94 protein-coding genes, 2 tRNA genes, 3 rRNA genes and 4 pseudogenes (2 of these 103 only partly in view) are annotated in these 115,343 nt (G+C 71.7%); 58 read left to right on the top strand and 45 right to left on the bottom strand.

The features are described 5' to 3' along the window. Positions 1-1,202, bottom strand: the 5' portion of a protein-coding gene (locus O7626_RS26140; RefSeq protein ID WP_278063733.1) for an NCS1 family nucleobase:cation symporter-1. It extends 310 nt beyond the left edge of the window; the window shows 1,202 of its 1,512 coding nt (coding positions 1-1,202); the start codon lies at positions 1,200-1,202; the stop codon falls past the left edge of the window. A 173-nt stretch (positions 1,203-1,375) separates the two neighbouring features. Between O7626_RS26140 and O7626_RS26135 the strand changes: the two genes are divergently transcribed. Beyond that, a complete protein-coding gene (locus tag O7626_RS26135; RefSeq protein ID WP_278063732.1) occupies positions 1,376-1,588 on the top strand; it encodes a hypothetical protein in 213 nt (70 codons plus the stop codon). Positions 1,589-1,599: 11 nt separating this feature from the next. On the opposite strand, the gene O7626_RS26130 is transcribed toward O7626_RS26135, so the two are convergent. The 3 genes from O7626_RS26130 to O7626_RS26120 are packed head-to-tail and all read right to left on the bottom strand — an operon-like array spanning position 1,600 to position 4,513. After that, a complete protein-coding gene (locus O7626_RS26130; protein WP_278063731.1) occupies positions 1,600-2,268 on the bottom strand; it encodes a DUF998 domain-containing protein in 669 nt (222 codons plus the stop codon). Next, positions 2,250-3,869: a PH domain-containing protein gene (locus O7626_RS26125; RefSeq protein WP_278063730.1), complete on the bottom strand. Its 1,620-nt coding sequence runs from the start codon at positions 3,867-3,869 to the stop codon at positions 2,250-2,252. The genes O7626_RS26130 and O7626_RS26125 overlap by 19 nt, the downstream gene beginning before the upstream one ends. Then, complete coding sequence (locus tag O7626_RS26120) at positions 3,866-4,513, bottom strand: PH domain-containing protein (RefSeq protein WP_278063729.1); 648 nt, start codon at positions 4,511-4,513, stop codon at positions 3,866-3,868. The genes O7626_RS26125 and O7626_RS26120 overlap by 4 nt, the downstream gene beginning before the upstream one ends. Positions 4,514-4,641: 128 nt before the next feature. On the opposite strand from O7626_RS26120, the gene O7626_RS26115 reads away from it, so the two are divergent. The 3 genes from O7626_RS26115 (at position 4,642) to O7626_RS26105 (ending at position 7,996) form a co-directional block, all read left to right on the top strand. Beyond that, complete coding sequence (locus O7626_RS26115; protein WP_278063728.1) at positions 4,642-6,120, top strand: histidine kinase; 1,479 nt, start codon at positions 4,642-4,644, stop codon at positions 6,118-6,120. A 47-nt stretch (positions 6,121-6,167) separates the two neighbouring features. Beyond that, complete coding sequence (locus tag O7626_RS26110) at positions 6,168-6,902, top strand: response regulator transcription factor (RefSeq protein WP_278063727.1); 735 nt, start codon at positions 6,168-6,170, stop codon at positions 6,900-6,902. Positions 6,903-7,045: 143 nt separating this feature from the next. Next, entirely contained in the window at positions 7,046-7,996 is a 951-nt protein-coding gene (locus O7626_RS26105) for a superoxide dismutase (protein WP_278063726.1), read from the top strand. Positions 7,997-8,122: 126 nt separating this feature from the next. On the opposite strand, the gene O7626_RS26100 is transcribed toward O7626_RS26105, so the two are convergent. Beyond that, positions 8,123-9,016 carry an NlpC/P60 family protein gene (locus O7626_RS26100; protein WP_278063725.1) on the bottom strand — a complete coding sequence of 298 codons (894 nt, stop codon included), beginning with the start codon at positions 9,014-9,016 and terminating at the stop codon, positions 8,123-8,125. A 692-nt stretch (positions 9,017-9,708) separates the two neighbouring features. On the opposite strand from O7626_RS26100, the gene fusA reads away from it, so the two are divergent. Beyond that, complete coding sequence (gene fusA / locus O7626_RS26095) at positions 9,709-11,808, top strand: elongation factor G (protein ID WP_278063724.1); 2,100 nt, start codon at positions 9,709-9,711, stop codon at positions 11,806-11,808. Positions 11,809-12,352: 544 nt separating this feature from the next. Here the strand turns inward: fusA and O7626_RS26090 are convergent. The 6 genes and pseudogenes from O7626_RS26090 to O7626_RS26065 all read right to left on the bottom strand — a co-directional run. After that, positions 12,353-12,769 (bottom strand): annotated as a pseudogene (locus O7626_RS26090) (ATP-binding protein); the annotation flags it as partial. A gap of 139 nt (positions 12,770-12,908) precedes the next feature. Further along, entirely contained in the window at positions 12,909-14,267 is a 1,359-nt protein-coding gene (locus O7626_RS26085; protein ID WP_278063723.1) for a hypothetical protein, read from the bottom strand. A 26-nt stretch (positions 14,268-14,293) separates the two neighbouring features. Then, positions 14,294-15,931, bottom strand: coding sequence for a S8 family peptidase (locus tag O7626_RS26080; RefSeq protein WP_278063722.1), 1,638 nt, complete (start codon positions 15,929-15,931; stop codon positions 14,294-14,296). 261 nt (positions 15,932-16,192) lie between these two features. Beyond that, the gene (locus O7626_RS26075) at positions 16,193-16,498 is read right to left on the bottom strand and encodes a hypothetical protein (protein WP_278063721.1); all 306 of its coding nucleotides are present in this window, start codon (positions 16,496-16,498) and stop codon (positions 16,193-16,195) included. 20 nt (positions 16,499-16,518) lie between these two features. Beyond that, on the bottom strand, positions 16,519-16,956 hold the full coding sequence (locus O7626_RS26070; RefSeq protein WP_278063720.1) for a hypothetical protein: 438 nt from the start codon (positions 16,954-16,956) through the stop codon (positions 16,519-16,521). Then, positions 16,949-17,926, bottom strand: a complete 978-nt coding sequence (locus O7626_RS26065; protein ID WP_278063719.1) for an acetylxylan esterase — start codon at positions 17,924-17,926, stop codon at positions 16,949-16,951. The genes O7626_RS26070 and O7626_RS26065 overlap by 8 nt, the downstream gene beginning before the upstream one ends. A gap of 225 nt (positions 17,927-18,151) precedes the next feature. On the opposite strand from O7626_RS26065, the gene O7626_RS26060 reads away from it, so the two are divergent. From O7626_RS26060 to O7626_RS26040, 5 genes are read left to right on the top strand one after another with little or no spacing between them, the layout of a single operon-like run. Next, positions 18,152-18,568, top strand: coding sequence for a YbaB/EbfC family nucleoid-associated protein (locus O7626_RS26060; protein WP_278063718.1), 417 nt, complete (start codon positions 18,152-18,154; stop codon positions 18,566-18,568). Beyond that, positions 18,565-18,900, top strand: a complete 336-nt coding sequence (locus tag O7626_RS26055; RefSeq protein ID WP_278063717.1) for a type VII secretion target — start codon at positions 18,565-18,567, stop codon at positions 18,898-18,900. Before O7626_RS26060 ends, O7626_RS26055 begins: the two co-directional genes overlap by 4 nt. A gap of 10 nt (positions 18,901-18,910) precedes the next feature. Further along, on the top strand, positions 18,911-19,393 hold the full coding sequence (locus O7626_RS26050; RefSeq protein WP_278063716.1) for a hypothetical protein: 483 nt from the start codon (positions 18,911-18,913) through the stop codon (positions 19,391-19,393). Beyond that, positions 19,386-19,832, top strand: a complete 447-nt coding sequence (locus O7626_RS26045; RefSeq protein WP_278063715.1) for an HNH/ENDO VII family nuclease — start codon at positions 19,386-19,388, stop codon at positions 19,830-19,832. Before O7626_RS26050 ends, O7626_RS26045 begins: the two co-directional genes overlap by 8 nt. 13 nt (positions 19,833-19,845) lie before the next feature. After that, entirely contained in the window at positions 19,846-20,418 is a 573-nt protein-coding gene (locus O7626_RS26040) for a suppressor of fused domain protein (RefSeq protein ID WP_278063714.1), read from the top strand. Positions 20,419-20,452: 34 nt separating this feature from the next. Here O7626_RS26040 and ribA read toward each other — a convergent pair whose 3' ends face one another. After that, positions 20,453-21,094 carry a GTP cyclohydrolase II gene (gene ribA / locus O7626_RS26035; protein ID WP_278066318.1) on the bottom strand — a complete coding sequence of 214 codons (642 nt, stop codon included), beginning with the start codon at positions 21,092-21,094 and terminating at the stop codon, positions 20,453-20,455. A gap of 321 nt (positions 21,095-21,415) precedes the next feature. Between ribA and O7626_RS26030 the strand changes: the two genes are divergently transcribed. After that, entirely contained in the window at positions 21,416-22,108 is a 693-nt protein-coding gene (locus O7626_RS26030; RefSeq protein WP_278063713.1) for a dihydrofolate reductase family protein, read from the top strand. A 140-nt stretch (positions 22,109-22,248) separates the two neighbouring features. On the opposite strand, the gene O7626_RS26025 is transcribed toward O7626_RS26030, so the two are convergent. The 5 genes from O7626_RS26025 to O7626_RS26005 all read right to left on the bottom strand — a co-directional run bounded on the left by O7626_RS26025 (position 22,249) and on the right by O7626_RS26005 (position 27,109). Then, complete coding sequence (locus tag O7626_RS26025; protein ID WP_278063712.1) at positions 22,249-23,298, bottom strand: lysylphosphatidylglycerol synthase transmembrane domain-containing protein; 1,050 nt, start codon at positions 23,296-23,298, stop codon at positions 22,249-22,251. Positions 23,299-23,440: 142 nt separating this feature from the next. Continuing rightward, positions 23,441-24,361, bottom strand: a complete 921-nt coding sequence (locus O7626_RS26020; protein ID WP_278063711.1) for a class I SAM-dependent methyltransferase — start codon at positions 24,359-24,361, stop codon at positions 23,441-23,443. Beyond that, positions 24,307-25,677, bottom strand: coding sequence for a glycosyltransferase family 4 protein (locus O7626_RS26015; protein WP_278063710.1), 1,371 nt, complete (start codon positions 25,675-25,677; stop codon positions 24,307-24,309). The genes O7626_RS26020 and O7626_RS26015 overlap by 55 nt, the downstream gene beginning before the upstream one ends. After that, positions 25,674-26,072, bottom strand: a complete 399-nt coding sequence (locus O7626_RS26010; protein WP_278063709.1) for a 6-carboxytetrahydropterin synthase — start codon at positions 26,070-26,072, stop codon at positions 25,674-25,676. Before O7626_RS26010 ends, O7626_RS26015 begins: the two co-directional genes overlap by 4 nt. Positions 26,073-26,116: 44 nt before the next feature. Further along, complete coding sequence (locus O7626_RS26005) at positions 26,117-27,109, bottom strand: zinc-binding alcohol dehydrogenase (protein ID WP_278063708.1); 993 nt, start codon at positions 27,107-27,109, stop codon at positions 26,117-26,119. Positions 27,110-27,222: 113 nt separating this feature from the next. On the opposite strand from O7626_RS26005, the gene O7626_RS26000 reads away from it, so the two are divergent. Then, positions 27,223-28,053, top strand: a complete 831-nt coding sequence (locus O7626_RS26000) for a CDP-alcohol phosphatidyltransferase family protein (protein WP_347404812.1) — start codon at positions 27,223-27,225, stop codon at positions 28,051-28,053. 848 nt (positions 28,054-28,901) lie between these two features. Here the strand turns inward: O7626_RS26000 and O7626_RS25995 are convergent. Further along, positions 28,902-29,390 (bottom strand): annotated as a pseudogene (locus tag O7626_RS25995) (cellulose-binding domain-containing protein); the annotation flags it as partial. Positions 29,391-29,796: 406 nt separating this feature from the next. Here O7626_RS25995 and O7626_RS25990 point away from each other — a divergent pair. Then, positions 29,797-30,681, top strand: coding sequence for a PaaX family transcriptional regulator C-terminal domain-containing protein (locus O7626_RS25990; RefSeq protein ID WP_278063707.1), 885 nt, complete (start codon positions 29,797-29,799; stop codon positions 30,679-30,681). A 24-nt stretch (positions 30,682-30,705) separates the two neighbouring features. Here the strand turns inward: O7626_RS25990 and O7626_RS25985 are convergent, their stop codons facing one another. From O7626_RS25985 to O7626_RS25945, 9 genes are all read right to left on the bottom strand, one after another. Next, entirely contained in the window at positions 30,706-32,280 is a 1,575-nt protein-coding gene (locus O7626_RS25985) for a fused response regulator/phosphatase (RefSeq protein ID WP_278063706.1), read from the bottom strand. Beyond that, positions 32,277-33,680 (bottom strand): sensor histidine kinase, encoded by a 1,404-nt coding sequence (locus O7626_RS25980; protein WP_278063705.1) that lies wholly within the window; start codon positions 33,678-33,680, stop codon positions 32,277-32,279. The genes O7626_RS25985 and O7626_RS25980 overlap by 4 nt, the downstream gene beginning before the upstream one ends. Continuing rightward, on the bottom strand, positions 33,677-34,705 hold the full coding sequence (locus tag O7626_RS25975; RefSeq protein ID WP_278063704.1) for a SpoIIE family protein phosphatase: 1,029 nt from the start codon (positions 34,703-34,705) through the stop codon (positions 33,677-33,679). Before O7626_RS25975 ends, O7626_RS25980 begins: the two co-directional genes overlap by 4 nt. Further along, positions 34,687-35,112, bottom strand: coding sequence for an anti-sigma regulatory factor (locus tag O7626_RS25970; RefSeq protein ID WP_278063703.1), 426 nt, complete (start codon positions 35,110-35,112; stop codon positions 34,687-34,689). The genes O7626_RS25975 and O7626_RS25970 overlap by 19 nt, the downstream gene beginning before the upstream one ends. After that, entirely contained in the window at positions 35,109-35,564 is a 456-nt protein-coding gene (locus O7626_RS25965) for an STAS domain-containing protein (RefSeq protein ID WP_278063702.1), read from the bottom strand. The genes O7626_RS25970 and O7626_RS25965 overlap by 4 nt, the downstream gene beginning before the upstream one ends. Continuing rightward, the gene (locus tag O7626_RS25960; protein WP_278063701.1) at positions 35,564-36,442 is read right to left on the bottom strand and encodes an STAS domain-containing protein; all 879 of its coding nucleotides are present in this window, start codon (positions 36,440-36,442) and stop codon (positions 35,564-35,566) included. Before O7626_RS25960 ends, O7626_RS25965 begins: the two co-directional genes overlap by 1 nt. Before the next feature lie 59 nt (positions 36,443-36,501). Beyond that, the gene (locus O7626_RS25955; protein WP_278063700.1) at positions 36,502-36,936 is read right to left on the bottom strand and encodes a hypothetical protein; all 435 of its coding nucleotides are present in this window, start codon (positions 36,934-36,936) and stop codon (positions 36,502-36,504) included. Positions 36,937-37,012: 76 nt separating this feature from the next. Continuing rightward, complete coding sequence (locus tag O7626_RS25950; RefSeq protein ID WP_278063699.1) at positions 37,013-39,289, bottom strand: endo-1,4-beta-xylanase; 2,277 nt, start codon at positions 39,287-39,289, stop codon at positions 37,013-37,015. Positions 39,290-39,428: 139 nt separating this feature from the next. Further along, a complete protein-coding gene (locus tag O7626_RS25945; RefSeq protein ID WP_278063698.1) occupies positions 39,429-40,028 on the bottom strand; it encodes a hypothetical protein in 600 nt (199 codons plus the stop codon). A gap of 317 nt (positions 40,029-40,345) precedes the next feature. On the opposite strand from O7626_RS25945, the gene O7626_RS25940 reads away from it, so the two are divergent. Next, positions 40,346-41,251 (top strand): hypothetical protein, encoded by a 906-nt coding sequence (locus O7626_RS25940; RefSeq protein ID WP_278063697.1) that lies wholly within the window; start codon positions 40,346-40,348, stop codon positions 41,249-41,251. 80 nt (positions 41,252-41,331) lie between these two features. On the opposite strand, the gene O7626_RS25935 is transcribed toward O7626_RS25940, so the two are convergent. Continuing rightward, positions 41,332-42,213 (bottom strand): helix-turn-helix domain-containing protein, encoded by an 882-nt coding sequence (locus O7626_RS25935; RefSeq protein WP_278063696.1) that lies wholly within the window; start codon positions 42,211-42,213, stop codon positions 41,332-41,334. A gap of 205 nt (positions 42,214-42,418) precedes the next feature. Between O7626_RS25935 and O7626_RS25930 the strand changes: the two genes are divergently transcribed. Both O7626_RS25930 and O7626_RS25925 read left to right on the top strand, forming a co-directional pair. Then, complete coding sequence (locus tag O7626_RS25930) at positions 42,419-43,195, top strand: class I SAM-dependent methyltransferase (protein ID WP_278063695.1); 777 nt, start codon at positions 42,419-42,421, stop codon at positions 43,193-43,195. Positions 43,196-43,296: 101 nt separating this feature from the next. Continuing rightward, positions 43,297-43,905 (top strand): dihydrofolate reductase family protein, encoded by a 609-nt coding sequence (locus O7626_RS25925; RefSeq protein WP_278063694.1) that lies wholly within the window; start codon positions 43,297-43,299, stop codon positions 43,903-43,905. Here O7626_RS25925 and O7626_RS25920 read toward each other — a convergent pair. From O7626_RS25920 to O7626_RS25910, 3 genes and pseudogenes are all read right to left on the bottom strand, one after another. After that, complete coding sequence (locus O7626_RS25920; RefSeq protein ID WP_278066316.1) at positions 43,863-46,736, bottom strand: BTAD domain-containing putative transcriptional regulator; 2,874 nt, start codon at positions 46,734-46,736, stop codon at positions 43,863-43,865. The genes O7626_RS25925 and O7626_RS25920 overlap by 43 nt on opposite strands. 93 nt (positions 46,737-46,829) lie before the next feature. Next, a pseudogene (locus tag O7626_RS25915) lies at positions 46,830-47,658 on the bottom strand (HAMP domain-containing sensor histidine kinase); the annotation flags it as partial. Continuing rightward, positions 47,658-47,880 (bottom strand): annotated as a pseudogene (locus tag O7626_RS25910) (response regulator); the annotation flags it as partial. The pseudogenes O7626_RS25910 and O7626_RS25915, both read right to left, overlap by 1 nt. Positions 47,881-48,007: 127 nt before the next feature. On the opposite strand from O7626_RS25910, the gene O7626_RS25905 reads away from it, so the two are divergent. Then, positions 48,008-49,597 carry a CotH kinase family protein gene (locus O7626_RS25905; RefSeq protein ID WP_278063693.1) on the top strand — a complete coding sequence of 530 codons (1,590 nt, stop codon included), beginning with the start codon at positions 48,008-48,010 and terminating at the stop codon, positions 49,595-49,597. Between the two features lie 142 nt (positions 49,598-49,739). Here the strand turns inward: O7626_RS25905 and O7626_RS25900 are convergent, their stop codons facing one another. Next, the gene (locus O7626_RS25900) at positions 49,740-50,213 is read right to left on the bottom strand and encodes an Lrp/AsnC family transcriptional regulator (RefSeq protein WP_278063692.1); all 474 of its coding nucleotides are present in this window, start codon (positions 50,211-50,213) and stop codon (positions 49,740-49,742) included. 112 nt (positions 50,214-50,325) lie between these two features. Here O7626_RS25900 and O7626_RS25895 point away from each other — a divergent pair, with 112 nt between their 5' ends. Together O7626_RS25895 and O7626_RS25890 are read left to right on the top strand one after the other, a co-directional pair. After that, positions 50,326-51,717, top strand: a complete 1,392-nt coding sequence (locus O7626_RS25895; protein ID WP_278063691.1) for an APC family permease — start codon at positions 50,326-50,328, stop codon at positions 51,715-51,717. Further along, positions 51,710-52,261 carry a GNAT family protein gene (locus tag O7626_RS25890; protein WP_278063690.1) on the top strand — a complete coding sequence of 184 codons (552 nt, stop codon included), beginning with the start codon at positions 51,710-51,712 and terminating at the stop codon, positions 52,259-52,261. The genes O7626_RS25895 and O7626_RS25890 overlap by 8 nt, the downstream gene beginning before the upstream one ends. Positions 52,262-52,269: 8 nt before the next feature. Here O7626_RS25890 and O7626_RS25885 read toward each other — a convergent pair whose 3' ends face one another. Further along, the gene (locus tag O7626_RS25885; protein ID WP_278063689.1) at positions 52,270-53,847 is read right to left on the bottom strand and encodes a hypothetical protein; all 1,578 of its coding nucleotides are present in this window, start codon (positions 53,845-53,847) and stop codon (positions 52,270-52,272) included. Positions 53,848-53,933: 86 nt separating this feature from the next. Here O7626_RS25885 and O7626_RS25880 point away from each other — a divergent pair, with 86 nt between their 5' ends. From O7626_RS25880 to O7626_RS25855, 6 genes are all read left to right on the top strand, one after another. Further along, entirely contained in the window at positions 53,934-55,091 is a 1,158-nt protein-coding gene (locus O7626_RS25880) for a HAMP domain-containing sensor histidine kinase (RefSeq protein ID WP_278063688.1), read from the top strand. Next, on the top strand, positions 55,088-55,747 hold the full coding sequence (locus O7626_RS25875; RefSeq protein ID WP_278063687.1) for a response regulator transcription factor: 660 nt from the start codon (positions 55,088-55,090) through the stop codon (positions 55,745-55,747). Before O7626_RS25880 ends, O7626_RS25875 begins: the two co-directional genes overlap by 4 nt. Positions 55,748-55,974: 227 nt before the next feature. Continuing rightward, positions 55,975-56,787: a hypothetical protein gene (locus tag O7626_RS25870; RefSeq protein WP_278063686.1), complete on the top strand. Its 813-nt coding sequence runs from the start codon at positions 55,975-55,977 to the stop codon at positions 56,785-56,787. Between the two features lie 171 nt (positions 56,788-56,958). Then, positions 56,959-57,738 (top strand): hypothetical protein, encoded by a 780-nt coding sequence (locus O7626_RS25865; protein ID WP_278063685.1) that lies wholly within the window; start codon positions 56,959-56,961, stop codon positions 57,736-57,738. 7 nt (positions 57,739-57,745) lie between these two features. Beyond that, entirely contained in the window at positions 57,746-58,534 is a 789-nt protein-coding gene (locus O7626_RS25860) for a hypothetical protein (RefSeq protein WP_278063684.1), read from the top strand. 335 nt (positions 58,535-58,869) lie between these two features. Next, complete coding sequence (locus O7626_RS25855; RefSeq protein ID WP_278063683.1) at positions 58,870-59,592, top strand: serine hydrolase; 723 nt, start codon at positions 58,870-58,872, stop codon at positions 59,590-59,592. Between the two features lie 255 nt (positions 59,593-59,847). On the opposite strand, the gene O7626_RS25850 is transcribed toward O7626_RS25855, so the two are convergent. Continuing rightward, positions 59,848-60,318 (bottom strand): NUDIX hydrolase, encoded by a 471-nt coding sequence (locus tag O7626_RS25850; protein WP_278063682.1) that lies wholly within the window; start codon positions 60,316-60,318, stop codon positions 59,848-59,850. Between the two features lie 24 nt (positions 60,319-60,342). Next, positions 60,343-61,569 carry a helix-turn-helix transcriptional regulator gene (locus tag O7626_RS25845; RefSeq protein WP_278063681.1) on the bottom strand — a complete coding sequence of 409 codons (1,227 nt, stop codon included), beginning with the start codon at positions 61,567-61,569 and terminating at the stop codon, positions 60,343-60,345. A 391-nt stretch (positions 61,570-61,960) separates the two neighbouring features. On the opposite strand from O7626_RS25845, the gene O7626_RS25840 reads away from it, so the two are divergent. Together O7626_RS25840 and O7626_RS25835 are read left to right on the top strand one after the other, a co-directional pair. After that, complete coding sequence (locus O7626_RS25840) at positions 61,961-62,230, top strand: hypothetical protein (RefSeq protein WP_278063680.1); 270 nt, start codon at positions 61,961-61,963, stop codon at positions 62,228-62,230. Positions 62,231-62,237: 7 nt separating this feature from the next. Then, entirely contained in the window at positions 62,238-62,477 is a 240-nt protein-coding gene (locus O7626_RS25835) for a hypothetical protein (RefSeq protein ID WP_278063679.1), read from the top strand. A 168-nt stretch (positions 62,478-62,645) separates the two neighbouring features. Here O7626_RS25835 and O7626_RS25830 read toward each other — a convergent pair. After that, positions 62,646-62,719, bottom strand: a tRNA-Gly gene (locus tag O7626_RS25830). Positions 62,720-62,960: 241 nt separating this feature from the next. On the opposite strand from O7626_RS25830, the gene O7626_RS25825 reads away from it, so the two are divergent. The 6 genes from O7626_RS25825 (at position 62,961) to O7626_RS25800 (ending at position 68,659) form a co-directional block, all read left to right on the top strand. Further along, a tRNA-Pro gene (locus tag O7626_RS25825) sits at positions 62,961-63,034 on the top strand. Positions 63,035-63,246: 212 nt separating this feature from the next. Continuing rightward, positions 63,247-64,605, top strand: coding sequence for a trigger factor (tig, locus tag O7626_RS25820; RefSeq protein ID WP_278063678.1), 1,359 nt, complete (start codon positions 63,247-63,249; stop codon positions 64,603-64,605). Between the two features lie 270 nt (positions 64,606-64,875). Beyond that, positions 64,876-65,496, top strand: a complete 621-nt coding sequence (locus tag O7626_RS25815) for an ATP-dependent Clp protease proteolytic subunit (protein ID WP_278063677.1) — start codon at positions 64,876-64,878, stop codon at positions 65,494-65,496. Positions 65,497-65,508: 12 nt separating this feature from the next. Then, a complete protein-coding gene (locus O7626_RS25810) occupies positions 65,509-66,177 on the top strand; it encodes an ATP-dependent Clp protease proteolytic subunit (RefSeq protein ID WP_101367584.1) in 669 nt (222 codons plus the stop codon). Between the two features lie 218 nt (positions 66,178-66,395). After that, the gene (gene clpX / locus O7626_RS25805; RefSeq protein ID WP_278063676.1) at positions 66,396-67,688 is read left to right on the top strand and encodes an ATP-dependent Clp protease ATP-binding subunit ClpX; all 1,293 of its coding nucleotides are present in this window, start codon (positions 66,396-66,398) and stop codon (positions 67,686-67,688) included. Positions 67,689-67,861: 173 nt separating this feature from the next. Then, positions 67,862-68,659 (top strand): carbon-nitrogen hydrolase family protein, encoded by a 798-nt coding sequence (locus tag O7626_RS25800; protein ID WP_278063675.1) that lies wholly within the window; start codon positions 67,862-67,864, stop codon positions 68,657-68,659. Between the two features lie 158 nt (positions 68,660-68,817). Here the strand turns inward: O7626_RS25800 and O7626_RS25795 are convergent, their stop codons facing one another. After that, positions 68,818-69,042: a hypothetical protein gene (locus O7626_RS25795; RefSeq protein WP_278063674.1), complete on the bottom strand. Its 225-nt coding sequence runs from the start codon at positions 69,040-69,042 to the stop codon at positions 68,818-68,820. Between the two features lie 606 nt (positions 69,043-69,648). On the opposite strand from O7626_RS25795, the gene O7626_RS25790 reads away from it, so the two are divergent. The 3 genes from O7626_RS25790 to rrf all read left to right on the top strand — a co-directional run bounded on the left by O7626_RS25790 (position 69,649) and on the right by rrf (position 74,828). Continuing rightward, positions 69,649-71,165: ribosomal RNA gene (locus O7626_RS25790) — 16S ribosomal RNA — on the top strand. Positions 71,166-71,509: 344 nt separating this feature from the next. Further along, a 23S ribosomal RNA gene (locus tag O7626_RS25785) occupies positions 71,510-74,621 on the top strand. Positions 74,622-74,711: 90 nt separating this feature from the next. Continuing rightward, positions 74,712-74,828 (top strand): 5S ribosomal RNA (gene rrf, locus O7626_RS25780). Together the 16S, 23S and 5S rRNA genes form the textbook arrangement of a ribosomal RNA operon. A gap of 138 nt (positions 74,829-74,966) precedes the next feature. Here the strand turns inward: rrf and O7626_RS25775 are convergent. Further along, positions 74,967-75,752 (bottom strand): hypothetical protein, encoded by a 786-nt coding sequence (locus O7626_RS25775; RefSeq protein ID WP_278063673.1) that lies wholly within the window; start codon positions 75,750-75,752, stop codon positions 74,967-74,969. 69 nt (positions 75,753-75,821) lie between these two features. On the opposite strand from O7626_RS25775, the gene O7626_RS25770 reads away from it, so the two are divergent. The 3 genes from O7626_RS25770 (at position 75,822) to O7626_RS25760 (ending at position 80,356) form a co-directional block, all read left to right on the top strand. After that, a complete protein-coding gene (locus tag O7626_RS25770; RefSeq protein ID WP_278063672.1) occupies positions 75,822-78,464 on the top strand; it encodes a valine--tRNA ligase in 2,643 nt (880 codons plus the stop codon). Positions 78,465-78,701: 237 nt separating this feature from the next. Then, a complete protein-coding gene (locus tag O7626_RS25765) occupies positions 78,702-79,973 on the top strand; it encodes a folylpolyglutamate synthase/dihydrofolate synthase family protein (protein ID WP_278066315.1) in 1,272 nt (423 codons plus the stop codon). Next, the gene (locus O7626_RS25760) at positions 79,970-80,356 is read left to right on the top strand and encodes a DUF4233 domain-containing protein (RefSeq protein ID WP_278063671.1); all 387 of its coding nucleotides are present in this window, start codon (positions 79,970-79,972) and stop codon (positions 80,354-80,356) included. Before O7626_RS25765 ends, O7626_RS25760 begins: the two co-directional genes overlap by 4 nt. Before the next feature lie 23 nt (positions 80,357-80,379). On the opposite strand, the gene O7626_RS25755 is transcribed toward O7626_RS25760, so the two are convergent. Next, positions 80,380-82,095: a VOC family protein gene (locus O7626_RS25755; protein ID WP_278063670.1), complete on the bottom strand. Its 1,716-nt coding sequence runs from the start codon at positions 82,093-82,095 to the stop codon at positions 80,380-80,382. A 222-nt stretch (positions 82,096-82,317) separates the two neighbouring features. Continuing rightward, complete coding sequence (locus O7626_RS25750) at positions 82,318-83,106, bottom strand: hypothetical protein (protein ID WP_278063669.1); 789 nt, start codon at positions 83,104-83,106, stop codon at positions 82,318-82,320. A 384-nt stretch (positions 83,107-83,490) separates the two neighbouring features. Here O7626_RS25750 and ileS point away from each other — a divergent pair, with 384 nt between their 5' ends. Further along, entirely contained in the window at positions 83,491-86,667 is a 3,177-nt protein-coding gene (gene ileS, locus O7626_RS25745; protein WP_278063668.1) for an isoleucine--tRNA ligase, read from the top strand. Positions 86,668-86,856: 189 nt separating this feature from the next. After that, positions 86,857-87,543, top strand: a complete 687-nt coding sequence (locus O7626_RS25740) for a lysophospholipid acyltransferase family protein (RefSeq protein WP_278063667.1) — start codon at positions 86,857-86,859, stop codon at positions 87,541-87,543. 34 nt (positions 87,544-87,577) lie between these two features. Here O7626_RS25740 and O7626_RS25735 read toward each other — a convergent pair whose 3' ends face one another. Next, positions 87,578-89,599: a hypothetical protein gene (locus O7626_RS25735; protein ID WP_278063666.1), complete on the bottom strand. Its 2,022-nt coding sequence runs from the start codon at positions 89,597-89,599 to the stop codon at positions 87,578-87,580. A gap of 239 nt (positions 89,600-89,838) precedes the next feature. Here O7626_RS25735 and O7626_RS25730 point away from each other — a divergent pair, with 239 nt between their 5' ends. From O7626_RS25730 to O7626_RS25695, 8 genes are all read left to right on the top strand, one after another. Further along, the gene (locus O7626_RS25730) at positions 89,839-91,827 is read left to right on the top strand and encodes a TIGR03960 family B12-binding radical SAM protein (RefSeq protein ID WP_278063665.1); all 1,989 of its coding nucleotides are present in this window, start codon (positions 89,839-89,841) and stop codon (positions 91,825-91,827) included. Between the two features lie 135 nt (positions 91,828-91,962). Next, positions 91,963-92,709 (top strand): TIGR03936 family radical SAM-associated protein, encoded by a 747-nt coding sequence (locus tag O7626_RS25725; RefSeq protein ID WP_278066314.1) that lies wholly within the window; start codon positions 91,963-91,965, stop codon positions 92,707-92,709. 109 nt (positions 92,710-92,818) lie between these two features. After that, positions 92,819-96,127 (top strand): Rne/Rng family ribonuclease, encoded by a 3,309-nt coding sequence (locus O7626_RS25720; RefSeq protein WP_278063664.1) that lies wholly within the window; start codon positions 92,819-92,821, stop codon positions 96,125-96,127. A gap of 353 nt (positions 96,128-96,480) precedes the next feature. Next, complete coding sequence (locus tag O7626_RS25715; protein WP_278063663.1) at positions 96,481-97,014, top strand: hypothetical protein; 534 nt, start codon at positions 96,481-96,483, stop codon at positions 97,012-97,014. Between the two features lie 313 nt (positions 97,015-97,327). Next, the gene (gene rplU / locus O7626_RS25710; protein WP_278063662.1) at positions 97,328-97,642 is read left to right on the top strand and encodes a 50S ribosomal protein L21; all 315 of its coding nucleotides are present in this window, start codon (positions 97,328-97,330) and stop codon (positions 97,640-97,642) included. A gap of 29 nt (positions 97,643-97,671) precedes the next feature. Beyond that, on the top strand, positions 97,672-97,929 hold the full coding sequence (rpmA, locus tag O7626_RS25705) for a 50S ribosomal protein L27 (RefSeq protein ID WP_278063661.1): 258 nt from the start codon (positions 97,672-97,674) through the stop codon (positions 97,927-97,929). A gap of 184 nt (positions 97,930-98,113) precedes the next feature. After that, the gene (gene obgE / locus O7626_RS25700; protein ID WP_278063660.1) at positions 98,114-99,592 is read left to right on the top strand and encodes a GTPase ObgE; all 1,479 of its coding nucleotides are present in this window, start codon (positions 98,114-98,116) and stop codon (positions 99,590-99,592) included. A gap of 241 nt (positions 99,593-99,833) precedes the next feature. Then, on the top strand, positions 99,834-100,283 hold the full coding sequence (locus O7626_RS25695; protein ID WP_278063659.1) for a GNAT family N-acetyltransferase: 450 nt from the start codon (positions 99,834-99,836) through the stop codon (positions 100,281-100,283). A gap of 121 nt (positions 100,284-100,404) precedes the next feature. Here the strand turns inward: O7626_RS25695 and trpS are convergent, their stop codons facing one another. The 4 genes from trpS to O7626_RS25675 form a co-directional block, all read right to left on the bottom strand. Beyond that, positions 100,405-101,442 carry a tryptophan--tRNA ligase gene (gene trpS, locus O7626_RS25690; RefSeq protein ID WP_278063658.1) on the bottom strand — a complete coding sequence of 346 codons (1,038 nt, stop codon included), beginning with the start codon at positions 101,440-101,442 and terminating at the stop codon, positions 100,405-100,407. Positions 101,443-101,736: 294 nt separating this feature from the next. After that, positions 101,737-104,454 (bottom strand): PQQ-dependent sugar dehydrogenase, encoded by a 2,718-nt coding sequence (locus O7626_RS25685; protein WP_278063657.1) that lies wholly within the window; start codon positions 104,452-104,454, stop codon positions 101,737-101,739. A 283-nt stretch (positions 104,455-104,737) separates the two neighbouring features. Beyond that, the gene (locus O7626_RS25680) at positions 104,738-106,273 is read right to left on the bottom strand and encodes an RtcB family protein (protein ID WP_278063656.1); all 1,536 of its coding nucleotides are present in this window, start codon (positions 106,271-106,273) and stop codon (positions 104,738-104,740) included. A gap of 325 nt (positions 106,274-106,598) precedes the next feature. Continuing rightward, the gene (locus O7626_RS25675; RefSeq protein WP_101371446.1) at positions 106,599-106,817 is read right to left on the bottom strand and encodes a DUF397 domain-containing protein; all 219 of its coding nucleotides are present in this window, start codon (positions 106,815-106,817) and stop codon (positions 106,599-106,601) included. A gap of 71 nt (positions 106,818-106,888) precedes the next feature. Here O7626_RS25675 and pepN point away from each other — a divergent pair, with 71 nt between their 5' ends. The 9 genes from pepN to O7626_RS25630 all read left to right on the top strand — a co-directional run. Next, positions 106,889-109,447 carry an aminopeptidase N gene (gene pepN, locus O7626_RS25670; protein WP_278063655.1) on the top strand — a complete coding sequence of 853 codons (2,559 nt, stop codon included), beginning with the start codon at positions 106,889-106,891 and terminating at the stop codon, positions 109,445-109,447. 78 nt (positions 109,448-109,525) lie between these two features. Then, positions 109,526-110,122 carry a nicotinate-nucleotide adenylyltransferase gene (gene nadD / locus O7626_RS25665; RefSeq protein WP_278063654.1) on the top strand — a complete coding sequence of 199 codons (597 nt, stop codon included), beginning with the start codon at positions 109,526-109,528 and terminating at the stop codon, positions 110,120-110,122. Positions 110,123-110,221: 99 nt separating this feature from the next. Next, positions 110,222-110,620 (top strand): ribosome silencing factor, encoded by a 399-nt coding sequence (gene rsfS / locus O7626_RS25660; protein WP_278063653.1) that lies wholly within the window; start codon positions 110,222-110,224, stop codon positions 110,618-110,620. Further along, entirely contained in the window at positions 110,617-111,246 is a 630-nt protein-coding gene (locus tag O7626_RS25655; protein WP_278063652.1) for a histidine phosphatase family protein, read from the top strand. The genes rsfS and O7626_RS25655 overlap by 4 nt, the downstream gene beginning before the upstream one ends. Before the next feature lie 194 nt (positions 111,247-111,440). Next, positions 111,441-112,301 (top strand): DegV family protein, encoded by an 861-nt coding sequence (locus tag O7626_RS25650; RefSeq protein ID WP_278063651.1) that lies wholly within the window; start codon positions 111,441-111,443, stop codon positions 112,299-112,301. Positions 112,302-112,437: 136 nt separating this feature from the next. Beyond that, positions 112,438-113,583 (top strand): PucR family transcriptional regulator, encoded by a 1,146-nt coding sequence (locus O7626_RS25645; protein ID WP_278063650.1) that lies wholly within the window; start codon positions 112,438-112,440, stop codon positions 113,581-113,583. Between the two features lie 70 nt (positions 113,584-113,653). Continuing rightward, a complete protein-coding gene (locus O7626_RS25640; RefSeq protein WP_278063649.1) occupies positions 113,654-114,439 on the top strand; it encodes a hypothetical protein in 786 nt (261 codons plus the stop codon). Positions 114,440-114,447: 8 nt separating this feature from the next. Next, a complete protein-coding gene (locus O7626_RS25635; protein WP_278063648.1) occupies positions 114,448-114,612 on the top strand; it encodes a hypothetical protein in 165 nt (54 codons plus the stop codon). Between the two features lie 170 nt (positions 114,613-114,782). Beyond that, positions 114,783-115,343, top strand: partial view of a helix-hairpin-helix domain-containing protein gene (locus tag O7626_RS25630; protein ID WP_278063647.1) — the 5' portion only. It continues 303 nt past the right edge of the window; only the first 561 of its 864 coding nucleotides appear in the window; it begins with the start codon at positions 114,783-114,785; its stop codon lies beyond the right edge, outside the window.

Genomic DNA, 115,343 nt, shown 5'->3' with positions numbered 1-115,343 from the left:
GCGAGTACGGCACCGAGCGTGTCGACGAACTTCGGCAGGCCGATCTGGTCGATCACCGCGACCCAGAGAGCGCCGATCACGAACCCGAACGCCGCCGTCAGATATCCTCCGCGCCGGAAGCTGATCCGCTGCGGCGACAGGTTCGACAGGTCGTACGCGGGCGGGATGAAGTTTGCCACCAGGTTGATGCCGATCGTCGCGACCAGGAATGTCAGGGCGGCGACCACGGTGAGTACCGTGTTGTCGACCTGGCCGACGATGGCGGCCGGATTGGTCTGCGGCTCGCCCTCCCCACCCTGGTAGACGACGTACGCGCCGGCCGTGATGAACAGCGACAGGAAGGTGAAGAAGGCGAGGCTGACCGGAAGGCCGGTGAAGTTGCCGATCTTCATGCCGCCCTGGGTACGGGAGAACCGGGAGAAGTCGCCGAAGTTGATGACGACGGCGGAGAAGTACGCCACCGTCGTGCCGACGACGCCGAGGAACGCCGTGACGGCACGCCAACCCTGCACCTCGTCGTTGCTGAAGATGTTGCCGACGGCGGGCAGCAGGTCGTCACCGGCCTGCACCCAGATCGCCACCAGCAGCAGCACCATGACGACGTAGACGGCGGGTCCGGCGATGTTGAGGAACTTCTCGATCCACGAGATACCCCGGACGAAGAGCACGATCTGGATCGCCGCCACGATCAGGTACGAGATCCAGTCGATGCCGGTCATGCCGAGCACCTCCGGGCCGCCCGAGGTGCCGAGGACCGCGTTCAACGCCAGGGCCACCGCCGTGGAGGCGAAGTAGGTCTGCGCGCCGTACCAGAAGATCGCGACGATGCCCCGGACCAGCGCGGGGAACATGGCGCCCCGTACGCCCATGCCGCTGCGGGCCATCACCGCGTACGGGATGCCGTACCTGACGCTCGGTTCTCCGGTCAGGTTGACCAGGTAATTCACGAAGAGGCCGGCAAGGACGATCGCCGCGAAGACCCACCAGCCGTTGATCCCGGCGGTGATGAACAGGCTGGCCGCCAGGGTGTAGCCGGCGAGGCTCTGCACGTCGTTGGTCCAGACGTTGAAGATCTCGAACCAGCCCCAGCGGCGCCGGGACTGCGGCAGCGGAGCCAGGTCGTCGTTGTGCAGGTCCGGATGCGGGTCCGGGCCGACGGCCAACGGATCGTGCGGTGCGGTGGCGCGGGCTTCGGTGGACACGGCTCCTCCTGACGCGACGGCCTGTCGGACGGCACTGACCCCTGCGGAGCAGGTGGAACGTAACGCCCGACAGCTCGGGTAGGAGTTTTACGAATGTAAATGATTGGTTTCCGAGTCGGTCCGGTCCGACCGGGGTTCTCCAGCTGTTCGGCGGCGACCGATGAGGTTTCGCGGTGGCCGCCGTCTACACGAGTACGAGAGGCGACCACCGCGAGGAGAACGGCATGAACGACTTCACACCACAGACCGCCGACGGCAAGGTCCTGTGGCACTTCACCATGTCCCTGGACGGATTCGTGGCCGGGGCAACGGACGAGGACGAGGACGAGGACGAGGACACTGCTGTGCCGCAGTCGCTCTGCGGCCACCAGCACGAACAGGCGTAACAGCTCGCGGGTTACCGCAGCGCGCCGGTGCGACGACCGGTCTCGGCGAGCAGCCTGAGGGCGAGGACGGTGGTCCAGGTCCAGTCGACGGCGATCAACGCTCGTTGGATCAGGCCGGCCGACGGGTTGTCGGTCTCCCACGCCGTACCGAAGACGACGAACAGGGCCAGGCCGGCGAGCCCGGTCAGCAGGTCGTACCCGAGCCAGGCGCGACCGGTCGGACGGCCGGCGGAGCGGCGGGCCAGCACGAAGCAGGCGACCGGCAGCGACCCGAACACCACGATGCCGAGATTGTCGTGCAGTACGCCCGGCAGACCGGTGGCGCTGCCGTCCAGCGGGGCACCGGGCGGATAGCCGTGGGCCGGGTCCATCACGAAGACGCCGGAGAGCAGCAGCCCGAGCCCGAACACGCCAACCGCCAGCGGCGCCCAGACGTCGGCCCGGCCCGGACGCAGGGCGCGGCGCAGCCCGACGGCGAAGCCGAGCACCAGCAGGCCGGCCAGTACGAAATTGGTGATCTGGATCCAGCCGCGCGGGCCGAGGCTCAGGGCACTCACCGGGTGGTACGTCGGGTCGTAGCCGGTCCGGGTGGCGCCGTCGACCAGGAACACCAGGACGAACAGCGGCGGTCCGACGACTCCACACCAGAGCAGTAGTCGGGTCAGCCGACGCGGTGACATGTCTCCTCCAGAGTTGACGCGTCCGGGCCGGGCAGCTGGTCGACGGGTGCGTTGCCGACCAGCGGGGCGAGCAGGCCGGGTACCACCTGCTCGGCGAAGCCGACCACGCTCCGGGCGGGCACGTCCACCGCCGCGTACCGGCCGTGCCCGGCCGCGGTCGTCGCGACCAGGGTGGCCAGGCCGAGGCGCCGTTGCGGCAGCGACTGACGCAGTCGCCAGCCGATCACCGCCGGCCGGGACAGCGCCACCGTGCTCCGGCTGACCAACCCGGACCGGACCACCAGGTGGTCGCCGACGATCCCGTGCCCGAGCGCCCGCCACGCCACCACCGCCGCACCCAGCGCCACCGGCAGCAGCCCCACGCCGACCAGCCACAGCCAGCCGGGCACCCTTAGCACATCCCCGCCCAGCCAGGCCGGCACCGCCCGCACGTCCCCGCCCAGCCAGGCCAGTAGGCCGGTGACGGCGAGCGTGAACAGCACCGCCCAGCCGAGCCGGCGGCGCAGCGCGGCCGGCGGATGCCGACGCAACGGTACGGCGAACGGGCTCGCCCCGGCGTCGAGGTCCAGCACCCGGGCGGCCACCCTCCGAGCCACGCCTACCGGGCCGCGCGGCAGGATCGTGGTGGCCGGCGTCATGCTCCAGATCGTCAGCCCGGTGGAGATGACGTTGGTGTCCGCCATCCCCATCCAGCGCCAGAGCAGCGGCTCGGAGATCTCCACCCCGCGCAGCCGACCGACGTCCCGGTTCACCTCCCGGGTCCGGAACAGGCCCTGCGACGTACGCAGCACGGCGCCGGTCGGGGTGTCGACGCGAACCAGCCGGAAGGCCCAGTTCTCGGCGACGAACGCGACCGCCATGCCCAGCACCCCGAGCGTGCCGACGCCGACGAACGCGATCACGCCGGTACGCCACGGACCGAGGGCCCGCCAGTCGAGCAGTCCGGCGACGAACCCGGCCGCGTCGAAGCCGAACGACCGCGCCAGCCAGTAGCCGCCCCAGAGCAGACCGGCCGCCGTGACCAGTGCCCAGACGCTGAAGACGTTGTAGCAGAGCCACGACCAGCGGATCCGGGCGAAGACCTGCGCTCCGGGCGACTCGTCGCCGACACCGACCTCAGCACCGACGGGCGCCGCCTGCGGCGAGCCGGCCAGCAGCTCCCGGCGAAGCTCCTCGGCCACTGTTCGGGTGACCGCGTCGAGCTGCAACGCCTCGTAGCCGGCCGCACCCGGTTGGCCGACCCCGACGGTGAGCACCCGCAACCCGGCGAGTCGGTGCCGCAGCCGCGCGGTCGTACTGACGGTGCGGATGCGCTCCCGCCGCAGCGTCCGGTACTGCCGGACCAGCAGGCCGGTCCGAAGCTCCACCAGCTCCCCGCTGAGCCGGTAGCGGGTCTTGACCCAGCGCAGCGCGTCCCGGGCCGCGCCGAGAACCCCACCCACGGCCACCGCGAGCACCGGGAGCAGGGTGCCGGCCCGCGGCTCGTCGGCGACGAGCAGGGCCAGACCGGCGGGTATGAGCGACAGCAGCGCGTAGAGCACGTCGACCCAGATGATCCGGGCGTCCAGCCGCCGCCATGGAATCTCGGGTGCCGGGGTCACGTCGCGTCCCCTGAGGCCTGTCGGACGATCTCGGTCAGCCGGCCGGCGGTCCGGGCGGCGAGGTCCGCGTCGAGTCCCACGAGTACGACCGGGCCGCTCGCCGAGGCCGTCGTCACGGTCACCGTGGCCAGTCCGAAGAGTTGTTCCAGTGGCCCCCGGACCGTGTCGACGGTCTGGATCCGGGAGATCGGGGCGGCCCGCCACTCCCGGACGAACCACCCCGACACCGCGTACACGGCCTCCGGGGTGACCTCCCAACCGTGTACGGCGTACCGCCAGGACGGCACCACGACCAGGTACGCCAGCCAGGCCGGTACCGCCACCAGCAGGATCGGGCCGAGCCAGCTCCGGGCGGCGGGCAGCACGGCGTACCCGACGCACAGGGCCGCGACCAGCGGCGCGACGCCGATGATCACCCGGGTGCTCCACCAGCCGACCGCCCGGCGGTCGACCCGGTGCCGGAGCGGGCGCAAGCCCAGCGACCCGGCCAGCACCGCGGGCCCCGGCCCGGCGGCCTCCACCGGCCGCGACGCCGCGACGGCCCGACCGCCGGCCGGGCCGGTCGGGGTCGTCGGGCTGTCGGAGGCCGTGTCCGGATCCGGGGCGGTCGGCGGTGGGGCGGTGTGCGGCTGCTGCTGTCCCATCCCTGGACGTTGCGGCACGGGCCCGGCCGGGCGCCGCTGCCGATCGGCCATCGGTTCTGGTCGGCTGGCCAGCGCTGTTGGCCGGTCGACCAGACCGGTGGCGGGCCGGCCGTTTGTACTCTCGGCGCATGGAACTGGCCAGACGCCTTCGGTGGCCCGGCCGAGGTCGTGCCGCCGCGTCAGCGGGGACCGCCGACGTCGACGGCGGCAGGGCGACGGCCCGACGCACCGTGCGGGACTGGGTCGTGGACTCCCTGCTCTTCGGCCTGGCGCTGTTCTTCTGGGCGTGGACCTGGCGCAGCGCGCCGATGTACTACTTCGACTCGATCCCCGGCTGGATGGTCACGATCGACCCCTGGGTCGGTGCCGTCGGCTGCCTGGCCCTGTGGTGGCGGCGGCGCTTTCCGATCCTCCTCGGCGTCGCGATGGTGCTGGTGCTGATGCTGGCGGCGACCGGGCTCGGCGCGGCCCTGGTCGCGGTGCTCAGCGTCGCGGTGCACCGCAACTGGCTGCCGGCGACCCTGGTCACCGTGCTGCACGTGGGGCCCTCGCTGTCGTTCGGCTACGAGAATCCGCCGCCCGGCGTGACCCGGTGGGCGTATCTCACGCTGATCCTGCTGATGTACCTGGTGCCGCTCGGCTGGGGGATCGCGGTCCGGGCCCGGCGGCAGCTCATCGCCAACCTGCGTCGCGAGGTCGACCGGGCACGGAACGAGCACCGGCAACGGCTGGCCGGAGCGCGGCGGGCGGAACGGGAGCGGATCGCCCGGGAGATGCACGACGTACTGGCGCACCGGATCTCGCTGATCTCGGTGCACGCGGGCGCGTTGGCGTACCGGACGGCGCAGGCCGACGCCGGTGCCGGGGCGCCGTTGGGTGCGGCGGAGGTCGGCGGGGCGATCGAGGTGATCCGGGACAACGCCCGGCAGGCCCTGGTCGAGCTGGGCGACGTGCTCGCCGTACTCCGGCCGGAGCAGGGGGACCGGGACGGCGTCGAGCAGTCGGAGCAGGGGGATCGGGACGGCGTCGAGCAGGCGGACCCGGAAGTTGGTACGGCCGGTCAGGAAACCGGTACGGCCGACGAGTGGGTGTCGCACCGGTCGGCGCCGCAGCCGAGGCTGGCCGACATCTTCCGGCTGGTGCAGGAGGCGCAGGTGTCCGGTCAGCGGGTGTCGTTCGAGATGGTCTGCGCACCCGGTGCGGCCGAGTCGCTGCGGCCGGCGATGCAGCGCACGGTCTACCGCACCGTCCAGGAGGGGCTGACAAACGCCCGGAAGCACGCCGGCCAGACCGAGGTTACGGTACGGGTGGAAATCGAGCCCGGCACCGGCATCGTCGCGACGATCACCAACCCGCTGCCGTCACCGCTGCCGCTGCCGTCATCTCCGCTGCCGTCGTCCCCGCTGTCGGCACCGTCGCCGCTGTCGTCGCCGGATGCTCGCGGACGGCCGGCGGAGTACGCCGCGCAGGCGGCCGTCGACCTGCCCGGGGCCGGTGCAGGGCTGACCGGGCTCGCAGAGCGGCTGGCCCTGGACGGCGGCACCATCGAGCACGGCGTGGTCGGCGGGACCTTCCGGCTCCGCACCCGGCTACCCTGGCCGGCATGACTCCGGGTGACGCATGACTTCGGGTGACGCATGACTTCGGGCGACGCATGACTTCGGGAGCCACGCCCGGTCCGCAGCCGGCCGCCACGGGTGCCGGGCCGGCCATCCGGGTACTCCTGGTCGACGACGACGCGCTGGTCCGGACCGGCCTGCGGCTGATGCTCGGCGGGGCGCCCGACATCGAGGTCGTCGGTGAGACGGCGGACGGTGCCGACGTCGCCGACGCGGTGACCCGGCTGCGCCCGGACGTGGTGCTGATGGACGTCCGGATGCCGCTGCTGGACGGGATCGCCGCGACCCGGGCGATCACCGCCCGCTCCGGGCAGCGTCCGGAGGTGATCGTGCTGACCACCTTCGACGCCGACGCGACGATCCTCGACGCGCTCCGCAACGGCGCGGCCGGGTTCCTGGTCAAGCACACCCCGCCGGAGCAGATCGTCGACGCCGTCCGCCGGGCCGCCGCAGGTGAGCCGGTGCTCTCCCCGACGGTCGCCCGTACCCTGATCGACCACGTCGCTGGCGTCGCACCGCACCGCCGCCCCGACCAGCGTCACCCGGACCAGCGCCGGCATCGGGCCCGGGAGCGGTTCGGGCTGCTCTCCGAGCGGGAACGTGCCGTCGCCGTCGCGGTGGCGGAGGGGCTGTCGAACGGCGAGATCGCCGACCGGCTGTTCCTCTCGGTCGGCACCGTCAAGGCGTACGTCTCCAGCGCGCTGGCAAAGCTCGACCTGGACAACCGGATCCAGCTCGCGCTGCTCGCCCACGACGCACGCGACGAATAACCCCGGCCCCGCGTCGTCCCGGCAGGCGGTCGATCCCGGTGACAGTTGAACCTGTCGATCCGCCCGTGCGTGTCTTCCAGCGGAGCAGTGCCGCCCGGCACTGGCACTGTCCTGCGCACAGGAGTACGGATGGAGATCACCTCATGATCCGACGACGTAGTGTCCTGACCGGCGTCGCCGCGCTGGGGGTCGCCGCCGCGGTCGGCACCGCGGAGAGGGCGAGCGCGCACGCCCCCGGCGTACGTCCCCGGAAGCGGTTCCCCGACACCTTCGACCTGCCCGACGGCTGGATGCCGGAGGGGATCGCGATCGGTGCGCTGCCGTTCGCGTACTTCGGTTCCCGCTACGACGGGGCGATCTACCGGGTCGACCTGGCCACCGGCGAGGGCCGGGTGCTCGGCGAGGGACCGGGTCCGGACCTCCCGTCGATCGGGCTGAAGCTGGACGGCCGGGGCCGGCTCTTCGTGGCCGGCGGCGGGTCCGGCCTCGGCCGGATCGTGGACGCCCGGAGCGGCCAGGTGCTCGCGAACCTGTATTTCACCGTCGACTCGACCTTCGTCAACGACGTGGTGCTGACCCGGCACGCGGCGTACTTCACCGACTCGTCGAACCCGGTGCTGTACGTGGTGCCGACCGGGCGCGGTGCCGGCGCCGACGACGTACGCGGGCTGCCGCTGACCGGGGACATCGTCTACGCCGCCGGCATCAACGCCAACGGCATCTGCCGGACCCCGGACGGTCGGGCCCTGCTGGTGGTGCAGTCCAACACCGGCCTGCTGTTCCGGGTGGACCCCCGCTCCGGCGTGACCCGGCAGGTGGACCTCGGCGGGGAACTGCTCACCAACGGCGACGGGCTGCTGCTGGATGGCCGGACGCTCTACGCGGTGCTCAACCGGCTCAACACGGTGGCCGTACTGCGACTCTCCCCGGACGGCCGCTCGGGCCGGATCGTCGAACGGCTGACCGATCCCCGGTTCGACGTCCCGACCGCGGTCGCCTCGTACGGTAACCGGCTCTACCTGCCGAACGCGCGGTTCACCACCCCGCCGACGCCGGAGACCCCGTACACCGCCGTGGCGATCAGCAAGCCGTAGCGGCCGGCCGTTCCGGAATGTCGGTGGGGACTCCGGTCGTGGCGACGATCCTCGACGCTCTCGCCCACGACCGGAGGGCCAGCGGGTCCGTACCCATGGAGCCAGGACGGACCCGCTGTAGCACGCCTAGCCGGTGACACCGACCACCCGGTAGTAGCCAAGCGGGGTCGTGTAGTCGACGCTGGTGTAGCCGATTCCCGCACTCGGGCTCATGGCCGAGTACAACTGCCCGCCGCCCGCGTAGAAGCCGACGTGACCGCTGTAGAAGACCAGGTCACCGATCTTGAGCTTGCTGCGGCTGACCTGGATGGCATCGCGACTCTTGAGGTTGCTGAGGTCGGCGTTGTTGTTGTTGGCCTCCGAGCGTGCCCACTCGTACTGCTGCGCCGACGACCTGACGCTGCCCCATCCGGGGAAGTTGGTCACGCGTTCGTAGCCGAACTTGACGAGACCCGAGCAGTCGTACGCGTCCGGGCCCTCGGCGCCCAGGACGTAGCGCTTGTCGCTCTGGTTGAGCGCGTACTGGTAGGCGAGCCGGGTGTAGTTGTAGGTCGTCTTCGTCACCGAGCAGATGGTTCCCTGGCCACTCGAGCCGTTGCTGACCTTCACCTCGAGGTTGTTGAACTGGGCGATCCCGCCCGGATCCCAGGAGTGGCCGCCGCCGCTGGCGGATGCGCCGTAGCCGCCGTCGACCGCGAACACCACCTCGTCGTTCCGGAAGACCCAGCTCTTGCCGGAGCCGGACCCGTCGTTGGCGACGATCTTGATCAGCGGCGACTTGCCGTCCGAGCTGGTGTCGGTCAACTCCCAGTGCACCTTGGCGGAGCGGGTGCCCTCCCACTCGACCTGGATGACCGCGCGAGCCCCCGGGCAGCCGACCGGGATTTCGGTGCTCGGGTTGTCGATCGGCGCGGCCACGGCCGGCGAAGCCATGGCGAAGCTGGTGGCGAGGAACACCGGCACCGCAATCAGGATCGCTGAGAGTGTCCGGTGTTGCCGCGCGGTCTTCTTCGTGAGCATTCGACTCTCTCCCTTGGTTCGTCCGTACTTATTTCGGACGTCAGGGAGACTAGAGATCCACATTGCGCCGTCGATTCCCGTACCTTTCCCGTACCTCAGGCGCACCGGCCGCCGACCGAGGGCCGGCGGCCGAACGCAGCCGGGCGAGCGGGGCAGGCCGGCAGCGCCACCCCGGGTGCCCGGAAAATCGGACTGTGCGACGGGTGTCCGGCCGGTACACTCGGGACCAGCCCAGCGCGATCTTGGCCCTTTCGTGGGCCGGCGCGTGACCGGAACGAGTGAGGGGAGACGGCCGTGCGCTACCGCACCGCTGTGGTCATTCCCCAGTCGCTGCACCGGGTGATCCTGACGTCTTCCTGATCTCCGGTGCCGGCTCGCGCGGCAGCACCGGAGATCCGTGACGAATCCCTGAGCCACCTCTCCCGACCCCGGCCGACGCTGCCAGTCCTGCGTCCGGCCGCACCGATTCCGTCGGCCACACCGATGTTGTTGCCACACCGATCCTGTTGCCGTGCCGGCCGCGTCGGTCCTGTCGGCCGCGTCGGTCGTGCTGGCCGCGTCGGTCCTGTCGGCCACGTCGGTCGGTCCGGGGCGTCGGGCTGCGGGAGTGCTCGCCCGCGCTTCCCGCGTGGGCTCGTCCGGAAATCGCGCCCGTCCTTTACCGACAGGTCACCACAGAGAGGCCATGGGCCGTGCGTGCTGTTTCCAACCCCCTGACCCGGCTGCGCAACCTGGGCATCCTCGCCCACGTCGACGCCGGCAAGACCACCACCACCGAACGGATCCTCTACGCCACCGGCGCCACCTACAAGCGCGGCGAGGTGCACGACGGGACCACCGTCACCGACTTCGACGCCCAGGAGCGCCGCCGCGGCATCACCATCTTCGCCGCCGCGGTGAGCTGCGAGTGGGCCGGTCACCGGATCAACCTGATCGACACACCCGGCCACGTCGACTTCGCCGACGAGGTCGAGCGGTCGCTGCGGGTACTCGACGGGGCGGTCGCGGTCTTCGACGGCGTCGCCGGGGTCGAGCCGCAGAGCGAGTCGGTGTGGCGACAGGCCGACCGGCACGGCGTACCCCGGATCGCCTTCGTCAACAAACTCGACCGGTCCGGCGCCGACCTGGACACGGCGGTCCGGTCGATCCGGGACAGGCTCCGGGTCACCCCGCTGGTGGTGCAGTTGCCGATCGGCCGCGAGGAGGGCTTCACCGGAGTGGTCGACCTGGTCGAGATGCGCTCGCTGACCTGGCCCGACGGTGCGCAGGCTCCGACCCTCGGCCCGGTGCCGGAGGAGTTGCGGCCGGAGGCCGAGCGGCGCCGCCGGATACTGGTCGAGGCGGTCGCCGAACGGCATCCGGCCGCCCTGGAGGAGTACTGCGAGCGGTCGACGCTGGCCGCCGGGACGCTCCGGGACGCGCTGCGGGAGCTGACCCGTACCGGGGACGGTGTGGTGGTGCTCTGCGGCTCGGCCTACCGGAACCGGGGGATCGAGCCGCTCCTCGACGCGGTCGTCGACTACCTGCCGTCGCCGCTGGACGTGCCGGCGGTGTGCGGCGACACTCCCGGCGGCGAGCGGCGGGAGCGGCCCGCCGACCCGGCGGCGCCGTTCACCGGCCTGGTTTTCAAGGTCAACTCGACCGGCACCGGTCGGCTGAGCTACCTGCGGGTCTACGCGGGGACCATCGGGAAGGGAGGCGTGGTGCTGGACGCCGGAGCGGGACGTACCGAACGGATCAGCCGGATCCTCCGGGTGCAGGCCGACCGGCACACCGAGGTGGACCGGGCGGCCGCCGGCGACATCGTCGCGGTGGTCGGGCTTAAGTCGGCGCGGGTGGGTGCCACCCTCTGCGCCCCGGAGGCACCGCTGCTGCTCGAACCGCCGAGCGCCGCCGACCCGGTGGTCTCGGTCGCAGTCGAGGCACGCCGGAGCACCGACACCGGGCGACTGGCCTCGGCCCTCGCCCGGCTGCTCGAGGAGGACCCCTCGCTGGCGCTGCGGACCGATCCGGAGACCGGGCAGACCGTGCTCTCCGGCCTGGGGGAGCTGCATCTGGAGGTGGCGGTGGAGAAGATCCGCCAGGACGGCGGGCTGGAGGTGACCGTGGGCCGGCCCCGGGTGGCGTACCGGGAAACCTTGCTGCGTGGCGTCTCCGGCCTGGTGTACCGGCACGTCAAGCAGGACGGCGGCGCGGGTCAGTGGGCACACGTCGTCCTGGACGTGGCGCCGCTGGAGGTTCCTTCGACCGCCGACGTCCAGGTGCCGGCCGGTGGCGTACCCGATTTCGAGTTCGCCTCCACGGTCGTCGGCGGCCGGGTGCCGAAGGAGTACGTCCGGGCGGTCGAGGCCGGCTGCCGGGACGCGCTCGCCGACGGCCCGCTCGGCGGCCATCCGGTGATCGGGCTGCGGGTCACCCTGACCGACGGTGCCACGCACGTGAAGGACTCGTCCGAGCTGGCCTTCCGGACGGCGGGTCGGCTCGCGCTGCGGGCCGCGCTGGCCGCCAGCGAGCTGGTCCTGCTGGAACCCGTGGTCGAGGTGACGGTCACCGTGCCGGACGACACCGTCGGGGCGGTGCTCGGCGACCTGGCGGCCCGGCGTGGCCGGGTCGTCGGCTCGACCACCCGGGCCGGCACCGTGGTGGTCACCGCGACCGTGCCGCTGGCCGAACTCTTCGGCTACGCGACCCGGCTGCGCAGCCGGAGCCAGGGCCGGGGGACGTTCAGCACCCGGGCCACCGGCTACCAGCCGGTGCCGGCGACGGTCGCCGAAGCGGTGCCGCGACGCTGACCGAACCGGTTGTCGGCCGAGCGGGGCGGGTGGGGAGAGCCGGGCGGCAGCTCCCCACCCGTCGCCGGCCGGTCCGGATTCCCGGGCGCGGTCAGCCGCCCGTCGCCGGCGGCAGCTCGGGCGGGCCGCCGAGCGGGGGCACGTCGGCCAGCCCGGCTGCCGGTGGTACCTCGGTCGGGCCGGTGAGGGGTGGCACCTGGTCGACTCCGGCGGCCAGTGGCATTTCGGTCGGGCCGGCCAGTGGTGGGACCTGGTCGAGTCCGACGGCCAGTGGCATTTCGGTCGGGCCGGCCAGTGGTGGGACCTGGTCGAGTCCGACGGCCAGTGGCATTTCGGTCGGGCCGGTGAGGGATGGCACGTTGGCCAGTCCGGCGGCCAGTGGTACGTCGGTCGGGCCGGAGAGCGGCGACTGGCGGTCGAGTCCGGCGGCCGGCGGTACGTCGGTCGGGCCGGAGAGCGGCGACTGGCGGTCGAGCCCGGCGGTCGGCGGTACGGCGGCAAGGGACACTGCCGGCGGTACGGCGGTCTGGTCGGTGACGGCCATGGTCAGCCGTACCAGGACTCCGTCGGCGCCGCTGCGCACCTCGATCGCGTCGGCGAGTTCCTGGGCCAGCCACAGTCCCATCCCACCGCTCGCGGACGGGCGGGGGCGGCTGCGCGGAATGTCGGGCAGCGGGTCGGCGAAGCCGTTCCCGTGATCCCGGATCTCACAGACCAGGTGCTGCCGCCGCCAGAACCGCAGCTCGCCCCTTCCGCCGCCGTGCCGGACGGCGTTGGTCATCGCCTCGTTGACCGCGGTCACGAAGTCGTCCAGCCGTTCCCCGACCAGCCCGGCCGACAGGAGGCACCCGGCCAACGCCCGGCGTACCTCGGCGACCTGCTCCGCGTCGAAATCGGCCTGGAGCAGCAGAGGACCATGCTGTGTCTCCGTCCGTTGATCGTGCAACGGACCGTCAGTCATGGCGCCTCCAAGGTCACCGGACCCGTCAGGTTACAGCGCGGACCGTACCCACCGGTGGCCAGGTCAATCAAAGTCGGGGGCGTCAGGACTCGTCAACGGCGTTCGGCCGTCGCCCGGGGCCGGTCCAGTTCCCCGATGGTCACTGAACGCATATCGCAGAGTACAGAGCGTAGGCGACCTGTCGGCCGCTGACGTCCCCGTGCGAGCTGACGAACCGGTCCGCCCGCAGGTTGTGAACCCGCCCCGGCTGGAGCTGGTAGCCGCCGCCCACCTCCAGCAGCTCGGCGCCGGGCTGGACGACCTCGGGAGTCTTCAGCGCCCCGTTGCGGCCGATCCCGCCGTACGGGTCGTTCGCGTCGCCGAGGCCGGCGCCGGCCTGCCGGGCCAGCCGGGACGCCGCAGCGTACGCCAGGCCGACCGCCCGGTCGTTGACGGTGTGCGTCACCAGCATCGGCCCGGCCAGTTGCCGACCGGTCAGCAGCGAGCGGAAGTGCCCGTTCTCGCCCCGGCCGTTGAAGTTCTCGGCGAACGCGTGGTGGCTGAACGCACCCTGTAGCAGCGTGTACGAGTGCAGCCGGGGGTGCCGTACCGCCGCCGCGGCCAGGACCCGGGCGCCGAACGAGTGTCCGGCCAGGTGCAGTCGTACGCCCGACGGTGCTGCCCCGGCCAGTTGCGGCAGCAGCGTGGCGACGCCGCCGGAGCCGACCGTCCCGGCCCGGTTCTTCATCGTGTAGTAGGTGGTGATGTTCAACACCCCGCGCGCCTTGGCCAGCACGCTGTCCAGGTCGAAGCCGAAGCCGGCCGCCCCGCCGGTCGCCACGTCCGGTGGCCCGAGCACGCCGTCGGCCGCGCCGCCGGCCCGCTCCGGCAGCCCGAAGTCGACCTCGGGGCCACCGACGGCCTGGAACACCGTCTCCGCGTCGCCGTGCAGCAGCGCCGACGGCGGCGCGTCCTCGTCCACCTCCCCAGCCTCGCCGGCCGGGATGCCGGCATCGGCTGGCTCGCCGGCACCGGCTGGCGTGCCGGCGCTCGCCGGGGCGCCGGGGAGCTGCTGGCGCAGGAGATCGAGGAAGCGCTGCCTCGCCTCGGCCGAGCCGGTCAGCTCCGGCACCAGCGCGCTGAGCAGCGCGGCCCGGCCCGGCTCCTCGACCTGGGCCGCGATCGCCCCGATCAGTGCCGTGGCCTCGTCGGCGACCGTGACCCCGCCGCCGGCCACCTCGTCCTCGTCCGACCAGCGGATCGACGGCCAGAGCAGGCCGACCACGGCCAGCGTCCGGGACGCCGCCCCGGGCACCGCCGGGCGGACCGCCGCCATGTTGTCGGTGAGTCGCTGGTAGAGGCGGCGGGCCTGCGGGATGTCGTTGTTCCAGCCGTGGCAGAGCACGAGTACGTCGGTGGCGCCCGAGGAGGCGACCAACTCCACCGCCGCCCGGCGCTGTGCGTCGTCATGGATCTCGCCGGTGGAGCGGATCTCCACCTCCGCGTACGGGAACTGCATCTGGCACCTTCTCCCGAGTCGACGGGTCAGACCGACTGGAGGGCCCGCATCGCGTCCACGAGCCCGCGCCCCTGGAACGACGGGTCCCGACCGAGGTCGGTGGCGGAGTCGAGCAGCGCCCGCTTGACCCGGTGCGGGCGGCCGATGAACTCCTGGTGGACCGACATGAACGCCGCCGCCACCCCGGAGACGTGCGGTGCCGCCATCGAGGTGCCGGAGTTCTCCACGTAGGTCGCGCCGGGCACGCCGGTCAGCGCCTGGTCCAGTAGCCGGCCGGTACCGGCGCTGATCACCCGCTCGCCGGGTGCCACGAGGTCCGGCTTGGCCCGGCCGTCCCCGGTCGGGCCCTTGGAGGAGAAGTAGGAGACGCCGGAGGCGTGCGGCCGGCAGGAGGTGGCGCCGACCGTGATGGCGAGTTCGGCGTTGCCCGGATCGTTGATGGTCAGGTCGAACGCGGTCCGCATCCGCCGGCCACCGGCGTCGATGACGTAGCCGTAGCCGGTGTTGCCGGCCGCCGCGACCACCACCACGCCGGACTGCACCAGCCGGTTGACCTCCCGGCAGACCGGGCTGAGCCCGGTGGCGAACCAGGTCGGGTCGAACGGGTACCCGACCGACAGGTTCACCCCGTGCACCAGCAGCTCGCGGCCGTAGTCGTTGAGTTCCTGGATGTACTCCAGCGCGGCGAGTACCGCCGCCATGTCGCCGGATCCGTCGTCCCGGAGGATCTTGCAGGAGAGCAGCCGGCAGCGCGGCGCCATCCCGCTGATCGCCCGCAGCCGCAGCCGCTCGGTACGCAGGTCGCCCGCGTCCGGCTGGTAGAACGTGGCGGCGGTCAGCGGGCTCTCGTCCTCGCCGACGAGCTGCTCGCCGGCCAGGATGCCGGCGACGTGCGTACCGTGTCCGGCCCGGTCCTTCGTCGCGTCCGCGTCGCTGTCGCCGACGAAGCTGCGGTGCGCCAGTGGCGGGGCCAGGGCCAGGTTGCCGTGCCGCTGGAAGTGCGCGTGCTCCTCGTCGATCCCGGAGTCGAGCACCGCCCAGACGATGTCCTGGCCGTACGCGTTGAAGGCCCGGTGCGCCGCCTGGCACTTGGTGGTCACCACCGAGCGGTGGGTGAGCGGCTGGACCTCGAAGTTGGGCCAGATCCGGTGAATCGCCGAGCGTGGGGCCGGCCCGGCCGTGACGGTCGACGGAGACTCCTCGGCGGTCGGGCCGGAGCGCGGCGCCTGCTCGGCCAGTCCGGCCTCCAGTTCCGCCTGCTCGTGGGCGACCTCCTCGGCCTCCTCGGCGTCGGCGGCCACCAGGGCGCGGATCTGGGCGGCGGTGAGGGCGCTGCTGACGTACGAGCCGATCGGCCAGACCGGGGTGCCGGCGTCGGCGACCTGCCGGATCAGGTCGGTCACCCGGGACTGTGCCCGGCGCACCCCGCCCAGGTACCGGGTACGCAGCTCGATCACCACGCCGATCGGCTCGTCCCCGGAGGAGCGCATGCGCTCCTGCAACGGCCGGGCGATGACCGAGTCGGTGACCAGGCTCGGCGAGGTCGGCACCGGCGACAACCGGCTGGTCCGGCCGTCGCCATGGTCGGTGGCCCGCTCGGCCGAGCCGAACTCGGCCGGCAGCGGCTCCGCCGGGCGTCCAGGGTCGGCGCTGTCGGAGTCCATCGATTCCTCCCGTGACTTCCGGACCATCGTTTCGCTCCGGGCGGCCGGAGCAAAAGGGACGGACGTGGATCTGACAGTCGTCGTCGACCGTGCTGCGGACGGGTCGGCTGCGACCGGTCGGGAAGCCGGGTAATCATACGGCCACGGTCGGCTCCGGCGCGGCCCCGAGGCCGGCAGAGGATGCCGGGCCCGGTGACTCCGGCGGCGACGGGGCCGGCCTGCCCGGTCCGTGCCGGACCGACTCCCGCCGCCGGTTCCCGGCTATCGGGTGCTGGTCGCGAAGGGGGCGCGGGCCAGCGGTACCCGGACCGGCTGGCGTCCGTCGAACCGGAAGCGCAGCAGTTCGGCCGCCGCGACGACGGTGTCGCCCAGGTCGGCGTCGCGGCGGGCGGCGACCCAGTCGACCAGGGCGGCCGGGTCGGGCACCGGCCCGGTGAAGTGGACCAGGGTGGCGTACCAGATGTCCCGGGTGAAGTCGGCCTCGAACCAGGCGTCGTCGCCGAGTTCGGCGGCCAGCCGCGCCGCGAAGTCGTCGGCCGCCGTGTCGAGCGGGTACCCGCAGGCCATCGCGCCGGACGGGGTGAGCGTCAGGCCGCGCAGCGCCAGGCGTACCGGTGGGCCGGCGGCGGTCGCCCGGCGCAGTGCCGCCGCGCCCGGACCGCCAGCGGGTCGCCCTCCGGCACGTTGCTCCGGTGCGCCTCGAGCGCCCGTACCGTGAGGTGCACCGCCGCCGGCGAGCCGGTCGGCCAGTGTCCGGGGCCGGCCACCGCGAGCGCCTCGGCGGTCACCGCGGCCAGCCGGACGGTGCTTTCCGGATCCGGCGGCAGCACGATTGACAGCCCCCACCGGCCGCCGTCGACCGGGGGCGAGTCCCGGTAGTGGGTACCGGCCAGCACCGCCGCGCTGCCCCGGGCGAAGAGCCGGTCGAAGGCGGCGCCGTAGCCGGTGGCCGCCCCGGCGGCGCCGCTCCGCGGGTCAGCCGTCGCCGGACAGCGGTCAGCCGTCTCCGGAGAGCGGTCAGCCATCCCCGAACAGCCGGCGGAGCAGTTCGGCCTGCCGGGGGAACTGGAAACCGGCCCCGCCCTCGTGCCCGTTGTACGGCCACACGGTGATGTCCTTGTCCGGCCCCGCATAGTGGTTGAAGGCGGCATAGACCGTCGACGGCGGGCAGACCGCGTCCATCAGGGCGACGGAGAAGAGCGCCGGCGCGCTCGCCCGGCTGGCGAAGTTGACTCCGTCGAAGTAGTCGAGCGTGCGGAACGCCTGCTCGACACCGTTGCGGTGCGTCCGCAGGTACGTCACCAGTTCCTGGTACGGCGTGGCGTCGGTGATCTCGGTGGCCCGCCGGTAGTGGCAGAGGAACGGCACGTTCGGCAGTACCGCCGCGAGCCCGTCGACCAGCCCGGCGACGGCGATGCTGATCCCGCCGCCCTGGCTGGTGCCGGCCGCCACCACCCGGTCCGGGTCGACCCGGGGGTGTTCCCGGGCGGTCTCCACCGCCCGGACGGCGTCGGCGAAGACCCGGCGGTAGTAGTAGGTGGCCGGCTCGGTGATGCCCCGGGTCATGAAGCCGGGGGTCTGCGGCAGGCCGGACGGGTCCGGGTCCGGTGTGTCGCCGACCAGGTAGCCGTTGCTGCCCTGGCCCCGGGTGTCCATCACCAGGTGGGCATAGCCGACGGCGCTCCAGGTCAGCCACTCGTGCGGCAGCCCGCGCCCGCCGCCGTACCCGATGTACTCCACGACGCAGGGGAGCCGGCCGGTGCTGTGCCGGGGGAGCAGGAACCAGCCGCGGACGGGCTGTCCGGCGAAGCCGGAGAAGGTGACGTCGAAGACTTCCACGGTGGACAACCCGGCGTCGTAGGGCTCGAACTTGGCCGGGCCGGCCGCGTCCCGTGCCTGGCCGAGGGTGTCTGCCCAGAAGTTGTCGAAGTCGCCTGGTTCGTCCCGTTCGGGTAGGTAGTCGCGCAGCCGGTCCAGTGGCCAGTCGACAAGCATGGCCCGTCTCCCTTCGTCGTCTCGGGCCGTCGGTGCAGCCCGGCGGGGCCCGGCCGCGAGCCGGGGCGTCCCGAAGCCGGAGGGTAGCGTCCGGGCCGGCGCCGGCTCCCTGCGGAGTGCCGGGATCGATGATTGCCCCGGTATCGATGGGCCGTTAGGTTGAGGTTCGGGTGGAGGCAGCGCGCGCCGTGGCTCCACCGTCTGCGCGACGGCGGGAGGCGTGGCTTGTCAGATCTGTGGCACGTGCTGGGTGACATCGACCGGCTGATGGAGGCCGTCCAGCGTGAGGCGGACGCGGCCCGCGACCGGCAGCAGCCGAACCGGGAAGCCTCCGGCAGCGCCCTCGACGGCCGGGTCCGGGTGCGGCTGGCCGCCGACGGGCAGGTGGCGGAGATCCGGCTGGACGACGAGGTGACCGGCATCCGCCCGGCCGAGCTGGCCGAGGGGCTCACCAGGGCGTTCAACCAGGCCTGGCAGACCGCCCGCGACCACGACGACGCGCTGCTCGCGGCCGGCGCGGTCGATCCGGCGGTACTGGCCGAACAACTGCGCGAGGTACGCGAGCAGAGCATGCGGAGCATGCGGGCGATCACCGACTCGCTCACCGACGCGATGGCCCGGATCGAACGGCGGGCCGGGTGAGCACCACCGAGGTCTCCCCGGACGGGTTGCGGAACTCCGCCGGGCGGCTCATCGGAGTGGTCGAGCGGACCGACGCCCTGCTGGGCGCCTTCCAGGGGCGGCTGGACTCCGTCGGCGCGCCGTGGGGGAACGACGAGCTGGGTGCGGCGATCGCCGACGTCTACCAGGGCGCGCACGCCATGGTGATGAACTGCTACAGCTCCAACCTCGACACGATCGACGACTACGCCGAGCGGCTGGACGCCGCGGCGTTCCTCTTCGAGGAGGCCGACGCGGAGAGCAGGGCACAGGCGAGCGCACTGCTGGACAGCCAGGGGTGGACACGACCGTAGGGGGCCCGTGGTGGGGATCGAGTTGCCGTCCAGCCTGGTGGACCTGCTGTCCACCATCGGCTTCCGGTGGCCGGAGAGCGACGAGACCAAGTTGCTGGAGCTGGGCCGGGCCTGGAGCGGCCTGTCGGGCCAGCTCGACGCGCAGGTGGCCGCCGCCAACGGTGCGGCGGCCGAGGTCTGGACGGCGGGCCGGGGTGAGTTGGCCGACGTGTTCCGGACCAGTTGGACCCGGGACGCCGCCCCGGCGCAGCGGCTGGCCGGCGGGGCGTCCGGCGCGGACATCGTCGGCGCCGGCCTGATGACCTGCGCCGCCATCGTGCTGGCACTGAAGATCAACATCATCGCCCAGGCCACCCTGACCGTGCTGGCGATAGCGGCGGCGATCGCCACCGGCGGGCTGGCCGCCGCCGGTGCGGCGGCGCTGCGCGAGGCGTGCCGCCGTGCCCTGGACTGGCTGCTCAACGAGGCGATCATGAAGATCGTCAATGGCTAGACGTCCGGGGCGGCGCCGGCTGACCGGTGCCGCCGCCAAGGGCGTCATGCGGTCGCTGCGGGCGGTCGTCAAGGACGGCGAACCGCTGCCACCGGTCGCCAGGAGCGTGCGGGCCAAGCTGCGCCGGGATCCCTACCGCCGGCCGAAGACCTTCCGCCGGGGCCTGCGCGACAAGGTGTGGAAGGCGAACAAGGGCCCGGACGGCAAGGTCCGGGACCCGCTCACCGGCAGGGTCATCCGCCGGTTCGGGCGGTGGGACATGGGACACAAGCCGGGGTACGAGTTCCGCAAGCACCAGGCCAGCGCGCGTCGGCGGCGGATCAGCCGCAAGGAGTTCCTCGACGAGCACAACAACCCGGACCACTACCGGCCGGAGCTACCATCGTCGAACCGGGGCCGCGCGGGCGAGGACCGTACGGACGACTACCTGGGGCCGTGAGCACATGCCGAACGTGAGCAACGAGAACAAGGTGATCGCGAAGACCGTCGCGGCGGTCTTCGGCGGCAGCCCCCGGGTCGTCGAATACCTCGACGCCGACGGGACCGGCAAGGTGGCGATCCTGCACTCCACCGACCACCCCTGGCCGGACGTCACGGCGTACTGCACCATCGGGCTGTCGGAGCTGGTCGTCCCCCGGGAGGTCGACCCGCCGCTCGGCGTCGAACTGCTCGCCGTCGCCGACTCGGCGCTGCACCCCCGGTTCGCCGAGGCGCTGAGCACCGCCGCGTTCTTCTGGATCAACGACGGCTGGGAACCGGAGCCCGGCGCCTGCTTCCGGGAGGTGCTGCGGATGCACCTGCCGGACACCCGGTTCCCGCACCTCTTCCTCACCGACCCCTACCTGTGGGAGCGGGAGTTCGGCTCGACGGTGGTCGGCGGCCGGACGGTGGCCTGGCTGCTCGCCGTACCGGTGAGCGAGTCCGAGGCCGACTACGCCGAGGAGAACGGCCCGGACGCCCTCGAAGAGCTGTTCGAGCGGCACGAGATCGACATCACCGACCTCGACCGGGCCCCGGTCGTCTGAACCGCCGGTCCCGCACCCACGGGAGGCCGCCGGCTCAGTCGGCGAGGGGCAGGTCGATGGTGTGCGCCGTGTGGTTGGCCTTCGTCTTCAGGTATCTGGCGTTGGCGGCGGAGAGGTGCACCCCGGTGGGGATCCGTTCGGCGACCCGTACGCCGAGCCGGTCGAGCTGCTCCGCCTTGTCGGGGTTGTTGCTCAGCAGCGCGACCCGCTCGGCGCCGAGGGTACGCAGCATCTGCGCCGCCACGGTGTAGTCCCGCTCGTCCTCGCCGTGCCCGAGCGCCACGTTGGCCTCGTAGGTGTCCAGTCCCACGTCCTGCAACGCGTACGCGTCGAGCTTCGCGTACAGCCCGATGCCCCGGCCCTCCTGGCGCAGGTAGAGCAGGAATCCGCCGTGCTCGCTGATCCGCTCGACCGCCTCCCGCAGCTGCGGGCCGCAGTCGCACCGCTGGCTGCCGAAGACGTCACCGGTCATGCACTCACTGTGCGGGCGCACCAGCGGCATCGGGGTGCCCTCGACGGTCTGGTCGATTCTGTCCCGCCAGTCTCCCAGGCCGAGAGCGAGGTGCTCGCGGCCGTCCACCAGGCCGTCGAAGGTGAACACGCTCGCGGTCGCGGTGTAGCCGTCGCCGAAGCGTAGCGGTACGGTCACCTGCCGGCGGACGGTGGCCGGGGGCACCGGCCCGAGCGCGGTGAGCGTTTCGGCAGCCTCGGCGGTGGTTACCTGGGGCGGTGTGTGCGGCATCAGTTCTCCCTCTTGGGGTCGGGGTGCGTGCGCCCTGACGATCTAGGGTGCCTCAGAGCCCTGACGATCTGGCGTGCCTCGGCCGGGGGTCCGCCCGCCGACGCATTGGAAGACCGTGCAGGCTGGTACCCGGTGCGCGGTCATCCGATGCGGGCCACCTGGCGGCTACCGGGGCGAGGTCGGCGGGGACGGGCGCCGACGGTGCGGAAGACTGGGCCACCGCGCGGGCTGTTCATCGACGGAGAGGTGCAACCAGTGGGCGACCGGCCGTACGTACTGCTCAGCTGCGGCATGTCAATCGACGGTTACCTGGACAACGCCACGGGAAACCGGCTGCTGCTGTCCAACGATGCCGATTTCGACCGGGTGGATGCCGTACGGGCGGAATGCGACGCGATCCTGGTCGGCGCGGGTACGGTCCGGCAGGACAATCCGCGACTGCTGGTCCGGTCGCCGGAGCGCCGGGCGGAGCGGGTCGCCCGAGGACTGCGGCCGACACCGGTGAAGGTGACCGTGACCGGCCGGGCCGACCTGGACCCGACCGCGCACTTCTTCGGCACCGGCGACATCGACAAACTCGTCTACTGCGCCAGCACCGGTCTGGACGAGGCGCAGACGCGGCTCGGCGAGGTGGCGACGGTGGTCGACGGCGGCGACCCGGTCGACCTCGAACTGGTGCTGACCGACCTGCACGCTCGCGGGGTGGCCCGGTTGATGGTCGAGGGGGGCGGGACGATACATACCCAGTTCCTCACCGCCGGGCTGGCCGACGAGTTGCAGTTGGTGGTCGCCCCGTTCTTCGTCGGCGACTCCCGGGCGCCCCGGTTCGTCGGCGACGGCCGCTTCCCGTGGGGGCCCGACCGCCGGGCCGAGCTGGCCGAGGTCTGCCAGATCGGCGACGTGGTGCTGCTGCGCTACGCGCTCTCCGAACGGTTCGCCGGGACCTGAGCACGCCGCACCGGCCCGACCGACCCGGTCGGGCCGACCGGCCGGACGGGTGGCGGGCGAGCGGCGGGCTCCGCCGTAGCACGGCGTACCGCCGCTACCGGCCGGACCGGTGGCGGGCGGGCGGCAGGCTCCGCCGCCGGTCACGCGACCGCCCGGGACAGCCGGAGCCGGAGCAGCGCACGGTTGCCGACCGTGCCGAACCGGGCGGCCCAGCGGGCGAGCAGCACGGCGGCACCGGGCAGGCTGGCGACGAAGGCGAGCACCCCGTACACCACGGCGACGGTGAGGCCGAGCGACGCGCCGAGCCCGGCGGCGCCGAAGGCCCAGGCGGTGACGCCTTCCCGGGGGCCCCAGCCGCCGACGTTCAGCGGCAGCGCCATCGCGATCAGGGCCAGCAGCATCAGCGGGACCAGCTCAGTCAGCGGCGCCGACGAGCCGGCGGCCCGCGCCGCGACGACGAACGTGCCCAGATGCCCGGCCAGCACGACGACGGACGAGAGCACGATCCCCGGCCAGCAGTTCCGGGCGAGCAGCCCGAGCCGTACGTCGGAGACACTCCTGCGCCAGGCCCGGCCGAGGCGCGAGCCGGATGCCGGGCCGAGGGGTGAGGCCGATGCCGGGAGCGCCTCCGGGCGGGGCGGCCGGCCGGGGCGGCGGGAGCGCAGCCGGAGCCAGCCGGCCAGGCCGAGCAGCCCGGCCACCCCCACGGCCACGGCGACCAGCCACCCGGTCGGACCGAGGCCGGACCCGGCCGCCAGCGGCACCGGATAGGCGACCGCCAGCACCAGCACGCCGACCGCGAACAGCACGAGCTGCCCGGCGAAACGTTCCAGGACCACCGCCCGGACGCCCCGGCCCACGTCGTCGGTGTCCCGGCCGTGCCGGACCGCCCGGTCCACGTCCCCGAGTACGCCGCCGGGCAGGGCCGCGTTGAGGAAGAGCCCCCGGTAGTAGTCGGCGACCGCCCGGCGCAGCGGCAATCGGATGCCGAGCCCCCGGGCGACCAGGCACCAGCGCCAGGCGCTGAACACGGTGGTCAGCAGCCCGATCCCGAGCGCGGCGAGCAGGGTGCCGGCGTCGATGACCCGCAGCCCGTCCAGGAACGCCCCGGTGCCGAGCCGCCACAGCAGGAAGCCGAGGATCGCGGCGCCGCCGAGCACCCTGGCCCAGGCCCAGAACGTACGCCTCACGACGCCACCCGGTCCGCCGGAACGTCCCGCAGTGCCGTCCTCGACCCGTACATCCGCGCCCCTCCTTCGATCGGTTCTCGCAGTGATACGAGGCAACCGGGGCTGCGGTTCATCCGGACGTGGTGCGCGGTCCGGATCGGGTTCATCCGTACGTGGCCAGCAGGTCGGCGTGCCCGACGACCGCCCGCAGTTCGCCGGCGGTCGCGGCGGCGAGCCGGCGCTCCAGGTAGCCGGCCGCCGGGGCGGCCAGTTCCGGCCGCTGCTCGACGGCGGCGGCGATCCAGCCGCGCAGCCAGCGGGCGGTCAGCTCCGCCTCGGCCGGACCGAGCCGCCACGGGCTGGGCCGGACCCGCACCTGGGCGCCGAGCCGCCGGAACGCCTCGGCGGTCGCCTCCAGCGCGTCCGGGCCGAGTAGCAGCTGACCGCCGCTACTGCGCCGCTGGTGCGCGTCGAAGGCGGCCGAGATCTCGGCGTCGAGCGGGTCGGCCGGGGAGAGTTCCACCTCACCCAGCACGGAGAGGGTCAACAGGGCCGGGCAGCCGGCGTCCACGCAGGCGGTGACGAGCCGCTCCACCTCGGCCAGGCTGAGCAGGTCGAGCAGGGCCGACGCGGTGACCAGGGACGCCCCGGCGAGGTCGTCCGCGGTCAGCCGGGTCAGGTCGCACTCCCGGGCCGTGACGCTCACCGGCGAGCCGTCGGCGGCGGTGCGCGGCAGGTGCTCCCGGGCGTGGTCGAGCAGCCCGGCTTCACGGTCGTAGAGCACCCAGTGCTGCGGGCCGGGCAGCCGGCCGGCGAGCCAGCGGCCCATCGAGCCGCTGCCGCAGCCCAGGTCCCGGATCACCGTCGGGCCGCCCTCGGGCAGCAGCGCGGGCAGCGCCTCGACCAGCTCGGCCGACCGGGCCCGCGCGTCGGCCGGCTCCCGCAGCCCGAGCCAGGCCAGGCTGTACGGCGAATCGTCCTCCCCGCCAGCACCCTCGGTCCGTCCGCTCCGCTCGTCGTGCTGCCCGGTCATGCCGTCCCCTCGCCGTAGCGCCTCGTGCCGTTCCTCGGCCCTGCTGCCCACCTCTGCACCTCTCCCACCGCATCGTCGCCACCCGACGGTGGCTGCCGGTGCTGTTCCGGGTCGCCGGCTGGTCGCGACCGCCTGTCGTCCGGCGGCGGTGGCTGCCGGTCCGGGTCGGCACCCGGCGGTGGCTGCCGGTCCGGGGCGCCGGGTGGTCCTGTCCGCCGGGCCAGGCCCGCCAGCACCTCGGCCAGACGGGCGGCGGTGACGTCCCAGCCGGGCAGGTCGGCCCGGCGGTCCCGGGCCGCCGCCCGGAGCCGGTGCCGCAGCTCCGGCTCGTCGAACCACCGCCGCAGCGCCCCGGCCAGCGCAGCCGGGTCACCGGGCGGCACCAGCAGCCCGGGTACGACGCCGTCGGGTGTGTGGCCGACCGCCTCCGGTAACCCGTCGACCGCGCTGCCGAGCACCGGAACGCCCCGGGCCAGTGCCTCGGTGACGACCATCCCGTACGGCTCGGCCCGGGAGGGCAGCACCAGCAGGTCGGCGGCGGCGTACTCGGCGGCCAGCTCGGTTCCGCCGCGCGAGCCGGTGAACCGTATCCGGTCGGTCAGCCCGGCCGCTCCGACCGCCCGGTGCAGCCTGTCGAGGTACTCCGGATCGCGGTCCACCGGCCCGACGAAGCGGCAACGCCACGGCAGTTCGGGGATCGTCGCCAGCGCCTCGACGAGTACGTCCTGCCCCTTGCGGGGGATGACCGAGGCGACACAGAGCAGCCCGGAGATCCCGTCGGTGCCCGGTGCCAGCGGCGCCGCCGCCACCCCGGGCGGTACGACGTGCACCCGCGACGGCGGCAGGCCGTGCCGCCGCACCAGAAGGCGTCCGGTCCCGGCGCTGGTCGCCACGACGGCCGGGGTGGCCAGCAGGGTCTGCCGTTCCCGATCGTCGAGTCGGGCCGCCACCTCGGGCGGCCGCCCGGTCTCGTCGCCGAGCGGCAGGTGCACCAGTACCGCCAGCCGGAGCCGTTCGGCGGCCGGTCCGACGACCTCGGGTACGCCGCAGGCCACCAGCCCGTCCAGCAGCACCACCCCGCCGTCCGGTACGCCGTCCAGCGCCGCGGCCAGCGCCGCCCGTTCGGCTCCGGACGGTTCGGGCCAGCTCCCCGGCACGGCGACTTCACGCACCCGCCAGCCCAGCCGGCCCAGCCCGGTGACGACCTGGCGGTCGTAGTGGTTGCCGCCGCTCGGCGCAGCCGGGTCGTCGATGTCCCCGGGCAGCACCACGTACGCCGTCCCGGCTCCGCCCTCGCCGGTCCGGTCGGTCCGGGCGTCGGGCGATGGGACCGGCAGAGCCGGCGGGACCGGGGGCGGTACCGTCAAAGTGCCCGCTCGTAGCTGGCCCAGGCGATGTGCGACTCGTGCAGGGTGACGCTGATCCTGGTCAGCCCGCGCGCCCCCGCGCCGAGCGAGCCGGCGTGCACCCGCTCGGCCAGCCGGTCCGCGATGATCTGGGCCAACGCCTCGGTCGAGGTGTTGATCCCGGCCAGCGACGGCTCGTCGTCCAGGTTGCGGTAGTTGAGGTCGCCGAGCACCTCGGCCAACTGCGCGGAGGCCAGTCCGATGTCCACCACCAGGTTGTCGGCGTCCAGCTCCGGACGGCGGAACGAGGCGTCCACCACGAATGTCGCCCCGTGCAGCTTCTGTGCCGGGCCGAAGACCTCGCCCCGGAAACTGTGCGCGATCATGATGTGGTCACGGACGGTGACACTGAACAAGGGTTCTCCTCCTGGGTGTTTCCCGCTCGGCCGGTCGGCCGCAGCTACAGGTCGGCGGTCGGGTTACCGTAGTCGACCACGTGGCACAGGGCGGGCAGTTCCCCGCTGACCAGCCGGGGGAAGATCTCCGGCAGCTCCTCGAAGTCGCACGGGCCGGTCAGCAGGGCGTCGAACGCAGAATCGGCGAGCAGCTCCAGGGCGAGCGCCAGCCGGTCGGCGAAGGTGCGGCGTCCGCGTACGTTCGGTGACACCGTGCCGACCTGGCTGCTGCGCAGGACCAGTCGACGGGAGTGGAAGTTCTCGCCGAGCGGCACGCTGACCGGCCGGTCGCCGTACCAGCTCAGTTCGACGACCGTTCCCTCCGGGGCGAGCAGTTCCAGCGCCCGGGTCAGCCCGGCCGAGCTGGCGCTGGCGTGCACCACCAGGTCCCGCTCGCCGGTCGCGTCGGCGGGGAGCGCGAAGTCGACACCGAGCGCGGCGGCGATGCCCGCCCGGTTGGGATCGGCGTCGACCAGTTGCACCCGGGCGCCGGGGAACCGGGCGAGCACCCCGGCAACCGCGCTGCCGACCATCCCGGCGCCGACCACCGTGATCCGGTCGCCGACCAGCGGCGCGGCGTCCCAGAGCGCGTTCACCGCGGTCTCCACGGTGCCGGCGAGCACCGCGCGGGCCGCCGGCACGCCATCGGGTACGACGGTGACCGCGGACGCCGGCACGACGTACCGGGTCTGGTGCGGGTAGAGGCAGAAGACCGTACTGCCGACCAGTTCCGCCGGCCCCTCCTCGACCAGGCCGACGTTGAGGTAGCCGTACTTGACCGGGGCGGGAAAGTCGCCGTCCTGGTGTGGGGCGCGCATCGTCGGGTACTGATTCGGTGGCACCTTGCCGGCGAAGACGAGCGTCTCGGTGCCCCGGCTCACCCCGGAGTGGAGGGTGCGGACCAGCACCTCGCCGGCACCGGGCGGCGCCAGCGGGACCGGGCGGATCTCGCCCCGGCCGGGTGCGGCAAGCCAGAAGGCCCTGGCACGCACTGCCATCAACTCCTTTGCCGCTGCGGTGAACCGAACGCTCGTGTTTTCCGTTTCCACGGGGGTGGGCAGCGGCAACGATACGCGGCGCGTGGATCGTGCCAAACCGTGACGGAGGAACGTTGACTGTCAGTGATCACCCGATCGCAAACACTCTGGTCCGACTGCGTCCCGTGCGGCACCGGGCCGGATCCGCGCCGCTGCACGACGGTCGAGCCGTACCCGTGCCGCTGGCCACGGCGGCGGTGCTGGACGGGCTGGCGGTAGGGCTGGCGGCCCAGTTCGTCCTGCTGGCGGCCCTCTCCGCGACGGTCGGGCTGGGGTCGGCCGGTTGGCTGGCCGGCTCGGCGTACGCGGTCGTCACCTGGCTGCTGCTCGGCTACGGCATGCGCCGCTCCGGGGTACTGGCGCTCGGCGCGGCCAACCAGGTCACCCTGGCCCGGGCGATCCTGGTCGGCGGGGTGACCGCACTGGTCGCCGCCTCGTTCCGGTCGCCGGTCCCGGTCGGGCTGCTGGTCGCCGTGGCGGCCGTGGCGCTGGCGCTGGACTGGGTCGACGGTCAGGTCGCCCGGCGCACCGGCACCACCTCCGCGCTGGGCGCCCGGTTCGACATGGAGGTGGACGCCTTCCTCATCCTGGTGCTGAGCGGCTATCTGGCCCAGTCTCTCGGCGCCTGGGTCTTGGCCATCGGCGCCCTCCGGTACGCCTTCGTCGCCGCTGCCTGGGCGCTGCCGTGGCTGCGGGCGGCCCTGCCGCACCGGTTCTCCCGGAAGACAGTCGCCGCGATGCAGGGGATCGTGCTGGCGGTGGCGAGTTCCGGAGTGCTCCCGGGCACCCTGGCGTACGCCTCGGTCGGGTTGGCGCTGGCGCTGCTCTGCTGGTCCTTCGGCCGGGACGTCGGCTGGCTGTGGCGGGCCCGCCACCGGTACCCGACACCGGCCAGCTCCCGCTGACCCGGGTCCGGCCTCCCGAGCTCGATGTCGAAACAGCGCCACCTGCCGTTTCAGCGTATGACACATCAATTCCGGCAGTTTATGAAGTTGTCAAACGTCGTTCCGGTGACTTCGTCAGACAGGTTCGGGTGGCCGCAGGAGTCGCCAGCCTGCGTCGACCACGTCCGCCGGGGCGAACGGCTGCCCCCGGGGATGACGCCCGCCGCACGATGGGTGGGCACGTGCGGCGGACGTCGGCGGGTGGGCCCGAACGCATCCGGCCGCCCCGGCGGCTGCCGGTTGGGCGACAACGGAACGGGCTGCTAGCCCCAGTACCCCAGGGCCTGTCGACCGAGCGACTGCTGACCGGCGGTATTGGCGTGGCAGCCGTCCGAGACCTCGTTGCTGCGCAGCCGGAACGTGCCGGGGTAGCTGACGTTCTGCGAGGAGTCGGCCGCGGCCTGCCGGGCCAGGCTGTCGGTCAGCTGTGGACCGTTGGCGCCGGCCAGGAAGCAGGTCTGCCCGGCGTCGTAGAGCGGCTGACCGCTGATGATGATCGTCGCGCCCGGCGCGGCGTGCTGGCGGGCGTTGGCGATCAGTCGCTTGACCTCGTCATAGGTCGCCCCGTTCTGGGAGAAGATGCAGATCTGCACCCAGACGGCGGTCGGCCGGCCGTACCTGGCGGCCTGCTGGTCGAACAGCCGCCAGGCACTGGAGTTGGTGTCCGTCCAGGACTGTACGACCATGCCTCCCGTGCCGTACGGGCCCCACATGCGCTGCCCACCGATCGCGACGTAGCCCTGAGCGACGTTCTCCGCCATCGAGCAGCCGATGAAGCCCATCGAGCGGGCCGGTTGCGGACCGCCGGTCGGACCGGTGGTGGGGCCGGTGGTGGGCGGGGTGGTCGGGCCGCTGGTCGGCGGTCCGCTCGGCGACGGTTGGGTACTGCCGTCGCAGGCCACCCCGTTCAACGCGAAGCTGGACGGTGGGGGATTTCCGCTGTTGTTCCACGAGCCGTTGAAGCCGAAGCTCGTGCTGCCGTTGGTGGCGAGGCTGCCGTTCCAGCCGACGTTGCGGGCGGTCACCTGTGCGCCGCTCTGGCTGACGGTCGCGTTCCAGGCCTGGGTCACCTGCTGGCCGGCGCTGAACGACCAGGTCAGTGTCCAGCCGGAGAGCGGATCGCCCAGATTGGTGACCCGTACGTTGCCGGTGAACCCGCCGGCCCACTGGGAGCCGACCGAGTAGTTGACCTGGCAACCGGCGGCGGCCGCCCCGGTCACCGGCAGCAGGCTGACGCCGGCGGCCGTGGCGAGCGGCACCAGGGCCGCGACGAGCAATCGGAACCGAGGTAGGCGCATGGCCCCTCCCTGACTTGTAGGTCGGTGGTGGACGGATGGCGATGGTGCGCCGACGCCCGCGCGAGTCGTCGCCGTGCTGCCGCAGCACTCGCTCCAACCTCCCCTCGGTGTCATATCTCGTTGGACATCTAGATGACGACGAGCGATGTCTATGTCCAACGAGCGGCGTCGCGGCGGCGGTGGTCGATTCGGTTTCGGAGATCGCCATCAATTGACAGTGGCAAATGAGTATTGCCAGAATCGAGCCATGGCCGCAAGGGGTACGAGCGTTCGCGTCGCGAACGACCGTCGACGGACCGGTGTCCGGCACCGGGGGAGGAGGTGGTGCTGGGTAGTAACCCCTAGAATGCACTGATGCGCCCTCGCCCGGTGGTTCGCGGATCGATCTCCGCCGAGCAGGACGGGCATGCCTGAACCGCTGGAGAGCAGAGCCTCTCCCGCCCGGTTCGGTAACGCCTCCGAGGAGCGGTTCGTCATCTCGCGCCGGTACGCCGCCGGCACCGGCGGGGTACGCGGACTGCTCATCACTGTCCTCGGCGACTACGTACGGCCGGCCCGGCAGCCGGCGCCCACCTCGGCCTTCATCGACGTCCTGGGTCGCCTCGGTGTCGAGGAGGACGCCTGCCGGCAGGCCCTGAGCCGGGCGTCCCGGGACGGCTGGCTCGTCCCGCGCCGCGACGGTCGCTACACCTGGTGGCAACTCAGCCCGGCATTCGCCCAGTTCCTCGCCCTCGGCGCCTCGCGCATCTTCGGGTTCACCGCCACCCAGCCGCACTGGGACCGCCGCTGGCTGGTCGTGGTCGCCCGGGTGCCGGAGTCCGACCGTGCGGTCCGGCATCTGCTGCACACGCGGCTGCGCTGGGCCGGCTTCGGGCGACCGTCGCCGGGAGTGTGGGTGAGCACCCACACCGGCCGGGTCAAGGAGGCCGAGGACATCCTGCGCGACGCCGGGGCACACGAACAGTCCCGGATCTTCCTCTCCGAGTACGTGGCCGGTGGCGAGTTGCCGGCCATGGTCCGCGAGGCGTGGGACCTCGACGAGATGGACCGGCAGTACGAGGGGTTCATCGCCGAGTTCAGCCGGCAGCCATCGGCCGACCCGATCGTCCGGGTCACCCGACTCGTCCACGCCTGGCGCCTGCTCGCCCTGGTCGACCCCGCCCTACCCGAGGAACTGCTGCCGAAGGGCTGGAGCGGCATCCGCGCCGTGCGGCTCTTCCACCGACAGCATGCCAGGTGGGAGCCGGCCGCCCTCCGGGAGTGGGGGCGGATCAGCCGGGAAGCGAGGTAGCCGGCGAGAGGCCAGGCCGCCGGCTCAGTGCAGGCGCAGTGCCACCACGGCGATGTCGTCGCTGACCTCGGCCGGGCTGAGTTCGGCCAGCAGCCGCCAGCAGAACTCGTCGAGGTCGGAGTCGACCGCCGCGGCCACCCCGGCCAGGTCGTCGAGCCGCCGGTCGAGGTCGACGTCCCGGCGCTCGACCAGCCCGTCGGTGTAGAGCACCAGGGTGGCGCCGCGCGGCAGCACGAACTCCAGGTCGTCGGGGCGGTCGGCGCGGACCCCGAGCAGCGGCGCCCGGTGCTCGACGTACTCGGTGGAGTCCGCCGTGACGACGAGTGGCGGCAGGTGCCCGGCACTGGCGAGCCGGATCCGGCCGGTCTCGGGTTCCAGGGTGAGCAGGCAGATCGTGGCGAACTCGCCAGGCAGCAGGGTCCGCAGGAGTTCGTCGACCCGTTCCAGGATGGCGCCGGGCGGGTGCCGCTCCACCGCGTACGCCCGGATGGCGTGCCGGACCTCGGCCATCACCGTCGCCGCGTGCAGCGAGTGCCCCGCCACGTCACCGATCGCGGCGACCAGCCGGCCGTCGATCATCGCCAGTTCGTAGAAGTCGCCGCCGACCTCGGTCTGCGCGCTCGCCGGCTCGTAGCAGACGGCGAGGTCGAGACCGGGCACCGTGGGCAGCCGGCGGGGCAGCAGGCTGTGCTGGAGCGTCACCGCGATCCGGTGCTCCTCGTCGTACGAGCGCTGCGCCTCGACCGCCGTCGCCACCGCCTGCACCAGCTGGCCGAGTACGGCCGACTCGGTGGCCAGTGCCGATTCGGGCACCCCCACCTGCACCGCCGGGCGGTCGGGCCGGAGCCGCGCGGTGGCCACCCGGACCGGGACCGCCGGATCGAACGGCACCGGCCAACCGGCCGGCACCGGCCAACTGGTCGGCGGCTCGGTGCGCGTCGCGACGCCGACCGGCACCGCCCGCAGGTCGGGGGTCCACTCCTCGACCGTCACCCGGCCGCCTGGTTCGTCGACCGCCGCCGCCCAGCCCCGGCCGTCGGCGTCCTGCCCGGCGACCAGCGCCCCGGTGCCGAAGATCCGGGCCGCCCCGCCGGCCGCCGCGGTCAACAGGGCCGCGAGCGAGGGTGCGGCGTTCACCGCCAGGGTGGTCTCGGCGAGCCTGGCCAGTCGAGTGGCCAGCAGTTCGGCCCGGCTCCGCGCCCGGTAGTAGCGCAGTGCGGCCAGGGTGGTGGCGATCAGCTCGTCCGGTTCGATCGGCTCGACCAGGTACGCGTCCGCGCCCCGGGTCAGTCCCTGTGCCCGGTCGGCGACGCTCACCGCGTGTGCCGAGACGTGGATCACCGGCCGGGAGGCGTACCGCGGATCGGACTTGATCCGCTCGCTCACCTCGAAGCCGCTCATGTCGCCGAGCCGGACGTCCAGGACGACCAGGTCGATGTCGTCGCGCTCCATCCGGTCCAGCGCGGCGCCGCCGCTGTCGGCCTGCACGACGGTGAAACCGGCCCGACTGAGCCAGCTGACCAGCAGGTAGCGCTTGGCGGCGCTGTCGTCGACCACCAGGATGGTCGCGTCGGTGCCGACCGGTTCCGGGCCGTTCACGGTGCCGGACTCACCGGGAGGTGGACGGTGAAGACACTCCCGCCGCCGGGCTCGCTGGTCACCCGGAGGTCACCGCCGAGCAGTCGGGACAGCCGCCGGGCGTACGGCAGCCCCAGGCCGGTGCCCCGGGCGCCGCTCGGCGAGCCACGGCCCGGCACCTGGTAGAACTCCTCGAAAACCCGCTCCTGGAGCTCGGCGGGAATGCCGATCCCGGTGTCCCGGACCCGGATGGTCCACTCCGCACCGTCGACCTCGGCGGTCATCCGGACCTCGCCGTGCTCGGTGAACTTGAGCCCGTTGTGCAGCAGGTTGCGCAGCACCTGGGTCAGCAGCACCTCGTCGGTGCGGATCAGTGCCGGCGGTTCGGGGTCGACCACCACCAGGGCGACCTCGGGGCGGGTGGCCATCGCGCGTACCGTGCCGCGGAGCTGGCCGAAGACGGCCCGCAGCTCGACGTCGGACCAGTTCGGCTCGATCGCGCCCGCCTCCGCCTTGCCCAGGTCGAGCAGATCGTTGACCAGCGACAGCAGGTCGGCGGCGGAGCTGCGGATCAGCTCGGCCTGCTCCCGCTGCTCGGCGGTGAGCGGGTCGGAGGCCGGGTCCAGCAGCAGCCGGGTCAGCCCGATCACCGCGGTCACCGGCGCCCGCAGCTCGTGGCTGACGTTGGCCAGGAACCGGCTCTTCGCCTCGCTGGCCGCCCGCAGCTGCACGGATCGGTCCTCCAACTCGGCGTGCAGCGCCACCACACCCCGGTTGGTCTCGTCGAGTTCCTCGGAGAGCTGCGTGTAGAGCGCCAGCACCCCCCGGTTGGTCTCGGCGAGTTCGTCGTTGAGCCGGGCGAGTTCGTCGCGCTGCGCCCTGGTCTCCTCCAGGGCCGCGAGGAGCTGCTCGTTCTGCTCGGCCATCTCCTCCAGCGGAGTACTGGCGGCCGACGCGTTCAGGTTGTCGCGTATCACGGCAAGGCGGTCCGGGGTGAGCGGGTTGGCGGTGGAGGGAATCCGTCGGGTCATCCGGATCAGCGTCGTCTCGCCGTCCGGGGTGATGCTGAAGGTGTCGACCAGCCGTCCGACGACGAGGGCCCCGGCCAGGGTCCGCTCCGAGGTGCCGGCCGGCAGTACCGCGCTGACCTCGGTGACCAGGGTCGGCGGTGTGCTGTCGACGGCCGCCGAGAAGGCCACCTCGGCGCGGGCCGGGGTGGGCAGGGTGACCACCAGATACCGGCCGATCTCGCTGAGCGCGGTGGCGAGGCGTACCTGGTCCTGGTGTTCCAGGCCGACGGCGGCGGCGACCTCCCGGCCGCGCTGCCGGACGAGGAACACGTCCGACTCGGCACGCAGCGTCAGCCGGAGCAGCGCCGGAGCGGCCGGAGTCTGCTCGGTCGTCTCCCGCTCCGGCGTCACGGCGTGGCCCGGGCGACCAGGACGCAGGCGTCGTCGCGGCGCACGGCGGCGTCCCGCAGGATGGTGCCGGCGATCACCTGTGGCGAGCGGACGCGCAGTCCGGGGTAGTCGGCGAGCCGCCAGCGGTCGGTCACCCCGTCGCTGTGCATGACCAGGAACGCGTCGGCGGGGAAGGGGTAGTCGAACTCGCGTACGGTCCGCCGCTGGTGACCGACGATGCCGGGCATCGAGACCAGGCCGCGCCGGTCGTCGTCGTACAGCACGGTGCCGGCGATGTTGCCGAGCCCGGCGTACCGGAGCAGCCCGGCGGCCGGGTCGAGCTCCGCGACGGCGGCGGCGGCGCCCCGGGTGTGGCTGATCGCCCGGTGCAGGTGCTCCAGCACCGCTGCCGGCGGCGCCGCCGGGGCCAGGTGGAACGCGTGTACGGCGGCTCGGGCCGCCACCGCCGCCAGCGGCCCGTGCCCGAGCCCGTCACAGACCAGCACCTGCCGCCGGCCCTCGGCCGTCCGGGTGGCGAACCCGTCACCGCAGGACTGCTCGCCGCTCATCGGCCGGGTGAGTCCGGCGACGTCGGCGGGTTCCGGTGCCTCGGCCGGCCAGATCTGGGCGGCGGTCACCGTGCCCCGGCCGGGCAGCGAGTAGACGTCGAGCCAGCTCGACTGCCGGCCGATCGCGCCGAGCCCGATGCCCAGGGAACCGGCGGTCGAGTGGCCGTCCCGGGTCGACGAGACGACGTCGTCCATCCCCGGGCCGGAGTCGACGGCGATCAGCTCCACCCCGGCCACCCGGCCAGCCCGGGCCGGCCGGATCAGCAGCAGTCCGTTGTCGGCGTGCTTGACGAGGTTGCTGGCGAGTTCGGCCGCCACGATGGCCAGGGCACCGCCGCGGACGTCGTCGAGCCCCATCCGGCGGGCGAGCGACTCGGCGGCCCGGCGGACGGTGCCGACCGTACCGGGGTCGTCGACCTGGAACCAGACGCCCTCGTCGACGAGCCGGTCGTCGTCGTTCACATCGACCGCGCCCATTTCGTGACGGTCACCCGGGTGCCTCGGCCGGCACCGGTGTCGACCTCGAACTCGTCGACCAGCCGGCGGGCACCGCCGAGCCCCAGTCCCAGCCCGCCACCGGAGGTGTAGCCGTCGGTGAGCGCCAGCTCCAGGTTGGCGATCCCGGGGCCGTCGTCGGAGAAGACGATCCGGATGCCCTTGCGTCGGCCGCTGTCCACGACGCTCACCTCGGCGCCACCGCCACCGCCGTATACCAGGGTGTTCCGGGCCAGCTCGCTGGCGGCGGTCACCAGCTTGGTCTGGTCGACCAGGGACAACTTCACCGCGACGGCGGCGGTCCGGACGAGTTGCCGGACCCGGACCACGTCCGCGTCCGCGTTGATCGTCACGAGCTGCGGTGTGCCCAGCTCCGGGCCGGCGGTCAAGGCGTGGTCGCTGTCGAGTGGTCGGAGTCGGGGCCGAGGGCGAGGGCGAGCATCCAGGCGCTGTCGGAGTCCTCGCCCGTACCCTTGCCCGGCCGGTCCTGCCGGGACCTGGCCAACAGTTCCATGCCGCGTTCGACGTTGAGGGCGGTCCGGATGCCGTTCAGCGACAGGCCCAGCTCGACGAGGGTGATCGCGACGGCCGGGCGCATCCCGACCACCACGGTCTCGGCGTCGAGCACCCGGGCTATCGCGGCGATCGTGGAGAGCATCCGGCCGACGAAGGAGTCGACGATGTCCATCGCGGTGATGTCGATGATCACCCCGTGGCAGCCGCTCTCCACGATCCGGTCGGAGAGGTCCTGTTGCAGGGTCAGCGCGGTCTGGTCCTCCATGTCGACCTGGATCGAGACCAGCAGCAGGTCACCGATCTTGAGGACCGGCACCCGGTCCATCAGGCACCCCGGGCGGTGCCGGCCACGCCGGTGCCGTTGCTCCGCCGGGACTTCTCGATCATGCGCAGGGCGTGCCGGAGCGCGTCGGCCAGGGTCGCCTTGGTGGCGATGTCCCCGAACTCGATGCCGAGCGCCACGATGGTCTGGGCGATCTGCGGTCGGATGCCGGAGACGATGCACTCGGCACCCATCAGCCGGGCGGCCACCACCGTCTTCAGGATGTGCTGCGCCACCTGGGTGTCCACCGCCGGCACACCGGTGATGTCGATGATCGCGTACGGCGAGCCGGTCTCGACCAGGGTCTGCAACAGCCGCTCCATCACGACCTGGGCCCGCGCCGAGTCCAGCGTGCCGACCAGCGGGATGGCGACCACACCCTCCCAGAGCTTCACCACCGGGGTGGAGAGTTCCAGCAGCTGCTCGGCCTGGTCGGCGATCAGCTCCTCCCGGGACCGGGCATACCGCTCGAAGGTGAACAGCCCCAGCTCGTCGACGACCCGGGACGCGGCTACGTAGTCCGCCAGCGCCTCCTTGTTGCCGGAGGCGATGTCCAGTACGTCGACCAGGGCATCCTTGAGCGAGAAGACGCTGACCGCGGTCTCGGTGGCGGTGAAGCCCTGCTGTGCCCGTCGGCGGGACATCTCCGCGAGGGTGGCCCGCAGTCCCCCCGCCGCCTCGGCCGCCAGGTCGAACTGTCCGTCTCCGAGCGCGGCGCCCAGCGCCCGGTGGAGTTCCCGCACCTGCTGGCGCAACTCCGCCTCGGTGATCCGCCCCCGTAGCGAGGCTGCCACGACCTCGGTCCAGCGCTCGACCAACCGCTCCGCCCGGCTGTCGAGCAGTGCCGCGAACCGGCTGCTCTCCTCGGCCGTGATGCCCATCGTTTCCCTCCCCGGTGCCGGTCGCGGCCACGCCTGGCCGGGCCGGCCGGTGGACTGTATCACCGGCCCCCGTGGGAGCGATCCAGAGCCCCTGTAACCAGCCGATATTCGCGTTGCCGGATGTGCTGGGCGACCCCCACCCGGCGTCGTGGTCGAGGACCAGGTGCACGAAACGGGCGAGTTCCCGGGCCGGCTCGACCGTTCCTCCGGGACCTCGGCTCCTCCTCCGGGACCTTGGCCTCGCCCGAGAGTGCGGCACTCCCGGGGACCTCGGCTTTCCCGGGGACCTCGGCGAGCACGGTGACGGCCTGCGGTGCCGGGTCGGCCAACCGGGCCGACCAGACGGCCAGCCGGTCGGCGAACACGTCCCCGTCGAGGAAGGCGTCCGTGTAGGCGCCCCGGTAGTGCCGGCGCCAACTGTCGGCGTGCAGCGCCGCGACCCCTTCGGCATCCCCGGCCACCGCCGCCCGGAACGTCACCACAGCCGTGCTCATCGACACCCCCGCCGCGCCGGTCGGCCCTCCCGCCGACGGGTCGTCGGCGTCGGGCCGACGTGCGCCGCGCCAGCCGTCACACGGTCAGTACGGCATGGTACGCGGGCTTCTTCTCACCGGCCGCGTCGAAGAGCACCGGGGTGTCACCGGGACGCCAGGAGTCGATGTCGCGTACGCCCCAGATTGTGACGCCGCTGCAGGCGGGCACGCCGAGGCAGGCGGCGACCACCCGGCGGTAGTCGTGCGCCTGTGCCGCGCCGGAGCCGGCGATGTCCAGCTCGGCGATCCGCACCCGCACACCGAGCGCGGCGAACCGGGCGAGGGTGTGAGCGTAGTCGCTCGGGACCGGGTTGTTCGGGGTGAAGTGGCTGTTCAGCGCGACGCAGTCGATCGGTACGCCCCGGGCCCTGAAGTCGCGGACCATCGCGTACACCGCCTGGGTCTTGGCTTGACTGAAGCTGTCGACGTTGTGGTCGCTGTAGCAGAGTTCGGCGGTGGGGTCGGCGGCCCGGGCGGTCCGGAACGCCTCCTCGACGTAACCCGCACCGAGGTACGCCAGGAAGCGGGACTGCCGCAGCGCCCCGTTGTCCGCGTACGCCTCGGTGACGACTCCCCAGGACCGCACCTGCCCGCGGAAGTGCGTCATGACGGCGGTGATGTGCCGGTTCATCGCCGGCCGCAGCGTCGCCGCGCTGGTCAGGTTGCCGACCCAGGCCGAGTGGATGCCGTTCGGTGCCAGCAGGCTGCGGCCGTGCACCCGCATGTCGTTGGCCTGGGCGTGCGCGACGAGCTGGTCGGCGCGGGTGAAGACGAACTGTCCCGGGGCCGGCTCCACCGAGTCCCACTCCAGCTCGTTCTCCGGGGTGAGAGAGTTGAACTCCCGGTCGAGGATTCCGCTGTAGACCGGGTCGGCGAGCTTGCGCGCGTCGACGGCGACGCCGATCTGCCGGCCCCGGCCGTCGAACTTCGCCCGGAGGGTCTGCCCCGAGTCGGCGGCCACCACCCGGGCGGCAGGGACGGTTAGCACTCCGCCGGTCGCGTCGGGCACTCCGCCGGTCGCGCGGGGCACGCCGTCGGTCACGCCGGGCACTCCGTCCCTCGGGGCCGGCGTGCGGAGCGCGTCGTCGACGACGGTCCGTCCGTCGGCGGTCGCCGTGACCGGGTCGGCGGTCGCCGCCGACAGTTTCCCGGTCGCCCACTGCACCCGGTCGGCGGTCTCGAACCGCACCGCGTAACTGCCCGGCCAGACGATCTTGAACCAGCTGCCGTCGTCGTCGGTGGTGGCCAGGAACTGTCGTCCCCGGCTCGGGTCGTAGATGACGACGGCGGCGCGGACCACCGGCGCACCGGTCGCTTCGGTGAGCCGGCCGCTGACCAGTCCGGTCGGCAACTGTTGCTCATGCAGGACGACCTCGGAGTCGGCGCCGACCAGGAGCGGCTGGGTCGCGCCCTCCGACTCGGCGCCGCCGAGCCACTGGTCGAGCCCGGTCCCGGCCGGCACCACGAACAGCAGCTTGTAGGAACCCGGGTACGGCCGCAGCCGGAAGGTGCCGTCGGCGGCGGTCCAGTTGGAGACCGATTCCGCGGTGCTGCGCTGTGCGGTGGCGTAGACGACGACGTTCGGTACCGGGACGCCGTTCCGGGTGAACCGGCCGGTGACGACGCCGGACGGGAGAAGTCGTTCGTCGACAGTTCTGTGCTGCCCGGGAGTGACGGTCACCGGGTCCGCCTCGGTGTAGCTGCGGCGGCGGTGCGCCCACTGGTTGGTGGCCCCGCGTTCGGCGGCGGCGACGGCGACCCGTACCTGGCCGGTCGGCGGGTACCTGACCAGATAGCTGCCGTCGGCGTCGGTAAGTACGGTGTGCAGCGGTGCGCCGCCGGTGAGCCGGTGCAGCTCGACCCGGGCGCCCGGCGCCGGCGCACCGGTGTCGGTGGTGATCCGACCGCCGAGCGTGCCGTGCGGGACGACCGCCTCCTGGATCGTCGTCTCCACTCCGGCCCGCACGTCGAGCTGGGCCGCCGAGGCGAGGTCGGGGGTGGCCGGATGGAACTGGAGGAGCCCGCCGGGCAGCCGGAACCGCAGCGCGTACCCGGCCGGCCGCACCTCGGTGAGCCGGAACGCCCCGGAGGCGTCGGTACGGCCCTGCTTGACCACCACCCCGTACGGCGACACCAGCAGTTCGACGGTCGCGTCCGGGACCGGGGCGGCTGCGTCGACGAGCGTGCCGGCCACACTGCCGGTGCCGGGGGCCGGATCGGCCTGCGCGGCGGTGACCGGAGCGAGGCTGAGGACGAGACTGAGGGCGACTGCGGCGGTGCGGACGTTGGCGAGGCGGCGCGTCTGGTTCCACATCTGGGCCTCCGGCAGGGCGACGACCCTATAAGCATAGATTACGGCCGATGTAATCGGCCGGGGTGCGACGGGTCAGGTCCCCGACTCGGCGCCGACGCCAGCACGCTTGGCGGCTGGTTCGATCGGGAAGTCCAGGGGTTCAAACGAGGAAGGCCAGGACGACAGCGCCGAGCCCGAGCGGGACGTCCAGCAGCATGCAGCACTCCGCCAGTGACCGGGACACCACCCGGTCGCGCCGGTAGTGCACGAGGTCCCAGATTCCGTGGCTGGCCAGCAGCAGTCCGACGAGTACCAGTCCGGTGCGGGACGGCAGCCATCCGGTGGCCACGGCCAGTCCACCGTACCCGACCAGGGCCGCGACCTGGGCGGTGAACGCCGGTCCCGGTACCCGGCGGAGCAGGCCGACCGCGACCAGCGCGACCGCCGCGACGCCGAAGACGCCCCACCAGGCCAGTCCCGCGATCTTGCTCACCGTCACCAGCACGCTGGCGCCCCCGATGGCGGCCCAGGCGACCCAGGGTCGGCCGAGGGCGGCGGCGGAAAGATAGCACAGGGCGGCCACACAGACCACGATCGCCACCGCTTCGTGTCCCGCGCCGAACACCAGTTTCGGGACGGCGACCGCCAGGCCGAGCAGGCTCGCGGCGGTCGCCAGGCCGAGCAGGCTCGGCCAGCGGCGCAGGGCCGCATGCCGGTGCGCCGACTCGGTCCGCCCGCTGCCGGCCGATGAGTGATCCACGCCGTTGCCTCCTCGCCGCCACCGGCATCCACCGCAGTGCTCACGCCAGGTCCGCCGAGTCTGGCGGGCGGCGCCTTCAGACCGGCTTCACGGCCGCCGGCATCGGCATCGCCCGCCGGACCCGGACGATCGCTCCTGGTCCGCCGGACCAAGCCCGCCGAACCAGGCCCGCCGAACCAGGCCCGCCGGGCCAGGCCCGCGATACCTCTGATCTGGGATTTCATCGTAGCCGAAGAGTTGCCGAAACCTCACCGGCCACCGTTGTCGGCAGTTGTCCGGGCCGACCGTCGACCCGGGACGAGAAGGGAACAAGGCAGATGACTCGCACGAACCGTTGGATCACCCTGGCCGGTACCGCCACCATGATGGTCGTCGCCCAGGTCGGGATCCAGCTCGCCGGTGCCGGCCCGGCCGCGGCGGTGACCGGCATCGAGAAGGTGACGTCGCCGCTGTCGGCGGTCGACTCGCAGCAGACCCACACCGCGCGGGCGCAGTGCCCGGCCGGCAAGTGGGTGATCGGAGGCGGTGGATGGGCCTTCGCCGTGGCCGCCGCCGACAGCGCCAAGGTGACCCTGGTGCAACTCTTCCCGGAACACCGCACCGACGGGACCCCGGACAGTTACGTGGTGACCGGTTCGGAGACCACGGCCGCGATGACCGGCGACTGGTGGGTGCAGGCGTACGCCATCTGCGCCAGCCCGTCCGGGCTCTCCGGCTACCAGGTCGTCGGCACCCGGAACTCGGCGACCTCGTCCCCGGTCGAGCTGGAGGCGCAGGCTTCCTGCGGGACCAGGCGGGCCATCGGTGGCGGCGCCCGGATCGTCAACCCGGGACGGGACGTGGCACTCCAGATCTCCCGGGCGTCGGGCAGCGGTGACATCTTCCGGGCCGGTGCCCACGAGGACGCGGACGGCTACGCCGGCAACTGGACCGTGGACGCGTACGCGGTCTGCGTGAACCAGCCGGCCGGGTACCAGGTCGTCACCACCGCCTCGGCGCAGAGCGACTCGGAGGCGGAGAAGATCGCGTTCGCCCACTGCCCGAGCGGTACCCGGGTGCACGGCGTCGGTGCGGCGATCTCCAACACCGCGCCGGGCGGGGTCTCCCTCCAGGTGGTCTACCCGGCGAACGCCCTGGACAGCGTGCAGGCGTTCGCGGTGGAGAACACTCCGGTCAGCCAGGACTGGGACTTCATCGTCAGCCAGGCGATCTGCGCCTCCTGACCCGAGTCCCGGCCGACGACGGCCGGTCGGCAGCCAGCGGCGCCGACCGGCCGCCGTCCGTCTCCGGGGGCAGGACCCGGTCAGGCGCCTCCGGGGCGTGGTTCGGCCTCGGCACCCAGCACGGGCGCGAACGACGCCGAGTGGTCGTGCCCGCAGGCGCAGGCCCGTCGTGTCTCGGCGATGAACACCCGCGGCGGAACGCCGGTGAGCCGGACGCACTCGCGCGTCAGGTGGGACTGGTCCGCGTAGCCGGCGCGGAGGGCGAGCAGCCCGAGCCCGTCGACCGTGGCGCCGTGGCCTTGGGCGATCGCCTGCTGGACGAGCGCGAGGAAACCCTGAAAGCGCAGCATCCGGTGCAGCACCTTCGGGGCGAGCCCGACGGCCGTCCGGCAGCGGCGCCGCAGCTGTGTCTCGGAGATGTGCAGAGACGCTCGCAGCGATGTCACGTCAACCGTGCGCCACGGCATGAGACCGCGAACGACCTCGGAGACGAGCGGGTCGGGAGGCTCGCCGGCACGGGCCAGCGCGTGCACGTGGAGCTGCACGGCGGCAAGCGCCTCCCGGGGCGAGGCTGCCGTGCCGACCGCCTCGCCGAGGGCGCCGGCCGAGCGGCCCCACAGCTGCCCGGCGTCGAGCGCGAGTCCGACCACCTCCGACGCGGGCTGCCCCGCGCTCACCGGAAAGGCGCCCGGCACGAAGCGCACGCCGACAATCGTGGTTCCCGGCTGGAGTACCTCGACCAGCGGCTCGGTGAGCGGGCCGATCACCTGCGGCGTCGCGCCGACCCGGCAGACGAGCTCGAAGGAACCGTTGGGGATGCGCCGGTGGACGTACGGCGCGGCGTCGCGGCCGACCTGCTGGACCCAGGCCGACGAGACGAGCTCGCGCAACGCCGGGGCAGGCGGGCGCTCCTGGTAGCTCTGCCCACTGGCGACGGGCGTGGAGGACGGTTCGCCGGTCACCTGGCCCAGTATGTCGACCCGGTCGAGCCGCCGCGAGAAGGACGCCCGGTTTGTTCAAGAGCGCACGGCCGGTCCCGCCGTACGGTTCGGCCATGTTCGAATCGACGAGCCGCTGCGCGACGGGGCGTCCGGCCCCCGACCGCCGGTCGCACCTCGCTCGATCACCGCAAGGTCGACGCCGGGGCCCGGCCCGCAGGGGTTCCCGGTGAGCGCCGCCGTCCAGGGCGAACTGTGGAGTAGCGATCCGCGAGGCTGGGCGGAGGTTGCGGAGGGTCGCATCCGGCCGCTGTACGAGCGGGTACTCGAGCGCCTCGACCTTCGCCCCGGCACGCGACTCCTCGACGCCGGCTGCGGATCGGGCCTGTTCACCGAGTTGGCCGCTCGGGGCGGCGCGGAGGTCGTCGGGCTGGACGTGGCCCCGGGGCTCGTCGAGTACGCGCGCCGTCGGCGCTCGGCGGCCGACTACGTGGTCGACGACATCGAGAACATGCCGTTCAGCGACGGCGCCTTCGACGTCGTCACCGCGTTCAACTCCGTGCTCTATGCCGCCGACCCGCGCCGCGCACTCGCCGAGATCGCCCGGGTGACCGCTCCCGAGGGCAGTGCGGTCGTGACGGTGGGCGCCGGTGCCGAGCAGGCCGAGAGCGCAGCGCTGATCAATCCGCTGGCTCGCCACGACGAGGTGCCCGACCGCAGCACCCTCGACCTCGCCGATGCGGACGCGGCTCGCGCCGCTCTGCTCGATGCCGGGTTCGCATCCGTGGCGGTTGGCGACATCGCGTTCGACGTCGACTTCGCGAGCGAGGACGACGCGGTCGCCGCCCAGTTACCGGCCGGCCCTGTCGCTGCGGCGGTCCGGCACTCCGGCCGCGCGGCCGTCGACGCGGCGCTGCGGTCCTTCTTCGCAACACGATCACGGATCGACGGGACCGTACGCATGGGACTCGTCTTCCGCTGCTACTTCGCGCAGCGGACGCGGTGACCGACGAATTCGGCGCGGGCGTCCGGTCTTACGAATGACGACCCCTACCAGATGACGAACCCTACGAGCCACGAGTGAACAACGAGAAGGGAACCACGATCATGAGATTGACGACCACCACGCAGGTTTCCGTCGACGGAGTGACGCAGGCGAACGGCGGGCGGCATCCGATCCTCGACCCTGGGATGGAGCGCGGCGGATGGGCCCGACCGCTGTTCGACAACGAGGCCATGACGTTCGTCGACCAGGTCTACCAGCGCGCCGACGCGTTCCTGCTCGGACGGCGGACCTACGAGCTGTTCGCCGGCTACTGGGGTGTGCGGGAAGATCTGGAGAACCCGATAGTCGGGGCCCTGAACACCAAGCCCAAGTACGTCGCGTCGACCACGCTCGCCGAACCACGCTGGGCGGACACCACCGTCCTCTCCGGTGACCTCGCGGCGGCCATCCGTGAGCTGAAAGCCGAGCCGGCGGGTGAGCTGCAGGTGCACGGCAGCGCCATCCTGACCCGGTGGCTGCTCGAGAACGACCTCGTCGACGAGATGAACCTGCTCGTCGTCCCGGTGGTCGTCGGCCAGGGCATGCGGCTGTTCCCCGAGACCGGCCCGGACATCGCGCTGGACCTGGTCGACTCGCGAGCCTTCCCGAAGGGCATCACGCTCCAGGTCTACCGCCCCACCGGGCGCCCTCCGGAGTACGCCACCACCTGAAGCACGCTGCCGGCCCGACCGGCCGCCCGCAGCTCGCCAAGCTGCCGGCGGATCCGGTCGGCGTCCGGGTGCCCCATCTCGTCGTACAGCTCGAGGGCGCGCTGCCAGGCGTCGGCGGCGGCGCGGATCTCGCCACCGCCCCGGTGCGCCTCGCCGAGGCAGCCCAACGTCTCGGCCGTGCCGGACCGGTCGCCGACCTCGGCGAAGAGGTCGAGCGCCCGCCGGCAGCCGGCCACCGCCGCCGGGTACGCCCCGGCGGCACACTCGAGCCAGCCGAGGCTCTGCCAGTTCGTCGCCGCTCCGTGCCGGTTGCCGATCTCCTCGTTGAGCCGCAACGCCTGCCGGCACAGCTCGCGGGCCTCCTCGTAGTCGCCGAGCCGGGTCAACATGCAGGCGATGTTGTTCAACGCCCGGGCCTGCCCGGTCAGGTGCCCCAACTCGCGGTAGAGGCCGAGCGAGCGCCGGTCGTGGTGCAGCGCCGCCAGGTCCCGGCCCTGCTGCTCCAGGATCCGCGCGATGTTCACCTGCGTCTGCGCCTGGTTGGCCCGGTCGCCGACGGCGACGAAGAGCCGGGCCGCCTCGACGAGGTGGGTCCGGGCCTGGTCGAGCCGGCCGAGCTGGGTCTGCGCCCGCCCCAGATTCCGGTGTACGTGCGCCTGCGCCGCCTCGTCCCCGGCCCGGCCCGCCGCCGCCAGCGCGGTACGTTGCACGGCCACCTGGTCGTGCCAGTACCCGCTGAGGTTGAAGAAGCTGGTCAGGCTCCAGGCCAGCTCCCAGCAGTGCCGGTCGAACCCGGTACGCCCGGCCCAGTCCACCAGGGTGTGCAGGGTCCGGTGCTCGGCGTACAGCCAGGCTCTCGCCGCCGCCTGGTCGGGAAAGGACTCGGGCCGGGCACCCGGCAGCGGCTCGGCCAGCACGATCGGGTCCCGGTGCGGATAGAGCAGCCGGTCGGCCGCGTACGCGCTGTGCAGGTGGTGGTCGAGGAGCCGGTGCGCCGCCGTACGCCGCTGGTCGGTGGACTCCTCGGCCTCGACCCGCTCGGCCGCGTACGCCCGCAGCAGGTCGTGCCGGGCGTACCGCCCCGGCGACCGCTCGTCGAGCAGGTGTGCCTGGGCCAGCTCGGCGAGCGTGCGGCGGGCCGCCGGCACCGGCAGGTCGGCGAGGCTGGCCACGGCCGGCACCGTCAGCTCGGCTCCGGGGTGCAGGCCGACCAGCCGGAACAGCCGGGCGGCGGCCGGACCGAGCGTCTGGTACGACCAGGAGAGGACCGCCCGTACGTCGGCGGCCGGCTCGCCGCCGTCGAACGGGTCGAGACTGTCGCCGGCCGCCCGCAGCTCGGCGACCAGGTCGGCGAGCCGGAAACGCCGGTACGCGGCGGCGCGGGCGGCCACCACCGCCAGCGCCAGCGGCAGCCGCGCGCACCGGGCCGCGATCTCGGCCACCTCGGCCGGTTCGTCGGCGACCCGGTCGGCGCCGAGGCGCCGGGCCAGGAAGTGGCCGGCTTCGGCCGGGCTGAACAGGTCGAGCACGACCGGCCGGGCGCCGTCGATCGCGACCAGGCCGGCCAGCCGGTTCCGGCTGGTCACCACGGTGACGCAGCCGGCCGCGCCGGGCAGCAGCGGTCGGACCTGCGCGGCGTCCCGGGCGTTGTCCAGGACGACGAGCATCCGCCGGCCGGCGACGATGCTGCGGTAGAGCGCGGTCTGCCCGGCCAGCCCGACCGGGATCCGCCGGGCGGCCACCCCGAACGCGTCGAGGAACTCGCGTACCGCCTCCGCCGGTTCGACGCGCACGCCGCCCGGGTCGAAGCCGCGCAGGTTGACGTAGAGCTGGCCGTCGGGGAAGTTCTCCGCGTTGCGGTGCGCCCAGTGCAGCGCAAGCGCGCTCTTGCCCACCCCGGCGGAGCCGGAGACCACGGCGGTGGCACCGGCACCCGGAACCGGCTCGACGAGGGCGTCCAGCTCGGACAGCTCGTACGCCCGACCGGTGAACGCGGCCGGCGGCGCCGGCAGCTGCCGGGGCACCGTCATCCCGGTCACGGCGGGGGCCGGTTCAGCGGCCGGACACTCGTCCGCGGGCGGCGGGGCGTCCAGGGCCGGGTCGTTGCCGAGGATCTGCCGGTGCAGCCGTTGCAGCGCGGGCGCCGGGTCCATGCCCAGCTCCTCGGCCAGCCGGGAGCGGAGGTCCCGATAGTGCCGGAGCGCGTCGGCCTGCCTGCCGCAGCGGTACAGCGCGGTCATCAGCTGGCCGGCGACCCGCTCGTCGAGCGGGTACGTCGCGGCGCGGGCGGCCAGCTCGGCGAGGAGTTCGGCGTGCCGTCCGGCGGCCAGGAACAGGTCGGCCAGGTCGAGTTCGGCGGCCAATCGCTCCGCCGCGAGGGCGGTACGGATTCCGGCCAGCCAGGGCGTGTCGAGGCCGCCGAAGGGCTCGTCCCGGCACAACGACAGCGCTGCTTCGAGCAGTTCCGCGGCCCGGTCCGCTGTCCGATCGGCGGCCCGGGCCCGGGCGAGCAGCCGGCGGAACCGGTGCAGGTCGACCGCGTCCGGGTCGACGGTCAACAGGTATCCGTCGGAGCGGTGGCTGATCGTGAGCCCGCCGCTGCCGCCGAGCAGGGTACGCAGTCGGGACAGGTAACCGGAGAGGGCGTTGCGGGCGTGCCGGGGCGGCTGTTCGGCCCAGACCCGGTCGAGCAGCCGCCCGGCCGGGACGATCCGGTTGGCGTCGACAAGCAGCGCCGCTAGTACGCACCGCTGCCGTGCGTGCCCGAGGTCGACCGGCTCCCCGTCGACGACGGCCCGTACGTCGCCGAAGAGCAGCAGCTCCACCGCCATCGCCGGCCGCACCTCCTGACCGGGCCGCGTTCTGCGACACCGTGAGGAGCAGGATGGCGCACCGGGACGGGGCCGGCAGCCAATTTCACGACTGCCGGCACCCCGGCAGCAGGATCCGGAACACACTGCCCCGGTCGGGCGCGCTCTCCAGGCCGACCTGCCCGCCGTGCCGGTGCACTATCGCGGCGACGATGGAGAGCCCCAGGCCCGAGCCACCACCGCCGGCACCCCGGCTGCGGCTGGCGTCCACCCGGTAGAGCCGTTCGAAAACCCGTCCCGCGTGTTCGGCGGGAATTCCCGGCCCACCGTCGGCGACCTCCAGCACGCCGGCCCACTGCCCCGCCGGCCAGCCGGAACTCAGCCGCGCGGCAGCCGCCGGGTCGAGCCAGCCGACCCGGACCGTGATCGACACCTGCGCCGGGGTGTGCTGGAGGGCGTTCGCGACCAGGTTGGTGGCGACCTGGCGCAGCCGGTACTCGTCGCCGAGCACCGTCACCGGTTCCAGGGTCTCGTGCAGCGGGGCCAGCTCGACCGGGCGGTCCGGAGTACGGGCGTGCGCGTCCCGGATCGTGTCGGCGGCGATCGCCAGCAGGTCCACCGGACGCCGGTCCAGCGGGCGTCGCAGGTCCAGCCGGGCGAGCAGCAGCAGGTCCTCGACGAGCAGCCCCATCCGGGCCGCCTCGTTCTCGATCCGGCCCATCGTCTCGTCGAGCAGCGGGCCGGGTGGCGCCCCGCCGCGCCGGTACAGTTCGGCGAAGCCGCGGATCGAGGTCAGCGGGGTACGCAGCTCGTGCGAGGCGTCGGCGAGGAACTGGCGCAGCCGCTGTTCGGACCGGGTCCGGGCGGCGACCTCGGACTCGATCCGGTCCAGCATCGTGTTCAGCGCGAGGCCGAGCCGTCCCGGTTCGGTGTGCGGGTCGGCAGGCTGAACGGCTTGGCGACGTAGTCGTCGGCGCCGACGGTGAGTCCGGAGATCCGGTCCTCGACCGCGTCCCGGGCGGTGAGGAAGAGCACCGGCACCGGCCTGCCGCCCCGGCGCAGCCGCTGGGCCACCTGAAAACCGTCCAGGTCGGGCAGCATCACGTCGAGGAACCACCAGGTCGGGCTCGAACCGTTCGGCGGCGATCAGGGCCTCCCGGCCGGCGTCGCCGATCCCCGAGCCCGACCCGGGCAGCCCGCCGCACGAACCCGACCTGGCACGCCGACCCGACCTGGCACGCCGACCCGACCTGGCACGCCGACCCGGCCGACTGCGGCGGCTCCGCCGTCGGGTGCCGCCGCGGGTCCGCCAGCACTGGAAACTGCTCGCCGCCTGTGCCGCCTTCCTCGGCGTACTCACCCTGGCCTTCGGGACCGAGCGGATCCGCCCGTACGTGACGAGCGCCAGCGACCGGGCCGGTGACGGGATCACCGTGGACATCGCCGGGCAGCGGGAGCTGTTCGACGCCTCCGTGGCGCACCAGATCTCGCTGACCTTCCGGGACGCCGACTACCAGCGGCTGTTGGACGCCTACTTCGAGCGGGGCGAGAAGGAGTACCTGGAGGCCGACCTGACGATCGACGGCGTCGCCGTGCCGAGCGTCGGCATCCGGTTGAAGGGCAACTCCACGCTGGGGGGCCTGACCCGGAACGGCAAACCCCGGCAGGGCACCACCCGCCCCGGGCCCGGCCAGCAGGCCGGTGGGCCGCGGGCCGTGAACGAGCCGCCGAACGGTGCCCCGCCGGGCGCGGACGGTCGGCAGCAGGGTGCGCCCGGCGGGCGGATGGTCGGCGGGATGGGCCGTACCGCGCTGGCCGCCGAGAAGCCGGAGGAGCTTCCCTGGCTGATCAGCTTCGACGAGTTCGTCGAGGGCCGCCGGTACCAGGGCCACCAGGAGATCGCCGTCCGGGTGGGCGGGCAGGGCAGCGGTCTGGCCGTCAACGAGGCGCTGGCGCTGTCGCTGCTGAAGGTCTCCGGCGAGCCGACCCAGCGCTTCGGCTACGCCTCGTTCACGGTCAACGACCGGCCCACCACCGCGCGCCTGGTGGTGGAGCACCCGGACGAGAACTACGCCGACCTGCTCGGCGGCGACGGGGTGCTCTACAAGTCGAGCAGCACCAGCAGCTTCACCGACCAGGGTGACGACCCGGTCGACTACCAGGACGACTTCAAGCAGGTCAACCTGGTCGGCAGCCAGGACCTGCAACCGGTGATCGACCTGATCCGGTGGGTCTCGGCGGCCAGTGACACCGAGTTCGACGCCGAGCTGGCCGAGCACGTCGACGTCGCGTCGTTCGCCCGTTACGTCGCCATGCAGAACCTGCTGCTGAACTTCGACGACATGTCCGGCCCGGGGCGGAACTACTACCTCTGGTACGACCTCGCCACCCGCCGGTTCACCGTGATCAGCTGGGACAACAACCTCACCTTCTCCGGCGAGGCCACCCAGGGGCCGCACGAGCAGGGCCGGCTCGGCGGGATGCGGCGCGGCCCCGGCGCCCCGACGGAGGCGACCGGTGGGGCGTGGGGCCGGAGTGGGCGCCCGGCGTCGATCTCCGCCCGCCGCCCGGCAACGGCGGGCCGCCGGTTGGGGCACCCGGTGACCCCGGCGACGGCCGCCCGGGCGGCGGTGGCCGCGCCGGGCACGTGCTCAAGGAGCGCTTCCTGGCCAGCCAGGCGTTCAAGCCGGTGTACGAGGACGCCTACCGCCAGCTCTACCAGCGGTTCTACGCCAGCGGGCTGGCGCTGGAGACGCTCGACGGGATCAGCACCGTCCTGGACGCCGTCGACGGGTACGACGCGAGGGCGGGCACGGCCGAGGCCGACGGGTTGCGTGCCCTGGTGCGGGAGCGTACCGAGGCCCTCGCCGCCGACGAGGTGATCAAGTCCGGCTGACCCCACCGCTGCCCGGACGGCCGGGTCTGTGCCCGGCGCACCCACCCGGCCGGCCGGGCAGCCGAGGCAATGCCGGCGGCGCACCCGGCCGGCCGGGCAGCGGTTCGTGGGGTCAGCGGTTCGTGAGGTCAGCGCAACTGGGACACCGGCAGCGGGCCACGGGTCTGCACGGTGCGGATGGCGAAGGTGCTGCGGGCGTCCACGATGGCCGGGATGGCCAGGATCCGGTCGATGAGCAGCCGCTCGTACGCCGCCAGGTTCGCCACCGCCACCTCCACCAGGAAGTCGGCCGAACCGGATATCACATGCGCGGCGACGACCTCGGGGATCTCGGACAGCACCGACTCGATCCGGGCGGCGGTCTCCCGGGAGTGCTGGCCGACCTTCAGCTCGATGAAGACCGTCAGGTCCAGCCCGAGCCGGGCACGGTCGAGTTCGGCCCGGTACCCGGCGATCAACCCGTCCTGTTCGAGGGCGCGTACCCGGCGCAGGCAGGCCGACGGCGACAGCGCCACCGCCTCGGCGAGGTCGACGTTGGCGATCCGCCCGTCGACCTGGAGGCGGTCGAGGATCGCCCGGTCGGTGGCATCGTAGGCAGCCATCAACACATGCTGCCGCAAAGGCTTTCTGTGGCGCAACGATATTGCGCACAGGGCAGCGCTGGCGCGCACATTTGCCATCGCGTGCCGCGGCTGCGCTGCCAGACTCGATCGCATGACCAGCGTGACCGGCCAGCGTGCTCCCGTCGTACCCGATCTCGGTGTCCCGCGTGGCGCCGCGCTCTATGTCGGGGCGCTGCTCGGGCCGGGGCTGCTGCTCCTGCCCGGCCTGGCGGTGACCCGGGCCGGGCCGGCGTCGATCCTGGCCTGGGCCGGCCTGCTCGTCGCGTCCGGCCTCTTCGCGGTCGTCTTCGCCGCCCTCGGCGTCCGGCACCCGTCGGCCGGCGGGGTCCGGGCCTACGCCGAGGCGGGTCTCGGGCCCCGGGCCGGCCGCGCGGTCGCCTGGTGCTTCCTGGCCGGAGTGGTGACCGGCGCACCCATCGTCTCCGTCACCTGCGGCAACTACGTCGCCGAACTGCTCGGCGGCGGCGTCCGGCTCGCCTGTGCCGTCGCGGCCCTGTTGCTGCTCGGCACCCTCGCGGTGGTCCTGCGCGGCGTCCGCACCTCGGCGACCGTGCAGTTCGGCCTGGTCGTGCTGCTCGTCGCGATCGTCGTCGGTGCGGTCGCCGGAGCCGCGCCGGCCAGCAGCACCGCCAACTGGACGCCGTTCGCGCCGCACGGCTGGGCGGCGATCGGCCCGGCGGCCTCGACGCTGATGCTGGCCTTCGTCGGTTGGGAGGCGATCGCCCCGCTGACCACCCGGTTCGCCCGGCCGCACCGGCAACTCCCGGTCGTGATCGGCATCGCCTTCGGCACCACCACCGTGATCTACCTGGCGCTCGGCGCCGTCACCGTGGCCGCGCTCGGCCCGGCGGCCAGCACCTCGGTCCCGCTGGCCGCGCTGCTCACCCTCGCGGTCGGCCCGGCCGGGCAGGGCATCGCCGCCGTCGGCGCGGTGGTGCTCACCGTCGGCGCCATGCTCGCCTACATCTCCGGCGCCGGCAGCCTGGCCCGCTCCCTGACACCCGCGCCCGCCTCCGGTCCTGCTCCCGGTCCCGGTCCTGCTTCCGTTCCCGGTCCGGTTCCCGCTTCCGCCTCCGGTCCCGGTCCCGGAGCCGGGGGTGTCGCGCGGCGCCCGGCGGCGGCCCGGGACGCCATGCCGGGGTGGCTGTTCGCCGCACTGCTCGGCTCGGCGGCGCTGCTGATCGGGCTGCTCGGTGCCGGTGTCGTCGACCTGGCCACCCTGGTCAACGTGCCGACCACGTTCTTCCTGGTGGTCTACCTCGGCTGCACGGCGGCGGCCTGTCGGGTGCTGACCGGGCCACTGCGTGCGGTCGCCGCCGTCGCGTTCGTCGCGGTCGTCGTGGTGCTGGCCTTCAGCGGGTACGCCCTGATCCCGGCCGCCTGCGTCACCATCCTCGCCCTGCTCGCCGGGCCCCGCCGCCCGGCGGCCCGCCCGCACCCGGTGGGCCGGAGATCGGAAAGCCGATACTGGGAGCATGTCTGATCTTGTGTTGCCGGTCCGTACCGAGCGGCTGCTGCTGCGGCAGTACCGCGCCGACGACGTGGACGCGCTGCACTCGTACTACCGCGATCCGGTGGTCGCCCGGTACATCCCGTGGGAGCCGTGGACGCGGGAGTTCGCGGCCGAGATGGTCGGCAGGCGGATCCACTACACAAGCATCACCGGGACCGACTCCCGGCTGGCGGTGGTGGTGGAGCACCGGGGCGAGGTGGTCGGCGACCTGATCCTGTGGCCGGCCGACGAGACGCTGTCCCGGGGCGAGATGGGCTGGGCCTTCCACCCGTCGGTGGCCGGTCGAGGCTTCGCCACCGAGGCGGTACGCGCCTTCCTCCGGGTCGCCTTCGAGCACTGCGGGATGCACCGGGTGATCGCCCAGCTCAACGCGCGCAACGAGGCGTCGGCGCGGCTCTGCGAACGGGTGGGCATGGTCCGGGAGGCGCACCTGCGCCGGGACTACTGGACGAAGGGCGCCTGGGCGGACAACGTGATCTACGGGCTGCTCGCCGAGGAGTGGCCGGGCCGGTAGCCGGGCCCTCATCGCCACTCCGGGGCCGTGCAGGACCTACGGCGGCCCGCCATCCACAGCACCAGCAGGGTGTACCCGCAGAGCACGGCGAGCCCGGCCCACCAGGGCAGCGGGAAGTACCCGGCCGACGGTGCGTAGTGCGCGGTGACCTGTGGAAACTCCTCAGCTGTCTGCTTGACGGCGAAGCCGGCGGCCGGGGTGAGCCGCAGCAGCCACTCGGCTACCGGGTCGGGCAGCAGCGGGAGCGCCGTGCCGGCGTGCGGGAGGGCGATCAGCGAGAGCCCGAGGAGGATCGCCGCCCAGCCGCGACGCAGCCACACGCCGAGCCCGTACGTGAGGACGGCACAGAGCGCGAGTACCGCCGCGACGCCGACGATCACCCGGGCACCGGTCAGTACCGGCACCGGCTGCACCGGGATGCCGTTGCCCCGCAGCATCGCCATCCCGACCGGGAGGACGACGCCGACGGCGACGAGCCCGGTCCCGAAGGTGGCGGCCGCGAGGACGGCGGCGCGGGCGGCGATCACCGACCGGGGGAGCGGGCCGACAGCTGGCCGGGCGCCGTAACAGGCCGCGACGACGAGCAGGACGACCAGCCCGATCACGAGGCCGGGCAGGGTCTTCTCGACGGTACGCGCGCCCTCCTCGCTGCGCGGCCCGATGTCGCCGGTACCGCTGACCGTGACGACGCCGTCCCGCGCGACGGCTCCGGCCGCGTTGTGGTACTTCTCCCAGTCGGTGTGGTTCATTTCGCCGACCGGCTCGCTGCGCCAGGCGCCGGTTATGCCGTCCGCGCCGCTTGTGCCGTCCGCGCCGGTTATGCCGTCCGCGTCGGTGGCACCGCCCTCGACGCTGGTGCCGTCCGCGTCGGTGGCACCGCCCTCTACGGCGACGTTGTCGAAGACGCCGACGGCCTGGGTGAACCGGACCTCCTCGATCGTGCCGCCGAGGCCGACCCGCCGCAGCGTCAGGTCGCCGGGGGAGGTGGCGAAGAGGCCGACCCGCACGACGTCCGGCAGCCCGTCGAGCCTGGCCGCACCGACAGTGTGCCACCGCCGGCCGTCGGCGGATTCGGAGCCGGTGACGGTGTCGCCCGAGCGGGTCAGGCGCAGCCAGCGTGGGGACTGTGCCGAGACGTCGCCGCCGCTGCCGGCGACGTCGTGCCGGTAGTCGTGCTGGAAACGTACGCCGTGGCTGCCGGTCATCATGAGCGCCGCGTACCGGGACCCCTGCCGTACGCCGTCCTTGACGATGATCCCGGCCTTCGCCCAGGGCACCAGCCCGGGCACGATCTCGTCGTGGTCCGGCGGGGGATAGGTGATCGTCCCGGTCATCGCGGTCGTCCGCACCGTGATGCTGCCCTCGCGACCGAGATCACGGTGCAGGAACCAGAACGTGTCGCTGACCGTGGTGCCGTCATCGGCCACCGGCGCGGCCGGGCACTGTCCCGGGCAGGAGGAGCGGTTGTTGGCGGCGTACAGCAGTCCCAGCGCGATGACGACGAGGGCGGCGGCGGCCAAAGCGGCCAGCCGCCCCGGACGCCGGAACGCGGCCCATTCCCGCCGGAGGAGTTCGGTGCTCGACATGCCGTCGGTTCTACGGGCTGGCGGCTAACGCGGCTCGAACCGGCCCTGTCACGCCGCTGTTAGGTCGCTCCGGTCATGCTGGGGGAATGATCAGGCTGCCCAGCGGGACGGTACGGGTAAGGTTCACGTTCCTCTACGCCGTGGTGTTCCTCGGGTCCGGCATCGGGTTGCTGGTCCTGACCTTCCTGCTCTCCGGCGGCAGCATCAGCAGTGTCACCCCGGCCGGAAATCCCCCTGGCCAGGGCGGGCCTGCCGGGACGCAGCAGCGGATCCGGCAGTTGGAGGAACAGTTGGCGGCCGTGCACACCCAGCAGGCCCGGCAACTGCTGGCCGGCGCGCTGGCGGCGCTGGTCGTGATGGCGGTCGTCTCGCTCCTGCTCGGTCGGCTGCTGGCCAGGCGGGTACTGCGACCGCTGCGGACGATCACCAGCGCGACGCGGCGCATCTCCGCCGACAGCCTGGATCGACGGCTGTCGGTGCACGGTCCGGCCGACGAGGTGAAGGATCTCGCGGACACCATCGACGAGCTGCTCGAACGGCTCGAGGCGTCGTTCGTCGCGCAGCGCCGTTTCGTCGCCAACGCCTCCCACGAACTGCGTACGCCGCTGGCGACGATGCGGGCGTCGCTGGACGTCGCGGCGGCCAAGCCCCAGCCGGCTCCCTCGACGGTGACGCTCGCGGACCGGGTGCGTACCCAGCTCGACCGGGTCGACCACCTGCTCGACGGCCTTCTCCTGCTGGCGCGGGCGCAGCACGGCGCACCGGCCGACACCGCCCCGGTCGCCCAGGTCGACCTGGTCGACCTGGTCGACGGTGCCCTGTCCGACAGGTCCGCCGAGGTGCGGGCGAAGGGGCTCGAGGTGACGGTCGACCTGCCGCCGGCAGCGGTGGTCGAGGGCAGTCCGGCACTGCTGGCGCGGCTGGTGGCAAACGTCGTCGACAACGCGGTCACGCACAACCAGGACGGCGGATGGATCCGGGTCACCGGGGACACGGGCGGGCCGGAGACCGTACTCGTCGTCGAGACCGGCGGGCGCCTCCTCGACCAGCGGGAGGTCGACCGGCTGGCGCGGCCCTTCGAGCGGCTCGGCGCCGAGCGGACCGGGTCCTCGGGGCTCGGCCTGTCCATCGTGGCCGCCGTCGCCGCCGCGCACCGTGGCCGGCTCGCCCTGCTGGCCCGCCCGGCGGGTGGCCTGCGGGTGTCGGTCACGCTGCCGACCGTGCGGACGGCAGGGGTGACGTGAGGATCCTCGTCGTCGAGGACGACCACGCCCTGGCCGAGGTCGTCGCGGAAGGGCTGCGCGACCAGGGGATGGCCGTCGACCTCGCCCACGACGGGCTGGCCGCCGCCGCCAAGCTCGACCTCGCCGCGCACGACGTGGTGGTCCTGGACCGGGACCTGCCCGGCCTGCACGGCGACACGCTGTGCCAGGTCATCACCGAACGGGCGGACCGGCCGATGGTGCTGATGCTGACGGCGGCCAGCGCGCCCGGCGACCGGGTCAGCGGGTTGACCCTGGGCGCGGACGACTATCTCGGCAAGCCCTTCCACTTTCCGGAACTGGTCCTGCGGATCCGGGCGCTGGCCCGGCGCAGGCCGGACGCGCGCCCCCGGACGCTGCGGGCGGCCGGGATCGAGCTGGACCCGGTACGCCGCACCGCCGTTCGCGACGGGCACCAGCTCAACCTCTCGGTGAAGGAGTTCGCCGTGCTGGAGGCGCTGCTGCGGGCGAGCCCCGGCTTCCTGAGCGCCGAGACCCTGCTCGAACGGGTCTGGGACGAGAACGCCGACCCGTTCACCAACACCGTCACCGTGACGGTGGGTCGGCTCCGCCGCAAACTCGGCGACCCGCCGGTCATCACGACGACGCCCGGGGTCGGCTACCGGATCGACGGCTAGGTCGGCTGCTGGATCGACGGCTGGGTCGAGTCGGCTACCAGATCGATGGCTAGGCCGGTAACCGGGAGCCCGCGCGTCGCCGTGATTGTCAGATGTGACAGTCGCGGCGGGATCGGGACGGGCAGGACTTGTCACGGATGACGAAGACACCTCCGCCGGTGCCTGACAACCTTCTTGCGCGGCGGGCGACCTCCGCCCACCGCGCAGCGGAGAGGAGGAGTCGCCACATGCGTGGAAAGTTGGTGCGGGCAGTCGTGGCGGGCGCCGTGGCGGTCGCCGTCGGCGTCGGCGGGGCGGCCCGGCCGGCGGTCGCGGAGGCCCCGCGGACGGCCGGCGGCGACGTGGGCATCATGGCCTTCGACTGGGTCGGCGCGGTCATCGCGGTGGCCGGGGCGGCGTTGAACAGCGGGGGCGGTTCCGGCGACCTGGACGCGGCGGTCCGGCAGATCATCGCCGCGGTCGAGGCGAGCGAGCAGGAGATCCTCAACCACATCGACGGGCTCGCCAGCGCCGAGGTCAAGGCGTGCGCCCGGCAACACACCATCGAGTTCAGCGACATCGACAACATGAGCACCACCGTGCGGCAGCTGTGGGCGCAGAACGCCACCGGCTGTGCCGCCCTGGCCACCGCCTACCTGGAGGCGGTGCAGAGCCGCCCGGCCACCGACGCGATCGGCCTGGCGATCGGCGAGATCTACGCGATCACCATCGGCGCCCGTGCCCGGGCCAACCTGATCAACGGCATCGACCTACTGGTACGCGACCAGATCCGCAGCTACGAGACGCTTGTCGTCAAGCTCCTGCCGTCGTGTTCGCACCGCTGGGAGTTCGACGACAACCCCCGGCACATCTACCCGGTCTACATCACCTGCGAGGCGTACCCGGGCAAGGTCGGCACCGACATGCGACTGATCGGCTATCTGCCCGGCCGGCCCGAGCCGCGCGTCCCCTACGAGCGGGCGATCGCCAACACCGACGCCCGGACCAGCCGAGGCGTGGCCCTCGGTGCCCTGCCAAGGCTGCGTACCCTGCCGGTCTGACCGACGCCGCGGCACGCTCGTGCCGGATGCGCTCCTCGGGGCGCGTCTGGCACGAGCGGCACCGCCGGGCCACGCTGGCGGTGGACCACTACGCGGACTGACAAAAGTCACCACGTGATTGCGTACGGCTCACGAAGACGCGCACCCGCCGGCGCCGAGAGACTGCCGGCCATGCGCAGAACACTGAGACGGGGCATCGTGGCGGTTGCCGTCACGCTCGCGATGCTGCTATCCGGGACGGCACTACCGGCTCGCGCCAACGCCGACGGCGCGAGCAAGAACGTCACCGACCTGGCGCTGCTCGCCTACCAGGTCTACCGGGCCCGCGGCTTCACGGCCGAACAGATCGCGCAGTTCGTCCAGCTGGTGCTGGGCGCGGTCAGCGCGACCGACAACGCGATCAGGGACCACATCGACGGCATCGAGGCGTCCGACGTACTGGGGCATCTTCGCAGGGTCTCGTACGAGATGTCGGAATACCAGGTGATGCGGGAGAACGAGATCTGGCGGGAGACGTACCCGTGGACGGTCGCCGGCTATGCGACCAATGCCTTCGAGAAGTACCACGCGGTCCAGTCGCGGGTGGCCAAGGACCAGATCGGCCTGGCCGGGCAGAGCCTCTACTCGACCCTGCTGTCGGTGGCCACGGACGCCGGGTTGAACAACCTGGTGGCCAGGGCCGACGCCGACTACGTGACGCTCATGCGGAACGTCGTCAGGGATCTGGAACCGACGTGCACCCACGTGCCCTCGCCGGACAACACCCCCCGGGACAGGACGGTCGTCCACACCTGCACGGCGGCGAACGGCAACGCGGTCGTGAAGTACGAGATCGTCCGCGGCGGCATCGTGGTCAGCGGACCGCCCGACGAGACAGCTCACAAGAACGAGGCCGCCAAGGACTCCGCCTGGCTGGCAGCCAAGGAGACCCTTGCCAGGAAGGGACAGTAGGAGACCAATGAGAAGAAAACTACGCAACTGCATGATCGCCGCCGGTGTGGCGGTGGCCGTCGCGGTGGCACCGGTCGCCGCACCGGCGCAGGCCGCACCTCGTACCGGTGACATGCAGGTGATGTTCTTCGACTGGACCAGCCTCGTGGTGGCGGTCGCCGGGCACCTGCTCTCCGGCGGCAGCTCCGAGGCACCGTCGCTACAGGCGGCCGTCGACCAGATCATCGCCGCCGTGGAGCAGACGGAGCGCGACATCATCGCGCACACCGACCTGATCGCCGCGGCCGACGTGCAGGCCTGCGCCCGTCAGCACACCATCGAGTTCAGCGACATCGACAACATGAGCAACACCGTGCGGCAGCTCTGGGCCCAGAACGCCACCGGGTGCGCCGCCCTGGCGACCTCGTACGTCAGCACGGTCACCACCCCGGCGGCGGTGGACAACATCGGCCGCGTGCTGCCGTCGCTGTTCGCGATCGTGGTCGCCGCCCGGGCCAGGGCCGGCCTGACCAACGGCATCAACCTCGTCATCCAGGACCAGATCCGCAGCTACGAGGCGGTGGTCGCCAAGCTCACCCCGACCGACTGCGTGAAGCGGCGGGCCCGCGAGCCCGGTTATCCGGTCGAGAAGTGGTGGGAGTGCACCGCCTACAACGGTCACGTGGGCAGCTCCGACTGGGTGACCGGCGACCTGCGCGAACCCATCCGTACCCAGGCGGAGGACCGGGCCACCAACGGAACCAGCCGCCCCGTCGCCAAGTCCGCCCTGCCCCAACTCCGCGCCCTGGGAGTCTGACCCACCGCCACCACTACTGCTACCAGGGCCGCACGGTCGCCCTCGTTGCCGTGCGGCCCTGGTCCGTACGACGCCGGCCGGCTTTCCGGGGCGGGCGCCCGGCGAGCCCTGGTTGGCTGCCTGGCTGCCTGGTTGGCTCGGTGGCGGCGCTGTCCGACGTACGGCTGTCCGCGCTGCGGGTTCGCCCCGGCGCTCGGGACGTCACCGACCTGGTCGAGTCGCTGTGGCCGATGTCTCTGCCAGCGGAAGCGCAGGATGGATTTGGCCAGCCCTAAGGTCGGTGAATGAGTGTCAACGGGGACTCCTCTCGCCACCTCTCGCAGCCTGAGTCCGAAGTGGCGACCGACAGCGACGGGGCGAACATCGACCTGACCTCGGTCCGGGATGCTGTCCGCCGGCAGGCCCGACGGGCAACCTCCGGCATCGACGACATGGCGGGCTACCTGTCCGAGCAGGTGGCGGATGAGTCGCATCGGGAGGTGACCGGTCCCCTGCTGCCCGGTACCGGCGCCAGCGGTGTCGTACGCCACCAGGGTCGGGTGGTCGCCGAATGGGGTGACGCGGCGATTCCGGAGATGCTGTTCAGCGGCACCAAGAGCGTCGTCGCCACGGTGGCGGGAGTCGCCTTCGACAGGGGACTGCTCGACCCGGACGCGCAGGTGTCGCGGGCGGTCGACCATCCCCTGTTGACTCGCCTCGGGATCGAGGGCATCACTTGGCACCACCTGTTGCAGCAGACCAGCGGATGGCACGGGGAACTCTGGGGCAAGCCGACGGAGGTGGACGCGCAGAGCCGCCGTGAGGGTTTCGAGCGGGACGGCGCGCCCGGCAGTGGATGGGCCTACAACGACGTACGGGTGAACCTGCTCTGCCTGGCCCTGACCGTGCTGTTCCGCCGACCGCTGCCCGAGGTGCTTCGTGCGGAGGTGCTCGAACCACTCGGCGCTTCGTCGTCCTGGTCCTGGCACGGCTATACCGACGCTGTCGTCGATATCGACGGAACGGCTACGCCGGTGGTCAGCGGTGGGGCGCACTGGGGCGGCGGTCTGTGGATTTAATGGTGTCATGTGTGGGAACTCGATTTCTGTGTCGGACTTAACCGATGCAGGCATCCTGCCTGTCCCGAAGTCGGTGACGAAGCTGCCGCGTCAGCGCGACCTTAATTCCAAGTCGTTTCCGGGCCTCGGCTGAACGTTGTGCATGGTAATGTCCGTGGTAAGTCTCGATGAGATTGTCGAGAGCCATAGACGCACTTGTTCGGCGAGGTGGTGTCCAGCCGGGGAGGGAATTAGGCCTTGAGAGAACTAGCTCGTTTAAGCCAAATCTCCATATTCTGCATAGCCGGCGTGGGCTGCTTGTTTAGCGACAACTGCGCTGCGGATGCGGCGGGCTAGCCGTGCCGGAGCGTACTCGTTAACGTTCTCAAGGGCGATGAAGCGCCATTCGATGAGTTCGCCATCGGGGAAGGTGATGCGCCGCTGATCGTTATTGCCCAACTGCCGTGCATCAAAGACGAATAGGATCTTGTCGCCTTCGTTGGGGGCGGGTGCCCAGTCGACGACGAGCATGGGGCCGAGATCGATGGTGAGGCCGAGTTCTTCGCGGACTTCGCGGATGCAGGCAGCGCGGGGTGACTCTCCGGGCTCGACGTACCCGCCTGGGATGTCCCAGTGGTCCTTGTAATACGGCTTCACGAGGAGTACTCGGCCTTCGTCGTCGAAGAAGAGGGCGCCTGCCGCGACGCGTGGGGTTGCCACGGGCGGCGGCGTCTGGGTTGGCGTCACATGCGGCAGCGTAGCCAGGGTGGATCAGTCGAGCACGTTGAGGCGGCGGGCGAGTCCGACTAGTTTGGTGGAGGGCTTGCCGCGTTGGCGGCGGATCCAGGTGAGGGCGAGTTGTCGGCTGAGGAAGTGATGGCGGACCTGTTCGGGTGCCATCTGTTCGGCGTCGAGTAGGGCGGCCTGGGCCTCGTCGGCGCGGTTCCAGGAGTTGTAGGCGCGGGCGACTTCCAGGGCGTGGCGTACGCGGCGTTCCATGGGTAGGCCGGTGGTGTCGACGCGGGGGCCGAGGTCGACGGCGACTTGGACGTCGCCGAGTTCAGCAGCGGTGGCGACGCGGTGAATGGCGACGTTGGTGGGGCCGAACGCGGTCCAGAGGTGGTTGCCGTCGGTGCCGAGTCGGCTGGCGGTCTCCTCGGCGGTGGCGAGGAACGTCCGGGTGGTGTAGGGGTCGTTGGCGCGGGCGGCGGCCATGGCGCCGGACAGGAACAGGGTGCCGTAGACGGACAGCAGCGCGGGTGCTGGTGTGGGCTGGCGTAGGTGGGCTTCGAGGTAGGCAGCGGCATCCTCGGTGAGGCGTACGGCCTCTTGGTAGCGGCCGGTGGAGTGCAGGGCATGGCCGACCGACCGGAGGAGTGAGCCGGTGACGATGGGGTCGCCGGTTGGGCGTACGGCGGCAAGGCCGCGGTCGGCGGCGATCCAGGCGAGGTCGGTCTCGCCGAGTTTGGTGAGCTGGGTCGCGGCGAGTTGGTAGGTGAGTCCGTGGAGTCGGCGGGCCTGGTCCTGGCCCTCGCCGTCGAGTCCGTCGGCGGCGGCTTGGGCGCGGTGGAGCAGGTCGGGTAGGCGACCGGTGACGTACCCGAATCGGGAGTCCTGGTAGGCGTTCCACAACGCGGTTACGTCGCGCTTGAGGTCGACGATGCTGGGCGGCGGGGCCTGACCGTCGCTGGCCTGCCCGAAGGGGCTGATGACGCGGTAGTTCATCAGGGCGGCGCGAAGGGCGGGCACGGTGTCGGTGCCGCTGTCGGCGGTCCAGTCGAGCAGGGACGGTTCGGCGAGTAGGTCGCCGAGCGAGATGTCGAGAACGTCGGCGAGGCTCTTGATGACGGAGAGCCGGTCCAGCTCGATGCGGTTGTTCTCGATCTTTCCGAGCCAGTCGGCGGTACGGCCGACCAGCCCGGCGAGGACTTCCTGAGACAGTCCACGTCGGCGGCGGTACCAGGCGACGCGTTCGCCGATCGTGAGTGTGCTGGGCATGCCGCGCACGATGCCTCCCCTGGGCCTGCCGACCCCGGAATGATTTTCCGGGTTGCTGGCCCGGTTGCGTCACAACCTGTGTCAATGATCGAGCACAACCTGTTGACCGCTTGTCGTTCCTGCGCTGGCAATGGTTGGAAGCACGTCACTTTGCGAGTGGCGCTGCGGTCGGTGGCGTTCTCGGGCAATTCGTCGCGGTTGTTGGCGCGGCGGTCGTGTCTGGACTGTGCGGGCTGGTGTCGGGTGTCGGTTTCGTGAGCTGGGCGTCGGGGTGGGTGCCGGCGCCTGGCTGCACGGTCGACGTGCTGCCGTCTGAATGCCCGCCCGCCTCGGCGCCCCTCCAGCCCTCGGAGGGGATGGCGGGCTGATGTCGACGTCAAGGGGTGTGTTGGTGCCAAGGCCGGGTGACGTGCTGTTGCTGGACGGGCGGGCGTCGGTGCAGTTTGCCGATGATCGGGCGTTGGTGTTGCGGGTGACCAGCGTGTCGGAGCGTGCAACGTACTACGGGTGGTGCTGGTTGACCGGGTACGCGCTCGACCGTGCCGGGGCGGCGGTGGAGCGTCGGGAGGTCTTCGTCCAGCTCGCCGGGCTCCGACCCGTCCCGCCCAAGCCTCGGCATACCGCCGGCCGGGCCGTGTCGACGAGGGGGCGCGGTGTTTGACGTTCGGGTGCAGCTCGGCGAGGTGGTCCGGATCGATGCCGCCGATCGGTTCCGGGCGACCGACGGCCCGGTCACGCTCTGGGTAACCGGCGTGCGCCTGGTGACGAACCGGCCGGAGCAGCATGAGTGGGTCTGGCTGGAGGGCGTGAAGATCGCGCACGACGGTCGTTCCACCGACCAGACGCAGATCCTCGTCCGTGCGTCTCTGCTGGCCGTCCATCCTTTGCCGCCGAGGGCCAGGCGGTGAGCGTCTACACCAAGGCGACCCCGAAGTCGGCGAAGAGGCGCCCCGGAGCGCCGTGCTGGACGGCAGGTCCCGCGCTACTGGCACGCGAATGGCACGCAAGATCAAAGAGAGCTGGAAACGAAACGGCCCAGGCGGGGCGATCATGCCACTGACCTGGGCCGGAAGGACTGGAGCGGGCGACGGGAATCGAACCCGCACCGTCAGTTTGGAAGACTGAAGCTCTGCCATTGAGCTACGCCCGCGCTCGCCCCCGATCATCTCGGGACGCGTCGGACAGCCTAACGGGTCGCCCCGCCCACTGGACACCGGTATCCCACCGTGGCGCTCGCGCACCCCGGCCGCCGGCCAGTCGAGCAGGCGGAAGACGGGGGCACCAGCTTCCCGCGTACCCGGGGATCAAGCTGGATCGGGACGACACGGCGGCCGGGGGCGGAGACCGGGCGGGCGGGACCCGGACCGGACGGCATAGACTCTTCACCGCCACGGGGTGTGGCGCAGCTTGGTAGCGCACTCGCTTTGGGAGCGAGGGGCCGTGGGTTCAAATCCCGCCACCCCGACTGTCGCCCGCCGTTGCGGGGGAGCCCGCGTTCGCGAGCCAGCCCGCGCACCGGCGGGGGTCTGCGGCGGCCGGGGTGCCCTCGGTGGCCGTGGGACGAGTCTCGACGAGGCTCGCACACCGCGCCGTCAGGCGTGTCCGCCGGCTCGCCTACACTCGATGGGCTGAATACCGGCCCAGAATCAAGATCGAGATCCGTCAAGGAGTACGCCTGTGAAGAGCACCGTCGAGACTCTGAGCCCGACGCGCGTGCGGCTCGCCATCGAGGTGCCGTTCGTCGAGCTCGAGCCGAGCCTCAAGAAGGCGTACCGGGAGATCGCCTCGCAGGTCAGCATCCCGGGCTTCCGGCGTGGCAAGGTGCCGGCGGCGGTCATCGACCAGCGGGTCGGCCGCGGCACGGTGCTCAACGAGGCCGTCCAGGAGGCCATCCCGGAGAACATCCTCGCGGCGGTACGCGAGCACGACGTGAAGACGCTGGGCCGGCCCGAGGTCGAGATCACCGAGTTCAACGACGGTGACGCGCTGAAGTTCACCGCCGAGGTGGACGTCCGCCCCGAGATCACGCTGCCGGACCTCTCCGCCGTCGAGGTGACCGTCGACGAGCTCCAGATCGACGAGGGCGACATCGACACCCAGGTGGCCAGCCTGCGGGAGCGGTTCGCGACGCTGAAGACCGTCGAGCGGGCCGCCCAGGAGGGCGACTTCGTCCAGCTCGACCTGGCGGCGACCGTCGACGGTGAGGAGGTGCCGGGCGGTTCGGCCACGAACATCTCACACGAGGTCGGCAGCAAGCAGCTGCTGCCGGGGCTGGACGAGGTGCTGGTCGGCCTCTCCGCCGGTGACGCGACCACCTTCCAGACCCAGCTCGTCGGCGGCGACTTCGCCGGCCGGGAGGCCGACGTCTCCGTGACGGTCCGCACCGTCAAGGAGAAGGAGCTGCCCCCGCTCGACGACGACTTCGCCCAGCTCGCCAGCGAGTTCGACACCCTCGACGAGCTGCGCGGTGACCTCCGCGAGCGGGTCGGCAAGTCGAAGAAGGTCGAGCAGATCTACGCCGCCCGGGACCGCGCCCTGGAGCAGATGGTGGCCGCCGCCGACGTGCCGGCTCCGGAGGGGGTCGTGCGCGAGGAGGTCGAGCACCGCAAGCAGGCCATGGTCGACCAGCTGGAGCGGATCGGCGCCTCCCTGGAGGAATACCTCGCCTCCGAGGAGAAGACCGAGGAGCAGATCGACGCCGAGCTGAAGGACGCGGCCACCGAGGGGGTCAAGATCCAGCTTCTGCTGGACACCCTGGCCGACGCCGAGCAGGTGCAGGTCTCCGACGACGAGTTCGGGCACGAGATCGTGCACCGGGCGCAGCGCGCCGGGATGGCCCCCCAGCAGTACTACGACCAGCTCGTCCGCTCCGGCGCGGCCGGCGCGGTCTTCGGCGACGTCCGGCGCGGCAAGGCGCTGGCCATGGTGATGGAGCGGATCAAGATCACCGACTCGGCCGGCAACCCGATCAGCCTGGACGAGCTGCGCGCGGCCAGTGACGAGGAGCACGACCACCAGCACGACCACGAGCACTGAGCGGAGCGCTGGACCGCGCGGTGTCGCGACCGCCGGGCCCGGACGCGCCGCTTCCGGGCCCGCCCGGGACGAAACCCCACCGGGTACGCCCCGGGCGGTCAGCGCGCCGCCGTCGGTGGACAACGGGGGAGCACCCCCGGCGCACCGGCAACTGCGCTGTTAGCGAACAGTGCCCGGACCGGGACGTTACGACCCCGGCCAGCGGTTAATGTCGGGCGTAAGACGCACGGAGAGCGAAGGGCTGCCATGACTGGTTCAGACTTCTCAGCTATGCCCCTGCGGGTGACCCAGGCCCGCGGTGCGGACGCACTTGGTGGCAACCTCGACGACTCGGTCTACAACCGGCTGCTCAAGGAGCGGATCATCTTCCTTGGCAGCGAGGTGACCGACCAGGTCGCCAACCGCATCTGCGCACAGCTGCTGCTGCTCGCCGCCGAGGATCCCGGCCGCGACATCAACCTGTGGATCAACTCGCCGGGTGGCTCGGTCTACTCCGGCATGGCGATCTACGACACCATGCAATTTATCGACAACGACGTCTCCACCGTCGCCATGGGCATGGCCGCCTCGATGGGCCAGCTCCTGCTCTGCGCCGGCACCAAGGGCAAGCGCTACGCCCTGCCACACGCGCGGATCATGATGCACCAGCCCTCCGGCGGCATGGGCGGCACGGCCTCGGACATCGCGATCCAGGCCGAGCAGATGCTCTACACCAAGCGGATGTTCCAGGAGCGGGTGGCCCACCACACCGGCCAGGAGCAGGCCCAGATCGAGGCCGACTCGGATCGGGACCGCTGGTTCACCGCCACCGAGGCCAAGGACTACGGCTTCATCGACAAGGTGATCACCGGGGCCGCGCAGGTTCCGGAAGGCGCCGGGACCCTGAGCTGAGGAGCGGAAACGATGACTGACCCGACCCTGCTTGCCGGTGGCGGCTTCCAGCCCGTGCACAACCGGTACGTGCTCCCCTCCTTCGTCGAGCGCACCTCGTACGGCGTCAAGGAGTCGAACCCCTACAACAAGCTCTTCGAGGACCGGATCATCTTCCTCGGCGTGCAGGTGGACGACGCGTCGGCAAACGACGTGATGGCCCAGCTGCTGACGCTGGAGGGCACCGACCCGGACCGCGACATCATCATGTACATCAACTCGCCCGGCGGCTCGTTCACGGCCATGACGGCGATCTACGACACGATGCAGTACGTCCGGCCGGACATCCAGACCGTCTGCCTCGGGCAGGCGGCCAGCGCCGCCGCCGTGCTCCTCGCCGCCGGTACGCCCGGCAAGCGCATGGCGCTGCCGAACTCCCGGATCATCATCCACCAGCCGGCCACCGAGGGCGGCTACGGGCAGGGCTCGGACATCGAGATCCAGGCCCGGGAGATCCTGCGGATGCGTACCCAGCTCGAGGAGATGCTCTCCCGACACTCCAACCAGCCGATCGAACGGGTCCGTCGTGACATCGACCGTGACAAGTTCATGACTGCCGAGGAGTCCCGGGAGTACGGCCTGGTCGACACCATCCTGACCAGCCGAAAGAAGGGCCTGCTCGCGGCCAACGCCTCGAGCTGATCGTTGTGGTCCGGGGGTCGGCCGACCGGTCGTACGGCGGCCGGCCCCTGACACACCCGTTTTGGGGGTCGGAGAAACCTCGGGTAGCGGGTAACGTCGGTTCTGCACCGCCCACCGCCGGTCGGGACCGGCCGGCGAACATGACCGACGGGGTGGACCGTCCGCAGGCCAGTGCATCTGCTCAGACAGGCTGGCCGATGAGCGCAGGGAGAACGTAGGTGGCACGGATCGGCGACGGTGGCGACCTACTGAAATGCTCCTTCTGCGGCAAGTCGCAGAAGCAGGTCAAGAAGCTCATCGCGGGCCCCGGGGTCTACATCTGTGACGAGTGCATCGACCTCTGTAACGAGATCATCGAAGAGGAGCTGGCCGAGTCCGGCGAGGTGAAGTGGGAAGAGCTTCCCAAGCCGATGGAGATCTGCCAGTTCCTCGACCAGTACGTCGTGGGTCAGGACCAGGCCAAGAAGGCCCTCGCGGTGGCGGTCTACAACCACTACAAGCGGATCCAGGCCGAGGCGGCCGGCGGGCCCGGTTCCGCTGACGGGGTGGAGCTGTCGAAGTCCAACATCCTGCTGATCGGTCCGACCGGGTGTGGCAAGACACACCTGGCCCAGACCCTCGCCCGGATGCTGAACGTGCCGTTCGCGATCGCCGACGCGACCGCCCTGACCGAGGCCGGATACGTCGGCGAGGATGTCGAGAACATCCTGCTCAAGCTGATCCAGGCCGCTGACTACGACATCAAGCGGGCCGAGACCGGCATCATCTACATCGACGAGGTCGACAAGATCGCCCGTAAGTCGGAGAACCCGTCGATCACCCGGGACGTCTCCGGCGAGGGGGTGCAGCAGGCGCTGCTCAAGATCCTGGAAGGCACGGTGGCCAACGTGCCGCCGCAGGGCGGCCGGAAACACCCGCACCAGGAGTTCATCCAGATCGACACCACGAACGTGCTGTTCATCTGCGGTGGCGCCTTCGCCGGCCTGGACCAGATCATCGAGGCCCGCACCGGCCAGGGCGGGCTGGGCTTCGGCGCGCACCTCCGTTCGGTCTCCGAGCGTTCGACCGACGACATCTTCGGCCGGGTCATGCCGGAGGACATGCTCAAGTTCGGCCTGATCCCCGAGTTCATCGGTCGGCTCCCGGTGATCACCAACGTCCGGAGCCTCAACCGCGAGGCGCTGGTCCGGATCCTCACCGAGCCGCGCAACGCGCTGGTCCGGCAATACCAGCGCCTTTTCGAGCTGGACGGCGTGGAGCTGGAGTTCGAGACAGCCGCCCTGGAGGCGATCGCCGACCAGGCGATGTTGCGCGGCACCGGCGCCCGGGGCCTGCGCGCCATCCTCGAAGAGGTCCTGCTCTCGGTGATGTACGAGGTGCCCAGCAACCCGAACGCGGCCCGCGTCCTGATCACCCGGGGTGTGGTGCTGGAGAACGTCAACCCGACGATCGTGCCGCGCGAATTCACCGGCCGCCGCGCCCGTCGCGACCGCGAGGAGCGCTCGGCCTGACCGCCCGGCTGTTCGGGCCGCCGGGCGGGCCGCTCGTGCGGGTCGACACGCACGTCTGTCCCGCCGCGCCGGTCGCCCCGAGTGGCGACCGGGCGCAGGCGTCCCGGCAAGCCTGGTGCCTGGACGTCCCGGCAAGCCTGGCCCCCTGGAGATCGTCGCCGTAGGCTCACCGCATGCGCGTCGCCGTCTGCCAGCTCAACGCCCGCGACGACCGGAAGGCCAACCTGACCGTCGCCGGCGAGCTGTTGGCCCGGGCCGCGGCCGCCGGGGCGGACCTGGCGATCCTTCCGGAGTACGTCGACTATCTCGGTCCGTCCCGTGGTCTTCCGCCGCCGGAGCCGGTCGACGGCGAGTTCGCCGGCTTCTTCGCCGAGGCGGCCCGGCGGCACGGCATGTGGGTGCACGCCGGCTCGTTCCACGAGATCGGCCTGGATCCGGAGCACACCTACAACACCTCGCTGGTCTTCGACCGCACCGGCGCGCTCGCCGCGACGTACCGGAAGATCCATCTTTACGACGTGGAGATTCCCGGCCGGGTCTCCTACCTGGAGTCCCGGAGCGTCGCCGCGGGCTCCGAGCCCGTCACCGTCGACGTCGACGGCGTACGCGTCGGCTTGTCGATCTGCTATGACCTGCGTTTCCCCGAGCTGTACCGGCAGCTCGCCGTCGCCGGGGAGGCCGAGGTGCTGGTGGTGCCGGCCGCCTTCATGATGCACACCGGCCGGGACCACTGGGAGGTGCTGCTGCGCGCCAGGGCGATCGAGAACCAGTGCTACGTCGCGGCGGCGGGGCAGATCGGCGACCATGACCCAGGGCGCACCTGCTACGGCCGCAGCATGGTGATCGACCCCTGGGGGACGGTACTCGGCCAGGCGCCCGACACCGTGGGGATCGTGGTCACCGATCTCGACCTCGATCGGCTGCGCGAGATCCGCACCGAACTGCCCAGCCTGGCCAACCGCCGCCTCTGACGAATCGGGTCGGCCGGGAGTCCCGACGAGGCCGGGCGTCCGGACGTCGCCGGAACCGCCAGCGCGGTTCTTCCGTCGGCGGAAGCCCCCGGGATCGCGTTCGGACATCGCCGCCCCCGGCAGGTCCGCGTCGGACACCGGCCGTCCCTGTGGTCAGGTCACTGCAACAGCATGCCGAGGACGGCCAGGCCGATGATCGCCGAAGCGGTCACCAGCAGTCCCGTGGTCATCCGTGACGGGCCCCGGCGGGCCAGTCGGCGCACCGAGGCGACCACGGCCAGCAGCACTAGGCCACCGATCACGAGCTGCCAGAAAGGCAGCAGGAGCGCCGTGACGCTGTCCTGCGCGAGGGTGGTCCCGATGGAGCTCGCGAACGCGGCCATGCCTGCCACTCTGACACGCCCGCCCGACTCTGACACGGACAACCGGGGCACGGTCGGGTCACAGCGGCACGGGCAGGAGGGGCACGTCGATTTGCGCCGGGGTGTGCCGGCGGCGTACCTTTCTCTCTGCGCGCGGCGCCCCGGACGACAGGCCGGGCCGCGAGCACCTCGATCTCCACAGGGCAGCAGTCCGCCGGGGACCGGGGCCGGGTGGTGCGCTCGACCGGGTGACATTCAGGTTGAGATTGCGAAACCAACCGGGTAGAGTAGCTGAAGCCGGCAGGAGCCGGGCAGATGCGCCGCGAGCGGCCATCGGCCGGTCTGCGGGCTCTTCCCCGACAGAAGCGACCACCACTCTTCGGTGTGCGTGCGTACGGGGACCCTTCGGGCGAAGCGAGAAAGCCAGAAGTTGGGGCTTGACACTGCGAGGCCAGACGGGTAGGTTGGGCAAGTTGCCCCGAGGGCGGTCCTCCTGGTGGGGGGTTGTGTTCGGTGTGTGGTTGTTCTTTGAGAACTCAACAGGGTGCTTGATAAGCCAGTGCCAAATGTTTTTTTGTTTGGCAGCAAGTGTTTTTATTGTTGCTGGGTTTTGATTTTCCACGTTCTTTGTTGGAGAGTTTGATCCTGGCTCAGGACGAACGCTGGCGGCGTGCTTAACACATGCAAGTCGAGCGGAAAGGCCCTTCGGGGTACTCGAGCGGCGAACGGGTGAGTAACACGTGAGTAACCTGCCTCAGGCTTTGGGATAACCCTCGGAAACGGGGGCTAATACCGGATATGACTTCCTGCCGCATGGTGGGGGGTGGAAAGTTTTCCGGCCTGGGATGGGCTCGCGGCCTATCAGCTTGTTGGTGGGGTGATGGCCTACCAAGGCGACGACGGGTAGCCGGCCTGAGAGGGCGACCGGCCACACTGGGACTGAGACACGGCCCAGACTCCTACGGGAGGCAGCAGTGGGGAATATTGCACAATGGGCGGAAGCCTGATGCAGCGACGCCGTGTGAGGGATGACGGCCTTCGGGTTGTAAACCTCTTTCAGCAGGGACGAAGCGCAAGTGACGGTACCTGCAGAAGAAGCGCCGGCCAACTACGTGCCAGCAGCCGCGGTAAGACGTAGGGCGCGAGCGTTGTCCGGATTTATTGGGCGTAAAGAGCTCGTAGGCGGCTTGTCGCGTCGACTGTGAAAACCCACGGCTCAACTGTGGGCTTGCAGCCGATACGGGCAGGCTAGAGTTCGGTAGGGGAGACTGGAATTCCTGGTGTAGCGGTGAAATGCGCAGATATCAGGAGGAACACCGGTGGCGAAGGCGGGTCTCTGGGCCGATACTGACGCTGAGGAGCGAAAGCGTGGGGAGCGAACAGGATTAGATACCCTGGTAGTCCACGCTGTAAACGTTGGGCGCTAGGTGTGGGGGGCCTCTCCGGTTCTCTGTGCCGCAGCTAACGCATTAAGCGCCCCGCCTGGGGAGTACGGCCGCAAGGCTAAAACTCAAAGGAATTGACGGGGGCCCGCACAAGCGGCGGAGCATGCGGATTAATTCGATGCAACGCGAAGAACCTTACCTGGGTTTGACATGGCCGCAAAACCTGCAGAGATGTGGGGTCCTTCGGGGGCGGTCACAGGTGGTGCATGGCTGTCGTCAGCTCGTGTCGTGAGATGTTGGGTTAAGTCCCGCAACGAGCGCAACCCTTGTTCGATGTTGCCAGCACGTTATGGTGGGGACTCATCGAAGACTGCCGGGGTCAACTCGGAGGAAGGTGGGGATGACGTCAAGTCATCATGCCCCTTATGTCCAGGGCTTCACGCATGCTACAATGGCCGGTACAATGGGCTGCGATACCGTGAGGTGGAGCGAATCCCAAAAAGCCGGTCTCAGTTCGGATCGGGGTCTGCAACTCGACCCCGTGAAGTCGGAGTCGCTAGTAATCGCAGATCAGCAACGCTGCGGTGAATACGTTCCCGGGCCTTGTACACACCGCCCGTCACGTCACGAAAGTCGGCAACACCCGAAGCCCATGGCCTAACCCCTTGTGGGAGGGAGTGGTCGAAGGTGGGGCTGGCGATTGGGACGAAGTCGTAACAAGGTAGCCGTACCGGAAGGTGCGGCTGGATCACCTCCTTTCTAAGGAGCACCTCCCGGCGAAGGTCGGGTAGGAGCCCGCGCTGCCCGGATGTGGTGGCGGGGTGCTCGTTGGCGGAGACACTGGCGAAGTTCACGGCTGGCAACGGCTGATCTGACGAGTACGGCCCCTTGGTGGGGTGTGGAAGTGTTGGGTTGGTGCGGCTGGTGGTGGGTGTAGAGCATCCTGTTGGGTCCTGAGGGAACAACCGTGTGGTTGTTGTCTTGTGCCAGGCACGCCTGGCCCCGCATACCGGGCCCCTTTGTTGGTGGGTTGTTGGTGTGGGGTTGTGGGTGGTGGGTTGGTCGTTTGTTGAGAATTGCACAGTGGACGCGAGCATCTTTGTGGTCAAGTTGTCAAGGGCGGACGGTGGATGCCTTGGCACCAGGAGCCGATGAAGGACGTGGGAGGCCGCGATAGGCCTGGGGGAGCTGTCAACCGAGCTGTGATCCCAGGGTGTCCGAATGGGGTAACCTGGCACCAGTCATGTGGTGTCACCTGCACCTGAATTCATAGGGTGTGTGGAGGGAACGCGGGGAAGTGAAACATCTCAGTACCCGTAGGAAGAGAAAACAATAGTGATTCCGTGAGTAGTGGCGAGCGAAAGCGGATGTAGGCTAAACCGGTTGCGTGTGATACCTGTCAGGGGTTGCGTGGTCGGGGTTGTGGGACTCCATGGGGTGGGCTGACAACCATCCGGAAAGTTACAAATACCAGGTGTTAGCTGAATGGTGTGGAAAAGCCAACCGTAGGCGGTGATAGTCCGGTAGGTGAAAGCATCTGGTCTTTCTTGTGGGTGTTCCCGAGTAGCGGCGGACTCCTGAAATCTGCCGTGAATCTGCCAGGACCACCTGGTAAGCCTAAATACTTCCTGGTGACCGATAGCGGACGAGTACCGTGAGGGAATGGTGAAAAGTACCCCGGGAGGGGAGTGAAATAGTACCTGAAACCGTTCGCCTACAATCCGTCGGAGCCTGCTTTTGTGGGTGACGGCGTGCCTTTTGAAGAATGAGCCTGCGAGTTAGTGGCATGTGGCGAGGTTAACCCGTGTGGGGTAGCCGTAGCGAAAGCGAGTCTTAATAGGGCGTGTAGTCGCGTGTTCTAGACCCGAAGCGGGGTGATCTAGCCATGGGCAGGCTGAAGCGTGGGTAAGACCGCGTGGAGGGCCGAACCCACCAACGTTGAAAAGTTGGGGGATGACCTGTGGTTAGGGGTGAAAGGCCAATCAAACTCCGTGATAGCTGGTTCTCCCCGAAATGCATTTAGGTGCAGCGTCGTGTGTTTCTTGCCGGAGGTAGAGCACTGGATGGTCTAGGGGCCCTACAAGGTTACTGAAATCAGCCAAACTCCGAATGCCGGTAAGTGAGAGCGCGGCAGTGAGACTGCGGGGGATAAGCTTCGTAGTCGAGAGGGAAACAGCCCAGATCGCCAGCTAAGGCCCCTAAGCGTGTGCTAAGTGGAAAAGGATGTGGGGTCGCATAGACAACCAGGAGGTTGGCTTAGAAGCAGCCATCCTTTAAAGAGTGCGTAATAGCTCACTGGTCAAGTGGTTCCGCGCCGACAATGTAGCGGGGCTCAAGTACACCGCCGAAGCTGTGGCATTCACACTTTAACTCGGTGATGTTTTCGAACGTCATCCAGGTGTGTGGGTGGGTAGGGGAGCGTCGTGCCGGGGGTGAAGCAGCGGGGTGACCTAGTTGTGGACGCGGCACGAGTGAGAATGCAGGCATGAGTAGCGAAAGAAGGGTGAGAAACCCTTCCGCCGGATGACCAAGGGTTCCAGGGCCAGGTTAATCCGCCCTGGGTGAGTCGGGGCCTAAGGCGAGGCCGAGAGGCGTAGTCGATGGATAACGGGTTGATATTCCCGTACCCGTGTAGGAGCGCCCGTGATGAACCTCGTTGTGCTAACCACCCGAGCTGCCTGCGATCTTCGGATCAATGGTGGGGAGCGTGGGAACCTGGCGGGTAGTAGTCAAGCGATGGGGTGACGCAGGAAGGTAGCTGAGCCCGGCCGGTGGTTGTGCCGGGGTAAGCGTGTAGGCCGGTGTGTAGGCAAATCCGCACATCATATGGTTGAGACGTGATGCCGAGCCGATTCAGGTGAAGTCAGTGATCCTATGCTGCCGAGAAAAGCCTCTAGCGAGTTCCGAGCGGCCCGTACCCTAAACCGACACAGGTGGTCAGGTAGAGAATACCGAGGCGATCGGGTGAACTGTGGTTAAGGAACTCGGCAAATTGCCCCCGTAACTTAGGGAGAAGGGGGGCCGGAGACGTGAAGCCACTTGCTGGTGGAGCGTTGTATGGCCGCAGAGAGCAGGGGGAAGCGACTGTTTACTAAAAACACAGGTCCATGCGAAGAAGTAATTCGATGTATATGGACTGACGCCTGCCCGGTGCTGGAACGTTAAGGGGACCGGTTAGTCTTTCGGGGCGAAGCTGAGAACTTAAGCGCCAGTAAACGGCGGTGGTAACTATAACCATCCTAAGGTAGCGAAATTCCTTGTCGGGTAAGTTCCGACCTGCACGAATGGCGTAACGACTTCCCCACTGTCTCAACCACAGGCCCGGCGAAATTGCAGTACGAGTAAAGATGCTCGTTACGCGCGGCAGGACGGAAAGACCCCGGGACCTTTACTATAGCTTGACATTGGTATCTGAATTAGCTTGTGTAGGATAGGTGGGAGCCGGTGAAGCTTGCACGCCAGTGTAGGTGGAGGCAATCTTGAAATACCACTCTGGTTGGTTTGGGTATCTAACTTCGGGCCCTTATCGGGTTCAGGGACAGTGTCTGGTGGGTAGTTTAACTGGGGCGGTTGCCTCCTAAAATGTAACGGAGGCGCCCAAAGGTTCCCTCAGCCTGGTTGGCAATCAGGTGTTGAGTGTAAGTGTATAAGGGAGCTTGACTGTGAGACTGACGGGTCGAGCAGGGACGAAAGTCGGGACTAGTGATCCGGCACTTGCGTGTGGAAGCGGTGTCGCTCAACGGATAAAAGGTACCCCGGGGATAACAGGCTGATCTTCCCCAAGAGTCCATATCGACGGGATGGTTTGGCACCTCGATGTCGGCTCGTCGCATCCTGGGGCTGTAGCAGGTCCCAAGGGTTGGGCTGTTCGCCCATTAAAGCGGTACGCGAGCTGGGTTTAGAACGTCGTGAGACAGTTCGGTCCCTATCCGCCGTGCGCGTAGGATACTTGAGAAGGGCTGTCCCTAGTACGAGAGGACCGGGACGGACGAACCTCTGGTGTGCCAGTTGTCCCGCCAGGGGCACGGCTGGTTGGCTACGTTCGGGAGGGATAACCGCTGAAAGCATCTAAGCGGGAAGCCTGCTTCAAGATGAGGTATCCCACCCCGTTTAGGGGGTAAGGCTCCCAGTGAGACGACTGGGTTGATAGGCCGGAGATGTAAGCCAGGTAACTGGTTGAGTTGACCGGTACTAATAGGCCGAGGACTTGACTACAAGGTTGCTACGCGTCCACTGTGTGATTCACAGCAAACGAACAATGTTTCCCACGTGTGGGTGGGTTGTTGTTTGTGTTGTTGATAGGGTTACGGCGGTTATGGCGGAGGGGAAACGCCCGGTTACATTCCGAACCCGGAAGCTAAGCCTTCCAGCGCTGATGGTACTGCACTCGGGAGGGTGTGGGAGAGTAAGACGCCGCCGGACATCTTCACAGGAGTGGCGCCACCCGGTTACGGGCGGCGCCACTCCTGTTTTCGTGTCATTTGCGGAGCAAGCTGCGGGGGCGAGGCCCCCGGGCTGCCCCCGGGCAAACCCCTGCTGGCGGGGCAGCGCCGCGAGCCTTCAGTCGCGACTCTGTACGGCGCCGCGGATGTCTCGGAGCAGCGCCGCGGACTCGTCGACGGAACGGCCCGCGAACATGCCCATCGTGATGCTGCCGTGGTCGGCCCAGCCGCAGAAGACCAGCTCGCCGTCCTGGATCGGCGCCGTCCCGCATTTCAAGGTTCCGCCGAGCGGGCCGGCGTCCACCGTACGGATGCCGGCGACCGGGGTGTCCTCCTCCGCCGCCAGGTCGAAAAGCAGGTCGAGATCCCGCTCCGGCTGCCAGATCAGCGCCGTACCGCCGAAGAGCAGGACGCTGCGGTCCGGGCTGGCCGGGTCGGTGTAGACGGCGCCGAAGCTTTCGGTGAAGTCGACCTCGGCGTTCACGGCGGTCCGCAGATACTCGATGGTCGCCTGCGCGCTCTCGCTCTCGTCCCGGGTCAGGCCGGCGACCTCGACCGGCGTGGCGAGGGTGGCGTCCTTCTGCTGCATGATGCGCCAGCCCACCGTGCCGAAGACGGCGGCGCCGGCGAGGCTGACCGCCAGGACCGAGCCGAGGACGATCTTCCGGCGCCGCGACGGCCGGCCGCCCCCCGGGCTCCCGGCGCCCGGACCTCCGTCACCCGGATCGCCGGGCCCCGGCTCGGCATCGCGCGCCGGTGTGACGTCCACCGCCCCGGCGTCCCGCTGGCTCGACCGGTCCCGCTCGCTCGACCGGTCCAGCACGATCGGCTGCGAACTGATCTCGATCGGGGCGCCGGAACCAGCCGGGGTGTGCCGGTCGGGACGGGGGGCATCGGACGACATAACCGCCACCGTACGCGAGCCGGAGGTGGCGCACGACGGGGCCGGCGGCCAGGCTCGTAGACTTCGAGGGTGACCGAGACTCTGGATGCGAACCGCGCCCCGGCCCCGACCCTTTCCGCCCAGTACCAGCCGGGCGAGGTAGAAGGTCGGCGGTACGAGGAGTGGGTAGCGGCCGGGCGTTTCCGGGCCTCGGCCGACAGCGACAAGCCCCCGTTCACGATCGTCATCCCGCCGCCGAACGTCACCGGCTCGCTGCACATGGGCCACGCCTTCGAGCACACCCTGATGGACGCCCTCACCCGGCGCCGCCGGATGCAGGGCTACGAGGCGCTCTGGCTGCCCGGCATGGACCACGCCGGCATCGCCACCCAGAACCTCGTCGAGCGGCAGCTCGCCGGCGAGGGGCTCTCCCGGCACGACCTCGGCCGGGAGAAGTTCGTCGAGCGGGTCTGGCAGTGGAAGGCCGAGTCGGGCGGCAAGATCCTCGGCCAGATGCGCCGGCTCGGCGACTCCGTCGACTGGGACCGCGAACGCTTCACCATGGACGAGGGGCTGTCCCGGGCGGTACAGACGATCTTCAAGAAGCTGTACGACGACGGCCTGATCTACCGCGCGGAGCGGATCATCAACTGGTGCCCGCGCTGCCTCACCGCGCTCTCCGACATCGAGGTGGAGCACACCGACGACGACGGCGAACTCGTCTCGATCCGGTACAGCGACGACGTGGTGGTCGCCACCACCCGGGCCGAGACGATGCTCGGCGACACCGCGGTGGCGGTGCACCCCGACGACGAGCGCTACAAGCACCTGATCGGCACCGAGGTGGAGTTGCCGCTGACCGGGCGGCGGATCCCGATCGTCGGGGACGAGCACGTCGATCCGAGCTTCGGCACCGGCATGGTCAAGGTGACCCCGGCACACGACCCGAACGACTTCGAGATCGGCCAGCGGCACGACCTGCCGTCGTTGACGATCATGGACGAGCGGGGTGTCGTCACCGCGCACGGCCCGTTCCAGGGACTCGACCGGTTCGAGGCCCGGCCGGCGATCGTCGCCGCGCTCCGCGAACAGGGCCGGATCGTCGCCGAGAAGCGGCCGTACGTGCACGCGGTGGGGCACTGCTCGCGGTGCCGTACGACTGTGGAACCGCGACTGTCGTTGCAGTGGTTCGTCAACACCGGACCACTGGCCCGGGCGGCCGGCGACGCGGTGCGGGACGGCCGGGTGAAGATCGAGCCCGCCGACATGGCAAAGCGGTACTTCGGCTGGGTCGACAACATGCACGACTGGTGCATCTCCCGACAGCTCTGGTGGGGGCACCGGATCCCGGTCTGGTACGGCCCGGACGGCGAGGTGCGCTGCGTCGGCCCGGACGAGCAGCCGCCGACCGGCGACGGCTGGACCCAGGACACGGACGTGCTGGACACCTGGTTCTCCAGCGCACTGTGGCCGTTCTCCACCCTCGGCTGGCCCGAGTCCACCGCCGACCTGGCGAAGTTCTATCCGACGAGCGTGCTGGTGACCGGGTACGACATCCTCTTCTTCTGGGTCGCCCGGATGATGATGTTCGGGCTGTACGCGATGGACGGCCGGCAGCCGTTCGACGTGATCGCGCTGCACGGCATGGTGCGCGACCAGTACGGCAAGAAGATGTCGAAGTCCTTCGGCAACGTGGTCGACCCGCTGGACTGGATCGAGCGGTACGGCGCCGACGCCACCCGGTTCACCCTGGCCCGGGGCGCCAACCCCGGCCAGGACGTGCCGGTGAGCGACGAGTGGTGCCAGGGCTCCCGCAACTTCTGCAACAAGCTCTGGAACGCCACCCGGTTCGCCCTGATGAACGGCGCACACGTGGCCGGCGAGCTGCCGGAGCCGGCCCGGCTCTCGACCGTGGACCGGTGGATCCTCTCCCGGTTGCAGCAGGTCACCGCCGAGGTGGACGAGCAGTTCGAGGCGTACGAGTTCGCCAAGGTCTGTGACGTGCTCTACCACTTCGCCTGGGACGACGTCTGCGACTGGTACGTCGAGCTGGCCAAGCCGGTGCTGGCCGGTGGCGGCGAGTCGGCCGAGGTCACCCGCCGGGTGCTCGGCGGAGTGCTGGACCAGCTGCTGCGGCTGCTGCACCCGGTGGTGCCGTTCGTCACCGACGAACTCTGGACCGCGCTGGCCGGCACCGAGTACGCCGGCTCGGATGCGGCCGGGCCGTCGGTGATGACCGCCGCCTGGCCGAGCGCGGTGCCGGGGCTGCGGGACGAGGCCGCCGAGCGCGAGATCGCCGAGTTGCAGCGGGTGGTCACCGAGATCCGCCGGTTCCGTTCCGACCAGGGGCTGCGGCCGGCGCAGCGGGTGGCGGCCCGGCTCGACGGGCTGACCGTCGCCGGCATCGCCGCGCACGAGCCGCTGATCCGTTCGCTGGTCCGGCTGGACGAGGCGGGGCCGGACTTCGCCGCCAGCGCCACCCTGGCGGTCTCCGGCGCGGTGACGGTGGCCCTGGACACCCGCGGCTCGATCGACGTCGCCGCCGAGCGGGCCCGGCTGGCCAAGGACCGGGCCGCGGCCGAGAAGGAGATCAACCAGGCGCGGGCGAAGCTCGACAACCCGGCCTTCCTGGCCAAGGCGCCGGAGCCGGTGGTCGACAAGATCAAGGGCCGGCTGGCGGCCGCCGAGGCGGACCTGGAGCGGATCGCCAGCGCCCTCGCGGCCCTGGGCTGACCGGCGCCCGGTCCGGATCGAGGTTGTCGGCGGTGGGTTGTCGACGGTGGGTTGGTCGGCGGTGCAGGTGGTCGGCGGCGGGTTTGTCGGCGGTGGGGCGGTGCGGGTTGTCAGGGTGGGCCGGTGGGACAGGGGGCGTACGGTGCGGGGGCGAGGAACGCGGTGAGTGAACGTGCGGAGCGGGCGGCGGAGTTCGCCCGGGTCGAGGCGGAACTTGCCGCTCGCGGGTACACCCGGATGGTTTTCGACCTCGGCCGGATCGAGGAACTGCTGGACCTGCTCGGCAGCCCGCAGCGGGCGTACCCGGCGATCCACCTGACCGGCACCAACGGCAAGACGTCGACGGCCCGGATGATCGACTCGCTGCTCCGGGCGTTCGGGCTGCACACCGGCCGGTACACCAGCCCGCACCTGGAGACCGTGCGGGAGCGGATCAGCCTGGACGGCGAGCCGGTCGGCGAGGAGCGGTTCGTCTCCGTCTACGACGAGGTGGCGCCGCTGGCCAGGCTGGTCGACGAGCGCGCCGACGAGCCGCTGACGTACTTCGACATGACCACCGCGCTCGCCTTCGCCGCCTTCGCCGACGCCCCGGTCGACGTGGCGGTGGTGGAGGTCGGGCTCGGCGGGGCGGAGGACTCCACGAACGTGCTCAGCGCCGGAGTCGCCGTGATCACCCCGATCGGGCTCGACCACACCGAGTGGCTCGGCGACACCGTCACCGACATCGCGCTGCACAAGTCCGGGATCATCCACAAGGGCGCGACCGTGATCTCGGCGGTCCAGCCGGAGGAGGCCGCCGGGCCGATCCTGGAGCGCTGCGCCGAGGTCGGCGCCACCATCGCCCGGGAGGGCGGCGAGTTCGGCGTACTGCGCCGGAGCATGGCGGTCGGCGGCCAGGTGCTGTCGTTGCAGGGCCTCGGCGGGGTCTACGACAACGTCTTCGTACCCCTGCACGGGGCGCACCAGGCGCAGAATGCCGCGATCGCGCTCGCCGCCGTCGAGGCGTTCCTCGGCGCGGGGGCGTCCCGCCAGCTCGACGTCGAGACCGTCCGGCAGGGCTTCGCCACCGCCGACTCGCCGGGCCGGCTGGAGCGGGTCCGGTCCGCCCCGACGATCCTGCTGGACGGGGCGCACAACCCGCAGGGCATGGCGGCCACCGTCACCGCCCTCCAGGAGGAGTTCGCGTTCAGCAAGCTGATCGCGCTGGTCGGCGTACTGGCCGACAAGGACGCGCCGAGCCTGCTCGAACTGCTCGAACCGGCGGTCGACGCGGTGGTGGTCACCACGAACAGCTCGCCCCGGGCGATGCCGGCCGCCGAACTCGGCGAACTGGCCGTCGAGGTCTTCGGGCCGGACCGGGTCGAGGTGGCTGCGGAGCTGCCGGACGCGATCGAGGCCGCCGTGGCGCTGGCCGAGTCCGACGTGCAGGGCGAGTTGAGCGGGGTGGGTGTACTGGTAACCGGCTCGGTGGTCACCGTGGCCGACGCGCGGCGCCTGCTGAAGCGATGACCACTCCCGACGGCAGCGGCGCGGCGGGTACGCCCGGCGGCGGGCGGCCCTCGGGGCTGCGGGACCCGAACCGGGCGGTGCGCGGCCTCGGCGCGCTGACGCTGAGCGTCGAGACGCTTGTGTTACTGCTCGCCATCCAGCCGATCCGACTGCTCGGCGGCGAACTGGGCGGCGCCGCCATCGGCGTGATCGTCGGGCTCGCGGTGCTGGCTGTCGTACTGGCCGGCTTCCTGCGCCGGGACTGGGCCTGGCAGGCCGGCACCGTACTCCAGGGGCTGTTGCTGCTCGCCGGTTTCCTGCACTGGTCGCTCGGCGCGCTGGGGCTGATCTTCGCCGCCGTCTGGGCGTACGTGCTGCACGTCCGGCGGGCGATCCTCGGCTAGCGAGCCCGGGAGGATCATCCGGCTCAGCCGGTGGCCCGGCTCCGCCACTGGGTGAGCGCGATGCCGTGCCCGTCCGGGTCCCGGAACGCGGCGGCCCAGAGTTCGAGCTTGGCGCCCCGGTTCACCGCCCGGGGTGCGTAGCTGAACTTCACACCTTTGGCGAGCAGCTCCTCGTAGAACGCGGAGACGTCGTTCACCTCGAGATTGAGGTGGACCAGCCGCCGGTTGATCGGAGCCACCTCGCGGATCGCCCGCAGCACCAGTCGGGTCGCGCCGGAGGCGAGGATCGCGTTGCCCTCACCGCCGTCGATCTCGAAGAAGCCGAGCAGGTCCCGGTAGAACGCGATCGACCGTTCGAGGTCGGTGACCAGCAGGGTGATCCCGACCCCGGCGATCGGACCGGAACCGCCGAGCCGCGCGGGCGGCTGGGTGGCGATCAGGTCGGCCAGGATCGCCTCGTCGTCCGAGGTGCCGGCGAGGTCGTCGGGGGTGCCGGCGAGGTCGTCGGGCGCCGCCGAGCCGGACGGGGTGCCGAAGCCCGGCTCCGGGTCGTCCAGCGGGATGTCGATCTCGTCGTCCGAGGTGCCGGACCGGGCCTCCGGAACCGCTGCCGCTGGCCCCGCCGCCGTTGGCTCGGAGCCGGCAGGGGTGCGGAGCCCGGCGTCGCCGCCTTCCGGCCTGTCCACGGCGTCCCCAGACCTGTGCACGCCGTCCCCAGACCTGTCCACGGCGCCTTCCGGGGCGTCCACGCCGTCCCACGGGGTGTCGACGGCTTTCTCCGGCCTGCCCAACCCGGTCGCCGGCCGGTCGCCGGCGGCGCCGAACGCCTCGTCGGAGCCGCTCGGCGGGGCGTCCGGCTCGGCCGGGCGTGCGGCCGGCGGCGCGTCGGTGACCGGCGCCCCGGCGGACGGGGACGGGGACGGGGACGGCCGTGGCCGACGCTTCCGGCCCCCCGGACCGGGGGTGGGGCGGAGCCGGCGCGGCAGCGGGGCGGCGGACGGCGGTTCCACCAGGGTCCCCTCCAGCACGATCGTCCCGCCGGGGGTCTGCCGCATCACGACCGGCTCCTCGCGGACCGTGCCCCGGTCGTCCCGGAGCGGTTCGAGGTCGCGCCCGAGCGGGCCGAGGTCGTCCCCGGTCAGGTGCTCGTCGACCGGTCCGCCGCCGGCTGGCGGCGGGGCGTACGGGTCGTCCCGGCCGGTCCGGGCCCACGGCGGCGCCTCCTGCTCGATCAGGATGTCGTCGTCGACCGGGTCGAAGTCGTGGAACTCCGGCGGCAGGTCGCCGCTGGCGGCCGCCTCGGCGTGGGTCAGCACCTCGTCCCAGAGGATCCGGACGTGCCGCTGGTCGTCGATGGCCACCATGATCGGCAGGGTGGCACCCGGATCCGGCCACTTCGACACCGGTACCCGGGGATCGCGGATCCGTACCGACCGGCCCGGCACCCCCGGAGCGTCGATCACGATCTGGAGTTCACAGCGGCCGAAGGTCGACGAGGCGGGCGGCTCGGTGACACTGTGCACGTGTCCGATCCCGGTCACCCAGGCCCGCGGACCGCTGCGTACGGCGGTGAACGCGACGAGCCCGATGGCCAGGGCGAGCAGCGCCACCCCGAGTACGGCAACCGCCCAACTGCCCATCCCCAACCCGAACAGCACGACGAAGACGGCGAAGGTGCCCAACACAGCGGCGACCAGCTTGCGCACCGGCGCGACCTGGCGGCGACGACCATCTGCCACAGTGGACCTCCCTGGTTAAGGCCAGGCTAGGCCGGATCCGACGGGAATGGAACGACCCGGGGCCGGTGTGCGGTCTTCCCCGCCGGATCGGTTCCGCCGAGCTGGCCGAACGCGCCGATCAACGACGCCGTGACCGACGACCCGACGACCCGACGGCCGGGCGGCTGGCCGGGACGGCCGGCTGGCGGCCCGCAAGGGTTGAGGGTCAGCAAGGGCTGGCGGTCAGGAAGGGCTGGCGGTCGGGGCGGGCGGCGGTGGTGTGCCGTTCGGCGGGAGTGCCGCGAGCACGGCCGAGGCGACCTCCAGCGCGGTCCGCCGGGCCAGCGCGGTCACCTCCGGAGCGTCGGTGCCCGGCCCGAACTTGAGCACCCCGACGGTGAGCAGCAGCGGACCGTGCGCGAGGACCAGAAGTGCCTCGCCGGGCAGGTAGTCCGACCCCGGGGCAGAGCGGGAGCCGGACACCGTGCCGGTGGTCAGCCGGGCCGGGACGGCACCGACCCGGACCACGGTGCTGGCCCGGCGGCCCGTCGCGCTGCGGTAGCTGAGGGTGAAGTCCGCCGGGCAGCGGGTCGAGCGGGCCCGCTCGGCGGTCCGCTCCGCCACGGCCGCGCTGGCGAACCCGGTCACCGTGACCTCCATGACCGTGGTCGGCACCGTGATTCCGCCGAACGAGGCGACCGGGTTGACCTCGACCAGTCCGGCGAAGGTCGGGTCCGGCGGCGTGAACGACTCCCCGGGGCGGGCCTCGGCGGCGAGCATCCGGCACGGCGCGACCTGCACCGAGCCGAGATCCTGCTCGGCGAGCAGCTCCGGCGAGGGCACGTCACCCCACGGTCGGACTGCCGTCGTGAGGGCCGCGAGCACCGCCTCGGGCCCGCCGGGTAGCGCGGGCGTGACGCTTGGCGACGCCGTCGGGGGCGGGGGCGGGGTGGGCGGCGGGCCCGGCTGCGGCGTACATGCCGTGAGGGCGAGCAGCGTGGTCACGCCGGCCAGCAGTGCTCTGCTACGCATCCGGTCCCCGTCCCGTGAGTGGTCGGGGCAGGCTAACCCGGGCGGTCCGATCCACGCTCCCCGATTTCGCCGGGCGGTCGCGCCCGTCGGCGGGGCTCCGGCCGGGGATATCGGGTGGGGGCGGGCCGGCAGGTCGAGTATCGTTGACGGGCACAGGCGTCGACCCGGCCATCACCGGCGAGCCTCCGGAAGAACAGGTGGAAACACCCCAGTAGAACCGGACGGGACCGGCCCGTCACAGCCGGCCAACGAGCGGGTGGTCGATCTCCGGCCGCCAAGCGGGGTGGTACCGCGGGTCCACGCGGCACGCCGGTCACCGGCGTACCACGGGGCTCGTCCTCGCAGACCACGAACGGTGAGCTGCGACGAGGAGAACGACCCGCGATGGCGTACCCCAAGAACGCCCCCGCCGGCACGGGCGTGCCGGCCAGTCCCGACCTGCCGGCCGTCGAGCAGCGCGTGCTCGACCACTGGGTGGCCGACAAGACCTTCGAGGCCAGCGTCGAGGCCCGCGACCCCGGCCCGGACGGCGGCAACGAGTACGTCTTCTACGACGGCCCGCCGTTCGCCAACGGGCTGCCGCACTACGGCCACCTGCTGACCGGCTACGTCAAGGACCTGGTGCCGAGATACCAGACGATGCGCGGCCGGCGGGTGGAGCGGCGCTTCGGCTGGGACTGCCACGGCCTGCCGGCCGAGGTGGAGGCGGAGAAGCAGCTCGGCATCACCACCAAGGCGGAGATCCTCGACCTCGGCGTCGGGCGGTTCAACGACGCCTGCCGCAGCTCGGTGCTGGCCTACACCCGGGACTGGGAGCGGTACGTCAACCGGCAGGCCCGGTGGGTCGACTTCGGCAACGACTACAAGACGCTCGACCTCAGCTACATGGAGAGCGTCATGTGGGCGTTCCGCCAGCTCCACGACAAGGGGCTGGTCTACGAGGGGTTCAGCGTGCTGGCGTACTGCTGGCGCTGCGAGACCCCGCTGTCGAACACCGAGACCCGGATGGACGACGTCTACCGGGACCGGCACGACCCGACCCTGACACTCTGGTTCGAGCTGACCCCGGACGAGAGCGCTCCGGAACCGCTGCGCGGGCCGGTCCGGGTCGGCGTCTGGACCACCACCCCGTGGACGCTGCCGTCCAACCTGGCGCTCGCGGTCGGCCCGGACATCGAGTACGCGGTACTGGAGCGGGACGGCCAGCGGTACGTCGTCGGCGCCGCCCGGCTCGGCGCGTACGCGAAGGAGCTGGACGGCTACACCCAGGTCGGCACCGTCCACGGCCGGGACCTGGTCGGCCGCCGCTACACCCCGTTCTACGACTTCCTGGTGGAGCGGGGCGGACCGAACGCCTACCAGGTGCTCGGCGCGGACTTCGTCACCACCGAGGACGGCACCGGGGTGGTGCACCTGGCCCCGGCCTTCGGCGAGGACGACCAGAAGGCGTGCAACGCGGCCGGCATCCCGACCGTGGTGACCGTGGACGACCACACCCGGTTCACCGCGCTGGTCCCGCCGTACCAGGGCGAGCAGGTCTTCGACGTGAACAAGTCGGTGATCCGGGAGCTGAAGGAGCGCGGTGTGGTGCTCCGGCAGGACACCTACACGCACGCGTACCCGCACTGCTGGCGCTGCGACACCCCGCTGGTCTACAAGGCGGTCTCGTCCTGGTTCGTGGCCGTTACGAAGGTCAAGGACCGGATGCTGGAGCTGAACCAGCAGATCAACTGGACGCCGGGACACGTCAGGGACGGCTCGTTCGGCAAGTGGCTGGCGAACGCCCGGGACTGGTCGATCAGCCGTAACCGGTTCTGGGGCTCGCCGATCCCGGTCTGGAAGTCGGACGACCCGCAGTACCCGAGGGTCGACGTCTACGGCTCGCTCGCCGAGCTGGAGGCCGACTTCGGCGTCAGGGTCACCGACCTGCACCGGCCCGGCATCGACGAGCTGACCCGGCCCAACCCGGACGACCCGACCGGGCGCTCCACCATGCGCCGGGTGCCGGAGGTGCTGGACTGCTGGTTCGAGTCCGGTTCGATGCCGTTCGCCCAGGTGCACTACCCGTTCGAGAACCGGGAGTGGTTCGAGCACCACTACCCGGGGGACTTCATCGTCGAGTACGTCCCGCAGGTGCGGGGCTGGTTCTACACCATGCACGTACTGGCGACCGCACTGTTCGACCGGCCGGCGTTCCGCAACAGCGTCGTGCACGGCATCGTGCTCGGCTCGGACGGGCGCAAGATGTCCAAGAGCCTGCGCAACTATCCGGACGTCTACGAGATGTTCGACAGCTACGGCTCGGACGCGATGCGCTGGACGCTGATGTCCTCGCCGGTGCTGCGCGGCGGCGACGTGGTGGTGAGCGAGACGGCGATCCGGGACTCGGTACGCCAGGTCCTGCTGCCGTACTGGAACGTCTGGTACTTCTTCTCGCTCTACGCCAACGCCGAGGGCTACCAGGCGAAGCGGCGGACCGACGCCGAGTCCACCGGCGACGGCGGGGCCGCCGCGGCGACCCTGCTCGACCGGTACGTGCTGGCCAAGACCCGGGAACTGGTCGAGGCGACGCAGGCGCAACTGGACGGCTACGACATCTCCGGCGCCTGCGGCACCGTCCGGTCCTTCCTGGACGCGCTCACCAACTGGTACGTCCGGCGGTCCCGGGACCGGTTCTGGTCCGGCGACCGGGACGCCTTCGACACCCTCTACACGGTGCTGGAGACGGTCAGCCGGGTGCTCGCCCCGCTGGCTCCGCTCACCGCCGAGGAGGTCTGGCGCGGGCTGACCGGGGAGCGGTCGGTGCACCTGGCCGACTGGCCGGAAGCCGCCGAGTTCCCGGCCGACCACGAACTGGTCGCCGCGATGGACGCCATCCGGTCGGCCGCCTCGGCCGCGCTGTCGCTGCGCAAGGCGAAGGGCCTGCGGGTACGGCTGCCGCTGCCGTCGCTGACCGTGGCCACCCCGGCCGCGGCCACCCTGCGCCCCTTCGCCGAACTGGTCGCCGACGAGGTGAACGTCAAGGCGGTCACCTTCAGCGAGGAGCTGGCCAGCTACTGCGAGCAGGTGCTCACGGTGGTGCCCCGGGCGCTCGGCCCCCGGGTCGGCAAGCAGGTGCAGACTGTGATCAAGGCGGTCAAGTCCGGCGACTGGGCGCTTGTCGACGGCGTACCGGAGGCGGCCGGGGTGCGGCTGGAGCCTGGCGAGTACGAGCTGAAACTGGTGCCGGCCGACCCCGAGCACTCGGCCCCGCTGCCCGGCACGGAGGGGGTGGTGGTGCTGGACACCACCGTCACCCCGGAACTCGCCGCCGAGGGGCTGGCCCGGGACGTCGTACGGGTGGTCCAGCAGGCCCGCCGGGATGCCGGGCTGGACGTCTCGGACCGGGTCGAGGTGCGGCTCGCCGCCGGGCCGGAGGTGGTCGCGGCGGTCGGCGCGTACCGGGACTTCGTGGCCCGGGAGGTGCTGGCCGACTCGGTCGACTTCGCCGACCGGCTCGACGGTTTCGCCGGTGAGGTCGGCGAGGGCGACCGGGTGACGGTGACGGTACGCCGCAACTGAGCCGGCCCGGGGGCGCTGCCGCGGCCGGGTCGGCCCGGGGCTGATGCCGGAGCCCGAGTCGGCCCGGGGCCGGTGCCGTCGGGCATTGTCCGGCCGGTCCGGGTGGGTGATCGAGACGGTCACCTACGCGGACCGGCCGGGCGTCGGTTAACGTGACACCGCCCGATCACCTCGACCGCCGGAGGTCCCGTGCCGCTGCTCTACACCCTCGGCCAGTACACCGTGGGCACCGCGATGCGGGTTGGCTGGCGTCCGACAGTGGATGGCCTGGAGAACGTCCCCGCCACCGGCGGGGCGATCTTCGCGGGCAACCACCTCTCGGTCGCCGACGAGTTGTTCCTCGGTTCGGTGGTGCCCAGGCACATCGCCTTCTGGGCCAAGTCCGAGTACTTCACCGGCACCGGACTGCGGGGCTGGTTCACCCGTTCCGTGATAGGCGGGCTGGGCGCGATCCGGGTGGAACGGGCCGGCGGCCGGGCCGCGCTCTCCGCGTTCGACGGGGCGATCCCGGTGCTGCGCGCCGGTGACCTGGTGGCGATCTATCCCGAGGGCACCCGGTCGCCGGACGGGCGCCTCTACCGGGGACGGACCGGGGTGGCCAGGCTGGCGCTGGCCGCCGAGGTGCCGGTGATCCCGGTCGGGATGATCGGCACCGAGCGGGTGCAGCCGATCGGTGTCCGGGTGCCCCGGCTCGGCACCGGCAAGGTGACGGTCCGGTTCGGCAAGCCGATGGACTTCGCCGGCCGCCCCAGCGACCGGACGTCGCTGCGGCAGATCACCGACGAGATCATGACGGGGATCCAGGAGCTGACCGGGCAGGAGTACGTTCCCAGGTACGCTCCGGCCCGCAACGTGGCCGAGAACGGCGGCTCCTAGCCGCCCGGCGGGGCCGTGCGGACGGCCCCGCCGGTCAGCTCGTGCCGGCGCTGCCGGTCCCCGAGCCGACCGGGTCCCGGACGATGATGTTGTCCCGCAGCGTGCTCAACAGCTCGGAACTGTCCGCGACCGACAGTCGGGTGAACAGGGCGGTGGCCAGGCTGCCGTGGTCGGCCCAGGTGCAGACCACCACCTCGTCGCCGTTGACCGTGCCGGTGCCGCAGCTGCGGTACTCGCCGCGTACCCCGGTCGGCACCGGCTCGACCGAGGTGACCGCGTACTCGTCCTGGAGCCGGGTGAGTTCGTCCTGCACCGCCGACTCGGGACTGAGCTGGAAGCCGGTGCTGCCGAAGATCACCACCCGCTTGCCGTTCGAGGCCCGGTAGACCCCGGCGAACGCCTCACCGCCGCTGAACCAGTTCCGCGCCCGGACCTCCTGCTTCAACCGCTCGGCGGTCTGCCGGCCGTCCGCGTTGTCCAACAGCCGCAGGTCGAGTACCTCGCTCGGCAGCGGATCCACAGGCGAGGCGGGGTACTGGTCCCAGATCGGCTTGGCGTAGTACGCCGGGATGCCGCAGCAGCAGACGATGGTGAGCAGGGTCAGCGTGAACATCACCCGGGGCCAGCGCCGCCGACGGCGTACCGGCGGAGCGGGAGCGGGCGGCGCCTTGCGGACCGGCGGCGCCTCCGGCCGGCGCCGTTGCTTCGCCGGTCGGGGCGGGGGGGCCGGTGGTGGCGGCTTCCGGGGCGCGGGCGGTGCCGGCGGCCGGGCGGACTGTGCCGGCGGCGGCGGAGGAGGCGCTGGTGCGGGCTTTGGTGCGGGTCCCGGGCGCGGCGCCGGGCCACTGTGCGGTCGTGGTCCTGGTTGTGGCGGCGGCCCGGGTGGCGCGGGGAAGCGGCGGGTCACCGGCAGCTGCCGGGCCGGGGGCGGGCTGACCGGCGCGTCGTAGCCGACCGGCGGGCGCTGGGGGACCGGCTGTGCGTGACCACCGACCGGCGGGTGGGGTGCCGGCTGCGGATGGCCGTGCCCACCGGCCGGCGGGTACGGCTGGTGCGCCTCCCACGGGTCGTCGGCGGCGCCCGCCCACGGGTCGACCGGGGTGGGGATCTCGTCCTCGTCCACCTCGACCTCCGGCATCCGCAGGGTCGGGTCCACCGGTCGGGTCCGGGCCGTCGGTGCCGCCGGAGCCTCGACGTCCTCGGCCTCGCCCCGGAGCCAGCGTCGCTTACGCGGCGGCCGGGGCGGTGGTACGGCCGCCGAGCCGGTCCAGCGCGGCGCGGCCACCCGGGTCGGCGCCGGCCCCTCGTCCTCGGCTGACGGTGCCGGCGTCCCCGTTCCGGCTGACGGTCCTGCCGTCCCCGTTCCGGCCGGCGGTGCCGGCGTGTCCGTCCCGGCCGGATTCACGGCGGTGGTGGCCCCGGCGGCCGGTCGGTCGATCCGGGTCGGATCGGTCGGTTGTCGTACCTGGTCGGGCTCGGCTCGGTCGATCCGGGTCGCTTCGGCCGGCTGGCCGGCCGGGTCCGGCTCGGGCCGTTCGACCCGGGTGGCATCGGTGGGCGGCCGGGTACGGCGCGTGGGTACCTCGTCCTCCCCTGCCGGCGCTTTCTCGGCCGGGGGCCGGGGGGCGGTGCCGGGCGGCGGAGTGGGCCGGGTCGGCAGGTCGGAGTCGACGTCGAGGTCCTTGGCGAGGGCGGTGTCGGTGTCGGTGGAAGTGTCGGGTTCCGCCGGTGCTGCGTCGACGGTCTGCGCCGGGACCTCTGCGGCCTCCGCGGGGACCGCCACGGCCGTTTCGCCCGGCTCGGCGGGTCGGGCGTCCGGCTGCTCGCCGCCTTGGTCAACCGGCTGTTCACCAGGTCGGTCGTCCGGCTCAGCAGCTCGGGCGTCCGGCTGCTCGCCGCCTCGGTCGTCCGGCTCGGCGGGTCGGGCGTCCGGCTGGTCGCCGGTCCGGGCGGGCTGGTCGCCGGCCGCCACGGTCGCCGTTCCGTCGGCCGGGGGTGGACCGGCCGACGTGGCTCGGCCCGCCGGGGCGGTCTCCTCCGGCTGCGGTGGGGGCATCGTGCGGATCTCCTCTCGCGCCCGTCCGAGGTTAGTACCGCCCGACCAATCGGTCGTTGCCCGCCGGATCGTACGAGGGTCGGTGACGGCGGGGAAATCCCGGCGAGCCGGCAAGTGGGGGAGATGTTCGGCGGAATCAGGCGGCCGGCCGCTCGCGGGGACTACCGCATCGGGTTGCGGACGTGCCGCGTACTCTGGATGGTTGGTCGGTGTTCCAACACATTGTCCCGGGAGGTTCCATGAGCGCCGCGTCGTCTGCCGCGGGGAAGTCAGCGGCGATGACGGTCTGGCCGCAGCTTGAGCAGTTGCTGCCCCAGGTCAGCAAGCCGATCCAGTACGTCGGCGGTGAGCTGGGCGCGGTGGTCAAGGACTGGGACTCGGCGGTCGTCCGGTGGGCGCTGATGTACCCGGACGCGTACGAGGTGGGGCTGCCGAACCAGGGCGTGCAGATCCTCTACGAGGTGCTCAACGAGCAGCCGGGCGTACTCGCCGAGCGGACGTACGCGGTCTGGCCGGACCTGGAGCGGCTGATGCGGGCGAACGACGTGCCGCAGTTCACCGTCGAGGCGCACCGGCCGGTCGGCGCGTTCGACCTGTTCGGGATCTCGTTCGCCACCGAACTCGGCTACACCAACCTGCTCACCGCGATCGACCTGGCCGGCATCCCGCTGCTGTCGGCCGACCGCACCGACGCGGACCCGGTGATCGTGGCCGGCGGGCACGCCGCGTTCAACCCCGAGCCGATCGCCGACTTCGTCGACGCGGCCGTACTCGGGGACGGCGAGGAAGCCGTACTGGAGATCACCGAGATCGTCCGGGGTTGGAAGGCCGAGGGCAGCCCCGGCGGGCGGGACGAGCTGCTGCTCCGGCTGGCCCGGACCGAGAGCGTCTACGTGCCGCGTTTCTACGACGTCGACTACCTGCCGGACGGCCGGATCCAGCGGGTCGTGCCGAACCGGGCGGACGTGCCGTTCCGGGTGCACAAGCGGACGACGATGGACCTGGACGCCTGGCCGTACCCGAAGAAGCCGATCGTGCCGCTCGCCGAGACCGTGCACGAGCGGTACGCGGTGGAGATCTTCCGGGGTTGCACCCGGGGCTGCCGGTTCTGCCAGGCCGGCATGATCACCCGTCCGGTACGGGAGCGTTCGATCACCACGGTCGGCCAGATGGTCGCCGACGGCCTCGAATACTCCGGCTTCTCCGAGGTGGGGCTGCTGTCGCTCTCGTCGGCCGACCACTCGGAGATCGGCGACATGTGCTCCGGCCTGGCCGAGCAGTACGCCGGCACCAACGTCTCGCTCTCGCTGCCGTCCACCCGGGTCGACGCCTTCAACATCGACCTGGCCCAGGAGCTGTCCCGCAACGGTCGGCGGACGGGCCTCACCTTCGCCCCGGAGGGTGGCTCGGAGCGGATCCGCAAGGTGATCAACAAGATGGTGTCGGAGGAAGACCTCATCCGCACCGTGGTCACCGCCTACACCAACGGCTGGCGGCAGGTGAAGCTCTACTTCATGTGCGGGCTGCCGACGGAAGAGGACGAGGACGTCCTCCAGATCGCCCGGCTCGCGCACGAGGTGATCAAGGCCGGGCGGGCGGCCACCGGCTCCAAGGACATCCGCTGCACCGTCTCGATCGGCGGCTTCGTACCCAAGCCGCACACCCCGTTCCAGTGGGCCCGGATGGAGCGGCCCGAGGTGATCGACAACCGGCTCAAGCTGCTCAAGCAGGCGATCAACTCCGACCGGTCGCTTGGCCGGGCGATCGGCTACCGCTACCACGACGGCGAGCCGTCGCTGATCGAGGGACTGCTCAGCCGGGGCGACCGGCGGGTCGGTGCCGTCATCCGGCGGGTCTGGGAGAACGGCGGCCGGTTCGACGGCTGGAGCGAGCACTTCTCCTACCAGCGCTGGGTGGACGCCGCCGCCGAGGTGCTGCCGGCCTTCGGGGTGGACCTCGACTGGTACACCGTCCGGGAGCGGGAACAGGCCGAGGTGCTGCCCTGGGACCACCTCGACTCCGGGCTGGACAAGGACTGGCTCTGGCAGGACTGGCAGGACGCCCTGACCGGGTACGAGCAGGACGACTGCCGGTGGACCCCGTGTTTCGACTGCGGAGTCTGCCCGTCCATGGACACCGAGATCCAGATCGGCCCGACCGGCAAGAAGCTGCTGCCGCTGACGCCGGTGAACACCGGCCTGCGGATGCCGGCCGGCGCCGGACACTGAACCCGGCCGTCCGGCGGAACACCTGATTCCGGGCGGACGGCCCTTCCCCTGCACCTTCGGTACCCGAGGAGCGGCACGATCAGCAGGAAACCACAGCCCGAGGGCGGCCAGGCGCCGGTCGTACAGCGGATCCGGATCAGGTACGCCAAGCGTGGGCCGCTGAGGTTCACCTCACACCGGGACTTCGCGCGGGCCTTCGAGCGCGCGTTGCGCCGGGCCGGCGTACCGGTGGCGTTCTCCCAGGGCTTCACCCCGCATCCGAAGATCTCCTACGCCAGCGCCGCCCCGACCGGGGTGGCCAGCGAGGCGGAGTACCTCGAAATCGGACTCCAGCAGCCGGTCGAGCCGCACGTGCTGCTCACCGCCCTGGACGCCGGGCTGTCGCCCGGACTCGACGTACTCGACGCGGTGGTGGCCGGCAGCGGCAGCCTGGCCGACCGGATCGACGCGTCCCGCTGGCGGATTGAACTGTCCGGTATCGAGCCGGATGTCGCCCGCGTCGCTGTCTCGTCCTTTATGGCCGCCTCGGAAGTGCTGGTCGAGCGGATGACCAAGCAGGGCCGACGGGTCTTCGACACGCGGGCCGCCGTCGCGACCATCGATGTGATCGAGAGGACCGAGGCACCTTCCGGGGTCGCGGGCGTACCGTGTGCGATACTCGAAGTGGTCGTGCGGCAGGTCACCCCGTCCGTACGACCCGATGACGTCCTTGCCGGCCTCCGCGTGGTGGCCGACCTGGAGCCGCCGGTGCCGCCGCAGGCGACCCGGCTGGCGCAGGGCACGCTGACCGCGCAGGGGGAGATCGTGGATCCGTTGGAGGCGGATCGCGACGGGACCGCCATCGACGAACGCCAGCCGGAAGTCCGGCCGGCGGTCAGGTAGGCAGACTTCGGCGACCCGGTCTCCTTGACGCGTCACCGGAAACACTTTGCGGCAACCCTGCGTGGCAGCGCTCACCCGCGCCCGGGGAAGCCAGAACTGGAGAACGTCCATGCTCGAGAACGAGCCAGAGGGCGGAGAACGGACCGGCGCGGAGCCGGCCGTCGACGCCACCACCGCAAGCGGCAGCACCGAGCGCACGAACCCGCCGGACGCTCCCACGCAGGGCGGTGCCGTGCAGAGCGCCCCCGGACAGGGTGCGACCGCGCAGGACGGTGCCGCGCACAGCGCCCCCGCACCGGGTGCGGCGGCGCAGGACGGTGCCGAGGAGGCACCTGTGCGGCGGCGTACCACCCGGCGCCGCACCGCCAGCACGGCGAGCGAGCCGGCGCCGACCGGGATACCGGCCGAGGCGCCCAGCAGCACCCGGGCGACCAGCGGCGAGGCCACCGACGCCGAGGTACTGGCACCGATGGCCGCCGGCATAGAGCCCGCGCCGAAGGCGACCCGGCGGCGGCGCAAGGCCACCACGGCGGACAAGAAGGACGACACCGGACTACCGGCCGCCGAGACCACTCCGATCGGTGGAACGACTCCGGCCACCGAGACGGCTGCGGGGGCGACTCCGGCCACCGAGCCGACCCCAGCCGGTGGGACCGGTGCGACTCCGACCGGTGCTGCCGCTGGTCCGGGCAGCTCCGCCGCCGGCGTCGAGGACGCGGCGACTGGCGAATCCGTACCTCCGGTGAAGGTGACCCGGACCCGGCGGAAGAAGGCGACGCCGCCCGCCGCGCCGACCGAGGCCGCCGGCGACCTGCCGACGGCTGCCGAGAGTGTCCCGGCGGTGACGGATAGTTCCCCGGCAGTGGCGAGTAGTTCCCCGGCGGCTGCTCAGGATGTCTCAGCGGTGGCCGGTGAGGTGCCGGTGACCCGCGCCGATGCCGATGCCGATGCTGGCGCTGGCGCGTCCGGCGGGGCCGAGCTGACCGGCGGGGCCGGCCTGCCGGCGACCGCCGAGCCGGTCGAGGGAGCGGTGGTGTCCCGGGGGCGTCGGCGCCGCGCCGCGCTCTCCGCGCCCACGGTGCTGTTCATGCCACCCGAGCCGGAGACTCCGCCGGCCTGGGGCGCACCGGCGGCCGAGACCGTCCCGGCGCCCCGGCCGACCGAGGCGGAGGCCGAGGGTGAGCCGGTGGAGCCGGTCGAGGGCACCCGGCGGCGCCGGCGGGGACGGCGCGGTGCCGAACCGGCCGTGCCGGACGCCGAGGCCGAGGCCGGGACGGCGGCAGTCGTCGCCGACCAGGACGCCCCGGACCTGACGGACTCCGAGGCGGACACCGACTCGGACGCCGACCTCGACTCGGACGACGAGAGTGCGGCGGCCCGGCGCCGGCGCCGACGCGGTCGCCGGGGACGCGGCCGGGGCAAGGGCGGCGCGGACGACATCGACGACGCCGAGGAGAGCGACGAGCCGGCGGCGCAGGTCGAGGCCGTCGCCGACGAGGACGAGGACGACGACGGCGAGAACGGTGACGGGGTGACCCGGCGCCGCCGTCGACGTCGACGCAAGGGCGCCGGCGACACCGACGGTACGGCCGAGGACGGCGTACACACCGTTATCAAGATCCGTGAGCCTCGCAAGAGCGTGGACGAGGTGCAGGGCGTCTCCGGCTCGACCCGGCTGGAGGCCAAGCGGCAGCGCCGCCGGGACGGTCGCGAGCAGCGGCGTACCCGCCCGCCGATCCTGAGCGAGTCGGAGTTCCTGGCCCGCCGGGAGGCGGTCGACCGGGTGATGGCGGTACGCCAGCGCGGCGACCGCACCCAGATCGCCGTACTGGAGGACGGGGTGCTGGTCGAGCACTACGTCACCCGGGCCTCCGCCGGCACCATGGCCGGCAACGTCTACCTCGGCAAGGTGCAGAACGTGCTGCCCAGCATGGAGGCGGCCTTCGTCGACGTCGGGCGGGGCCGCAACGCGGTGCTCTATGCCGGCGAGGTCAACTGGGACAGCAGCGGCCTGGAGGGGCGGGCCCGCTCGATCGAGCAGGCGCTGCGTTCCGGCGACTCGGTGCTGGTGCAGGTCACCAAGGACCCGATCGGGCACAAGGGTGCCCGGCTGACCAGCCACATCGCGCTCTCCGGGCGGCACCTGGTCTACGTACCCCACGGCAACGCCTCGGGGATCAGCCGCAAGCTGCCGGACACCGAGCGTAAGCGGCTCCGCGACATCCTGAAGAAGCTGGTGCCGGACGGTGCCGGCGTGATCGTCCGGACCGCGGCCGAGGGAGCCAGCGAGGACGAGCTGGCCCGGGACGTGAAGCGGCTCCAGGCGCAGTGGGAGGACATCCAGGTCAAGGCGGCCGAGGGTGGCGCCCCGGTGCTGCTCTACGAGGAGCCCGACCTGGTGATCCGGGTGGTCCGGGACCTGTTCAACGAGGACTTCCGCGAGCTGGTCGTGCAGGGCGACGAGTCGTACGACATGGTCGAGTCCTACCTCTCGCACGTCTCGCCGGACCTGGTGCCCCGGCTGCGCCGGCACACCGGCACCGGGGACGTCTTCGCCGAGCGGCGGATCGACGAGCAGATCCTCAAGGGGCTGGACCGGAAGGTCTTCCTGCCCTCCGGCGGTCACCTGGTGATCGACCGGACCGAGGCGATGACGGTGATCGACGTCAACACCGGCAAGTACACCGGTGCCGGCGGCAACCTGGAGGAGACGGTCACCCGGAACAACCTGGAGGCGGCCGAGGAGATCGTCCGGCAGCTCCGGCTCCGCGACCTCGGCGGTATCGTCGTGATCGACTTCATCGACATGGTGCTGGAGTCGAACCGCGAGCTGGTGCTGCGCCGGCTCACCGAGTGCCTGGGCCGGGACCGGACCAAGCACCAGGTGACCGAGATCACCTCGCTCGGCCTGGTCCAGATGACCCGGAAGCGGATCGGTGCCGGGCTGCTGGAGGCGTTCAGCGAGACCTGCGACTGCTGCAAGGGCCGCGGCCTGATCATCCACACCGAGCCGGTGCCGGAGAAGTCCCGGCCGGGCGCCGGCGACAAGGTCAAGGCGGTCGCGTCGGCCACCGGTACCCCGGCGTCGGCCGGGAACGCGACATCCGAGGCGCCGGCCGGTGGTGGTCGACGCCGGGGCCGCAAGGCAGCGGCACCGGAGCGGGTCGTCGTCGAGGTCTCGGAGTACGAGGACACCATGGGGTACGACCTGTCCCGCTACGAGGCGGACAGCGACGGCCCCGGGGCCGGAGACGTCGCCGAGGCCGGGCCGACCGAGCCGATGCGGCTTGTCGGTGCCGGTGACCCGGACGGTATCGAGGACACCGGTGACCCGGACGCGGAGGCCGACGGTACGGAGGTCGGCGGCGGTCGTCGCCGGGCCCGGCGCGGCGGCACCCGCCGCCGTACCCGCCCCTGACGCCGTGCTGGTCCGTCCGGGTCGTACCCGGCCCGCCCGCTGACGCCCGCCGGACCTGACGTCGTCGTCAGGTCCGGACGCGGGCGGGTGCAGGTCCGGGCGCTGCCGGGGTCGGCCGGCGCGCAGGGAACGGACGCTGAACGGGTGCGGGCCGGCGCGGGGCACGGATGCTGAACGGGTGCGGGCCGGCGCGGGGCACGGATGCTGAACGGGTGCGGCCGGTGGCGGGACTTGGTTTCCTGGCGCCGGTGGTGGCTAGGCTGGTCACTCCCTCGCGATCCCCGACCGGTCGCCGGCCACCGCCGGCACCTCCTCGCGGGGGGCCAGCCGCACTCCCGGAGGAGACGAAGACCATGCGACGCCTGCTGGTGACCGCCGCTATCACCGCCGCGCTGTTCGCGGCGGCCGGCTGCTCGGGTGAGCGCGACGGAGCCGCACCCGGCCCGTTCGGCAGCCCGTCGAGCGGGGCGCCGTCCCCGGGCGCCGGGACGCCGGGCACCAGCAGCCCGGGCGGCCCGTCCGGATCTCCGGCCGTGGCGGACACCAGGCCGGCGGGCGGCAACGGCAAGGAGGTCTGCGAGGCCGCCACCAAGGCCGCCACCTCCTCGGTGCAGACCTTCGTCTCGGAGCTGGGCAAGTCGCTCCAGGCGACCGGAGCCGGCGACACCGCCGGGGCGCAGACGGCGCAGCGCAAGGCGGAGGCAGCCCTGCGGACCTGGGGCGACGCGATGCGGGAGCAGTCCGCCCGGGCCACCGACGAGCGGCTCAAGACGGTACTGGCCGAGATCGCGACCGAGGTCGGCACGATGAAGGCCACCGTCGAGTCCGTGGACGAGAACAAGCTCGAGCAGTTGCAGCAGCGGCTCGACCAGCTCTGCGCGACCTGACCCCCACCCAGCCGGTATGCCGAGACCCGGCACGGCGGCGCCGCGGTGCTGCGGCTGTACGGCGGTGCGCCGTGCGCCGTGCGCCGTTCGCCGCGCGGCGGGCGGCGGGCGGCGGGCGGCGGGCCTGGTCACCGGCTCACGCACCGGCCTCGGGCGTGGGGCCGGTTTGGGTGCCGGGCCCGGCATGGCGTACGCTAGCCTGCGGCGCAGATTACGCGCCACGTTCTCGCGTGCCCGTCCCCGCACCTCGTGCGGTCGAGTGGGCCGTCGCGAACAACCACCCGCAGCCTCAACGACAGGGAGTCCGCGTCCGATGTACGCGATCGTCAAGACCGGCGGCAAGCAGTACAAGGTCGCCGAGGGCGACGTGATCGAGGTCGAGAAGCTGGTCGGCCAGCCGGGCGACGCGGTCAAGCTCGCCGCCGTCCTCCTCGTCGACGGGGACAACCTGGTGACCGACGCCGGGCAGCTGGCCAAGGTCGCGGTGTCCGGCGAGATCGCCGAGCACACCAAGGGTCCGAAGATCCGGATCCACAAGTTCAAGAACAAGACCGGCTACCACAAGCGCCAGGGTCACCGCCAGCCGCTGACCAAGGTCAAGGTGACCGGCATCTCCAACGGCAAGTAAGCCCCAGCGGAAAGACAGGTCGTCCTCAGATGGCTCACAAAAAGGGTGCGTCCAGCTCGCGGAACGGTCGCGACTCCGCGGCACAGCGGCTCGGCGTCAAGCGGTTCGGTGGGCAGGTCGTCAACGCCGGCGAGATCCTGATCCGTCAGCGGGGCACCAAGTTCCACCCCGGTGACCTGGTCGGTCGTGGCGGCGACGACACGCTGTTCGCGCTGGCCGCCGGTGCGGTCCAGTTCGGCACCAGGCGCGGTCGCAAGGTCGTCAGCATCGTGCCGTCCGAGCGGTAACGTCAGTTTTCCGGCGGAGCGGGCCGCGGACCTGGTGTCCCGGCCCGCTCCGCCGTTTTCTCGTCCTGTCCGTCGACCGGGCCCGGCCTCCTCGGCCGGGCTGGCGGCGGGCGGGCCTGGGCCGGCGGGCGGACCTGGGCCGTATCCGGTGCCGCCAACCGGCGCCGATGAAAGGATTGGCAGCGTGACCACGTTCGTTGACCGGGTCGTACTGCACCTGCAGGCCGGTGACGGCGGGCACGGTTGCGTCTCGATCCATCGGGAGAAGTTCAAGCCGTTCGGCGGGCCGGACGGCGGCAACGGCGGGCACGGCGGAAGCGTCTCCCTGGTGGTCGACCCCCAGGTGCACACCCTGCTCGACTTCCACTTCCGGCCGCATGTCAAGGCCGAGAACGGCAAGGGCGGCGCCGGCTCCAACCGGGACGGCGCCAACGGGCAGCACCTGGTGCTCAAGGTCCCGGACGGCACGGTCGTGCACGCCATGGACGGTACGGTGCTGGCCGACCTGACCGGCACCGGCACCACCTTCGAGGTGGCCCGGGGCGGTCGCGGCGGTCGGGGCAACGCCGCCCTGGCCAACGCCCGCCGCAAGGCACCCGGCTTCGCCGAGCTGGGCGAGCCCGGGGACCGGCTGGACGTCGTACTCGAACTCAAGAGCGTGGCCGACATCGGCCTGGTGGGTTTCCCGTCGGCCGGCAAGTCCTCGCTGATCTCGGTACTCTCGGCGGCCAAGCCGAAGATCGCCGACTATCCGTTCACCACGCTGGTGCCGAACCTCGGTGTGGTCCGGATCGACGAGCACACCTTCACCATCGCCGACGTGCCGGGGCTGATCCCGGGGGCGGCCAGCGGCAAGGGGCTCGGGCTGGCGTTCCTGCGGCACATCGAGCGCTGCGCGGTACTGGTGCACGTGGTGGACGCGGCCACCCTGGAGCCGGGGCGCGACCCGCTGGCCGACATCGACGCCATCGAGGCTGAGTTGTCCGAGTACGGCGGGTTGGCCGACCGGCCCCGGCTGGTCGTGCTCAACAAGATCGACGTACCGGACGGGCGAGACCTGGCCGAGATCGTCCGGCCCGACATCGAGGCGCGTGGCCTGCGGGTCTTCGAGGTCTCAGCGGTGACCCGGGAAGGGCTGCGCGAGTTGACCTTCGCACTGGCGGAGCTGGTCGAGCAGTCCCGGGCGGTGGCGCCGGACCTGGAACCGACCCGGATCGTGATCCGGCCGACGGCTGTCGACGACGCGGGCTTCACCGTCGAGGCGGCACCGGACGGCGCGTACGTGGTGCGTGGGCAGCGGCCGGAGCGCTGGGTCAAGCAGACCAACTTCGACAACGACGAGGCGGTCGGCTATCTGGCGGACCGGCTGGCCCGGCTCGGCGTCGAGGACCAACTCGCCAAGGCAGGTGCCGAACCGGGCAGCCTGGTCCGGATCGGCGAGCGGGAGTTCGACTGGCAGCCGACGCTGTACGCCGGCGCGGAGTACGTGCCGAGCGCCCGGGGCACCGACAGCCGGTTGGCCGAGCAGGTGACCCGGCCGACGGCGGCAGAGCGGCTCGCCGCCCGCAAGGCCCGCCGGCAGCGTCCGTCCGGCGAGCTGGTCGAGGAGTCGGGGCCGGACGGCGGTGTCCCGCCGCCGGTCGACCGCCTCGACGAGGACTGAGCGCGACAGACCGTCATCTCCCTGCGGAGCGGAGTCACCTGTCTACGGAGCGGCGTCATCTCCCCTACAGAGCGGTGTCATCTGCCCGTGCGGAGGCGTCGTCTCCCCACGGAAAGGCGTCGTCTGCCCGCGACAGGTGTCGTCGATCCACGACAGGCGTGGATGATTGGTCCTCTACGCTCCGTGTCGGGGCCACCTGGCAGAAACCCTGCTGCAACGGCCGGTGGTTAGCGTCCGTGCTGTGCTGATCGAGTCGCGTGCGTCGTCGGATCCCGAGCTGGCCGCCCTGGTGGTGGCCCAGCAGCGTGAGCTTCGGGAGGCCGCCGGCGGTCCCGGCGGGCAGGTGTCCGTGCCGCACGACGACGCCCGCTACCTGGTGGGCGTGCTTGCCGGCCGGGCGGTCGTCTGTGGGGCCATCCGAGCATTGGACCGGGACACCGCGGAGATCAGCCGGATGTACGTGCGGCCGGCGTACCGGGGCCAGGGCCTCGCGCGGCAGATGCTCGGCGCGCTGGAGGAACTCGCCCTGCGCTCCGGGCACACCGTGCTGCGGCTGGAGACCGGCAGCCACCTGCCCAGCGCGATCCAGCTCTATCTCTCCTCCGGCTACGCCGAGATCCCGGTCTACGGCGACTACGCCGGCAACCCCTACAGCGTCTGCTTCGAGAAGCGCCTACCAGTCCCGGCCTGACCCCGCCCCGCCGCTCCGCAGGGGAAGATCGTGCTCTTTCCGTGAAAGAGTGGCCTCGGGACGGGCCGAGGCCACTCTTTCGGCGAAGTAGTGCGATCTTGCCCGAGCGGGGCGGCGCTCTTCAATGGCTGAGCAGGCCGATGGCGCGTTTGGCTCGGTGCACCGTGTCGGCGGCGTTGTCCCGGGCGCGTTCGGCGCCGTCGGCGAGTACCCGCCGGACGTAGCCCGGATCCCGGGCCAGTTCGGTGTAGCGGAGCCGGATCGGCCGGAGCATCGCCTCGACCGCCTCGGCGACCGCGTTCTTGAGCTGGGCGTACGAGCCGTAGTCGGCGGCCAGGACGTCCGGTGATCCGCCCAGGCAGGAGGCCAGGATCTCCAGCAGGTTCGCCACGCCGGGTCGGCGCATCGGGTCGTACCCGACGGTGCGCGCCGGATCGGTCACCGCGCGCAGCACCTTGCGGCGGATCACCTCGGGCGGATCGAGCAGGAAGATCGTCCCCGCCCCGCTGGCGTTGGTCTTGCCCATCTTCGCGGTCGGGTCGGCCAGGTCCATCACCCTGGCCGACACCGCCGGCAGGACGCCCCGGGGCACGATGAAGGTCTCGCCGTACCGGGCGTTGAACCGGGTCGCCACGGTCCGGGTGAGTTCGAGATGCTGGCTCTGGTCCTCGCCGACCGGCACCTCGTGCACGTCGTGCAGCAGGATGTCGGCGGCCATCAGCACCGGATAGCTGAGCAGGCTCAGCCGGACGCGGTCACGCTGTGCCGACTTCTCCCGGAACTGGATCATCCGGTGCGCCTCGCCGTAGCCGGTGGCACACTCCAGCAGGTAGTGCAGCTCGGTGTGCTGCGGCACCTGCGACTGCACGTAGAGCAGGGCCCGGTCCGGGTCGAGGCCGGCGGCGAGCAGTATGGTGGCCTGTTCCAGGGTGAACTCGCGGATCTGCGCCGGCTGGTGGCTGACGGTCAGCGCGTGCAGGTCGGCCAGGAAGACGATCGTCTCCGTCCGGTACTGGCCGGCGACCATCGGCCGGATCGCACCGACCAGGTTCCCCAGGTGCAGGTGGCCGGTCGGCTTGAGGCCGGTGATCCGGCGTACCACCGGGGTGCTCGGGGCGGACGCGGTGGGCGTCGGGAGTGGTGTGCCGCTCGGGGCCATGGCAGGTGCTCCTTACCGGTTCGGCCGCCGCCTCCGGGAGCACATGCGAAACGGCCGCCCGGAGGCGGCCGCTGGCTGTTGATCGGGTACGCGGATGCGTGGGCCGCCCGTCAGGGCAGCCACCAACCGTTTGAGGTCATCCGCACGTCCCTACGGTAGCAGTCCCGGCACCCCCACCGACCCGGCTGCGGGGGAGGGCGCCCTCCCCCGGCCCGGTGGCGGGGAAGGGCTCCCCCGGCCCGGTGGCGGGGAAGGGCGTCTCCGGTGACGCGGAGGGCCCTTCCCCGCTCGCCGTCAGCCGGCGACGCCGATGTTGAGTTCGGCCACCGAGGTCCACCGGTTGCCGCCGACCTCACCGAGGGCGCGGAGCCGGATGTACCGGCCGCTTGTCGGCGGGATCGTCACCGTCTGTTCGGCCGCGCTGTTCGGGAAGGTGCCGGTGGCGACCGGCGTGCCCCAACTGCTCCGGCTGTTCGAGACGTACACCTCGTAGCCGGTGATCCGGCCGCCGGTGTTGGAGCCCTGCCGGGGCAGGTAGTACAGCCGGTTGACCGTCCGGGCGCTGCCCAGGTCGAGGTCGATCCAGTGCGGGTGCGCCGGGTTGGAGAGCAGCCGCTGGGTGTGCCAGATCGACGAGCTGTCGCCGTCCCGTACGTTGTTGCCCCGGCCGTTGACCAGCAGTGTCTCCTGGCTGTCCACTCCGGCGACGCTCCACGCCGACTGCGGCAGCCGGACGCTGCCCGACTGCGGGTTGAAGGTCGCGGTGTAGCTGGCCGGGGTGGCCGGTGCGGTGACCACGTGGGTCTGCGCGCCACCGTCGGACCAGGAGCCGAAGACGTACGAGACGCCGCCCTGGCTCTGCGGGGTGACCGCGCTGATCGTGTTGCTCGACCCCTGGATGACGGTACGGGTGAACGGCGCAGCCTGTGCCGTACCGCCGAAGACCAGTTGCAGGCCGGCCGGGCTGGAGTTGAAGGTCAGGTCGACGGTCTTCGGGTCGAGCCGCACGCTCGTGCTGTGTGACAGCCCGCCGCTGTCCGTGGCGGTGAGCACCAGCTCCAGGTAGGACGGATACTCGTGGTCCGGCCCGAGCATGCTGCCGCTGCTGCCGGTGAAGTCCTGCAACGTGTGGGTGTGGCAGTTGTCCAGCGTGTAGCAGTGGTGCAGCAGCATCCGCCAGTGCAGCGCGCTGGCCGGCAGGGTGCCCTGGTCGGGGTCGGTCGCGTGTCCGGTGAAGCTGATCGGGTCGTTGACCGCCCAGGTGAAGCCGTCGCCCGGGGTGTCGATGACCGCGGTCGGCATGCTGTTGCCGGTCTGGATCGGCACCGTCTGGGTGCCGGAGGCGTTCAGCGTGTCGTAGACGGTGAGCCGGGCGGTGTAGGGGCCACCGGCCGGGTAGGTGTGCGTCGCCGTCGCCGTGGTGGCGTCCACCGTGCCGTCGTTGGTGAAGTCCCACTCGTAGCGCAGTCGGCCGGCGTCGGCCGGGTCCGCGTCGGTGGAGCCGGTGCCGTCGAAGTTCACCGTCAGCGGCGCGTTCCCCGAGGTGGGGGAGGCGGCGATCGACGCGACCGGCGGCTGGTTGCCGGGGAAGTAGCGGATCCGGCGTACCGAACCGGCGTGGTCGACGTAGTAGAGGTCGCCACCCGGCCCCGTCGCCAGGTCGACCGGGTTAGCCGCCGCGCTGCCGAAGGTACGCCGGTTGGCGGCCACCGGCACCCCGCCGGGCGCGTCCGGCAGCATCGCCCAGATGCAGTCCCGGGAGTAGTCGGAGAAGAAGAGCGCACCCGCGTACTCGGCCGGATAGCTGCCGCCGGCCGCCGGGTAGAAGGCGGCACCGGAGACCGAGGAACTGCCGGTCGGGCATGCCTCGTTGGCCACCACCCGGGCCGCGTGGTCGTACGCGTAGAACGGCGCCGTCTGCCCGGCACCTGAGTAGAGGCTCTCGCAGAGGTCGAGGTCGGCGCTGTCGTAGCCGCTCTGCCGGCCGGTCCCCTCGAAGCAGGGCCAGCCGAAGTTCGTCACCCCGGCGGTCGGGTCGACCACCCGGTTGACCTCCTCCCAGCGGTTCCAGCCGACGTCGCCGGCCCACACCTCGTTGGTGCCGGGCCGGATGGCGAACCGGAACGGGTTGCGCAGCCCCTGCGCGACGATCCGCCGGACGTTCGGGTCGGGGCTGGCCGCCGACGGGTTGCCCGGGGCGGCGGCGCCGGTCAGCGGGTCGAGCCGAAGTACCGTGCCGTCCAGGCTGGTCGGGTCGGCGGTGGTCCGGGAGTCCTGGGAGCGCAGCGCGCCGCCCTCGGCGGTCGGCGGGCTCATCGTGCCGCCGGGCGGGTCGGCGCAGGGGTTCGGCGGGGTGCCGAGCTGCCCGTAGTCGACCCGGTCGTAACTGGCGCCGTCCCCGGCGGTGGCGTAGAGCATGCCGTCGGCACCGAACCGCAGGTCACCGGTGGCGTGGCTGGCGTACTGCTGGCACCAGTCGTCGATGAAGACCTGCTCGGCGCCGGTCATCGTGTTGCCAGCGGCGGTCAGCCGGGAGAGCCGGCCGGTGATGATGCACTGCCCGCTGTTGGTGCCGCCGACCGAGGCGCAGTTGTCGTTCCAGTACGGCGCGGTCTGGCCCGGTGGTGCGTCGTAGGCGTAGAGCACGTAGACGTACGGCTGGGTCGGGAAGTTCGGGTGCAGGGCCAGCCCGAGCAGTCCCCGGTCGTGCTGGTTGTGCACGTTCGCGGAGAGGTCGGCGAAGACGGTCGCGGTGGTGTCGGCGAGGTCGTCGTACACCTTGATCCGGCCGCCCTTCTCGGCGACGAAGACCCGGCCGTCCGCGGCGAACTCGATGTTCGTCGGCTGGTTCAGGCCGGTGAAGACGACCTGTTCCTGGAAACCGGTCGGCAGCACCACCGCGGCGGCGGGTGCCGTACCGGAGATCGGCGCCGCCAGCGCGGCGACCAGGCCGACCGCGACTCCTGTCCTCAGTAGACGACTCAGCGAAGACGGTCGTGCGGATGATGGCATTCGTTCCCCCAACTTGGCGCAGCTCCAAGTAGTGCACGGTGCGACCCGCGCACCGGTCCGGGACCGGTGCACAAAGGATCTGTCACGCTAGGGGGCAGGGCGGGGGCCGGCAGCTCGACCCCGCCCGTACTGAACATCTCGTGACTACGGGCTAACCGTACGTCATCTCATGTTTGCGGATGATGCCGCCCGGATCATGACGCACCGGCTCGCCGGTTCACTGGAGAGTGCCCCAGCCGGTCGGGCGGATGATCCCGCCCGGCCGGCCAGCACCGGTCGCGGGTCAGCCCTTGACGGTCAGGATCGGCGCAAGCTCGACGACCGGCTCGGCCACCCCGGCTCGACCCAGGCTTCGCACCACCGGACCCACCTCCTTGTACGCCCAGGGCGCCTCCTGTTTGATGTCCCGACGCCAGGCGTCGATGATGTCCCGGCGTGCGTTGACCGCTGGATCGCGGTGGTCGACCGGGGTGACCACCCGGAACTCCCGCAGGAAGGCGTCCAGTTCGGCATCCCCGCCCCGGGCGGCCGCACCCCGGGCAATTCGCCGACCGGCGCCGTGGCAGGCACTGGTCAGCGCCCGGGTACTGCCCAGCCCTCGGAGTAGGTAACTGGGTGCGCCCATCGAGCCGGGCACGATCACCGGCTCGCCGTACAGGTCGACGGGGCGTTGGCCGCCGCCGTCCGCTCCGGCCGCCGGGGTGGCTCCCTTGCGGTGCACAACGGTGCCGTCCGGCTCTGGCCACAGTAGGTTGTGCGGTGCGTCGTAGACCAGCCGGGAGCGCAGTTCACCGACGACGTCGGCCAAGCCGGCCCGGAGCATCAGGGCCAAAAAGAACCGGTTGCCGAGGGCGAAGTTCGCCGCGTTGGCGAACGCGGTCAGATAACGCTGCCTGGCCGGGGCGGTGCGGTCGTCCAGGGGTATCGGCAGGATCCGGTTCCGAGGCAGCGGCACCGCGCGCGGCCAGGCGCCCCGGGCCTGGTCCCGCCCGGTGGCGTTCGCCTGGTGGCCCAGCGACAGCGAGCCACTGTGCACCATCAGCACCACTTGGCCGGGGAAGAGTCCCCAGGCGTAGGCGGCGGCCCCGTCGTGCACCGCCGAGACGTACTGCAGTTCGGCGAAGTGGTTGCCGCCGCCGACGCTGCCGATGATGCTGTCGTAGCTGGTCCCGCCACCGCTGGAGATCCAGTCCCGGAAGTCGTCCGCGGAGTCGACCGGAAAGCCGGTGGCGTGCAGCCGGCCGTCAAGGTCGGAGAGGTCGTCCGGGCCGACCTGCCGCCAGGCACCTTTCGGATCGGCCGGTACGCCGTCGGCGAGCAGGCCCGGCAGCCCGTGGCGGAGCAGCCCCTCACGCTGCCGACCGGTCAGCCCGATTCGGCGACCACCCTCGAAGAACAGGTGTCGCAGCCGACGTTCGAGCCGGTCGAGTCCGGGACGGAGCTGGTCGACGGTGACCGAGGTCGCCTCCACCCGCATCCCGCAGTTGATGTCGTTGCCGACCGCTTGTGGGATCAGCGCACCGACCGTGCGCAGTACGGTGCCGATCGGGATGCCGGCACCCTTGTGGAAGTCCGGGGTGCAGACAACCCGCTCCACCCGTGGCTCGACGTCGAGCCACGGCACGGCCCGGGCCAGCGCCCGCAGGGTGTCGGCGGTTTCCAGTACGGTGAGCAGCTCGTCGACCGCCACCGGTTCGATGGGTACGTCCGGTCCGGCGCAGATCTCGACCGGAACGTCGTGGGGATTGGGCAGGGTGAGCCAGGAATCGTCGATCCGGACCAGACGTGGATCGAGTCGGTGGGCAGTTGATTTCGGCACGGGTAGGACCTTTCGGGGCTGCTGAAGTTCGGACCACCAATCAGCCGCACGCGGTGCGCCGCGTGCGGGTGGAGCGGGAACGAATCCCGTTTCGGTTGTGGTGCTCGACGGTTCAGCAGCCGCGAGTCAAAAATCACCATAGGTCGAGGTATCGGGGCCCGCAACGGATATCCGGCTCCCCGGCAGACGCCGGTGGGTGGCGAACCGCGGCTCCGGCCGACGGCGACCGGCTCGAGCCGCTGGGGCTGCACCGGACGCCAGGGTGCGATCGCGGCACGGATCGCTGGTCAGGGCGGTTCGAACGCCGCCCTGACCAGCGCCGCGGTCAGTCGAGGTCGAACTCGCCGTCCTGGGCGCCGGCCACGAAGGCGTCCCACTCCGCCTGGGTGAAGACCAGCACCGGACCGTCCGGCTCGGCGGAGTTGCGCATGCCGATCAGGTCGTCGACGAACGCGATCTCGACCGCGCCCTCGGAGTCGTCGCCCTCGGCCCGCTGCCACACGGCACGCGAGAGGTCGAAGTCGCCCTTGGGGTGCTGCGCCATCGTCGGTTCCTCCATCGGTGGAATCTGCCTGGGACCGAGCCGCCTGCGGGCTCATCGTGCAGGATAAGCGGATGCCGAGCCTGACCCGGGTAGCGGCGGCGGAACGCGCCGCCCTGCTCACCGTCGAGTCGTACGACATCGAACTTGATCTCACCGGCGCGGCGGAGCGGTTCCGGTCGGTCACCACCGTGCGGTTCCGCGCGGCCACCCCGGGGGCCGCCACCTTCGTCGAGGTCCGGCCGGCCCGACTGCTCGGCGTACGGTGCAACGGCATCGACCTCGACCCGGCCGCGCTGGCCGACAACCAGTACCCGCTGACCGGGCTGGCCGCCGAGAACACCCTGGTGGTCGAGGCGGAGATGGCGTACTCGAACAGCGGGGAGGGGCTGCACCGGTTCGTCGACCCGGCCGACGGCGAGACCTACCTCTACGCGATGTCGGGGATGGACAACGCCCAGCGGATCTTCGCCTGCTTCGACCAGCCCGACCTGAAGGCGCCGGTCAGCCTGACCGTCGTCGCCCCGGAGGACTGGACGGTGGCCGGCAACGGGCGACTGGCCGCCGGCCCGATCCGGGGATCGACGTCCGAACCGGCCTCCGGCCCGACCTCCGGCCGGTGGGTCTTCGCCCCGACCCCGCCGCTGGCCACCTATTTCGTGACCCTGGTCGCCGGGCCGTACGCGGTGCTCCGGGCCGAGCACGACGGCATCCCGCTCGGCCTCTACTGCCGGCGTTCGCTCGCCGACGTCCTCGACCGGGACGCCGACGAGATCCTCACGGTCACCAGGCAGTGCCTGGACCGGCTGCACGAGCTCTTCGGGGTGCGCTACCCGTTCGACAAGTACGACCAGGCGTTCGTGCCGGAGTTCAACATGGGCGCGATGGAGAACCCCGGCCTGGTCACCTTCCGGGACGAGTTCCTGCACCGGTCGGCGGTGACCGACAGCCAGCGGGAACACCGGGCGAACGTCATCGCGCACGAGATGGCGCACATGTGGTTCGGCGACCTGGTCACCCTGCGCTGGTGGGACGACCTGTGGCTGAACGAGTCGTTCGCCGAGTACTTCGGCAGCCGGGTCACCGCCGAGGCGACCCGGTTCGACCGGGCGTGGACCACCTTCGCGTTACGCCGCAAAGCCTGGGGGTACGCCGCCGACCAGCGCCCCTCCACCCATCCGGTCGCCCCGGCCGAGGTGGTCGACGCCGCCGAGGCGCTGGCGAACCTCGACGGCATCTCGTACGCCAAGGGTGCCGCCGTGCTCCGCCAGCTCGTCGCCTGGGTCGGCGACGACGCGTTCCTGGCCGGGCTGCGCGGCTATTTCGCCGCACACCGGTTCGGCAACGCCACCCTCACCGACCTGCTGTCGGCGCTCGCCGCCAGCAGTGGTCGGGACCTGACCGGCTGGGCGGAGGTGTGGCTGCGCCAGCCGCGGACCAACACCCTGCGCACCGAGGTGCGGCGCGACGACGCCGGACGGTACGCCGAGGTGGCCCTGGTGCAGAGTGCGCCCCCGGAGCATCCGGTGCTCCGCCCGCACCGGATCGGGGTCGGACTCTACGATCCGGACCCGGCCGGCGCGGGGACCACGCTGCGGTTGCGGCAGCGGATCGAGGTGGACGTCGACCCGGCGGCCGACGGGGGTCGTACCGTGCTGGACGGGTTGACCGGGCTGCCGGCGGCCCGGCTGCTGCTGCCCAACGACGGCGACCTGACCTTCGCCAAGGTCCGCTTCGACCCGGGCTCGGTCGCCGCCGTACCGGCGATCCTGCCCGAGCTGGCCGACCCGCTGACCCGGGCGCTGGTCTGGGCCGAAGCGCTGGACGCGGTGACCGACGGGGAGCGGCCGGTGGCCGACCTGGTGGCGTTGGTGGTGGCCGCCCTGCCGGCCGAGACCGAGGTGGTCGTGGTGCAGGACGTGCTGAACCGGACCCGCGACCTGGTCGACCGCTATCTGGACCCGCAGGTGCGCGCCGCTGCCCTGGAACAGCTCACCGGGGCCTGTTCCCGGCTGCTCGCGGTGGCGCCGGCCGGCGGTTCGGGGCAGCTCGCCGCGGCGCGCGGGTGGATCGGTTCGACCGTGGACGCCGCCGGGCTGGTCGGCTGGCTGGCCGGCAAGGAGGTGCCGGACGGGCTGGCCGTCGACGCCGAGCTGCGTTGGGCGGTACTGCACCGGCTGGCGGTGCTCGGCGAGGCGGGGGAGCCGGAGATCGCCGCCGAGCAGGAGACGGACCGCAGCGCCAGCGGGGCGGAGTGGGCGGCGACCTGCCGGGCGGCGCTGCCGGACCCGGCCGGCAAGGAGCGCGCCTGGGCACTGCTGGTCGGCGGGACGGGCCTGTCGAACCGGCTGCTGGAGGCGACCGCGCGCGGGTTCTGGCAGCCGGAGCAGGCGGAACTGACCGACTCCTATGTGCGGCGGTACTTCGCCGAGATGCCGGCGGCGGCGCTGCGGCGTACCCCCTGGGTGGCCGACCGGGTCGCCGGGCTGGCCTATCCGCGGTACGCCGTCTCGGCGCGGACCCGGGAGCTGGCGGCGGCGCTGCTGGACCGGGCGGAGCTGCCGGCCGGCCTGCGCCGGGTGGTCGTCGACGCCGACGACGACCTGCGCCGGGCACTCGCCACGCGACGCTGACCGGCGGGGCGGGCGGGGAAGTGCGATCTGGCTCATGCTCGCGGATCGGGGTGGCGGTTCCGGGCCTACCATCAGGTGGTGGAGGCAGACATCCGGCGGATCGGGATCATGGGGGGCACCTTCGACCCGATCCACCACGGGCACCTCGTGGCCGCCAGCGAGGTGGCCGACCGGTTCGAGCTGGACGAGGTGGTCTTCGTGCCCACCGGCCAGCCCTGGCAGAAGGCCGACGAGCCGGTGAGCGCCGCCGAGGACCGCTACCTGATGACGGTGATCGCGACGGCCTCGAACCCGCGCTTCCAGGTCAGCCGGGCCGACATCGACCGCGGCGGCCCGACCTACACGGTCGACACGCTGCGCGACCTGCACTCGGAGTACGGCCCCAAGGTGCAGCTCTTCTTCATCACCGGTGCCGACGCGCTGGAGAAGATCCTCTCCTGGAAGGATCTCGACCAGATGTTCGAGTTGGCCCATTTCATCGGGGTCACCCGGCCCGGGTTCGTGCTCTCCGACGCACACCTGCCGGCCGACACGGTCAGCCTGGTCGAGGTGCCCGCGATGGCCATCTCCTCGACCGACTGCCGCGCCCGGGTGGCCGCCGGTGGGCCGCTCTGGTATCTCGTCCCGGACGGTGTGGTGCAGTACATCGCCAAACGGCGGCTCTACCGCGGGTGATTTCGACCCGCTTCCGCCTCGTCGTTCGTTAACCGCCAGGCCGTACCGCCGCACGGTGTGAGAGGCTAGGAGAGTCCGACGGTTGATCGAAGGAGAACGGTGACAGCTTCCGACCGCGCCCGTGACCTGGCGACGGCTGCCGCGCAGGCCGCTGCCGACAAGAAGGCGCAGGACATCGTCATCATCGACGTGGCGGACCAGCTGGTGATCACCGACGCGTTCCTGCTCGCCTCCGCGCCGAACGAACGGCAGGTGACCGCGATCGTGGACGCGATCGAGGAGGCACTTGTCGGTCTGCCCGAGAAGGCCAAGCCGGTCCGCCGCGAGGGCGAGCGGGCGGGCCGCTGGGTGCTGCTCGACTACGTCGACCTGGTGGTGCACGTCCAGCACACCGAGGAGCGCGAGTTCTACGCGCTGGACCGGCTGTGGAAGGACTGCCCGACGATCCCGTTCGTCGACCGTGACCTGGTGGAGGCCGAGGCGGGCATCGCCGAATGACCCGGCTGATCGTCTGGCGGCACGGCAACACCGACTGGAACGCCGCCAACCGGGTGCAGGGGCAGACCGACGTACCGCTCAACGACCTCGGCCGGGAGCAGGCCGCGGCGGCCGCCCCGCTGCTCGCCGCGCTGCGCCCGGGCGCGATCGTCGCCAGCGACCTGCGCCGGGCCGCCGACACCGCCGCGGCGCTGGCGGCGCTGACCGGCCTGCCGATCCGCACCGACACCCGGCTGCGGGAGCGGTTCTACGGGCTGTGGCAGGGCCTGCTGATGACCGAGGTGGCGCAGCGGTTCCCCGCCGAGTACGCCCGCTGGCGGACCGGCGACCCCGATCCCGGCAGCGAGGTGGAGAGCCTCGACGACCTCGGCAAGCGGGTCGGCACGGCGTTGCAGGACGCCGCCGACGCCGTACCGGGCGGCACGATCGTGGTCGCGACGCACGGCGGCGGCGCCCGGCAGGGTTGCGGCTACCTGATCGGCTGGGACTCCACCGTGTTGCGCTCGGTCGGCCCGCTGAACAACTGCCACTGGACCGAGCTGCGGCACGACGAGGTACGCGGCTGGCAGTTGCGGGGGCACAACGTCGGCCTGGTAGCCCAGGGCCCGGCACCGGCGCCCGTCTGAAGTCACCCCGCCCTCAGGCCCCGACGTGCCCGTGCGGTCGTCATCCGTGCGAGTCGTCATCCGTGCGAGTCGTCATCCGTGCGGTCGTCGTGCGGGGTGAGAGGCTGTCCGATCCGGTTCGGCCGTCCGTGCGGTGGAACGCCCGGGAAGGCCGTCCGGTCGTCGCGGCGCCGGTGATCGGCTAACGTGCCGGAATGCCTGTCGCGGTCGTCACCGACTCCACCGCCTACCTGCCGGCCGAGCTGGCCGGCCGGTACCCGCTCACCGTGGTGCCGTTGATCGTCGTGCTGGACGGGGTGCAGGGGCGGGAGGGCATCGACGTCGGTCCGGCGGACGCGGCCCAGGCGCTGGGCGCGCGACGGTTCACGATGAGCACGTCCCGGCCGGCCCCGGAGGAGTTCGTCGGGACGTACCGCCGGCTGCTCGCCGAGGGGGCCGACGGGGTCGTCTCGGTACACCTGTCGGCGGAACTCTCCGGGACGGTGGAGGCGGCCCGGCTGGCCGCCGCCGAGCTGGGTCCCCGGGTCAGCGTGGTCGACGCCCGGTCGACCGGGATGGGTCTGGGCTTCCCGGCGCTCGCCGCCGCCGAGGCCGCCGCGCGGAATGCGGGACTGACCGAGGTACGCCGGGCGGCGCTGGACGCGATCACCCGGACCAGCACCTTCTTCTACGTGGACACCCTGGAGTTCCTCCGGCGCGGTGGCCGGATCAACGCCGCCGAGGCACTGCTCGGCACCGCCCTGTCGGTGAAGCCGATCCTGCACGTGGCGGACGGCGGCATCGCACTGCGGGACCGGGTCCGCACCGCCGGGCGGGGACTGGCCCGGCTGGGCGACCTCGCGGTGCAGGCGGCCGGAACGGGCGAGGTCGAGGTGGCACTGCACCATCTCGCCGTACCCGACCGGGTGGCCGGGCTGGCGGAGCAGCTGCGCGATCGTCTCGGTGACCGGCTACGGGCCAGCTACGTCAGCGAGGCCGGTGCGGTGATCGCCGCGCACGCCGGTCCGGGCCTGGTCTGCGTCGTGGTGCACCGCTCGGAGTCGCCCGCACACTGACGGGCGCGGGCGGCGCGGCACTCACGAAGATCGATTACACCTGCACCGGGTACGAGGATGTTACGGTACGACGACGTAGCGAACCATCCGCAACCGTCACTGCTCGCGGCGCCTGGGACGGGGAGGAAGCGCATCGATGAGTGCCCTGTTCAACGCTCTGCGCGAGCGGGTCGAGGTCAACGCGCGGCTCGCGGTCGAGACGTACACCAACGAGGTCAGCGAGTACCAGGCGATGGCGCCCGAGGTCGACGACCGCATCGGGATGTACGACTTCGCGGTCCTCATCCGGCGCCGGTCGCTCGATCTCGCCGCGGCCGAGCTGCCGCTGGACCAGAAGGACCTGGCGGGCATCGCCGCCGTCGGCCGCCAGCGGGCCGAGGCGGGCCTGTCCGTCCCGTCGCAGCAGCAGGTACTCGGCCTGCACACCGCGATGATGGTGCGCGAGGTGCACGACCTGGCCCGCCCCGAGGACGTCACCGACCTGTTGCGACTGGTCGGCTGGCTCGGTGCCCAGGGCGTCCGGGCCCGGAGCGCCTACCTGCGCGGCTACACCCGTGGGGTGGGCACCGCCCAGGTGCTGTCGACGCGGCTGGAGATCCTGGCCCGTGCCCTGCTCGCCGACGAGCCGGTGGAGCCGTTCGTCGCCGACCTGCGCATCGCCGGGCAGTACCGGATCTCGATCGTGGGGATCCCGTCTCCGGCGACGCCGGAGACGCGGTCCGAGGTGGTGGCCGCGTTCGCCGCGGACCGGTTCCCGGTGACCTGGCTGGCCCCCGACGAACTCGCCGTACTCACGCCCGGCAACGTCCCGCAGGCGAAGACGCTGCACCGGGTACGCCATGCGGCGGCGCTGATCGGGCAGCCCTGTGCTGTGGGGTCGGCACAGGGGGCGGTGGGCCGGCTGGCCGAGACGCTGTCCTGGGCCCGCGAGGCGAGCCGGGTGGCGCCGCCGCAGGATCGTCCGGAGCGGCTGCCGGAACTCGCGGACCTGTTCGTGGAGATGGCGGTGGCGCACACGCCGGCTATCGACGGCTGGCTGCGCGGCTACGCGAAGGCACTGGTCGGCGGCCCGGATCTGGTGGCGACGCTGGGCGCCTACTACGCCAACGACATGAACCGCACCAGCGCCGCCGCCGCGCTGCACATCCACCCGCGAACGCTGGACTACCGGCTGCGCCGCGTCCGTGAGATCACCGGTGTCGATCCCGGCTCGACCGTCGGAGTCCGGCTGCTGAGCGCGACGGTGGCGCGGACCCTCGCCGTGCCGCACTACGCGGACTGACAAACGGCAACACGGAGTTGCGCACCGGTCACGAAGACGCGCACCGCCCGGTGCCGAGAAACTCTCCGGCATGTGCAGCAGACTTCTACGGAGCATCGCGGCGTCGGCCGTCGCGCTGACGATGCTGCTGACCGGGGCGGCACAGCCAGCCCGAGCCAACGTCGACGGCATCAGCGGCCCCATCGTGGACCTGTCCCTGATCGCCTGGAACGTCTACCGGTCGGGCGGCGCGACACCGGAGCAGATCGTCGAGTTCGTCCGGCTGGTGAGCGGTGCGCTCACCGGCCTGCAGAACGAGGTCGTCGGGCATGCCGACGGGCTCGAGGCGGCCGAGGTGCTGGGCCAGGCCACCTCCGTACACATCGACATGCTCGACTACCACAACTTCCGGGACAACGAGATCCTCCTGGAGTCCTTCGCCATGGAGGTCGGCCGGTACGCCCAGAACGCCAACAACAAGTACCAGGCGGTGGACCCGGACTCGAAGCGGGCCAAGGACCAGATCGGTCTCGGCGCGCAGGTGCTCTATCCGATCACGCTGGCCGCGCGTACCGATGCGGGCTGGACCGGCGGGCTCAGCACCATCGAGGCCACGTACCGGGAGCTCAACCGGAAGATCGTGGCCGACCTCGAGCCGAGGTGTACCCGGTGGAGTGACCCCGAGCCCATCCCGGGCCGGATCTACGTCCGGCACGAGTGCGTGGCGGCCAACGGGGAGACGGCCGTCGGCGTCGACCACAAGGTCGGCGACAAATGGCACAGCGGGCCGGTCAACCTGGACAACCTGAAGCTCGAAGCCGCCCGGAACTCCAGTTGGGCGGCGGCCAAGCGCATCCTCGCCGGACAGGGACAGTAGGAGAGCCGATGAGAATACGACTGCGCAGCTGCGTGATCGCCGCCGGCCTGGTCTTCGCGGTCACCCTGGTACCGGCCAGCGCACCGGCGCAGGGTGAGGACTCGGCCACCCGCAACACCAGCCGTCCGGCAGCCCTGTCCGGCCTGCCGCTACTCCGCTCGCTGGGAGTCTGACCGGTTCGTTCCGGCCGCGCGGTGTCGACCGACACCGCGCGGCCGGACGAACCGGGATCTCCCCTAGCACACTTTCGCTTGATCAGGGCGATGTCCACAGTGCCGTCGGTTGTCCACAACTGCCGGGGTACGGCCGATGCGTGGTGCTGGTCGTTGCCTACGTTCGCGGGGTGTCCGACGACGACGAAATCCTGGTGCGGCAAAGGCTCTCCCGGCTGCTCGGCTGGCGTGCCACTCCGGCGGAGCAGGCGTCCGCCGTCTCCGGCCATGCCGGCACCGGGTCGGGCCGGTCGCCGGAAACGCCGGTGGGTTCGGGCCCGGAAGTGTTGGCGCATCCGGGTCCGGAGACTGCGGCGCATCGGGGCCCGGAAACTGCGGCGCATCCGGGGGCGCTGACCGGTCCGGGCGCCTTCGACCCGGGACGCCGTGGGGTCAAGGCTCTCGCCGTGCTGGCGGTGGTCGTGGTGCTCGGAGCGGCCGGCTGGGCCTGGATGTCCCGCCCCCGGACCGAGCCGGTCGGGTCCCTGTCGGCCCCGGCAACGGTGCTCGCGCCGACCCCGCCGTCCTCGGGGTCGGTGGTCGGCGGCGCCGACGAGGTGGTGGTCGCGGTGGCCGGCAAGGTACGCCGGCCCGGCCTGGTGCGGCTACCGGCCGGTGCGCGGGTGGCCGACGCGCTCGAATCGGCCGGAGGCGCGCTTCCCGGCGTCGACGTGGCGCTGCTCAACCTCGCC

This window comes from Micromonospora sp. WMMD1102 (assembly GCF_029626265.1).
Classification (GTDB): Bacteria; Actinomycetota; Actinomycetes; order Mycobacteriales; family Micromonosporaceae; genus Plantactinospora.
Note: the sequence above shows the minus strand (reverse complement) of the source record. Positions and strands in the feature narration are given on the sequence as shown.

Excerpts from the sequence above, each read along its gene's own strand:
- O7626_RS26045 (WP_278063715.1), top strand. The coding sequence starts at position 19,386 with ATGGCTAGACGTCCGGGGCGGCGCCGGCTGACCGGTGCCGCCGCCAAG.
- trpS (WP_278063658.1), bottom strand. The coding sequence starts at position 101,442 with ATGGCCCCGAGCGGCACACCACTCCCGACGCCCACCGCGTCCGCCCCG.
- O7626_RS25950 (WP_278063699.1), bottom strand. The coding sequence starts at position 39,289 with ATGTGGAACCAGACGCGCCGCCTCGCCAACGTCCGCACCGCCGCAGTC.
- O7626_RS26080 (WP_278063722.1), bottom strand. The coding sequence starts at position 15,931 with ATGGACTCCGACAGCGCCGACCCTGGACGCCCGGCGGAGCCGCTGCCG.
- O7626_RS25865 (WP_278063685.1), top strand. The coding sequence starts at position 56,959 with ATGCGCAGAACACTGAGACGGGGCATCGTGGCGGTTGCCGTCACGCTC.
- O7626_RS25965 (WP_278063702.1), bottom strand. The coding sequence starts at position 35,564 with ATGGACCGGGTGCCGGTCCTCAAGATCGGTGACCTGCTGCTGGTCTCG.
- O7626_RS25795 (WP_278063674.1), bottom strand. The coding sequence starts at position 69,042 with ATGGCCGCGTTCGCGAGCTCCATCGGGACCACCCTCGCGCAGGACAGC.
- O7626_RS26105 (WP_278063726.1), top strand. The coding sequence starts at position 7,046 with ATGATCCGACGACGTAGTGTCCTGACCGGCGTCGCCGCGCTGGGGGTC.
- O7626_RS25870 (WP_278063686.1), top strand. The coding sequence starts at position 55,975 with ATGCGTGGAAAGTTGGTGCGGGCAGTCGTGGCGGGCGCCGTGGCGGTC.
- O7626_RS26130 (WP_278063731.1), bottom strand. The coding sequence starts at position 2,268 with ATGTCACCGCGTCGGCTGACCCGACTACTGCTCTGGTGTGGAGTCGTC.
- O7626_RS26065 (WP_278063719.1), bottom strand. The coding sequence starts at position 17,926 with ATGCTTGTCGACTGGCCACTGGACCGGCTGCGCGACTACCTACCCGAA.
- O7626_RS25890 (WP_278063690.1), top strand. The coding sequence starts at position 51,710 with ATGTCTGATCTTGTGTTGCCGGTCCGTACCGAGCGGCTGCTGCTGCGG.
- rpmA (WP_278063661.1), top strand. The coding sequence starts at position 97,672 with ATGGCTCACAAAAAGGGTGCGTCCAGCTCGCGGAACGGTCGCGACTCC.
- pepN (WP_278063655.1), top strand. The coding sequence starts at position 106,889 with ATGCCGAGCCTGACCCGGGTAGCGGCGGCGGAACGCGCCGCCCTGCTC.
- O7626_RS25640 (WP_278063649.1), top strand. The coding sequence starts at position 113,654 with ATGTGCAGCAGACTTCTACGGAGCATCGCGGCGTCGGCCGTCGCGCTG.
- O7626_RS25635 (WP_278063648.1), top strand. The coding sequence starts at position 114,448 with ATGAGAATACGACTGCGCAGCTGCGTGATCGCCGCCGGCCTGGTCTTC.
- O7626_RS26120 (WP_278063729.1), bottom strand. The coding sequence starts at position 4,513 with ATGGGACAGCAGCAGCCGCACACCGCCCCACCGCCGACCGCCCCGGAT.
- O7626_RS25920 (WP_278066316.1), bottom strand. The coding sequence starts at position 46,736 with ATGGCGGTGGAGCTGCTGCTCTTCGGCGACGTACGGGCCGTCGTCGAC.
- ileS (WP_278063668.1), top strand. The coding sequence starts at position 83,491 with ATGGCGTACCCCAAGAACGCCCCCGCCGGCACGGGCGTGCCGGCCAGT.
- O7626_RS25990 (WP_278063707.1), top strand. The coding sequence starts at position 29,797 with ATGCCTGAACCGCTGGAGAGCAGAGCCTCTCCCGCCCGGTTCGGTAAC.
- O7626_RS25975 (WP_278063704.1), bottom strand. The coding sequence starts at position 34,705 with ATGGGCGCGGTCGATGTGAACGACGACGACCGGCTCGTCGACGAGGGC.
- O7626_RS26085 (WP_278063723.1), bottom strand. The coding sequence starts at position 14,267 with ATGCAGTTCCCGTACGCGGAGGTGGAGATCCGCTCCACCGGCGAGATC.
- O7626_RS25685 (WP_278063657.1), bottom strand. The coding sequence starts at position 104,454 with ATGCCATCATCCGCACGACCGTCTTCGCTGAGTCGTCTACTGAGGACA.
- O7626_RS25810 (WP_101367584.1), top strand. The coding sequence starts at position 65,509 with ATGACTGACCCGACCCTGCTTGCCGGTGGCGGCTTCCAGCCCGTGCAC.
- O7626_RS26070 (WP_278063720.1), bottom strand. The coding sequence starts at position 16,956 with ATGGCTGACCGCTCTCCGGAGACGGCTGACCGCTGTCCGGCGACGGCT.
- O7626_RS25650 (WP_278063651.1), top strand. The coding sequence starts at position 111,441 with ATGCCTGTCGCGGTCGTCACCGACTCCACCGCCTACCTGCCGGCCGAG.
- O7626_RS25715 (WP_278063663.1), top strand. The coding sequence starts at position 96,481 with ATGCGACGCCTGCTGGTGACCGCCGCTATCACCGCCGCGCTGTTCGCG.
- O7626_RS25735 (WP_278063666.1), bottom strand. The coding sequence starts at position 89,599 with ATGCCCCCACCGCAGCCGGAGGAGACCGCCCCGGCGGGCCGAGCCACG.
- O7626_RS25775 (WP_278063673.1), bottom strand. The coding sequence starts at position 75,752 with ATGTCGTCCGATGCCCCCCGTCCCGACCGGCACACCCCGGCTGGTTCC.
- O7626_RS25895 (WP_278063691.1), top strand. The coding sequence starts at position 50,326 with ATGACCAGCGTGACCGGCCAGCGTGCTCCCGTCGTACCCGATCTCGGT.
- O7626_RS25960 (WP_278063701.1), bottom strand. The coding sequence starts at position 36,442 with ATGGGCATCACGGCCGAGGAGAGCAGCCGGTTCGCGGCACTGCTCGAC.
- O7626_RS26005 (WP_278063708.1), bottom strand. The coding sequence starts at position 27,109 with ATGGCAGTGCGTGCCAGGGCCTTCTGGCTTGCCGCACCCGGCCGGGGC.
- O7626_RS25800 (WP_278063675.1), top strand. The coding sequence starts at position 67,862 with ATGCGCGTCGCCGTCTGCCAGCTCAACGCCCGCGACGACCGGAAGGCC.
- O7626_RS25900 (WP_278063692.1), bottom strand. The coding sequence starts at position 50,213 with ATGGCTGCCTACGATGCCACCGACCGGGCGATCCTCGACCGCCTCCAG.
- O7626_RS25845 (WP_278063681.1), bottom strand. The coding sequence starts at position 61,569 with ATGCCCAGCACACTCACGATCGGCGAACGCGTCGCCTGGTACCGCCGC.
- O7626_RS25750 (WP_278063669.1), bottom strand. The coding sequence starts at position 83,106 with ATGCGTAGCAGAGCACTGCTGGCCGGCGTGACCACGCTGCTCGCCCTC.
- rplU (WP_278063662.1), top strand. The coding sequence starts at position 97,328 with ATGTACGCGATCGTCAAGACCGGCGGCAAGCAGTACAAGGTCGCCGAG.
- O7626_RS25760 (WP_278063671.1), top strand. The coding sequence starts at position 79,970 with ATGACCACTCCCGACGGCAGCGGCGCGGCGGGTACGCCCGGCGGCGGG.
- O7626_RS26115 (WP_278063728.1), top strand. The coding sequence starts at position 4,642 with ATGGAACTGGCCAGACGCCTTCGGTGGCCCGGCCGAGGTCGTGCCGCC.
- O7626_RS25675 (WP_101371446.1), bottom strand. The coding sequence starts at position 106,817 with ATGGCGCAGCACCCCAAGGGCGACTTCGACCTCTCGCGTGCCGTGTGG.
- O7626_RS25815 (WP_278063677.1), top strand. The coding sequence starts at position 64,876 with ATGCCCCTGCGGGTGACCCAGGCCCGCGGTGCGGACGCACTTGGTGGC.
- O7626_RS26075 (WP_278063721.1), bottom strand. The coding sequence starts at position 16,498 with ATGGCCTGCGGGTACCCGCTCGACACGGCGGCCGACGACTTCGCGGCG.
- O7626_RS25720 (WP_278063664.1), top strand. The coding sequence starts at position 92,819 with ATGCTCGAGAACGAGCCAGAGGGCGGAGAACGGACCGGCGCGGAGCCG.
- O7626_RS25925 (WP_278063694.1), top strand. The coding sequence starts at position 43,297 with ATGAGATTGACGACCACCACGCAGGTTTCCGTCGACGGAGTGACGCAG.
- O7626_RS25655 (WP_278063652.1), top strand. The coding sequence starts at position 110,617 with ATGACCCGGCTGATCGTCTGGCGGCACGGCAACACCGACTGGAACGCC.
- O7626_RS26110 (WP_278063727.1), top strand. The coding sequence starts at position 6,168 with ATGACTTCGGGAGCCACGCCCGGTCCGCAGCCGGCCGCCACGGGTGCC.
- O7626_RS25880 (WP_278063688.1), top strand. The coding sequence starts at position 53,934 with ATGATCAGGCTGCCCAGCGGGACGGTACGGGTAAGGTTCACGTTCCTC.
- O7626_RS25765 (WP_278066315.1), top strand. The coding sequence starts at position 78,702 with ATGGTTTTCGACCTCGGCCGGATCGAGGAACTGCTGGACCTGCTCGGC.
- O7626_RS25955 (WP_278063700.1), bottom strand. The coding sequence starts at position 36,936 with ATGAGCACGGCTGTGGTGACGTTCCGGGCGGCGGTGGCCGGGGATGCC.
- O7626_RS25940 (WP_278063697.1), top strand. The coding sequence starts at position 40,346 with ATGACTCGCACGAACCGTTGGATCACCCTGGCCGGTACCGCCACCATG.
- O7626_RS25730 (WP_278063665.1), top strand. The coding sequence starts at position 89,839 with ATGAGCGCCGCGTCGTCTGCCGCGGGGAAGTCAGCGGCGATGACGGTC.
- O7626_RS26100 (WP_278063725.1), bottom strand. The coding sequence starts at position 9,016 with ATGCTCACGAAGAAGACCGCGCGGCAACACCGGACACTCTCAGCGATC.
- O7626_RS25645 (WP_278063650.1), top strand. The coding sequence starts at position 112,438 with ATGAGTGCCCTGTTCAACGCTCTGCGCGAGCGGGTCGAGGTCAACGCG.
- O7626_RS25860 (WP_278063684.1), top strand. The coding sequence starts at position 57,746 with ATGAGAAGAAAACTACGCAACTGCATGATCGCCGCCGGTGTGGCGGTG.
- O7626_RS25885 (WP_278063689.1), bottom strand. The coding sequence starts at position 53,847 with ATGTCGAGCACCGAACTCCTCCGGCGGGAATGGGCCGCGTTCCGGCGT.